Genomic DNA, 115,343 nt, shown 5'->3' on the forward strand with positions numbered 1-115,343 from the left:
AGGGCTTATCCTAAGATAAAACGCAAATGAGTTTCGGATCCAGTTTTCAGGGTGTAACCTTGATATAAATGTTTAATATTCCCTGATAGCTCAGTTGGTAGAGCACTCGACTGTTAATCGAGTTGTCACAGGTTCGAGTCCTGTTCGGGGAGCCATATGGAGAGGTGTCCGAGTTGGCCGAAGGAGCACGATTGGAAATCGTGTAGGCGCCAAAAGCGTCTCGAGGGTTCGAATCCCTCTCTCTCCGCCATAATTCATTTGTAGCATGGCCCGTTGGTCAAGGGGTTAAGACACCTCCCTTTCACGGAGGTAACAGGGGTTCGAATCCCCTACGGGTCATAAAAATATCATAAAAGAACTTGCAATAAAAAGTTCATTATGGTATAATATGAGAAGTGCTTAATTGTGGAGGCTTAGCTCAGCTGGGAGAGCATCTGCCTTACAAGCAGAGGGTCGGGGGTTCGAGCCCCTCAGCCTCCACCATTTGAAAAATAAATATTTATTACTGTCGCGGGGTGGAGCAGTTCGGTAGCTCGTCGGGCTCATAACCCGAAGGTCGCAGGTTCAAATCCTGCCCCCGCAACCAATTTAAAATTTATTATGGAACTGTGGTGTAGAGGCCTAACATGCCTGCCTGTCACGCAGGAGATCGCGGGTTCGAATCCCGTCAGTTCCGCCATTAGTAATACAACGTTTAATGATGAACCTTAGAATAAGGCTCGGTAGCTCAGTCGGTAGAGCAGAGGACTGAAAATCCTCGTGTCGGCGGTTCGATTCCGTCCCGAGCCACTTTTAATTGAATATTTTATGTGCCGGTGTAGCTCAACTGGTAGAGCAACTGACTTGTAATCAGTAGGTTGGGGGTTCAAGTCCTCTCGCCGGCACCATTTTTGGAGGATTAGCGAAGTGGCCAAACGCATCAGACTGTAAATCTGCTCCCTTACGGGTTCGGTGGTTCGAATCCATCATCCTCCACCAGTTTTATAGGGGCATAGTTTAAAGGTAGAACAACGGTCTCCAAAACCGTTGGTGTGGGTTCAATTCCTGCTGCCCCTGCCAATCAATCATTCATTACTTGCGGCGGTCGTGGCGAAGTGGTTAACGCACCGGACTGTGACTCCGGCATTCGTGGGTTCAAGCCCCATCGGCCGCCCTTTACTTATTGGGGATTAGCCAAGCGGTAAGGCAACGGACTTTGACTCCGTCATGCATAGGTTCAAATCCTATATCCCCAGCCATCTTTATGCGGACGTGGCTCAGCGGTAGAGCATCGCCTTGCCAAGGCGAGGGTCGCGGGTTCGATTCCCGTCGTCCGCTTTGTTACACTCTGGCGCCATAGCCAAGTGGTAAGGCAAAGCTCTGCAAAAGCTTTATTCCCCAGTTCAAATCTGGGTGGCGCCTCCATAATTGAATACGCCGGCGTGGCGGAATGGCAGACGCGCTCGACTCAAAATCGAGTGGGAAACCGTGGAGGTTCGAGTCCTCTCGCCGGTATTAACTAAAAGAGTTCATTAGAGATAATCTCTAGTGGGCTTTTTTTATTTGAGCTTTAGTACCCCACTCATTGCTTGAGCTGAAGACACCTTTGAGTTGTATTCCAAATGCGAATAAATATTTGCCGTTGTTGCATAATCGCTGTGGCCTAACCATTCCTGAACTTCTTTCATGCTTACCCCTAATACATCTACATAAATATACTCCAGGTATTCAAGACAATAAGAATTGTCAGAAGATAAGCGATAGGATTCCTGTTATTCCTTCATACGGATCAGAAGCTCATAGAACGTGTCCACCAGTGGCAGTATACGGCGACTGGCTTTATTCTTGGTTCGGTCCTTTTCAATTTCAATATATCTACCATTCAAATTGCCCGATGTGGCGGTATGTTTAATATTAATAGTCCAATTCAATAAATCAATAGCCGACCATTTTAATCCTACGACCTCGCTTCGGCTTAGCCCATAAAAGGCAGCCAGGATAACGGAAAGCTCAATTCTTTCGCCTCGGATTACTGCGAGGAGTTGATTCAGTTCCTCGGCATTGTAGAAGCTCACGACGTAATTGTTCTTTTTTGGGCTTTCAACTAAGTCAGGGAGATTCGCCACAATCGGCTTTATTTTCACGGCATACTGAAGGGCTCTGCAAATGTTCGCGTGGTAATGAATAACGGTATTGGCGCTGACACCTTGCACATTCATTTCATGGGTATACAAGGTCTGAAAATCCTCTGTAGTTAAATCATCAAGCAATACATCCCTTTCTCTCGGAAAAAGGATCTACGCGGCCTTTTACAGTGTCGGAATAGGAGATATAGGAGATAAGCCCGATACTGTTTTTCATCATCTCTAGCCATTGAAGCATAAAGTCTGCGAACAGCCTTTTGCTATTACCGGATGGAGTAGCCGCTTTTACTCTTACAGCATATCTTCGTTTTCAACCGCGAGTGCTTGTCCTTCCATATGATAATTCTTCCTGGCTTCCTGAAGCAAGATTTCGGCTCTTTTCTTGGTTCCTTTTATCTTAAGCCCGTAGGGATCCATTTTGGTTATCGTTTACCATTCTCATCTTTACAGTTAGGCGGATGTCCCGTTGCGCTTTCTCCTCTTCCAATAACTCCAGAGGGTGAACCCGATCCTTTTTCAAATACCGGTTGAGCTTCGGAATAGATTTGCTACAAAAGTGGTAGCTGAATCCGCCGATGGATTGCTTTAGCGCCCAGAAGGTGCATTTGATTTTGAACCGGGCGGTATAAAGTTCGATGATCTAGGTCGCCTCCAGTGTCAGATCGGTGCTGGCTAGAATGGAGCATTGCCTGTTCGGATTCACCAGCAAAAACCACAGTTTTCGGTATACTCTTTGGCCCCATAACATATCCAGACACAGGTAACTGACGGATTATTCTTTGCCATACATGCTCACGATAGCGTACTCAAACGCGGCGATACGGCTTTAAAACAGCTCGGCCAAGCACCACCTTTGTCCTCTTTTTACGGTAGCGGCCCCGGTCTGTGGCAGGTGTACCATGACGTTCATAGGCAACGGTATTGGATTTGGCTTCGGTTACCAGATCCATCCGGGTGCTGCCGAATTGGTTCCATTGTTCAACCCCCGCAAAGCAGGATTGATCAGAGGTAGGCAAAACCATTTCCGGGACGTGCCCTAGTCAAAACACAGCATGAGGCCGATGACAATGACAACAAACCCATGAAAAGCGCCTCCAAAATTGCGTCACATTTAACACAATTGATATTGATTATCAATATCAATTGTGTTAATATAATTTTGTTCACTGGTGAACAAAAAACAATCTAATGGTGACACTGAACTTGGTCTGCAACTACTACAAGAGAGGGGAGATTGGGAAATTGGAGTTTCAAAATCATTTTAAAGGTCATCTTTACGAGCAATATATTAAAATGCTACATCTGAATGAGCTGTATACTGAACAAGAATTTAACTCGTTTCGGCAACAGGCCAGAAAGTACCAGATTGACATGCTCTCCAACAATATTACTAGTGTACACGTTATTGATTGCATTGGTGATTATGAACCGATAAATCATACCGGGATTGTGGAGAAGATGGGGTTGTCCAAAGCTAGCATTACTAAAATTAGTGCAAAGCTGCTGGAAATGGGTTTCATTATGAGAAGTCAACTGAACAGCAATCGTAAGGAGATTTACTTTAGTTTAACGGATAAGGGAAGACACGTTTATCATTTGCATAAAGAACTGCACAAAGAAAAAGAAGAAAGGTTTTACCAATTCATTGAATCCTATTCAGAGGTTGAGCTGCAGACTATTGGAAAATTTATGAGTGATTTGGTGGCGCGTGCCGAAGAATACTCCGAAGGGAAGTTTACGATAAATGACGACATTAAAGATTGAGGAATTAAGATCCAAGATTGAAGGGAAAGAAATTTTAAAAGGGCTCACACTGGAGATTCATGGCGGAGAGATTCATGCGATTATGGGGCCTAATGGGACGGGAAAAAGTACATTGGCTTCAGCTTTAATGGGCCATCCCAAATATGAGGTTACTGGCGGTAAGGTGACATTGGACAATGAAGACCTTCTGGAGATGGAGGTGGATGAGCGTGCCCAGGCAGGCTTGTTCCTCGCTATGCAATACCCAAGTGAAATTGCTGGCGTGACCAACTCGGACTTTCTCAGAAGTGCCATCAATGCACGGCGTGAAGAAGGCGATGAGATATCCTTAATCCGTTTTATCCGTGAAATGGAGAGCAAAATGAAGGGGCTGGAGATGAACCCGGAATTTGTGCATCGTTATTTGAATGAGGGATTCTCTGGCGGTGAAAAAAAGCGGAATGAGATTTTGCAAATGATGCTACTTGAACCCAAGTTTGTGATCCTGGATGAAGTGGACTCAGGGCTTGATATTGATGCACTGCGTATTGTGGCCAATGGCGTAAATGAGATGCGCAGCCCGGATAGAGGCTTTTTAATCATCACCCATTATCAACGACTGTTGAATTATATTACCCCGGATTTTGTGCATGTCATGATGCAAGGCCGGATAGTTAAATCTGGCGGTCCGGAGCTTGCCCACCGTTTGGAGGCTGAAGGATACGATTGGGTGAAGGAGGAACTTGGGATTACGGATGAGACGGTAAGGGAAGCTTAAAAGCCGGAGAGGAGGAACAGCACGTGGATAAACAAGCTAGAGTTTCAATGAATGTGGACGATTTACGCGCATGGTCAAGCGCTAAGGATGAACCTCGTTGGCTGATTGAACGCCGCGTTCACGCACTCGAACTGGCAGGGACGCTGGAGTTGCCTAAAGTGGAGAAAATCAATCTTGAAAAATGGGATATCTACGAAAGTGGAGATTACAAAGCTGAGAATGCGTGGTCTAGTTTGGAGGAAGTGCCGGAGGTTGTTCGAGGTTTGGTTGCTTCTCCGGTGAAAGGCGGACTAATCGTTCAGTTCAACTCGGATGTAGTGTATACGAAATTGTCCGAGAGCTTAGCCGCCCAGGGAGTCATTTTAACGGATCTGCATACTGCGGCAAAAGAGCATGAGGAGCTGGTTCAACGTTATCTCTTTCAGGCAGTAAAGCCAGAAGAACATCGTTTATCTGCTGCACACAGTGCCTTATGGAGTGGTGGCGTTTTTCTATATGTCCCAGACGGTGTAGAGGTTGAAGCACCTATTCAAGCGATCTTTCTTAACGATACAAGCGGTGTGTGTTTTGCTCCTCACGTCTTAATTGTGGCAGGGAGCAACAGCAAGATCACTTATGTGGATAATTGTGTATCGAGTGGTGATGATGTCAAGGTATTGCATAACGGTGTGACGGAGGTCTTCGCGGGGGCGGGCTCAAAGGTGCAAGTAGCTTCGGTTCATCAGCTTGCTGCAACTACAACAGATTTCACCCAGCGACGGGCGGTCGTTCTTGCTGATGGGGGTGTGGAATGGATTATCGGTGAGATGAACAATGGTTATACCGCCAGCGATACCAAGACTTTGCTACAAGGCAACGGGGCGGTCTCCGACAATAAGGTGATTGCTATTGGCACGGGCAATCAAAAATCGAGCTATACAACTCAAGCTCAGCATTTTGGCAGAAGCTCGGTAAGCCAGATGATTACGCGTGCAGTCATGCTTGAAGAAGCTACGGCCATTATCAACGGCATTACAAAGATTGAAAAAGGTGCAACCCATTGTGATGGTCAGCAAACAGAACGCGTGCTTATGCTAAGTCCTAAAGCTCGCGGCGATGCCAATCCGATCCTGCTGATAGATGAGGATGATGTAACCGCGGGTCATGCTGCATCCGTGGGGCAAGTAAATGCAGAGCAAATCTATTATCTGATGTCGCGCGGGATACCACGGAGTGAAGCCGAACATCTTGTTATTTTCGGATTTCTCGCTCCTGTCATTTCGGAGATCCCACTGGAAGGTGTTCGCAGTCGCCTAAAAGATTTAGTGGAAAGCAAGCTCGGCAGATCATAGCAAATCAAAATGAATCTTGAAAGGTTAAAAAGGAGTGATACTAATGGCTAAAAAAGCACCAGATATGGGCGAATATAAATATGGGTTTCGCGACAAGCACCAGTCTATTTTTCAATCTGGAAAAGGTCTGACGGAAGAGATTGTCCGGGAAATTTCCCGAATCAAGGAAGAGCCGGAGTGGATGCTCAATTTTCGGTTGAAAGCTTTGAATCAATTCTACAAAATGCCGATACCTGAATGGGGAGCGGATTTGACCGGGCTAAATCTTGATGACATCCAGTATTACGTTCGCCCTTCTGAAAAACAGGGAAAGACCTGGGAGGAGGTTCCTTCCGAGATCAAAGCAACCTTTGACAAGCTGGGAATCCCTGAAGCGGAGCAAAAATTCCTGGCGGGCGTATCCGCTCAATATGAGTCGGAAGTAGTTTATCACAGCATGCGGAAAGACCTGGAGGATCAGGGCGTTATTTTCCTTGATACGGATAGTGCATTAAAGCAATACCCCGAAGTGTTTAAGCAACATTTTGGGACGATCATCCCTCCCGCCGACAATAAATTTGCGGCGCTTAATAGTGCGGTTTGGTCAGGCGGTAGCTTTGTATACATTCCGAAGGGTGTTCAGTGCGAGGTTCCTATACAAGGTTATTTCCGTATTAATTCTGAAAATATGGGTCAATTCGAGCGGACATTAATTATTGCCGAAGAGGGCAGCTTTGTCCATTATGTTGAAGGATGTACAGCACCTATTTATAGTACCAGTTCTCTGCATAGTGGAGTTATTGAAATTATTTGCCGGAAAGATTCCCGTGTCCGTTACACGACCATTCAGAATTGGGCTCCTAATATCTACAACTTGGTAACCCAAAGGGCTGTGGCAGAAGAAAATGCCACAATGGAATGGGTGGACGGCAACATCGGCTCCAAGGTAACAATGAAGTATCCGGCAGTATTATTGAAAGGACGGGGAGCCAAGGGGTCCATCCTGTCTATTGCCGTAGCCGGTAAAGATCAGCATCAAGATGCTGGCGCGAAGGTAATCCACCTTGCTCCCGAGACAACATCTACGATTATATCCAAATCCATCAGCAAGCAGGGCGGAAAAGTAAACTACCGAGGGTTGTCCAGCTTCAGCCGCGATTCCGCAGGGTCCAAGTCCAATATTAAGTGCGATACGTTGATATTGGACAACATGTCAACATCAGATACGATTCCGTACAATGAAATTAAAAACGATCAGATTACTTTGGAGCACGAGGCAACAGTATCCAAAGTGTCCGAGGAACAATTGTTTTACTTAATGAGCCGCGGGCTTACAGAACAAGATGCTACACAAATGATTGTAATGGGCTTTATTGAACCGTTTACCAAAGAATTGCCAATGGAATATGCCGTTGAAATGAATCGGTTGATTCAATTTGAGATGGAAGGAAGCATCGGTTGATTCATTAATTTAATAGATCAAACCTTTATCATTCTTTAAAGAAGTGCGAGGTGCTAGTAATGAAGAAAAATAATTCGGACGATTCAGAACTAGCTCAAATTACCCGAGAGATACGAAAACTTCAGTTCTGCTTCAATATGCTGTCAGGATTGAGCGCAAGTTGTGGTGTGATGATACCTTTAGACTCTATTCATACGCTTATAAGGGAACTTTCGGATCAAGAGGTCACTCTTAGGCAAAAAGCAAAGGATCACTCAGACGATCTAGGGTGAAAAAAGGTCTAAATTGACGGTTGGTAAAACAATGGGAGGAGTTGACATAATGGATGAAAATGGAGTTTTATTCGATGAAGTATCGGAAGTTCTTCTCAAACTACGTCCTTTCTTACTGCGTGACGGTGGAGATGCTGAACTGGTCGAGGTTGAGAACGGTATAGCAAAACTAAGATTTTTGGGAGCTTGCAATGGTTGCCCAAGTGCTACGATTACGTTAAAGGTTGCTATTGAGCGCGCAATTCTTGAGGAAATTGATGATATTAAAGAAGTTGTACAAGTATTCTAAATTCCTTGATACTGAGCAACTGAGTTAGTCCTGTCGCAGACCATAGCTATGGAAGTTGATCCCGCTGCTCAATACCAAAGTACATCGACAGATTACCTTGCGGGTCGAAATCGACGAGCAACACTTTTTTTACTTCATCAAACAAAGTATTATCAAGATTGTATTCGGTATCGAGTGGGAAACCGTGGAGGTTCGAGTCCTCTCGCCGGTATACACAAAAGGATGATAAAATGCTTAAAGGCATTTTATCATCCTTTTTATTATATATTCATGATTTTGGCAACAAGGTTAACATGGATTTGACCAGCGCTTTGATCTTATCGTAAGATGATGGTACTGAAAAAACTTTTCTAGTTTACTGAGCGCGAAAGAAATGAGGACGAATATGCAGGAAAGAATTTTGGAGGCTTTTGTAGAGGAAGTTCATGAAAATGGATTGAAATTTACGATGGATGATCTTGCGAAAAGACTCGCTATTAGTAAGCGTACATTGTATGAAAATTTTTCGTCTAAGACGCTTATTTTAGAAACACTTATTGAGCGTACAAATGATGATATGATTCGAAAAACTGAGCAAATTATCGAAAATAATGAGTTATCTTTGTTAGACAAGATTAAGCAGTCGATTAGGGTCATGCCTCTGTATTATAAGTTTTACGATTTAAGAATATTGGACCAGATGAAAAAGTATTATCCTGAGCAATGGAAAAGGGTACATGCCGATTTAAATGACTGGTCTCCGATTAGAACATTAATTCAGGAAGGCATCCGAGAAGGAATTATTGTGAACAAAAATGAGGCTCTGATCATGAAGCTTATTATTGAATCTGTAAATTTAACGCTTGATCAGCGTTTCTTTCTGGATAACAGTGTGACGGTAGAGGAAGCAACTTATTCTATTGTAGATATTTTGTTGTTCGGATTGGTCGAAAAATAAAAAAATAGCCTCAACAATATGCTGCATATTTGAAGAGGCCATTTTTTTATATGAAAACTAAGAAAACAATTTTAGTTTCAATTGTTTTTGAAAAAGAATAATGAAGTTTACCTGATGTTGATAAAGAGATACGGAAAAGGAAGGGTGGAAATATGTCTATACTCACAAGAAATCGAGGAGCAATGCTGTTATTGATGCTTAACATTTTTTTGGCATTCATGGGGATTGGCTTAGTTGTTCCTGTGTTACCTAAGTTTATAAGTGAGCTAGGGATGAATGGTTCCTCGATGGGACTGATGGTTGCAGCTTTTGCGTTGACACAGCTTTTGTTATCACCATTGTCAGGAAAGTTGTCTGATCGTTATGGACGTAAAAAGTTGATTGTTTCCGGGATGTTCATCTTCATGTTATCAGAGCTTGTTTTTGGACTGGCGAATTCCATTCCTACCCTGTTCATAGCACGAATCATGGGTGGAGCAGGGGCAGCGTTGCTTACTCCTTCTATTATGGCCTATGTCGCTGACGTGACCTCGTTTGAGGAAAGAGGCAAGGGAATGGGTATGATCAACGCAGCGATCAACACTGGCTTCATAATCGGGCCAGGGATTGGCGGATTGCTTGCCACATATGGAATACGCATTCCCTTTTTTGCGGCAGCAGGAGCTGCGGGAATAGCAGCTATCTTGTCTCTGTTAGTACTGCCTGAGTCTTTAAGCAAGGAAAAGCAACAATATAATAGAGAGCTTCCACGTCAAAAAGAAAATCTTTTGCAGCAATTTGCCAAGTCATATCAATCTCCATATTTCATGGGTTTACTCATTGTATTTGTCGTTGCTTTTGGGTTAGCGAACTTTGAAACAGTATTTGGACTGTTTGTTGACCATAAATATGGTTTTACACCGATGGATATTGCCATCATCATAACGACAGGCTCCATTTTGGGAGCAGTTGTCCAAGCGACTATATTTGGATGGATCATTAATCGTTTTGGAGAGAAAAAAGTAATTCACCTCTGTTTGGCTATTGGGGGCCTGTTCATTTTTCTAACCCTATTTGCTGAACAGTACGTGATGATTATGCTGACGACCTTCATCATTTTTCTGGCTATGGATATCCTTCGTCCGGCAGTAAGCACTTCTCTATCGCGGCAGGCTGGAGATGAGCAAGGCTTTGTGGCAGGCATGAACTCGTCCTATACCAGCTTGGGTAATGTGATTGGACCGCTTGTTGCGGGATTGCTGTTCGATGTTCATATTAATCTGCCTTATATGGTTGCAGCTATAGCGTTACTGGCTTGTCTCGTCCTTTCACTACGTTCCAAGCAAGCGGGTGAGCAACACTCGATAGCCCGTACAGCAGAACAGCGTAGATGAGGATAGCCGCAGGTCTATACTCATCCCCGACTTAGGTCTAGGTTCAAAAACCGTCTGGGGTCCGTTTTGTCAAACGCTTGTTCAGCGTACAATAAGAACATAAGCAAGACACAGTGAAAGGCGGTGAGAGATGATGAGAGTTAACAAAGGGAATGGGTTAGCCATTGTACTGATCGTGTTGGGTTCGATTATGCTGCTCGGTAAGTTTACTCCGTTTTTCGGTCACTTTTTAGGACATCTGATTGGTTACTTAATTCCGATAGCTATGGTGATGCTAGGCTACTACGGTGTGAAAAAAGGAAATGCGCTCTTCGGCTGGATCGTACTCGTACTTGGGGTACTGATTTTGCTTGGCAAACTGTCCTGGCTTCTGGGACCGCTACTGGCAATCGGGTTAATCATATTTGGTGTTTCCCTGCTGAGTGACCGCAGAAGACGTTACTGATTTTAGCAGTTTAGCAAGAATTAAGAAAGATTGCAGTAACGAAGTATTGAATTATGGGATACGAATTGTGAAAGGAGCAGACGCAAATGAGTGTTTTTCGAAGAATGCGCGATATCACGGTAGCGACCTTCAATGAGCATTTGGAACAAAGCCAAGACCCAGTGCAACTGATTGACCAGTTCTTGTATAATACCCGCCAGGAAATTGCCGAAGCGGAAAAACTCCATCAACAGTATGCGATGCATACAAGACAGATGAAGCAGCAGTTGGATCATGCATTGTCCATGCAGACCAAACGGGAGGAACAGGCGCTACTGGCTTTGAAGGCTGATGAAGAACATATCGCGAAGCTGGCCCTTCAGGAGAAAATGCTATATGCAGAAAAAGAAGAGCAGTATAGAGAACTGTGGGAGCAGAGCCGTGAATCACTACGTGAGCTGGAACAACAGCTAGATACATTAAAGACAGAATATCAAACGGTACACAGCAAGCGTCAGTATTATGCGGCACGTGTACAAACGTTGAGACTCCAGCAGCAAATGAACGAACGGGCTGGTACATACGGTGGACGGAATGTTCCCCGAATGTTCAACCGCTTGGAAGACCGGGTAGCCGATATGGAAGCAGAAACGATGAGTCTGCGTGATTTACGTCGGGGTGAGGGCGACCATACACAGGATGCCCAAGGCGGTGGATCGCTGCTCGAACAAGAGTGGGCGAGACTGAAAAGCAAGCTGAACAACAGCGGGAAGGAGTAATTTGATAATGACCCGAATTTACAGATCAAGCCGGGATAGAGTAATAACAGGTGTATGTGGCGGTCTTTCTGACGCAACAGGAATGGACTCAACATGGATTCGTATTCTGGTTGTGATCAGTTTCTTTATTACAGCAGGAACCACATTTATGATTTATGTGATTGCGGCACTGGTTATCTCCAAGGAGCCGAGATCACCTTTCGATGGAGGATTTGGCCCTGACAGCGGACCCTACAATCAACAGGATCCGCGCTATTATGGCAGTAACAATACAAGATCGCAGTATGGGCAGGGAACTGGTTACAATCAGGGCGGTGCATACGGCAATTCGAACCCGTTTTTTGGTCAAGATGCCCGCAACTCATCCAAATTTAACACAGATCAGAACAGTGACCTGGATTCCATGATGGAAGATATCGAGAAAAAGGCAATGAAAAAAGAATTGGCAGAGTTACGCAAAAAAGTAGAGCAATTTGAGAAGGGAGAACGTAAATAATGGGGATCTTTAAAAGAATGAAGGATATGACAAGAGCATCGGTGAATGAAGTGTTGGATAAAGTGGAAGATCCGATTATTATGTTGAATCAATATCTGCGCGATATGGAGGCGGAAATTCACGAGGCTGAGGTAACGGTTGCCAAGCAAATGGCGAATGAACGACGTATGAAACAGCGTTTGGAGGAAGCGGTACGTGTATCCAATGAGCGTGAGAAGCAAGCTGAATCCGCATTACGAAATGGTCAGGAAGAAGTAGCGCGCAAGCTGTTGGGAGAGAAGATTTATTTTGTGCAAAAGCAGGACGAATACCGCGACTTGCATACACAAGCTGAGCTTCAAGCAAAAGAATTGGTACAGCAGCTTCACGACATGAAAGATGAATTCTATAAAATGCGCAACAAGCGCAATGAGTTGGTATCCCGTGCTCAAATGGCGAAAGCCAAAAAGCAAATGTCTCAAATCAATAGTTTGCACACGATTGAAAGTGGGTCTGCTTCATTGGGCTTCCACCGTATGGAAGAAAAAATCATGCAAATGGAAGCTGAAGCTGACGTACTGCGTGCTCCTTACCGTCAAGCTCCAGGAGAAGCATATGTTAATCCGGCTGAGGCTGAAAAACAGTTTAAAGTGGATGAGCAGCTTCAACAGCTTAAGTCCAAAATTCAGACAGGTGCTAAACCAGTCGATATGAAGAAGGACTGACTACTCGGAAACAAGACATTATGATATGCTGTATGGAATGGACATTGGTCGATGATCGTGCCTAATCTGTATGGTTCAGGAAAGCCATATGGCGGAATGTTGCGCCACTATGGCTTTTCCGTCCTGTATAAACAAAAAGGGGGTGCAGCATGGAGAGAAGAAAATCAGCCTTGGCACTGGCAGGGATTGGCATCGGGATTATCATTTTATTCGGTCAGTGGATTGGGTTCCTCTCCGTGGTTGCACTGATCCTAATGTTGGCCGGAATATATAAGATCCGCAATTCCAAAATCAAAAAGGGCTACACGATGCTCGCGATTGGTGCTGGATTGTTAGTACTGGATCATTTGTTCCTGTTTGTGGTAGTTACACTAGCATCATTAGCTGTATTCTATTCACGTTCAAGGAAGCTGCATAAAGGTCAAAGCTCCATATTCAAGCACAATTTTATATCCAATCATAAATGGGATGAAGTGCCTTGGAGCTTGCGCAGCACAAGCATATGGCATGTGGTTGGGGACGTGGATGCCGACCTGACGTTGGCTCTCCCAGAGGAACGTGAGCCCGTTATATTTTTACAGGGGATCTTCGGTGACATTGACATCACCCTACCGGATAATTACGGTGTAGAGGTGGAGATGTTCATATTGTTCGGACAGATTCAGTTTGACCGGGATCATGAGGCGGGGATGCTCAATCGACTGGTTTGGAAGTCCCCCCATTTTGAGCAGAGTGAGTATAAAGTGAAGTTTGTCGTTTCGTACTTGGCGGGCGATGTCCGCGTCCGATTTTATTGAATCAGGAGGAGCCGGGATGAATCATAAAAAAACGTCCAACATGGTAACCCGCAGTATGGGTGAAGGTATCCTCCTGTGTGTTGTTGTGGGCGTAGTTGTCTTTTATATGCTGTATACATATGGATATGTGAAGTCGTTCCCAACCTGGGGAATGATATTGAAAGTTGCAGGAGCCGTTATACTGGTGTTGATTGGTACAGGGGCAATGTACGGATTTTATGAAAGCTACCGCTTTAAAAGCAGACTGGAAATGTTGAGAGAGACGTTGCTGATGTGGGAAAAGGGAACGCCTGCACGTGAGTTGCCGCCCCTAGGGCATGATGAGCTTGGCAGGTTGGGAGAGCAGCTGGAACGGATTGGGCGTAAATGGCAGGAACAAGTTACGTCTTTACAACGCTTATCCACGGATAATGCTCAGCTTGCAGAACAAGCACGGATGACTGCGATTGTGGAGGAGCGACAGCGGCTGGCCAGAGAGTTGCATGACGCCGTATCACAGCAATTATTTGCTATTTCAATGACGGCGACGGCTGTGGGGAGGACGCTGGATAAGGATTTTGATAAAGCGCAGCGTCAAGTTGCGCTAATTGAAGAAATGTCTTCCGTGGCACAATCCGAAATGCGGGCGTTACTACTTCATCTACGGCCTGTCTATCTGGAAGGGAAACGGCTTGAGCAGGGTTTGCGTGATTTGGTACAAGAGTTGCAGGCAAAGGTACCGATGGAGATTGATTTTGAGATTGAAAGCGGAGTACAGTTGGTTAAAGGCATTGAGAACCACTTGTTTCGCATTGTTCAGGAAGCGATGTCTAATACATTGCGCCATGCCAAAGCAACCCGCATGGAAATTCGTATCGTGCAACGCCCGGATTCCATCAGGCTGACGATTCGGGATAACGGTATTGGTTTTGAACTGGATGAGAAAAAGCAGACTTCATATGGATTATCCACAATGCAGGAGCGGGTCAGTGAAATTGGGGGAGCTATTCAGTATATAACGGCTCCAGGAAAAGGAACACGGATTGAGGTGTCCGTGCCAGTTATTAATGATGAAAGCGGAAGGAACGATGATCATGGAGACGGAATTACCGATTAGCGTACTGCTGGTAGACGACCATGAAATGGTACGGATTGGTCTTGCGGCGGTGCTGGGGACGGAAGAAGGTATTGAAGTGGTCGGCGAGGCCGGAAGCGGAGAAGAAGGCATACGGTTGGCTTCTGAATACAAGCCAAATGTGATTTTGATGGATCTGGTCATGGATGGCATGGATGGCATCGAAACGACACGCCAAGTAACTCGCCTGCTTCCAGAGACAAAGGTGATTGTGCTGACGAGTTATTTGGACGATGAGAAAATGTATCCTGTCATTGAGGCAGGGGCATTCAGCTATTTGCTCAAAACGTCTCGTGCTTCCGAGATAGCGGATGCGATCCGTGCAGCTGCACGCGGACAGTCCGTACTAGAGTCACAGGTTGCCTCCAAGATGATGAATCGATTCCGCCAGCCACAGGCTGAGGCACCCGCGCATACGGAGCTGACTGATCGTGAGATGGAGGTGCTTCGCCTGTTGGCACAAGGGAAGTCTAACCAGGATATCGCAGATGAGCTGATTATCGGGATTAAGACGGTAAAATTCCATGTCACGAACCTTCTCGCTAAATTAGGAGTAGAAGACCGTACACAGGCGGCGATCTATGCCTATAAGAACGGATTAGCAGAGTAGAATATAGAATGAACGGATACAAAGAACCGGAGACGACAATAGTCCTCCGGTTTTTTTGTGTTCCATAACAAGGTGTTTAGATCAGGAGGAATAAAAAGGCGATTAAAGCCAGATCTAGTGCAAGCCCTGCCCCGTATCCATATCCGCCGTACCCGCCGCGATAGCCTGATCTGCCATTTCCATAACTACTATAGCCATTTCCAGCAAATCCGCCTGCGTCATAAGGAAAGGATGGACTCAGAGGTGCGTTGGGCGGCTTAATTAAGGCATTTAGTTTGGCAGAGGTACGAGCTTTGTTTTTAGGATTCCTTTTTTTCTTTTTAGAGGAATTCTTTTTTGGGGATTGTTTTCCTTTTTTACTGTAGCTCCCGGCGTAGAGACTGCCAGGAAAGGAGGGTGGATATCCGTTCAACATCAGCTTGCCTTTGCTACACCCACTTAAGATGCCGATGTGTCGTGTACCATCACGCATAACGGCACAGACCAGACGTCCACCATGAGGTGCCACATTGGCTTCATTTACAGGATAAATCGGAAACATGATTTCACCTCTTTTGGTGTAAGATGCATTGTGATCATAGTCTATTCTTACGGTGCCTACGGTGTATGGTCGAACACCCAGTAGGCAGATGAATATTTTAGAAGGGCTTTGCCGTAGTGCTGTATGTATAAAACCTCTGGCAACGGGAATGCTATTGATAGATTCATAGATTTCAATCCAGCCGAAAAAGAAAGTATCCAGAACGTAGGGTGGGTATCGGATGGTTGTGGAGCGGGGGGAACGATAATGATAAAAGCAGAGCTGATTAAAAAGGGGATTATTGCAATTTTGGTATTAGGAACGGTGCTGGTACTGGCTGGCTGGCGTTACGGAACCCTTCAGACAAACCGATATGATTCCCGCGAGGCAGAAATGGCTTTACGCTCATTGTTAACCATCTCGGACGAGACCCCGGGTACGCTGGATAAGCTGGTTGTGAAGTGGCAAGGCGATTGGATTTCTAACCATGAAGAGCCGGCAGATATGGCGGCACAGATAGCTGATCAGCTGAATATCCCCACAGTAAACAAACTTGTAGAAAATGGACACACGGTTTATCGGTCTGTTCGTGATAGTGAGGATCTAAGAATCCGCTTAAATGTGATGGAACGTCAAACTGGACAATGGTATGTAGTTGTTCAACTAGAGAGCAATGATGCAGGACGTGAGCGGTTGATTCAGCTTCATAAGCTTTGTGCTGAGCAATTAAAATCTATGGAGATTCAAGCGCAGTGGAACACAGCCCTTCAGCGTTCGCTGCATACAAAGGAATCCAAAGATCAACTGTTGAAACTGACAGAGGCGAGCTTAGCAGGGAACATCTCCATGCAGGCCAAAGAAAGATATACGGATGTGACTACTGTGGCTATATCCTATGAAGCTCCAGAGCTGCCGTTAATGATTCAAAGCGGTGAGCATCAGGTCCAGATGCAGATGGCTGTACATGAAGATAAGGAGCAGCAGGATACACGTATAACGCTCGGTTTTCCGCTCATCACGATTGAATACTGACTTATAAGGTAAATTTATGATTCATCGGATAGCTTATCCATGTAGGATATGATAAAATATCATCAAATCTTTAGAACCATGTTTTTCGAAAATCAAGTATGATCTTGTATAAATATACACAATACTACATGCGGATTTCGGGGATTGTGGATTGCGGAATCTTGACATGGGAAGAATGAGGTACTTCATGGCTGACATACCTGCTAAAGAATCTGTTGTGACGCAAGGCGCAGTTCTGTTTATTTTTGGCGCTACGGGCGATTTGGCTCGTCGCAAGCTTTTTCCTGCTATTTACAGCTTGTACCGCGAAGGCAAGCTTGCTGAAGATTTTGCTGTTATTGGTGTAGCAAGGCGTCCTCGCACAGAGGAAGAATTCCGTAATGACCTGTACGCTTCCATACAGGAGTTTAGTCGCTACAAAGCAGAAAATGATCAAGAATGGCAGGCATTTGCCGAGCATTTTGAATATAAATCGCTGGATATCAACAATGTCGAAGGGTTCCATGAGCTGAGACAGCAGACGGAGTCTATAGAAAGCAAGTTTAACATACCGGGAAATCGGTTGTTTTATTTGGCCTTGGCTCCTGAATTATTCGGAAGCGTGTCGAAGAGCTTGAAAGATGGCGGTATGATGGATGGCAAGGGGTGGAATCGCCTAGTAATTGAGAAGCCATTCGGTTATAACCTCGAATCTGCACAAGAATTGAACGTTGAAATACGAGAAGTATTTGCCGAAGAAGAAATTTATCGGATTGATCACTATCTTGGCAAGGAAATGGTACAAAATATTGAGGTGATTCGCTTCGCGAATGCCTTCTTTGAACCACTGTGGAATAATAAGCATATTGCCAATGTGCAAATTACGCTTAGTGAAACGGTAGGGGTGGAGGAACGCGGAGGTTACTACGATCATTCCGGCGCCTTGCGGGATATGGGACAGAACCATATGCTGCAAATGCTAACGATGATTGCGATGGAGCCACCTAGTCGTTTGTTGCCTGAGGATATCCGTGATGAAAAGGTAAAAGTGCTGCGTTCGCTGCGCCCTTTTGAAACGTCTGACGATGTGAAAACCAATGTGGTGCGTGGTCAATACACCGAAGGCAGTTATCGCGGTCAGCAGTTGCCGGGGTATCGCCAAGAAGACAAGGTTGATCCACAATCGAACACAGAGACTTATTTTGCTTCACGCGTGTTTGTTGATAATTTCCGTTGGGCTGGCGTACCGTTCTATATTCGTACGGGCAAACGTCTCCCTGTAAAAACAACGGAGATTGTTGTGGAATTTAAGAGCATGCCAACGAACGTGTACCTCGGTCAAAAGCATAAGCTGGAACCGAACTTGCTCGTGATTCGGGTCAATCCAATGGAGGGCATTTACATTAAAATCAATGCCAAGAAACCTGGTTCGGAATCAGATATTGAGCCACTGGCTATGGATTTTTGCCAAAGCTGTATGGTGGGTATCAACTCACCGGAGGCTTATGAACGGCTGCTGATGGATGCAATTGAGGGTGATTCGACGTACTTCACGCGTTGGGATGAGGTTGCCACAGCATGGGGATTCGTCGATCGAATCGCCAAAGCATGGCAGCAGGCCCCCGATACGCTGGAAACCTATGCTGCAGGCTCATGGGGACCGGAAGGTGCCCACAAGCTATTGGAGCAGGATGGCTTCAAGTGGTGGCCGGTTAGTGGTCAGGATGAAGATAATGTCATCTGGCGAGTAGGCGGCGTTCAGTAATCCCGATTTGCCCTGCATCCCCCTATGTCCTGTTCAGGACGTAAGGGGATGCTTTGCGTTCGGAGTGTGCTATAATAGCTTAGTCTCAGGTTTTCAGTTTGCAACTGATTATAAGTTAAAGGCAGGCTAAAACATGTAAATAGATCGTATTTATAATGAATATGGTAACGGAGTACGCCGAATACTGGAGCTAACGGCAATGTAGCCGATAGAGCCGATGAACTTATGAAAACAGGCGTGCATCATGGCCTTTTTATGAATAGCTTGAGCAGTAATGCAATGGATTTGATCATGAAGGGATATGTGAAATGAGTAAAACAACAGATATACTTCAACAGGAAGTCGACAAACGGCGTACGTTTGCGATTATTTCTCACCCGGATGCGGGTAAAACGACACTGACGGAAAAGCTGCTGCTGTTCGGGGGCGCGATTCGTCTTGCTGGTTCAGTTAAAGCACGTAAAGCAAGCAAACACGCCACGAGTGACTGGATGGAGATTGAAAAACAGCGGGGGATCTCTGTAACATCCTCAGTAATGCAATTTGATTATAATGGGCATCGTATTAACATTCTGGACACCCCAGGTCACCAGGATTTCAGTGAAGACACGTATCGTACATTAACAGCAGCAGATAGTGCAGTCATGCTGATTGACGTAGCGAAAGGTGTGGAAGCGCAAACGATTAAGCTGTTTCAAGTTTGTGCGAAGCGTGGAATTCCGATTTTCACCTTCATTAACAAACTGGATCGTGAGGGACGCAGTCCTTTTGATTTGATGGAAGAGCTGGAGCAGGTGCTTGGCATCCGTTCGGTGCCTATGAATTGGCCGATTGGTACAGGACGCGAGCTGTGCGGTGTCTATGACCGTGTCAAAAATCAGGTCGAGCTGTTTCAGGGAGATGACCATTCCACGATCAAAGTACAGAAAGTGGAAGATTACAATGATCCGATCATTCGTGAGATGGCGGGCGAATATTTGCATGACCAATTATGCCAAGACTTGGAGTTGCTTGACGTCGCGGGTGACCCTTTTGACATGGAGAAAGTACAGCGCGGAGAATTAACACCTGTATTCTTCGGCAGTGCGATTAATAATTTTGGTGTACAAACATTTTTGGAAAACTTCCTTCAGCTTGCTCCTAAACCGGAGCCGCGCCGTAGTACAGCTGGGGAAATTGAGCCAACAAACGAAAAGTTTACCGGCTATGTATTTAAAATCCAAGCGAACATGAACCCGGCTCACCGTGACCGTATTGCATTTTTGCGTATTGTCTCCGGTAAGTTTCAACGCGGGATGAGTGTTAAGCATGTACGGATGGGTAAGGAGATTAAGCTGTCTCAGCCGCAGCAGTTCCTGGCACAGGACCGTGATATTGTCGAGGAGGCTTTTCCTGGCGATATTATAGGATTATTTGACCCGGGTATCTTCCGTATTGGTGATTCACTCAGCCAAGGTAGCGAGGTTGTGTTTGATGAATTGCCGACCTTCTCGCCAGAGATTTTTGCCAAGGTAACGGTGAAAAATGCCCTGAAGCACAAACAGTATCTGAAGGGTATTGATCAGTTGACCGAGGAAGGTATGATTCAGGTGTTCCGTACGGTAAGCTTTGACGATACGCTATTGGGTGTTGTCGGCCAACTGCAATTTGAAGTATTTGAGTACCGCATGAAGGGTGAATATGGCGTTGATGTACAGCTTCAGCGTATGCCATTCCAATTTGCACGTTGGATTGTGGATGATCAGATTGATCCGAGCAAGTTCCGTATTAACTCTACGCTGGTAAAGGATAAGAAGGGCAATTATGTTGCCTTGTTCGAAAACGAGTATGCCATGCGTACGGCTATGGAGAAAAACCCGACAGCTAAGTTTTTGGAAATGGCTCCATAAGATTGAGTATGCAGAACCGTTTGATCTCAGTCATTTAGTGTATACAACGAATAGTCCACTCGATGTTAATGCGAGTGGACTATTCTCATTTTCGAATACGGGGAAAATAATGAGCACAATTAAATCGGAACAAAAAGTTAAATAGCTAGAGCTAGGTTAAGGGTACGGGTTTGATTTTATCGATTTGTTCATGTGCCAAATGGACGAAATCGTGCTGCTGGTTTGGACTCATATGCTTCCAAGCAATTTCAAGAATGACACCCAATCCAGGCAAAGCGGCCTCCGGTCCGTCCACTGACCCAATAATCATGTCCGTAAGATCAGCTTCTGATTTGCCGTGTACTTTGTGAACAATTGCTTGTCGTAAATCCATTGTAATGGGCATGTGTACCTCCCGTATTTTGTAGTAGTGGTCGAATGTATTATGGCTTGGGCTGTTGTCCAGTATACATGGAGAAGCATTTGGCATAATTATGTCAAAATTTATGTTTGTAGCATGATATGCTATACTATGACGGACAGTATGGTGATCGGGAGGTAAAGAAGGAATGGCAAAAAAACAGTATGCGGTCATTGGCATGGGCCGTTTTGGTTCCAGTGTTGCCAGTGCGCTGAGTGAGATGGGTTTTGATGTACTGGCTATTGACTCGGACGAGCAGCGTACACAGGAAATGTCGAATATTGTGACGCATGCGGTATCTGCCGACTCGACGGATGAGGAAGCGCTGCGAGCGCTAGGTATCCGTAATTTTGACGTAATCGTAGTTGCGATTGGTGAAGATATACAGGCCAGTATTCTGACGACATTGATTCTCAAGGACATGGGCGTACCAGCCCTTGTGGTCAAGGCACAAAATGAATTGCACGGGAAAGTGCTGCAAAAAATAGGTGCGGATAAAGTCGTTTATCCTGAACGGGATATGGGGTTACGGGTGGCCCATCATTTGACATCTCCCAACATTTTGGATTATATCGAGCTGTCTAAGGACTACAGTATTTTGGAGATGAGAGCCGCCGATTCCATGATTGGCAAAAACCTGAAGGAGCTAGACATACGTGCACGCTTCGGCTGCAATGTGATGGCAATTCGCAGAAATCAGGAAATGAACATTTCACCTTATGCCGAAGATCGTCTGGAGCCGGGTGATGTACTGGTCATTGTGGGCCACAAGGATGATCTGACCAAGCTGGAGCTGGCATTTGCAGCCTAATGAAGGCTTGATGCTCAAGTACAAGTGATGCATCATTTATTTTTAAGAAACGGACAAAGAAACGGAAGGTTAAACGAATGGAAATCATTTCACCGAATAATGCGCGTGTAAAAGAGTGGGCGCAACTGCTGGAGAAAAAGCATCGCACACGGCAGCATAAATATATTGTCGAGGGTATTCATCTGGTGCAGGAAGCGCTGCGTTCGGACGCGGCTGTCGAAACCGTCGCCTATGATTTGGACAAGGGCATTCCCGCTGAGCTGAATGGCCTGGATCCAGCCGACCAGCCGGTGGAATGGGTTCCCGTGTCAGCGGCGGTCATTGCGAAATGCACCGATACGAAGACGCCGCAGTCGGTCTTTGCCATCGTGCGTAAGGAGGAGCGCAGCGCATTCTCGGCATTGCTGGAGCAGCCGGATGCACTGGTGATGGTACTGGACGGGGTGCAGGACCCCGGCAATGTAGGCACCATCATCCGCAGCGCGGACGCTGCTGGAGCCGCAGGCGTAATATTAGGTCATGGTTGCGCCGACCTGTACAATCCCAAAACGATCCGCTCCACGATGGGATCGTTGTTTCACCTGCCGGTGATTGAAGGCAGTCTGGAGGAGCTTTTACCGCAGGCCAAAAGTAAAGGTGCTCGCTTGCTCAGCACCTCGCTGGATGCGAGCTTGTCATGCTATACCATAGATTTGCGTGCTTCCACTTGGCTTGTGATCGGAAACGAAGGCCAAGGTATTTCTGCTGCTACCGCGCGCATGGTGGATGAGTCGGTATTCATTCCGATGCAGGGGCAAGCGGAATCACTGAACGCAGCTATGGCTTCTACGGTGCTATTATTTGAGACGATGAGACAACGAAACTTTTAAACTAAAATAATTCCTGTCTATGTGGTTTATAAAATCAAATGAGACTACTTATAACATCTAAATGAGACAAACTATCTACCAGTAAACCCAGTAAGAACAGGGATACATTGATGGAGGTTTCTTGTTTTATAGTAAAAAAGGGCAGGATATTTTCTATATGATGTTGTAAGATAAACACTCTCCTGAGGACAACTTAATAACTATATGCCACTGGGTTACAACTCCTCCTGAAGGAACATCTACGCCTGCACCGGGTCTTTCTTCCGCCCTATAGTCCCAATCTGAATCCAGTCGAGGGGCTATGGCTGTGGCTTAAATCCAATGTGGCGAATAACGTGTTTTTTTAGGTTTTATAAGATTAAGCTTCATGTCGGCCAGTTTATGAAACGAATCAATAAACAACCAATGGAAACAATTAGAATTTTAAATATTTTGAAAGATATTCTTTAAAAAACTATTTTATTTGAACATCCAAATAGAAAGGTTTTTGGTTATGATATTCATTAACAAAAAAACTATTAATAAGCTAACTGAATCGCATAGAGAACCTAACATGCTTATCTGCTATTCAACTCCTCAAAGCCTTTCGGCTTGGACAAGTCGGGCTATATTACTCCTAAATAATGATAAAATTATTATCCTTTTCCTCAATCTATTTTCCACTAAAGTAGTACAAAAAGTTGAATTTGAAGTAGCTGATTTACAAGAACAAAAATATCATTCCATATATCTCTCTTCTGCAATATGGTCATTTAACAGTAAAGGACAGCATTGGAGGTTCAAGATAATCAAAAAAATTATTCCTCTTGGCTCTATGCAAAGGGATTTTCTAAATTTCTTGCAACAAAATATTTTAAATTAGCAAACTGAGTAGATCACCGATTTCTTCGTTCTTCATGTCTATCGCCACCTTGGGTTGGGTCTTTCTATTGATTACCCAATAGATTGAAGTAATGTTGTTGGTTTGTTAATTGCGTGTTATTATATCAAATGAATTTGACAGGTTCCCAAATCTTTGTTAGAGTTTCAATCAAATACGTATAACCTTTTCATGGGATGTTACCGATAGGGCATAACCTGAATTGGCTTGTTTACACTGTAAGTGTATACAGGCTGGTTTGGGTTTTTTTATTATCTATCACCCTTCGGAACCCCTTTTATCACACATTTGGAAGGAGAATGTTTATGTCCAGTTATATTTTTCCTAAAGACTTTCTATGGGGCGGTGCTCTTGCTGCCAATCAGGCCGAGGGTGCTTATTTGGAAGACGGTAAAGGATTGAGTCTGGTAGATTTGCTGCCTACCGGAGAGAAGAGAAGAAACATAATGAAAGGGAATGTTCCTTCGCTGACTCCACTTGAAAGCGAATTCTATCCTTCCCACGAAGCCATTGATTTCTATCATCACTATCGCGAGGATATTGCGCTATTTGCAGAAATGGGCTTCAAGGCGCTGCGTGTTTCCATTGCCTGGGCTCGTATTTTTCCAACGGGAGAAGACGCTACTCCCAATGAAGCAGGTTTGCAATTCTACGATGATTTGTTCGACGAGTTGCATAAACATGGCATTCAGCCAGTCGTTACCCTCGCTCATTTTGACGTGCCGGTGGATCTGGTCGAGAAATATGGAAGCTGGCGGAGCCGGAAGCTGGTAGGCCTGTTTGAAACCTATGCTAAAACAGTATTTACCCGCTACAAGGATAAAGTGAAATACTGGATGACATTCAACGAGATTAACATGCTTCTCCATTTGCCGTTTCTCGGCGCCGGTCTTGTTTTTCAAGAAGGTGAAAACGTTAAACAGATTCAGTATCAGGCTGCACATCATCAGCTTGTGGCAAGCGCGTTGGCTGTAAAAGCGTGTCACGAGATTATCCCGGATGCCAAGATTGGCTGTATGCTTGCTGCCGGCAGCTTCTACCCGTATACATGTAATCCCGAAGATGTGTATCAGGGCATGGAAAAAGACCGCGAGTCCTACTTCTTCATTGATGTACAGTCACGCGGCGAATATCCTGGTTATGCGAAGCGCTTCTTCAAGGATCATGGATTAAACATTGAGATGGAATCAGGCGACGCAGCCATTCTGAAAGATCATACCGTTGACTATATCGGATTCAGCTATTATTCGAGCCGGACGACCAGCACAGACCCGGAAATCGTCAAGAACATGACCAGTGGTAATGTGTTTGGCTCTGTGGCCAATCCATATCTGGACAAGTCCGAATGGGGCTGGACGATCGATCCAAAAGGATTCCGCATCACAGCCAACCAATTGCATGACCGTTACCAAAAGCCTCTGTTCGTAGTGGAAAACGGTTTTGGTGCCAATGATGTGGTTTCGCCTGAAGGAGAAGTTAACGACGATTACCGGATCGACTATCTCAAGCGGCATATTGCCGAAATGGGTGAGGCTCTTCAAGACGGAGTCGAAATTATCGGTTACACAAGTTGGGGACCTATTGACATTGTCAGCGCTTCCTCAGGAGAGATGAAAAAACGCTACGGTTATATTTATGTGGACCGCGATAACGAAGGCAACGGTTCGTTGAAACGTATTAAAAAGAAAAGCTTCCACTGGTACAAAAATGTAATTCATTCCGACGGCGAAAATCTGGGCGAATAATCGTACCATAAGAAAATAGGATCGGACGTCCCGGGCCCACGGGGATTTCCGTTCTTCGTTTCTTTATTGAAAGCGTTGACAATCGTTCCTCTTCGGGCTATACTTGACGCAATTCCATCATTTTTAGGATTGTTACTGCGTAGCAGGCAAAACCTAAGCCACAAATAAGAAGATGTTACAGTCTTGTTTATTTGGCGTGCTTCGGTTTTTTTCTGTTTACAATAAAGAGGATGGAGCAAGTGTGGCTCTTGCTGGCATATGGAACGGGGGATCGAGATGAACATAGCAAAGGTCATTAACAACAATGTAATCAGCGTCTACCAGACGGACGGTACCGAACTCGTGGTGATGGGTCGGGGGATTGCTTTTAAGAAAAAGCCTGGAGACAAAGTAGACGAAACCAGAATTCAGAAGGTGTTTGCTCTGAAAAACAAGCAGACATCCGATAATTTCAAAATGCTGCTGCGTGAGGTACCACTTGATTTGATCGTAATTGTGGAGGAAGTCATTAATGACGCCAAGCATAATCTGAACAGAAAGCTGAACGAAAATATTTATGTTTCACTGACCGATCATATCAATTTCGCTGTTGAAAGATACCGGGAAGGATTGGAAATCAAAAACGCGTTATTGTGGGAAGTCAAGCAGCTGTATAAAGAAGAATTCGCGATGGGTCTGAAAACGCTGGAGCAAATCAAACAAAGGCTCGGTATTGAACTGCCTGTGGACGAAGCAGCTTATATTGCGATTCACATCGTGAATGCTGAAATGAACGAGGAAGTCATTACGACCATGAGTATCACGAAGTTTATCCAGCAAATTATCAATATCGCAAAATATCATTTTAAGGTGGAGTTCGACGAGGACTCTCTGAGCTATTTCCGTTTTATTACGCATCTGAAATTTTTCGCCCAGCGTGTATTTAAGGGAAATCACTACGAAAATAACTATGATCATTTATATGACATGATTAAGGAAAAGCACAAGGAAGCAGCTGCTTGCACAGAGAAAATCGGTGCTTTTGTGCAAAAAGAATACAACCACGAATTGACGAACGAAGAAAAGCTATATCTGACCGTGCATATTGAACGGGTGGTGAATAGATAAGTCGAATGTTTTCGACGAAAAAAGACCAAGTATATATGATTAAAAGTTTTTGTTGACAAATATGGTATATTAATTATATTATGATATTAACAGGAATTTAATAAGTTTTAACTGGGATTGTTACTGGTTATGCAGGCAAAACCTAAGTCATGAAAAATTGCGGGAATAAAGTGCCCACCATTTTTCAAGGCTTAGGTTTTTTGTGTGCCTAAATATGTAAAAAGCCCCTTAGAACATGGAGGTGTCTATCATGAGTTATGAAAAACTGGCCAAAGAAATTGTACACCTGGTAGGTGGCGAAAAAAATGTAGTATCGCTCGTTCACTGCGCCACACGCCTGCGTTTTGTACTAAAAGATGAGGCAAAAGCAGACAAGGGAAAGTTGGAAAAAACCGACGGAATTATCACTGTGAAGCAGAGCGGTGGTCAGTTCCAGGTTGTAGTCGGCAACAAAGTACCAGAGGTATATAATGCAATCGGCAATGTATCCAATATCTTGAATGAAACTGGAAAAGAAGATCATTCAGCTAAAGGAAACAAAGGATTTGGTGCCGTAATCGACGTAATTTCCAGCATTTTTGCACCTTTGCTCGGAGTTATGGCGGGGTCCGGTATTTTGAAAGGTCTGCTGCTGATTGCGAGTAACCTTGGCTGGTTGCTACCGAAAGACACTACCTATATGATTTTGTATGCTGCGGCCGACAGCTTGTTTTATTTCCTCCCTCTCTTGTTAGCGGTTACAACGGCACGGAAATTCGGAGGTAATATCTTCGTTGCCCTGACCATTGCCGGAGGGTTGCTTTACCCGACCATTGTTACGCTAAAAACGGAAGGTACACCTACGGACTTTTTCGGTATTCCTATTGTTATGATGAGTTATTCATCTACCGTTATTCCGATCATTTTAGCCGTCATCGTCATGAGTAAGCTGGAAAAATGGTGCAATCGAGTGATCCATGAGAGCGTCAAAAACTTTATTACACCTTTGATTCTACTTGTAATTATGCTTCCTCTAACCCTGATCGTGTTTGGTCCAGTCGGGGTGTATGTGGGCAACGCGATCGCTACTGCACTCGTTGCTGCATTTAGCTTTAGTCCATTGCTAGCTGGGGCAATCCTCGGTGCTTGCTGGCAGCTGCTCGTTATCTTCGGTGTCCATTGGGGCCTCGTACCTGTATTCATTAATAATATTGCTGTTAATGGCAGAGACGGAATCAAGCCTTCCGCTGCGGCTTCTATCTTTGCTCAAACCGGCGCTGCGTTCGGTGTTATGCTGAAAACCAAAAATAAGAAGCTGAAAACGCTGGCGGGTTCCGCTACACTTACCGCTTTATTCGGCATCACGGAGCCAGCAGTTTATGGGGTTACGCTGCCGCTGAAACGTCCGTTTATTGCAGGTATTATCGGCGGCGCCGTTGGTGGTGCCATTATCGGTCAAGCGGGAACGCAAGCATTTGCCTCCGGCGCACCTGGATTACTGACCTTGCCAATCTTTTACGGCCCTGGTGGACAAGGATTCCCGGGATTGATTTTAGGGATTACCGTTTCATTCCTGGTGTCGGCCATCTTGACTTATATTTTAGGTTTTGAAGATCCAGTTGAAGAAGAGGAAACTACTAACAATTCGGCTAAAGAATCAACCTCTACAGTTGTTGTTTCTAATGAAGAGGTACTCAGCCCAATTGAAGGAACTGTGGTCGCTTTGTCGGAGGTTCCCGATCCTGCATTTGCTTCGGAAGCTATGGGCAAAGGGATCGCCATCCAACCGACAACGGGCAGAGTCGTGGCCCCGTTCGATGGAACCATCACCGTGGCGTTCAAGAAAAAACATGCGCTTGCAGTTGTTTCGCATCATGGCGCAGAAGTTCTGATTCACGTCGGAGTAGATACGGTCAAGCTGGATGGTAAACATTTTACGTCCCATATCAAAGAAGGCGATCAGGTGAAAGCTGGGGACCTACTGCTTGAGTTTGATGTTGAGCAAATTAGGGCAGAGGGTTATCCTACGATTACGCCAGTTATTATTACGAATTCTTCCGAATATACTGAAGTCCTTCCAATCGCTCAAGGAGAGGTAACGGAGCAGGCCCCGCTGTTGAAACTGTCTAGCGCTCTGAATGAGAAAGAAAGCATTGCCTAAATGTCTTAAGGACAAGGCTCTGATGATCCATATTCCCGGATCATCAGAGCTTTTTTTGTCGTTATTTTATGTAGCCGGTAAGCTCGCTTGTAATTGACAATATGTCAATTAAATTAACTTGTATGGGGGTAAAAACTAATCTATAATTTTTTGTAATTATGCAAATTTTCTGAAAACATAGACTAGAAAATCAATTGATTGATCAGGGGGAAATACAAGGAATGTTAGAGCAGTGGGCAGAGGCAGTAAACGGCGTCATTTGGAGCAATCCTGTGGTATATGTCTGTTTGGGCGTGGGGCTATTATTTTCGATCATGACTCGATTCCTACAAATCAGGCATTTCAAAGAGATGATCCGTCTAGTATTTAAAGGGAAAAGTTCCGAGGCAGGTGTATCCTCCTTTCAGGCCTTTACGATGGCACTATCGGGGCGTGTAGGGACGGGGAATATTGCTGGGATTGCTTTGGCGGTTGGTATGGGTGGACCTGGGGCGATATTTTGGATGTGGGTCATGGCCTTTATCGGATCGGCTACAGCTTTTGTAGAATCCACACTGGCTCAGGTGTATAAGGTAAAGCGAGATGGTCAGTACCGGGGCGGTCCAGCCTTTTATATTGAAAAAGGGACAGGCTTAAAATGGTTTGCCGTCATTTTTGCGGTTGCTGCGTTGGTCGCGATGTGTTTACTGATGCCGGGAACTCAATCGAACTCCATTGCTGTAGCTTTTCACAGTTCGTTTGGCATGGATATGAAGGTTTCAGGGATTCTAGTAGTCGTGTTGCTGGCGCTTATCATTTTTGGTGGTGTAAAAAGGATTGCCAATGTGGCTCAGGTTGTCATTCCGTTTATGGCACTCGGTTACATCCTCGTCTCTTTCTACATTATGATGACGAACATTACTGCACTTCCCGATGTATTTTCGCTAATCTTTCGTAGTGCCTTTGGCGTGGATTCTGTGTTCGGCGGTATGGCAGGGACGGCGATTGCTTGGGGTGTAAAGCGGGGGATTTATTCCAACGAAGCCGGACAAGGCTCTGGTGCGCATCCGGCAGCCGCTGCGGAAGTATCTCATCCGGCGAAGCAGGGGCTGGTCCAGGCATTTTCTGTGTACGTAGATACCTTTTTGGTCTGTACGTCTACGGCTTTTATGGTTCTGTTCACAGGTATGTATAACGTGAAGGGACCCGGTGGCGATTTTATTGTGCACAATCTTCCCGGTGTTGAAGAGGGGACCCAGTATACACAGGCTGCTATTGAGTCGGTATTTCCGGGCTTCGGCTCCAGTCTGCTGGCAATTACATTGTTCTTTTTCGCATTTACAACCATTATCTCTTATTATTACATTGCAGAAACAAATATGGCCTATTTGGTTGCAGATTATAAAGCAAAATGGCCCATGTTCGTCCTAAAGCTGGTTATTCTGGGTTCGACGTTCTACGGAACGGCGGTCAAGGAATCGGCTCTGGCGTGGACACTGGGGGATATGGGCGTCGGTATTATGCTCTGGGTGAATCTAATCGCCATGATTCTGCTGGCCAAACCTGCTTTCCGCGTGCTTAAGGATTACGAACGGCAGCGAAAGCAAGGGCTAGATCCGGTGTTCGACCCGGAGAAAGCAGGTATTTCAAATGCGGAGTATTGGTCAAAGGAATATCAGCCTCCTGCAGATGAGTTGACGATCACCGCCAAACCGAGCAAGCTTCAAGCCTAAATAATAAGATAGATAAGTAAGATCAAAGGTGGCTCCGCGGGGAGTCATCTTTTTTTCGTTATCTTGCCTTTACATCCCAAGAAGGGTACATATGTTCACTATTTAGTCTATAATTTAGACAGAAGGATTTTGAATAATTCTGCCATGGATATGTGGGGAGGCCACATTTGCATCAGAGAGGTGATTTGAATGAGAACATGCGATTTATCCATAACTGACGATAAGTGGAGAGCTATTGTAGAAAACGACAAGTCTTATGATGGGGTATTTTTGTACGCTGTGAAGACAACGGGAATATTTTGTCGCCCCTCCTGCAAATCCCGTCCTCCCAAAAGAGAAAACATCCGTATATTTAAAACAGCAGAGCAGGCATTGGTCGAGCATTTCCGTCCATGCAAAAGATGTAAACCGACAGGACAACGATTGCCTGATCATGAATGGATCGCACTGGTTACAGAATACGTGAATTCTAACTATATGAAGGGCTTAACATTGCACATCTTGGCTGAAATAAGCCATGGAAGTCCGTATCATTTACATCGTACCTTCAAACGGATCATGCATATAACTCCAATGGAATATATACAGCAGACCAGGTTGGAACAAGCGAAGAAGCTGCTCATTTGCTCAGATATATCTGTTGCGGAAGTGGGAGAGAACGTAGGTCTGTGCAATGCACCTTACTTTATTACGTTATTTAAAAAGAATACAGGCTACACCCCATTGCAATATCGCCAACTCAAATTGAAAGCAACACAAAATGGAGGTACACAGCATGGCACAGCAAATGAATAAAACGATCTATTGGTCATTGTTGACACATGAGAATTGGAATTTATATATTGCAGCTACATTGGAAGGATTATGTTACGTAGGTTCGCCCAATCAACCTGTAGAGGAATTGTTTTCATGGGCGGGAAGACGATTTCCCGGCAGTCCTTTAGTTGAAGAGGATGCTGCTTTACAGCCCTATGCCAAGGAGTTGATTGAATATCTCCAAGGGAAGCGCGCCCAATTTACATTGCCCTTTGATTTTCATGGGACTGCGTTCCAGATGGCGGTTTGGAATGCGTTGTGTGATATTCCGTATGGGGAAACACTATCCTATTCAGACATTGCCAACGCTATTCAAAAGCCAGCCTCTGTTCGTGCGGTGGGGGCTGCCATCGGTGCTAATCCGATTTTGGTCACAGTCCCTTGTCATCGGGTCATCGGTAAAAATGGAGCTATGACCGGATATCGTGGTGGTTTGGACATGAAGGTGAAGCTTTTGCAGCTCGAAAAGGAAAGTGTGGCATCGATTCAGTATGAAAAATGAGTATTACAAATCCCCCAAGACTCTTTTGAATAAAGGGACCGGCTTCTTGTCAGGGTATACACATTCGTTGAACCCGTATACAGGTTGTACCTTTGGTTGTTCGTATTGCTATGTACGCCAATTGCCAGTCTCCACATTTCGGAAGGAAGCGTGGGGGACATGGGTTGATATTAAAAATCAGGCTGCAGATATTCTTCGCAAGGAGCTTCGTAGAGCCAAATCCAAAGGTAAAGTCACGATTTTCATGTCGTCAAGCACAGATCCTTATCAGCCCGCCGAGTACAAGGAAGAGGTGACCCGGTCTCTGCTGGAGGTGATGGTGGAGGATCCCCCGGACTTTCTCTTTTTACAGACGCGCAGTCCACTGGTACGGCGGGATACTGATTTACTGCTCCGATTGGGGGATCGTGTACGTGTGAGTATGACTATAGAAACAGATCGTGAAGATATACGCAAACATTTTACCCCGGAAGCTCCTCCCATCCAGGCTCGTCTCCAAACGCTGCATCTTTTAAAGGAGGCAGGCGTACCGACGCAAGCTACGATTGCTCCGATGCTTCCAAGCAGTGAACATTTCGCAGACAAGCTTTTGCCTCTGGTCAACCGTGTCTGTATTGATGATTATTTTATGGGGGATGGCAGTGGGGGGAGGCGAACGCGTAGCTTGAAAATTGGTGTGCTGTACGAGTCATTGGGGCTGGAAGAATGGTATCATCCTGCTGCCTATAAGGCGGTTTATGAGCGTTTTCTTCATGTTTTTCCGAAGGAACAGCTCTACGTGAGCAAAGAAGGTTTCGAACCTTGATGTAAAAGCAGTCCATGCCATTGAATCATGAGTGAACCCTATAAGGGGGCAGCGGGAGAACGAATGCAAACCGTAATGACCAAAAACTTTGATTATGGGGAAAAGGAAATCAATTATCTAAAAAACGTAGACACCGTACTTGGTGCAGCGATGACGCAAATGGGCAAGGTAGAACGTGTGATCATTCCCGACCTGTTTGCGGCGCTCGTTCATGCGATTGTGGGACAGCTTATATCGGCCAAGGCGGTTCAGACCATATGGACAAGGATGCAGGAGCAGTTAGGCGTGATCACTCCACAAAATATAGCCGTTCAGACGGCTTTAGATATTCAAAGCTGTGGCATCACCATGAAAAAGGCCACATGTATCCTTAGTATAGCCCAAACGATCGAGCAGGGCCTGTTGGATTTACAGGAATTATATGAGCTTTCCGATGCACAGGTGATCCAGAAATTGTCCTCGCTGCAAGGGATAGGACCTTGGACGGCTGAAATGATGCTGATTAATTGTATGGAGCGTCCAGATGTCGTCAGTTGGGGCGATATGGCTATTCGACGGGGAATGATGAAGCTGTACCACCTAGATACATTGACCAAGCAGCAATTTGAGGAGTACCGCCGAGTCTATTCGCCTTATGGTTCGGTGGCCTCCATTTATTTGTGGAGTATTTCATTTCGTTAAGAATCAGGGAGTGGAAACGATGGAGAAAACAATTAGAGAACAGATACTGTCATACGTGGATGCGGATTTTCAGAAATTCACAGCTGCATTGCTTCCGACGATTAATAATGTGCTGGGTGTACGTCTACCAGTGCTGCGTAAGCTAGCTCAAGATATTGCCAAAGGGGATTGGCGCCTCTACCTGGAGACCGCTGAAAGTGAACACTTCGAAGAAGTAATGCTGCAAGGTATGGTGATTGGTTCTGTAAAAACAGATATAGAGGAAGTTTTGAGCTATACCGCCAAGTTTGTTCCTAAAATTGATAATTGGTCCGTATGTGACAGTTTCTGTGCCGGATTGAAAATCACGAAACATCATAAAGAACGAGTATGGGAGTTTATTCAGCCCTATCTATTCTCCAAGAAAGAATATGAAATTCGGTTTGGTGTGGTTATGCTTCTTAATTTTTATATTGAGGAACAGTATATGAAGCGGGTGTTTACTTTACTGGATCAGACCCATCGCGAGGATTATTATGTACAAATGGCGGTAGCATGGGCGGTATCGATCTGTTATATCAAGCTACCTGAGGTAACCATGGCGTATTTAAGTCATAATACATTGGATGACTTTACCTTCAACAAAGCACTGCAAAAAATAACGGAATCATATCGGGTGGATCAGGCAACGAAAACGACCATTCGCAGTATGAAGCGAAAAAGAAAATAGGATCGGCTCCCACCTGTAAGTGTTATACTGAAAAAAATGCGTATATGAAAACGACAGGAGGGGAGTCAGTGAATTCGATCTCGCTGGGAGTACTTGTTGTGGATGATGAAACTAGACAGCGTCGAGGCCTGGCTGCCATGGTCAGGGATCTACGTCCCGAATACGAGGTATGGGAAGCCAAGAACGGGAAAGATGCTCTGACCATTTCGTTATCCAAACCGATCCAAATCGTTTTTACAGATATTCAAATGCCGATCATGAATGGACTTGAATATCTTCAACAATTGAGGACATTCGGTCAGCATGAGACTAAAGTTATTTTAGTGACAGTCTACCAGGAATTTAGCTATGCACAGCAGGCGGTGAGGTACGGGGCGAATGATTATTTGGTGAAACCGGTGCAATCGCAGCAACTCATTGAAGTGATTCAACATATGGAGAAGATCATTGTAGAGGAACAGGAAGCACTGAGTGGGAATCAAACAGCGTTGAATCAGATCGAGCAGAGTATGCCTGCGTTTGTGGAGCATTTGTTTAGCAGATGTGTGACAGACAAATTACAGCCTAACGAGAAAAGCCTATTAAAGAGTCACTTTGGATGGCAGGGGGTAGGAGAAGTTCTCGCGTTGGGAGCATCCATAGCCCACCCGGAGGATATATATATGTGGGATTCTCAGCTCCGTAATACGGTTGTTGAAATATTGCGGCCTTGGGCGTCTTCTGTCGTGTTTCCACTCGAATCCCGTGAAGACCATGTGGTTGCAGTGGTAAATTGGAAGGATAGGGCTGAAGGCAAGGAGGCCAAAAGTGCACTTCAAGCTGGGCTGAAAAAGTTGGAGCAACAGCAAGCGATTTCAATCTGGTTTGCTTGGGGTCAGCCTTTTAATTTTAATGAAATGCAAATAAGCCAATCTCACGAAAAGGCCGTCGATCTGATCTCCATGCGTTTTTATACACCTCACATCAGATGTTTGAACCTTGTCGTTTCAGATGATGAGCAGCCAGTACAAGAAATGAGCGCACACGAACAAATGGCCTTTTTTAAATTTATTGAAAGCGCTATCTCTAGTGGAGAGCCCGATCAGCTATTGGATCGGGTGCAGAATTTCATTGGACCAATGACGCAAGGGTATCCTGCACCTGAAGCGCTTAAAGCAAAATTGGTACACCTTCTGTTGGTTAGTTTACAACGGTTAAATATAGGGTGGAGTGAGGAAGTCTACTCACGTTTCTCGGAACGTTTGAACAAAGCTGTCGAAGAGGCCACCTGTCTTCGGAATCTTGAGGATGGTGTTGCAACATGGTTAAAAGAGCTGATTCTTGAGCTTCATAGCGGCTCCAAAGGCGATCCCATTATGAAAAAGTGCAAGGAATTTCTAGATGCACATCTACATGAAGACCTTAGTCTGGAGATCGTGGCCCGGCGCTTCCACTATAATGCGTCCTATTTTAGCATTCTGTTCAAAAATTATTTTGGGCTCTCGTTCACGGAATATATGGTGAAGCTCAGAATGCAAAAGGCTCAGCACTTACTGCTGCATACAGACGCCAAGGTCGCAGAAATTAGCAGACAGGTTGGTTATAAAGATATCAAATACTTTTTTAAAGTGTTCAAAAAAAACGTAATGCACACACCGGAAGAATTTCGTAGGAAATTCAACTGATTGTTAGGTGAAAGGAAGATACGATGCGCCAAGTTAAATATATGTATCAAAAATTTTTGGACAGTAGCTTTCGTACGAAATTGATGCTGTCCTATTTTTTGTTGTCTGGTTTTATCGTTTTGATCCTAGGTTTCGTTTACTTTGAAACGAGCGCACGGAATATTACTACAAATGTAACAGATAGCGTTACAAGCGTTCTGCGTAGTAATAACCAGCTGCTGGATAACAAGCTGACAGCTATTCAAAAAACGGTAGATATGATTCCAATCGATCATGACCTTCTTCAAACTATTACGAACGTGGATACTACGGATTCTTCATCGCTGTTACGAGCTGATCGCAGCATTACAAAAATTTTGTACAGATACTTTGGCAATATGGAGGAAGTATACGCTTCCCAAATTATGACGCAAAATTATGCATATGGAAGCACTGATCGGATGTATATTCCTGTTCAGCCGTTCTATTCTTCTCCGTTGGCAACAACGGCGGTGGAAGCAGAGGGGGCTACCCAATGGATCCCCGCTTATTCGTATGCCGATACATTCCATCAGCAGGATTTAAAACGAGGCTCTTATGAGTTTAGTTCTTTATTTGCTGTAGTAAAGCAGCTCCATTTGACTGCATTAGATGATGCAGGAACCTTCCATACGCTTCCGGAGGGAAAGGAAAAACCTATACTTATATTGAATTTTCGTCCTGACTTGTTAAAAGGGGGGTTTGAAGATTACGCAACCCGCAGCGGATTTGCACATCTATCCTATGGCATGATTCATGATAAAAACGGGATGGTCATGAGTTCGGATAGACAGCAACAAGTGGGGGAGGCCGTGGCGGATTGGCTTAAGGATGCCATTACTTCGGAACAAGGGATGAAAATGGTAAACGTTAAAGGTCAAAGTATATTACTGGTTTACGAAGCCATGAAGACGACGGGCTGGGTATCTTATATAGCCATTCCTATGGAAGATGTATTGGGGCATCTGTCAACGATTCGCACCTACACGGTGTTTTTTTTAGGCTTTATGATGCTCGTTGCTGTTATTCTTGCTTATTTATTGTCTGTTTATATCAGTAAGCCCATCACGGATATGAAACAGGCGATGAAAGTAATGGAGAAGGGACATTTTGATATTCGAATTCCTGTACGTGGCTATGATGAATTGGGAGATCTGGTGATTCGATTTAATCAAATGAATGAAAAAATTAAAGATTTAATCGAGGAAAATTACAAGTCACGTCTACGAGCCAAAGAGTCGGAGTTAATGGCACTTAATTTACAGCTGAATCCCCATTTTTTGTATAACACCTTAACGACCATGTATTGGATTGCGTTAGAACATCAACAGCAGGAGCTGGGCCAATTGATCATTAGTCTGGCGGAAATGCTGCAAATTACTACTCGAAACAAAAACGATACATGGAGCTTGGAAACCGATCTGAATTGGCTGGAAAAATACATTTATATTATGCAGAATCGCTTTGAGGACAAGTTCACGGTGGAATATGATATTGATCCCATTTTGCTTCAGATGGAAGTTCCCAAACTTTTCTTGCAGCCTTTTGTGGAGAATTCAATTATTCACGGCTTCGCGGAAATGGAATCAGGAGGTCTGATTAGGATCACAGCCTGGATTGAGAAGCAATTGGTGTGTTTTAAAGTGGAGGATAACGGATTAGGAATTCAAGAAGATCATATACGCCGAATTCAAGCTGGAGAAATCAGATCAACGGGCATTAAAAATGTAGACAGAAGAGTACGGCTATTATATGGAATGGAATATGGTGTTACGCTCCACTCGCCAGCAGGTAAAGGGACATTCGTCCTGATTCGCATCAGGGAAATTCATAGATCTAATCAAATGACACCAATCCAATGAGAGTACGACTTTTAAAAATGTAAGCGTTTGCTAAAATGAATTTAGTGATGAAGCAACAAACGAAAAGATAAAAAAATAACCGGTTTGGGGGCGTTACTCATGTTAAAACGAAAATTATGGATCGTCTGCATGTGCTTGATCGTTGGGCTTATGTCAGCCTGTAGTTCAAATGAGAGCAGCAGCAAACCAGTTGATTTGCAGGGTCACGAGCAAGTGACACTGACCTATGCCAGTTGGGGTAGCACCAATGAAAAGAAGGTTCAGCAGGAAATCGCTAAAAAATTTACAGAGAAATATCCGTGGATCAAAATCAATTATATGCATATCCCCGGAGACTACGTAACCAAATTAACGACGATGTTTGCTGCCAATCAGGCACCTGATGTATTTCCCATTTATAAAGCACAGGCTCTGCAATGGGCTGAACAAGGCAAACTATATAATTTAAATGAATTTTTGAAGGAGGATAAGGAGCTAACGAAGGAAAGTCTCATTCCTAATTCAGTCATCTATTGGGATAAGGACAAAGTGGCAGGGGTCAAGGTAACTGAGGAAGCTTTCGCCCTCTATTACAATAAAGATTTGTTTGATGAGGCTGGTGTTGCTTTGCCACCAGTAAAGGCTGAGGAGGCTTGGACATGGGAGCAGTTTTTAGAGACAGCACAAAAGCTCACCATTGATAAAGCGGGAAATAATGCGCTCAGTCCCAATTTCGATGCAAGTAACATTAAACAGTATGGAGTTCGGTTTGATACATGGATGTGGCATTTGCTTGTGCCTTCCAATAACGCAAGTGTCATTTCAGACAAAGGGGACTCGCTTAATCTTGAGAGCCCTGATGTGATTGAGGCTGTTCAGAAAATGGCTGATCTGATCAACGTTTATCATGTGGCACCGTCGCCGACTCAGTCCAAAAATATACCTTCCCCGGCCGTAGCACTGCAAAGTAAGCGTGTAGCGATGGATCTGGATGGACAGTGGGTTCAATTGGATCTTGGAGAATCGAAAGTGAATTTTGGTGTAGGCGTGTTACCTAAACTGAAGAGCAGCAAAACGATCCTGTTTGGCGAACCGGAAGTGATTTCTGCCAAAACCAAACATCCTAAAGAAGCATGGATGTTTTATAAATTCTTGCTGGATGCTGAAAGCGGACTTGACATGCATTCCAGCGGATTGTGGATGCCTGTCATGAAAAAGTGGTACACCGAACCAGACTTGATTAGCAAATGGGCCGATGTCAAACCAGGTCATGCCGATGGTTACCGTGATGCTGTCATGAACCAAACGCTGCATAACGGTGTTAATTCTTACGACTATTATCTGAAAAACTCGGAAAAAATCAATGCCATCATTAACCCGGCGCTGGATCAGGTATGGCTGGGCAAGAAAACGGTGGAGCAAGCATTCAAGGAGGTTTCCGCAAAGGCCAACGCGGAATTTAAGGGGACGTATCCAAAAGAATAGGGTGAGTGTTTTGACAGAAAGAGAGGGATAGAATGCAATCATTATCTTCTATTCGTAAGAAGGAAAATTGGTTGGGGTGGCTTTTTGCCGCCCCTGCTATTCTCGGCTTTGTCATTTTTGTTCTGGGACCGATGATCGCTAGTCTCTGGTTCAGTCTTACCGATTACAAGGTTGCTTCACAGGCCCATTTTATCGGTCTGGATAATTACGTCCACTTATTTGACGGTACGGATCAATTTTTTTATAAATCACTCGGGGTTACGTTTTATTATGTGTTTCTGAGTGTGCCCCTGCAAATTATTGTAGCTTTCTTTTTAGCGATATTACTTAATCAAAAGGTAAAAGGTTTGGCTTTTTTCAGGACTGTTTTCTATCTCCCTACCATTGTGCCACTCATAGCATCATCTATGATCTGGATGTGGCTGTTTGATCCGGATCTTGGCTTGCTAAATGTGGTGCTGCGTGCGCTGCATTTGCCCGAAAGTCAGTGGATCTATAGCGAAGGGTCGGTAGTTCCTACTCTGGTTTTAATGAGTTTGTGGACCGTTGGAGGAACCATGATTATTTTTCTGGCAGGCCTGCAAGATATACCTAGACATTATTATGAAGCCATTGAAATTGACGGTGGAAATGCTCTTCATAAGCTTATGTATATTACAATTCCATTGACATCGCCCACTATTTTTTTTAATACGATTATGGGCTTTATCGGTGGGTTTCAAGTGTTTGTTCAGCCTTACGTCATGACTCAGGGCGGACCCAATAACTCCAGCTTGTTTTATACCTTTTATTTGTTCCGCGAGGCATTTACCTTTTCGAATATGGGTTATGCCTGTGCTATTGCTTGGGTGCTCTTTATTGTCGTTTTGGTATTCACTGCCTTTCTGTTCAAGACAGCCCGAAAATGGGTGTATTACGAAGGCGGGGGGGCATGAAGATGAAAAAAAGCGGTTGGAGTGGGAGCAGGGTGTTACTCTACACAGTTCTCATAGTGGGCTCCCTGTTTTGTATGTTTCCTTTTTACTGGCTAGTGCGAAGCTCTATGATGGATTTAAGTCAGATTTTTTTGATCCCGCCAAAATGGATTCCAGAGCCTTTTGTATTCGAGAATTTTTTACAGCCGTTTCAAGAGTTATCGTTTGGACGCTATTTTGTGAATACATTTATCGTCGTTGCGGGTACTTTGGCGGGTGTACTTCTGTCGAGTACCATTTCTGCCTATAGCTTTGCGCGAATGAGATGGAAGGGAAGAGATAAGGTATTTGCTCTATTATTAAGCAGCATGATGCTTCCGTTTGCAGTCACACTGATTCCGTCATTTATTGGTTGGCAGGCATTAGGCATGGTTAATTCGTACGTTCCATTGGTATTACCTTCGTTTTTTGGTGGAGGCGTTTTTAATATTTTTTTGCTAAGACAATTTTACATGACTCTACCGCGAGAACTGGATGAAGCTGTATTTGTGGATGGAGGCAATCATTTTACGATTTTTACCCGTATTATTTTGCCTTTGTCGAGGTCGGCGATTTTGGTCATTGGATTGTTTACGTTTTTGAATACATGGAATGATTTTATGGGGCCGCTGGTTTACCTTAATGATGAGAGCAAATTTACGTTGGCGATTGGGCTGCAGCAATTTCAGGGAATATATTCGGCTCAATGGGGCGTTTTGATGGCCGCATCTTTAATTGTAGTCTTGCCTGCTATTATTCTTTTTGCCATAGGACAGAAGTATTTTATGGAAGGGATTGCCTTGACGGGGATTAAAGGATGAGGACAACTGCCAGGTACACACTTTGCTTTTTTTGGAATCTAATAATAAAATGGAAGTAACTTTCGAAAAGGAGATGACGTGAATTGGCAGAGCAAGTGCGTCTTGGTAAAACAGATTTATATGTAAAACCAATCGGTTTGGGTGCAAATAAGGTGGGAGGACATAATCTCTTTTCCGATTTGAATAATGAAACGGGCAAAGAAGTCGTTCGCACAGCTTTGGACAACGGCATCAATTTTCTGGATACGGCTTTTATTTATGGACCTGAGCACTCAGAGCGGTTGATCGGTGAGGTACTGAAGGAGCGGGGTAAACGTGAGGAAGCGGTCATTGCGACCAAGGGGGCACATAAATTTGTGAATGGAGAGGTTGTTTTTGACAACTCGCCTGCTTTTTTGCGTGAATCCGTCGAATCCAGTCTGAAAAGATTGCAGACCGATTATATCGATCTGTTTTATATCCATTTCCCGGACGAAGCTACACCGAAGGCAGAAGCAGTCGGAGAACTGAAGAAGCTCAAGGACGAAGGCAAAATCAAGGCCATTGGTGTATCTAACTTTTCCGTTGAACAACTTAAGGATGCGAATAGTGACGGTTATGTAGATGTGCTCCAATCCCAATATAATTTGTTTCAACGGGAAGCTGAGAAGGATCTGCTGCCTTATACCAAGGAAAATGGCATTTCGTTTGTGCCTTATTTCCCGCTAGCTTCAGGACTGCTGGGTGGTAAGTATACGAAAGATATGACCTTCACGGACAGCAGAGCGAAAAATCCATTGTTTAAGGGAGATGCATTTGCTCGTAATTTGGACAAAGTGGAGCAGGTACGGGAGATTGCCAATGCGTTGAATGCAGAGGTTGCTCATGTTGTGCTCGCATGGTATTTGACCCGTGATTCGATTGATGCCCTCATTCCAGGGGCGAAGGGACCGGAGCAGGTTTTGGCGAATCTGAAAACATTGAATGTCCAACTAAGTCAGGCCGATATCGAAAAGATTGACCATATTTTCAAATAATGAGTGCACCTTATATTTGCAATTATATATTTGTTCCATCTAGAGGAGCTGCCGGACGGGCGGCTTCTTTTTCGTGTACAACTCGCATATCCTTGTAGGGTAAGTTCAACGCTGCGGGGGGATCGGATAATGAGAAGACCGCAATGGCACAGCGCACCCAACAGAAGGCGACGCGGCAGACGTAGGTTTTTTTTTATTGTGGCACTGGCGCTGTTGGTAGGAATCATACAGGTGGCTGCTTATGTGGAGCAGCATTTGAAGCCGCCCATGATGCACCTGGCAAAAGTGCGAGTCAAACAAATGGCGACGGAGGCTATTAATTCAGCAATTACAGCACAGGTAGAGCAGGGGAAGACAGCTGATAATTTGATCGAATGGAGAACGGATGCACAAGGGAGAACCTCCGGTTTTGTTCTGAATTATGCGGAACATATGAGAATTACGTCAGACACGCTCAAAGCAGTCAAGGCAACGATGGACAGCATGAGCCATTTTGATGAGAGCGTTCCGATTGGTCAGGCATTGGGCAGTCCGTTGTTGGCAGCTTATGGACCCAAGGTTCCTTTAAAGGTGGAGCCGCATGGAGCGATCAAGGTGGATTTAAATACCCGTCAACAGGATGCGGGCATAAACATGATCTTGGTTGAAGTGTATATTCGGATTACGACGGAAGTGTCTGTGGTTATACCGTTTGAGATGCAACCTCAGATTGTGGAGACGGAAATCCCAGTTTCTTATTTGCTGGTGGTGGGCAACGTTCCGATGTACTACTATGACAATCAGGGGAAACCAGTGGGTAAAAATGGTGCAGCCGCTCCGCAGTTGGCGTTGCCTCCCCATTCCATAGAGAGTAGCGGCGCTATAGATCCCACCATAGAAAGTGTTCCAGAGGCACAGGAAAACCAAAACACCTCTAGCCAGTCCCCAACGCGATAGAGTGGAGGGGACTGACGTGAGCTGCCTAGGAAAAACAAAAGGGCCCCTATGAGGAGGTCCCTTTTGTTTTTCCTGTTTTGAGCGCTTTGCGTTCGGACTGCTCCCACTGTCTTAATAACGGATACGGGTCAAAGGACCAATCTGCCCAACCATTGTCCCGATATATACCATAGTGCAGATGCGGTGGAAACTTGCCTTGGGTACCGGGTTTTCCATAGCCCGAGCTTCCGACCCAGCCAACCGTCTGACCGGGTGTAACGATGTCTCCGTTGTGGACGGTTTTGTCAAAGCCGGAAAGATGCGCATAGTAGTGATAGCGGTTGTTGAGATCTCGGATTCCGATTCGCCATCCGCCGAAGGGATTCCAGCCCTTCATTTCAACTACACCGTAGCAGGTACTGCGAACTGGAACTCCATAGCCAGCAAACAGATCAGTTCCTTCATGTATACGGTAGCCGCCCCAACTGCGACGGCTTCCCCATGTGCTGCGGTAGCTATAAATGCTGCCTAAAGGAAGGGGGAAAGCTTGACTGCCCAGATCCAGCTTGCCATACGTCCGATACAGCTTAGCAAACTGCTGAACTCTTTGAACTGCGCGGCTGTTATGGTAATATTCCCAAACGGCAATACCAAATTCATCCTCGTTGTTTCCATACTTTCCGAGATAAGATGCGATGCTGAACAGCAGATCCTTGTCATTATTACGGTCAGCGATTCCATCACCCGAACCGTCTTGTCCCAGCCCGGAAAATAGTTCAATGGAACGCGGATTTTGATCCTCCGAATCAGGGTTCATCAGGCCGGACCAGACTGGTCCCGTGATGAAAATACCTATGATTCGTTCCGCATGCTTCCGATCCTTGGGATGGGCCACCGTAAGTGTGCGTTCATACTGGTCGATGGCGGCCAGTCTGTACCAAGGAACTCCGGTCAGGGCTTCGATGGAATGATATAAAGCCAGCCTGGACGTATACGACGAAGACTGAGCATGTGAAGCATCTACATTTGCGGTCAGGCTGCTTTCGGCGGACGAGGACTGTAAGTGATTGGCAAAGGCATGGGCAGGAAGCGGACAGGCCGCTGTCAGTGTAGTAGCACATAACAGCAGCGATAACAGACGAACAGCTCGGGCTGTCCGCGTAGGGTAAGGCACGTGAACCGACCTCCTATAGAAGGGCTTGATCGCCCGATAAATTCTAGGCCCGTATACAATAGCGTGAATAGGGCGCTTTTGTTTAGATTGAGCCATATCCGCCGCTTTTATCCATGTAAAGAGTTTACTTTTTCCGGCATCAATGTCATATCAAAAAGGGAACAATGAATGGAGGTTTTTCCATGGCTTTCATGTTATAATGTATGGCAATGACAGCTTAAGCTTATCAGAAAGAAGGTCTATGCCATTGTCTAGAAAAGTAAAGGAAGCTAAGCCCGACTGGATTCGTATTAAACTTACGACAGGCGATAACTATCAGGAAATCAAGAGCATGATGCGTTCCAAGACATTACATACCGTATGTGAGGAGGCACGATGCCCTAATATATATGAATGCTGGGCCAATAGGACAGCTACATTTATGATTTTGGGTGATACTTGTACGCGTGCGTGTCGTTTTTGCGCAGTAAATACGGGAATGCCTACGGAACTGGACTTGCAGGAGCCTGATCGCGTCGCGGAAGCGGCAGGGAACATGAATTTGAAGCACTGTGTCGTAACCAGTGTGGCTCGCGACGATTTAAAAGATGGGGGCGCTACTATATTTGCAGAAACGGTTCGTGCGATTCGCGGCCGATTACCTTTTTGCAGTGTAGAAGTATTGATTCCCGATTTTATGGGCGATATTGAATCGCTGCGAATCGTCATGAATGCCAAACCAGATATTCTGAATCATAATATTGAAACGGTGGAGCGCATGTCCGACAAGGTTCGGGCTAAAGCGAAATACCGTCGCTCTCTGGAGCTGCTTCAACGTGCGAAGCAATTAAATCCGGCTATTCCAACGAAATCAAGCATCATGCTAGGTGTAGGGGAAGAGTGGGACGAGATCTTACAAGCCATGGATGATCTGCGTAAAGTCGATTGTGACATTCTGACAATTGGTCAATATTTGCAGCCGTCCGAGAAACATTTATATGTGCAAAAATATTATCCACCGGAAGATTTTGCGAAGTTAAAGGAAGAGGGATTACAGCGGGGATTCAGTCACGTCGAATCTGGACCGTTGGTCCGCAGCTCCTACCAAGCGCATGAGCAGGTGAAGTCAGCCGCTCAGCATAAGGAAGAAAGCGCCCTTTCGCAGGCTTGATCCGGGAAAGGCGGTCAGAATAGCTTGTTTCAAATCGGTGGTAAAAACTATGAATTGTTGCAGGATCACAAGAACGGATGGAATCCCGAAGCGTTTCGTGATCGGTATAGTGAAGTGCTGGATCGCTATGACTACATTATTGGTGATTGGGGTTACAATCAGCTACGTCTGAAGGGCTTTTATCGAGACGGCCATCCCAAAGCAAATAAGGATACATCTATAGTGGTACTGGACGATTACATTAATGAATACTGCAATTTTGGCTGCGCCTATTTTGTGTTGCAAAAAAGCCGTGAATTGGTTAATAAAAACGGCGTCAATGATGAAATCATTGCTCCAGATATTCAGCAGTTGGTAGATGCTCAAAGGGAACAAGCGGGAACGTTAGAACCCGAAGAGGAGCAAGAAGTATTGCAACATACAGCTGGAGAACAGGAGTGGCCGCAACCACAGCAGGATTCCACAGCTACGGAGGCATTGCGAGTGGAGCAGCCTCGAGAATCCCGAGAACCACGTGAGATGCAACGTCGGGAACCGAAGGATGCCCAGGAAGTACGTGAACGACAGCCGCGTGAAGCTCGGGAAAGTCGTCCATCCAGAGAAAGACGTGAAGCAAAGGATGGACGGAATCCGGGTGAAGGGCAGCAAACCCGTGAACCACGTAGACAGCGCAATCAGCAGGGAAGTTTCGATAAAAAGGAATCGCGTGGACCACGCTATGAGCGTCAGTCAAAGGAAAATCGGGAGGGACGGCAAGTTCGTGTCTCTCGTGAACCTGAGGGCCAGCGTCAGACCCAGCCAGCTGCTAAAGCCGAAAGAGCTGAGGGTAGTAAAAAGAATAAAACATTTACAGCTCCACAACAAAACGGTTCCTGAATTTTCAGGAACCGTTTTGTTTGTAAAAAAAGAGCCAGATTCGGCTCTTTTATAGGTTCTAATTAAGAAAAGCGTTGCGTACTCGATCCCAAAATGGGAAAGGACGGTAACGAGCGAAGCTGATCTTCTGACTTGCGACCTGACATCGAACAGAGATTAAGTCATCGACAGGAAAGTTCAGGTGATCTACTGTCAATAAAAGACGCTGATCTTTCCGTGAAAAAATATCACAATGATGGTGTTTGGGCAGTAGCAATGGCGATCCCAGTGTCCGATACACGCGGTTATTAATGGAAGCGATCTCAGTCAATTGCAATGCTTCAATGGTGGGGTGAACCATTGCTCCGCCAAGTGCTTTATTATAGGCGGTCGTTCCTGAAGGGGTAGAAACACATATACCGTCACCGCGAAACATTTCAAAGGTGATATCGTTAATATCCACTTGGGCAACGACAGTGCCATCCACCCCTTTTAACGTAAACTCATTCAAGGCAATAAAAGAAGCATTTCCTGACTTCTTGTGAATTTCCAACTCAATCAGTGGATACTTAACGATTCTCGGGTTAAGCGGTCCCTCAGATCCGCTTTGGCTCATCAGGTGGATTAGCTCCTCCAGCTCGTCCGCACGCCAATCAGCATAAAAGCCCAGATGACCGGTATGTACACCAACAAAGGCAATATCCGGAATGCGGTCAATGAAGGTATGAAACGCATGAAGCATCGTACCATCGCCTCCAATAGACACGACGATTTCCGGCGATTCGGCATCCAGCTTGAAATTCTTTTCTTGGGCAAGACGGTGAAATTGCTGACTCAAGTCCATGGAGTGCTGATCCCCGCGATCCAGAACATAATATCTCAAGATGAAAAGCTCCTTTGTCATGGGTATATATCGATCATAATCAATTATGAGCAAGAACACAATCGTTCATTGCCTGTGTGTTCTTCTCAAACGTACGTATAAGCGACTTGTACCCACACTCAACCATGAGAGACTAAGCATTCCAGCCAGTATAAAGGCAAGAAACAGCAGACTTTGCAACAGCATGGCGGACGAGAAGCCAGGAGACCACGCGATGTCGTATATTGGAGAAAAGACTGGAGAGCTTCCCTGCCCCATCAGAGGCCGCCATAACACGAGAGCTAGCAGTGCTGAGATGATGCCGTGCGCAGCCCGGGCCAACAAAAATGGCATATAGCGGAGATTTGTCATATTTAAAATACTTGCAACCTGCGCATGAACCGACAGCCCGCCCCAGGAGAGAACAAAAGCGGCTGCGGCTACCTTGAATGGTAACGCTGCTGCCGTGGCTTCACCTGCGGCTTGCGCTCCTAAAGTGACTTCGAAAATACCACCCACGATGGACTCCGTTAACGTAGGAGGAAGACCACATGCAGTCAATAGGCTTGCCGTAAGCAGATGAAGCCCGCTCATTAAACCGGAGTTCGTCAAAGCTTGTAAAATGACGCAGAAGAATACAACTAGCCCTCCTACGACAATAATAAGGCGTAGGGAGGAAGTAATCGCCTGACGAAGTAACTCACCCAATGGGCGACCATCTTCCAAACGAGCTGTATGCATGGCATATAATGCTTGGCGTAGGGGTCCAGGCTGCCTATTGCGACCTGCTGCTTTTGTATTCGTGGACTTCGACCAGGCTTTTTGAGTAGGTTGAGGGCGGTCGCTGCGAGTATCTGTTTCCCCTGAACGGGAACCGTGGAAGCGCATAAGCAGCCCGATGATGAGCACGCCACCATAATGGGCCGCGCCCAGTACGAGTGCAATTTCTGGTTGATGGAAGAAGCCAACGGAAACCGCACCGATCAAAAATATCGGATCAGAGGAAGTGGTAAACGCGACCAAACGCTCTCCTTCAATGCGTGTGATCCATTTTTGCTCCCACAGCTTGGCTGTTAGTTTAGCTCCAATCGGGTAACCGGATGCGCAGCTGACCGCAGCGACAAAACCCCCACAGCCAGGTACACGAAATAGAGGCTGCATCAGCGGATCCAACAGCGCGCCTATGAAATGAACAATTCCGAAACCGAGGAGAAGCTCGGAAATAACGAAAAACGGGAATAAAGACGGAAACAGCACGTCCCACCAGATGGCAAGCCCCCGAAGCCCGGCATTCAGAGAAGATTGCGGGTATACAGCCATAAGCATAAATAAGAATAGCAGTGTAAGGATGAGCAGAGGAAGTGAGTAACGACGGTATAGCGACATAGAGGCCCCTCCTTTGGAGTTGTACTAATATACCTATGTCGGGGATGGACAAAGAGTACAAAAAAACAAAGAAAACGGTTACATTTATTGCTGTATTTTTGTAAATAGTATGTTAAAATAGGAAAACAACGATCCATAACCTTAAGGATGGAGTGATCAGGATGAGTATCGTTGCCGGTCTGTTCGTATGTGCTTTTGTGTATGTTATTCGTGCCTCTCTCGTCCATCCCGGTGAAGAGGATTGGCGGAGTTATTAGTTGAGTTTATAGAATGACGAAGCTGTGTGCAACGAAGCACACCCTCTTCATATGTTGAATTGATAAAATGACGCTTATTTTTAGCGTCATTTTTTGTTTTTTGTTATAATACGGGTGTATATTTATTACCATAGCACAGAAAGTTGGAGGAAAAGTGAATCCTAGCCTGAGCATTTATGACAACCTTGGGGGTGCGGAAGGTGTTCGTTCTATTATTGAGGCCTTCTACCCGAGAGTTTATAAAGATCCGTTGTTAAGTCCCCTGTTTCCTAAAGACATGGAACCGGTTAAGGAAAAGCAGTTTATGTTCCTGAGCCAGTTTTTTGGAGGACCGTCTCTTTTTTCTGATGCATATGGTCATCCGATGTTACGTGCCAGACATATGAAGTTTCCCGTAACGGAGGAGCGAGCAGAGGCATGGTTGTCTTGTATGGCAGGTGCGTTAACGGATACGGGCATTGAGGAGCCGCTTCGTTCAATCATACTTAACCGTTTGTCTGGTCCTGCGCATCATTTTGTAAATACCCCGTAAGCTTTCGGGGATTGCTGAATTTTGGAGAGGGTTGTAAAAACATTGGAACTTGAACCGTTATATCAGATCAAAATCGCTTGCCCACATTGCGAAGAAGAATTTCAGACATCCCGTGTCAGACCAAGCCTAAAGAAGGCCATTCGTACAGATTCAGATTTTTGTGCTTATTATAAGAATGAAAATCCGGATTTTTATGTCGTAAGGGTCTGTCCTCATTGTGGATTTACCTCGACAGAGCACTCTACCGTTCAGTTAAGCGATCAGCAAACCAAGATATTTAAGGATAAAATCGGTAATCGCTGGCAGTCTCGCGAATATGGCGGGCATCGTAGCTGGGAAGAGGCATTAGAAACGTATAAACTGGGTTTACTCTGTGCCCAGGTCATCGGAGAAAAAGAACGCGTAGTAGCCAGTCTATTACAGCATATCGCATGGATGTACAGATACCAGGGAAATGAGGAGCAGGAGCTTCGCTTTCTCAAATTTAGTCTGGATTCGTATGTTCGGGTCTATGAGCTGGAGGGTGTCGGGGCGAATAATGCCAAACTGCTTTATCTGATTGGTGAACTGCATCGACGTACAGGCAACTTTAACGAAGCGGTACGCTGGTTTTCGCGTGTCATTAATGACAAAAAGATTATGGATGCAGCCATGATCCGGGCTTCCCGTGAACAGTGGTCTGTACTGCGAGAACAAATGCTGGCTAAAAATTTCCAACTGCCGGAGGAAATGCAAGACGCAAGCTCCTCTTGAAAAAATAAAGGTGTGCACTATGGCCGATTTAGGCTCATGGTTCACACCTTGTTTGTAAAACGGGTTATCTTATCTTACAACTGCTTCATGAATTAATGATGACGCAATGTGGTATCTGACAGCAAATAATCGTCATCACAATCCACCAAAGTAACCTTGTTATGGCAGCATGGAAACACAAGCAGCTTTTTCATACCTTCGTGTATGAGCTTAAGTTCTTTTGGCTTCAGGGGCAGCAAAACATTATCATGGTCGCAAAACGGACAAGACTGTACATAAACGTCTCCCATGACGATGTCATAAGGCCAGGTTTTGTGAAAAGGGATCATGATTTGTTCGATTCTCCGCCGTTCGGGTCAGCGGTTTCTTCTTTAGCCAGTTCGGCCAGCTTTTGCATCAAAATGTGCTGGGGTGTATGCATAAGGTGTTCCAGCGGAATGCCGAGCTTTTCGGATAATTTCACAGCCGTTTCCGGCGAAATTTGTAAGGGTCTCATCCTGTTTTCCTCCCAATTGTAGTGATTTACTATCACGATGTAGCTTTATTGTATATGAAACCACATGAATTCGCCAAAAAAGAAAGGTGGAACTATTATGAAAACACCGTTAAAGCAAACATGGGATCTGGAATCTATTTTTAGCGGAGGATCTTCCTCTGCCTCATTCCATGCATTTTTGGAAGAAATGGAGAGCAAGGTTCAACAGCTGCAATCCCAGCTTAAAGCAGCCAAAGTACCACAAACGGTATTGGATACCGAGCGTCTCGATAGTGTACTGAATAGCATACAGGAGCTGTTTAATGGCGCGTCGCAGGCGGGCTCCTTTGTCTCTTGTCTAACTGCTCAAAACCAGCACGACAAGCTGGCTGTTCAACTGGGGGCGCGTGTCAACACGCTGTATGCCCAAGGGAAAAGTGCTTTAGTATCTTTCCAGAACTTGCTGGCACAAACCAGTGAAGACATTTGGCAGAAGTGGATGGAGCGCGAAGCTATCAAGCCGATTTCTTTTGTCCTGACCGAATATCGGAACGAAGCACGTGAAAAAATGGCTCCTGAGCTGGAAAGCCTTGCATTGGATCTGGCAGTGGATGGCTATCATGGCTGGGGTGATTTTTATGATACCATTGTCAAAAATATGACGATTCCTGTGCCAGAAAATGGCGAGATCGTAAACCTGTCTGTAGGTCAGGCAGCTAATAAGCTGGATGAAGCAGATCGCAGCGTACGTAAAGACGTGTTTGCACGTTGGGAAGAGGCATGGACTCAGGTAGAGGACTATTGTGCCGATACATTGAATCATTTGGCAGGCTTCCGTCTGAAGCTATATGAAAAACGAGGCTGGACAGATGTGCTTAAGGAACCGCTGGAAATCAGCCGTATGTCTGCACAAACGCTAGATACGATGTGGCAGGTTATTAATGAAACCAAGCCTATTGTAGTCAAATACTTGGAGCGGAAAGCAAAACTGCTGGGCTTAGAGAAGCTGTCCTGGCATGACGTTGAAGCTCCGCTGGGGACGTCAACCACTAAAATCCCTTACGACGATGCTGCTGTAACGATTGTTGAGCAATTTGGTAAATTTAGCTCAAGAATGGCTGACTTTGCCCAAATGGCTTTTGAGAAAAGCTGGATCGAAGCAGAGGATCGTCCAGGCAAACGTCCGGGTGGTTTCTGTACATCTCTGCGTCTGAGCAAAGAGACCCGTATTTTTATGACCTATGCTGGATCACCATCCAATGTTTCGACACTGGCCCATGAGCTCGGACACGGTTATCACCAGCATGTGATGAATGAATTGCATCCATTGAATCAGAATTATGCCATGAACGTAGCTGAGACAGCCTCGACACTGGCAGAACTTATTGTGTCGGATGCTTTGCTGGAAGCTGCCGAGGGTCAGGAGAAGGTCGCTTTGCTGGAGGATAAAATTCAGCGTGGTGTAGCCTTCTTTATGAACATTCATGCTCGTTTCCTGTTTGAAACCCGTTTTTACGAGCTGCGGAAAAAAGGGGTCGTAGGAGCACAACAATTAAGCGAGTTGATGGAACAAGCGCAGCGTGAAGCGTTTAGTGGTGTTCTGGATGAGGCTCATCCTCATTTTTGGGCATCCAAGCTGCATTTCTATATTACGAACACTCCTTTCTACAACTTTCCGTACACATTCGGGTATATGTTCAGTGCAGGAATTTACGCTTTTGCGAAGGAAAATCCTGACGGCTTCGCCGACCAATATGATGCCTTACTGCGTGATACGGGTCGCATGACAGTCGAAGAATTGGCTTCCAAGCACTTAGGTACCGATTTAACACAGGCTGACTTCTGGCGTAATGCTGCGCAAGTTACTGTTCAGGATATTGAGCAATTTTTACAAATGACAAAATAACGGATTTACATTTTTGAAAGGTCTCCCATTAGGGAGGCCTTTTTTGTAATTTTTGCAGAAGATGATGAACAAAGTCGCAAAATGTCGAAGTGTAATTAATATTACCTGTTGGCGAAATTTAAAATGATGGATATACTTAGAAAATAGTTATAAATACCCAATTATGTTGGTTTTGATTGTAAGGTTAAAAATCTTCGCATATAATTGAGCCGTAAGACCTATTAATTATTTATTGATAAGGTATATAGGAGGGTTTTTTGTAATGGATGAAGTAGGTCAATTGTCGTTAGCAAGGCAGATGGATATCGTTTTAAAAGAACTGGATAATGAACTGGCGGGTTTGTCGTCAGGTATCGTATTTGTACAAATACGTAACAATGTGGTTGGGAAATTTGGGATTCGTCATAATCCGCTTGCAGGTAAAGGTGGCACATTTGCAGCAGTAGAACCGGGGTTATCAGCAAAGCATCGGGAGGATTTTCGGCGTATGGCTCTAGAAACGCTAAATCATAAGCGTAGCTGGACTCATGGTGAGATTGCTTTCGATTTTGCCATTAGACAAGGAACGATTTTGGTAGATGCAACACTGGAGTCCAACTACAACATGGCGAATCTCATGATCCGCTACAACAAGCCTACATACCGAGCGGCTAATTCGGAATAATCATTTATAAAAAAGAGTAAAGAAAAGGCGGCCTTCCTAGGGAAGACCGCCTTTGTTATATGCCCGTTATAACGCATTTTGGCAAATTACGATGAACGGAATGCTCATGTGGAATAATGACGCTTATTGACCTGAACGACCTGATAATTGCTGTTCGGCCAGCTGTACCAAGCGTTTAGTGATATAGCCTCCCAGAGAACCAGCTTCACGGGATGGCATGTCACCGTAGTAACCATCTGCCGGAATGGTGATGCCCAGCTCTTGTGCAGCTTCATATTTCAATTGTTGCAATGCATTGTTGGCTTGAGGAACAACTAGGTTGTTACTGCGACGGCTTCTGCCTTGATTAGCTTCATTCATGTGTAGTCACCTCCTTCGGCTGTGATGAGGTTAGTATGCGACAGAGTTATGAAAATATGCGCCGAAGGAAGAAAAGTGACTAGAGGAAAATTACGGATATATGATATGAATCTGAGTTTTGAGATCGATGGATTGCTGAGGCTCCAGACGGATCAGCCCGGCTTCTCCGACAGGATCAGGTGAATTGGGCGCATCAGGCAGACATGTATAAGGCTCAATGCAAAGATAATGGTCGCATTCACCTTTGGTATATAAAACCCAATACTTATAGTATTGCTCATCTGCTGTGTAGCGGATTTGATAACCGTCGTCACGAGTCAAAAGAGCTTCAGCAGGGCCTTCTGTTGCCCGCAGCAGCGTATCTAGATTTGTTCCTTTCAGAGAAAGACCCGAAGAGAGCTGTTCCAAGTCATTCAACGAAGTAATGATACCTGTAGGTAGCTGTTCAGCATCCTGCTCATATATGCCATTCACAGGTAGCTTTAGGCGCCAACGCTCAGGTTCTCCGTCCACCATAAACCAAGTGTGATATCCCAAGCCAAATGGGGCTGCTTTTTCACCCAAATTCGTTACGCGCAGTGTTTGACTTAATACAGCACCCTGTAAGCGATACGTCATCTCCAAACGTAAAGGAATGGGGAATTGTTCCATCCAGTGCGGATCACTTTCTGTCAAAAGCTCGGTAGTCACACTGCAACCTTCTTCATCCTCTTCAATATCACTGCAGCGCCAGGATTGATTACGATGCAGACCGTGTATATGATTGTCATTGGCTGTATTTCGGTCGAACTGATAAGGAACACCGTCAAACTCAAATTGTCCCTTGCGAATTCGGCCTGGAGGAATCAAAATGGGTAAGCCAAAATGATAAGGCTTTTGTAAATAGAAAGCCAACTCTTCCTCACCGGGCCGACGTACGATATCCCGGTCGAGCTTCAGATCACGCACTGAGATAATATTATTCCCGAGGCGAGGGATCATCGTAACTTCCAGTTCACCACTATGTAAAACATACGTGTCGTAACCGTTCCAGTGTTCTTTGGTCACTTGTTTCATATCCATGCTCCTTTGTCCACTATAATCGGTTGAAGCTTCGTGTCATTATGATAACAGATTTTTGGTTGTAGGGCACAATCGTCATTTGACAATAACATTATGCGGAATTATCATTAATGTAGTTTAGAAAGTAATGACATGGATAACGCGATGATGAGGACAAGTAAGCTTTCGCATAAGCTCTTCAGAAAGCCGGTGGTGGATGGGAACCGGTGAGCCTGCACTGCTGAATGGACCTTGGAGTGCCGCACAGAACAGGATATTACTGTCCTCAGTATGACGGCCGATTGCTCCCCGTTAACGGAGCTTTAAGATTGCAATCAGTCATGGGGCATAGCTCTGACAAGCAAAAGGCTGACGGCAATGAATAAGGGTGGTACCACGGTCTCGCGTCCCTTGAGGATGCGGGGCCTTTTTGCGTTCTAATTTTGAGTCAACGGAGGAGGAAGAATATGAAAACTGTACTTTCAGGTATTCAGCCTAGCGGACAACTTACTTTGGGCAATTACATTGGTGCAATGAAAAACTTTGTCAAATTACAAGAGGATCATCAATGTTACTTTATGGTCGTAGACCTTCATGCAATTACCGTACCGCAGGAACCGACCCAATTACGTGAGCAGTCGGAGGCGGTAGCGGCATTATTTATCGCAGCAGGTATTAACCCGGAGAAATCCAATGTCTTTTTACAATCCCATGTTCCTCAGCACGCTGAGTTGGGATGGTTGATGACAACACTGACGAATATGGGCGAGTTGGAACGTATGACTCAGTTTAAGGACAAAGCGGCAGGCAAGGATTCTGTAGGAGCAGGGCTGTTCGTATATCCATCGTTGATGGCAGCTGACATTTTGCTCTACAACGCGGATCTCGTCCCAGTAGGCGACGATCAGAAACAGCATCTGGAGCTGACACGCGATTTGGCGGGTCGCTTTAATCACCGTTATGGAGATTATTTTACTGTTCCTGAACCGTATATCCCTGAAGTAGGGGCGAGAATTATGTCCCTGGATGATGTATCCAAAAAAATGAGTAAGAGCAATCCGAATGCAGGCAGCTTTATTGCGTTACTAGACGAACCGAAAGTCATACGCAAGAAAATCAGCCGCGCTACGACCGATTCCGGCAGTGAGGTTAGATATGATCCGGCCAATAAACCGGAAATTAGTAATCTGATGGGCATCTACAGCCAGTGTTCCGGTTTGTCACTCCAAGAAGTGCAGGATCGCTATGAAGGTCAAATGTACGGAACATTTAAAAAAGAACTGGCAGAGACCGTTGTAGCTATGCTTGAACCGATTCAGCAACGCTATCACGACATCCGGGAATCCGGTGAGATTGGACGTATTTTAGCCCAATCCGCAGAGCGTGCACAAGAAGCGGCTGAAGTCACGCTGTCTGCGGTCAAAGAGCGCATGGGCTTTCTGCCACGTGTACGCTAAAGCATATTCAGACGAAACGGATTAGCCTTTTATAGGATTGGATTAGGAGCGGCGTTGTCGGGCTTTGACCACGAAACCCCAGCCGATATTGCCAACAGATAAGAGTCCTAGTAAAATGGCAAGCCATGCGGAATAACTGATGGATATTGCGGCCGCGGTCAGCAGGACAATGGATGAAACGGCGAACCATAGGGATAGACCTTTGCTCATTGGTAAAAACCTCCAGCGTTCGAATGTTGAATTTCAGGAATAAGTAGGTGTAAGCGAGCCATAATAATCTTGCAAGCTTGCAATGAACCTCACTCACAAAGAACTGAAAGGAGATTCAAATATGAGCAGACGTCGTTCAAACAACCTGCAAGTACCGCAGGCCAACGCCGCTTTACAACAATTAAAATATGAGGCAGCTCAAGAACTTGGCATCACCATCCCTCAGGACGGTTACTTCGGTAATGTTGTTTCCCGCGAAACAGGTTCTCTTGGGGGATATATCACGAAAAAGCTGGTCCAACAAGCAGAACAATCCTTGTCGGGCAGCAGCCGTTTGCAGTAATACACATAAACACTCCATCTTGGAAGCTGTATTATGAGCAACTGTGATGAAGAAAATCCGGAGCGATCATGCTCCGGATTTTTTTGCGCATGGCTTATCACCATTGTGAATCACGCAAGTCCGCTTCGTCAAGAGGGCGCTTTCATGAGAAGTGATTTTTTACGCGAGTGGCCAAAAAAAACAGCAAGCTCCCAGATTAAGGGGAACTTGCTGTTTGTTGTTCATACGGCTTGTTGTTAGCTTGGAAGCAGGTTTTTAATTCGTATGCAGGGAAAGGCGTTTTTGCATCTTTTCGTCACTGAGCCATCCAATATAGCTGTTGATCAGCCCGAACTGCTTATCCATCGCTACCACAGCCACGAATGGATATTGTCTCCGGTGTCGATACCTGACGTCTCCCCATCGCACAATGTAGCCCCATTCCAGTTCTTCCACCTCGGCAACGGCAAAGGAGGAAAAATAGCGAAATGCCTGCACATCGCGATAGGATTTGGATGCTTCTACGGCAGGATGTGTGGATGGAATTGCATGTTTCGTCCAAAATAAGTGGTTGCCATTTAATCCGCCAATGTCATAACTTCCATTCTGATGAGCTTTTACCACATGCCACCGGTTCCATGATACGGTGGGAATGATATAATAGATGTCGCCCTTCTGACGCTCATTGTCCATATCACGTACCGCTTTTCTGGTTATAAAATGACTCCAGGTTCGCCAAATGTAATATAGGCCAATAATAACGTACAGCGTAATAAACAAGGGAGCGGGTGGAATCAATCCGGTGACCCACAGCATAATCGCAGCAACATGGGTGCCAAAAATAAAGGGATCGAAAATATGGATGATATTCCAAGATATCCACTTGTTTGTAAACGGCCGGAATGCCTGTGTTCCGTACGTATTAAATAAATCTGTGAATACATGCAGGCAGACAGCAATCGTTACCCATAATGCTACATGACCTGGGGGCACATCTCTGAAGATCAGGCAAATCAGTCCTGTTATGGACAAAATCCATATCAACCAGAAGGGAATTGAATGCGACAGTCCACGGTGATTGCGAATGTAGGCTGCATTATTTTTCAACCGAAGCAAAGTGTCAAAATCCGGAGCTTGTGACCCTACGACTGTAGCGAGCAGTACGACTGCGGCCAACTTTGGATCTCCGGCGACGACAGGATCAGTGTAGGCCAGCCCGGCCAATCCGATTCCCATGACAAAGTGTGTGGCTGTATCCATATCTGTCGCTCCTTTTGTATTGTTTCCTGTACTTATTACTACCCAAATTTACTGTAAACGATCAGCAGGGACGATTTGCCATCGGAATTGTGAAAGTTTTGTGCGTTTTCTGTCAAACTTTTTGGGGTGGGTATATGATAAAATTTATATCGGAGTTCAACTTACTCCCGAATTCATACATCTCTAAGGGGGAGTTACTCACAATGGATAATATAAGTTATAAGACTTCTTCGGATGCGGCTACCTATTCTGTAAAATCTAAACCACCCGGTAAAGCGGGCACTTGGAAAGATTTTATTACAGTTACCAAGCCAGGCATCCTTCGTACCAATCTGGTTGCAGCCTTTGGTGGTTTTTGGTTAGCATCGCAATGGGACGTTGACTATATAAAGCTAATTCTTACACTTTTAGGTACAATGCTGGTTATGGCGTCTTCTTGTGTTTTTAACAACTATTTTGACCGTGAGCTGGATTTGAAAATGGAACGTACACGTAATCGCTCACTGCCAACAGGGCGTCTGACCCCTACAACGGTGTTGTCATACGCTATTATTTTGGGTGTTGTCGGGTTAGCTGTTCTATTCTTTTTCTCTGGTGTAAAGGCAGGATTACTGGGATTACTTGGTATGTTCGTCTACGTCGGTATTTATACACTTTGGTTAAAACGTTCGTCTACATGGAGCACATCCATCGGCGGTATTTCTGGTGCAATGCCTCCTGTGATTGGTTATGTGGCCGCTTCGGGTCGTATTGATATGGGCGCTTGGCTCTTATTCGCTCTCCTGTTCTTATGGCAGCCGCCTCACTTTTGGGCACTTGCTATTCGCAGAGTTGAGGAATATCGCGCAGCAGGATTTCCGTTGTTGCCAGTCGTAAAAGGTATCCATCGGACCAAGATTCAGATGATTCCTTATATTGTATTGCTGATTCCGGTACCCATCCTTATGTATGCTTATGGATATGCCGGTATGATTTTTATGATCGTGTCCGTGTTACTGTCCGTGCTGTGGGCATTCTATGCCTTTAAAGGTTTTACGATTAAGGAAGAAGAAACGGATTCCTGGGCAAAAAAAGTATTTTTCTTTTCCATTAACCATCTGACACTCAGCTTCTTGCTGATGATTGTCGATACGGTTCATAAGTTCTAATATTATTTTAGAGGCTTTTTATAGTGACCATATAGCTGTCCAGCAGGCAAGCAGCCTGAGGACAGCTTTTTTTGTTATTTTCAAGACTAAAGAACAGGTGGCGGGTATATAATGTATTCTTCCAACCCTGCTTTTTCCAATTGAGCGATCACATATTCGTCTGGAGTGCCTTCTACGCCAGCGTAGCCTTTGCGGGTATACATATGGTAGGCATCCGGAAAAGAGTCTGCAAGCACACCCCTTATTTTTTTCCCTGAGCTGTCATTGTCCATAAATAAATATATTTCGTCGTGCTTGGCTCGCTTGTTGAGGGATTCCAGTTTTATAGAGTTTAGTGTGCCGAAGGTGCATAAAATGTGGACCTCTGGGTCAAGTAATCGGCGAAGTTTGCTGCGATCATTTTTCCCTTCAACAATCACGGTTATCGCCATTTAAGCTCACCCCTTGTCTGATACATATGCTCGAAATTCCCCGGGAAATGAAGAATATGTGTATAGTGTAGCTCCAAATAGGGTTCTCATGCAAAAAATAACAAAACAGCCTGCCAGAAGTGGCAGGCATGGGTACAAGGGGCAACATGTTAGGGCAATTCAGACATTAAAACCAGCAAGTACGGAGAATGATGACGAGCAGAATATAAAGAACAAGAATGGTGCCAGTTGAAGTTCCGAAAACAGGGCAAGGGTTTACAGGATGACAGTGGCTCACAGGCTGCACCTCCCTTTGTTAGTGAATGTTCAGTCAAAATAGTCTATGTGGATAGGGGGATAGTGTACTGTGCATTTGCCCTCTGAAACGACATTTTGGGCTTTAAAGGTAGCATATTAGCATACCACTGCCCTCAGACTAGCTAGGAATGATAAGGTCCTGAGGCAGACAGTGGCGGCGTCGGAGATAATCGCTTAATAGGAACGAATAGCAGGCCAGCCATCAGAATCAGAAATGCGATAAAAAAAGGAGAAATGTGATCGGGTAGCTGACCTGCTAGTACAGGTCCGGCAAAGGAGCCGATAGATGTTGCAATAGACTGTAGTGCAAAGGTTTTGCCCAGTCGCGCACCTCCAATTCGTATGAAAAGGGAGGCCAGCGCTGGGAAAATGATGCCTTTGGCAGTTCCCAAAATAAAAAGTATGATGCCAATGGCCGCCTCGGGCGTAGTGGCGAGTGCGTAAAAACTTAGAGACATCAAAATAATGCCACAAAGTAGTCGCACCATTGGTGAATATTTGTTCAGAAACAGCAAGCTGAGCGTACAAAGTGCTCCCAAACTGATGATGGAAAAGAGCAATCCGGTGGACATCATGGACACAGAACCGTTATTCCGTAATGGAATTTCGTAAAATAAAATGCCTTGTGCACACGCCAAAACAAAAGGCAGGAGCAGGTAACGCCAATTGAATGGTAAGCGCGTCTTCTGTGCCCCGGATAGCGGAGCAGGTGTCGCATGACCATCAGATAATTGGGCCTGTGGAGCGGGTGCTGTTTTGGGCAAGGTGAAATAAGCCATAAGCCCCGTGACTACGAGAATGATGCCAAGGGAACTAAACGTCTCACTAAAGCCGAAACTGGCTACGATAAAAGCGCCAGCGGCTGGAGACAGGACAGAGGCCAACGTATGAACGACACCATGTCCCGACATATATTTGCCCTGCGTAACTGGATGATCGGATAGCTGTGCCAACATGGCTAGACAGGCCGGAGATAAAAAGGCCAACACAAAACCGCTAATCGCCCGAAGAAAAAGTAATTCCCACGGTGTGTGGATGTACGATTGAATGATAAGGATGATGCCTGCGGCTGTTAGGCTAAACATAATATATCGGCGGCTGCCGTGTTTGTCGACCTTGGGACCGGCCATCAAATTACCAGGCAGGTGAGTTAGAGAGTAAATCCCCATCATCCAGCCAATAAAAGTAGGTGCTGCACCCAGGGAGATAGCGAATGGTGTCAAAATAGGATATTGTGCATGCAGATCGAAAAAAGCAATGAATAAAAAGAGATACAGCCAGAGGGCTGTTTTCATGGGATGACCCCCTTCCCTAATGTAAACTTTCATGTTGCACCACGTATTGGCCCTTCCTAAGTTGTACGCTGGAGTGGACGAACATAGACCACTTTGTATGGACAAAAATTGAATAACAAGGTATGTAAAAGAGCTAAGCTGACAGGGCATCACGTAATCATGTATAATTACAGAGACAATTTTGTGATTTGAATGATGTAGTTGAAAACGGGAGTGTAGCGAAATGGATAAGGGCATCTGGACAGAGTTTTTGGAACATAATTGGCAGATCGTTCAGGATAACTGGCTGTATATATTAATTGGGCTTGTCCTACTGTTAGTCATATTGAAGATTGTAAGAACTCTCGTAAAATGGCTGATTGTCATTGTCGTAATTGCAGGCTTGCTTATCTACAGTGGCATTTCCTTTGAACAGGTCGGCAAGGTCGTTACTCAGGCAAAGGATGATGCGATTAACAAGGTTCAGAGCGAGGCTTTGAACATGATGATCAAGGAGGGACGGGATGCCAAATACACATCCAACGCGGATGGTACGTTTTCGGTAACCAGCTCCAACCTGGAAGTGAAAGGTCCATTTGATGGTGACAAGGTCAAGGTATGGTTTCAGGGGATGTCGCTGGGCGAGTGGAGTATGGGCGATACCGTCAAGAAATATATCGAAAGTGCGAAAGGCTCGGCTGTAACACAGTCGCCACAGTCGCCGTAGAGACAGGAGGAACACAATGAAACCATCCTGGCTGGAGCCTATTCTTCATTGGAATGGCGTGACGGTGTTTTTGATTGTCATTGTACTGCTGTCGTTGATTCAGGGCTGGAGACGAGGAGCTTCCAGATCTGTAGGGGCGCTGTTCAGTCTCATTGTGGATGGCATACTGACTGTGGCGGGTATTTTGTGCTCGCTCGGGTTAGCCATGTGGCTTTCACCGAAAGTACAACAATGGCTGGCGGCTTACATGGAACATTTGCCTCAGCGAGAACTAAGCGGGATTGAACAATTTTATTATACGTTGGTGGCGGGGTTAGAAGGTTTTCCGCTGCTGCGGTTCGCCGTATTGTTCATGCTCAGTTATGCTATCGCCCAATTTGTACTACGTGCAATTTATGTGTTGATGGTAGGGGGCAAGTCAGATTCTTCTTTCCATGAGCATGAAAAAAAATCAGGATTTTTCAGCAGGCTGGCAGGGGCTGGAATAGGTACTCTTATTGGTGGAGCACGCGCTATCATGGTTATAGCCCTGCTATTCATCGGCGTAAGTCTGTATCCAGACAGCGGGTTTAGCAGCTACGTCCAAGCTTCACCGATTTATAAGCAAGGAGCGCAATCGGTCATTGAGCCGTTATCCGGTACACTGATTAAGGATAAATTGCCCGTATTTACGCAGGCCGTTACCAAGGAATTAAATGGTATCCTGCAGCGGAAATACGAAATGATTGACCGGGAAATTCCGAACGATATCGGTCAGGCTGCGGCCAAGATTACACAGGGGATGAGCGGTGATGAGCAAAAAGCCAGAGCGTTGTATGAATGGGTAGGTACCCGTATTAGCTATGATTTCAGTAAGGTAGAAGCCTATGAGCAACGTGGTGACTGGCATGAACAGACCCCTAGAGATACGTTTGATACACGTAAAGGAGTCTGCATTGATTATGCCCGCCTGTATGCGATGATGGCTCGGTCGCAGGGACTACAGGTCAAGGTGGTGACAGGGCTTGGTTATAACGGACAGGGAGGATACGGTTCCCATGCATGGAATGAAGTGTATTTGAGCGCGCAGGATCAGTGGGTACCGTTAGACCCGACCTGGGCGCAAAGTGGGGACTGGTTTAATCCGCCTGGTTTTGCCCAAACACATATCAAGGATAAAGTGATTTAATAAGGAGTGGAAAAGGGCACATGAGAAAGATAGACAACGAGCAGGGAAAAGACAATGAGACGTCTGATCGAAAAAGATTCAGCTTTCGGATCAATCTGTTCTTTTTCAGCTCGTTCATTATATTTACGGTCATTATTGTAAGACTGGCGATACTTCAATTTGTAGATGGACCTCAGCTTAAGCAGCAGGAGGCCAGTAATGTTACCAAAAATGTACCACTTACGCCGATTCGCGGAACGATTTATGATTCCACCGGGCAGAATAGACTGGCGTATTCTACACCTGTACAATCGCTGTATATCACACTCTCCAAGAACTATAGTGACAGTATGGAAAAGTTACGTAATCCTGATAAAAAGCTGTTGCCTGAGCTGGAAAATATGACGCAAAAGCTGGCAAATCGGTTTGCTCAATATGGTAATAAAGATGAGCCGAAAATGACGGCAGAACAAATTATGGACGCTATGGACCGGAACTATCAGCGATTTAGCGGTTTTACGCCGCGTCTGATTAAAACCAATCTTAATAAAGATGAAGTCGCCTATTTTATGCAGCATAAGAGTGAGTTTCCGGGCGTAGATGTTGTAGAGGAAACGGTACGCCATTACGATCCAGATACGGTAGCTGTTCAAACGGTTGGCTACATTAAAAGCTATAAAAGTGCGCGTGAAACGTTGGATAAATATAGAAATATTCAAAAATCTATGTCAGCTGAAAATGATCCGGGTCTCATCTATATGGATAACGAATCGGTTGGCTTTGATGGACTGGAATTCCAATATCAGGAACAGTTACGAGGGAAAAATGGCTATAAAACGGTTCCCATTGATCCGCGCAATATGCCGGAAGGTGTAGATTCTGTTACTCCTCCGCAAAAAGGGAATAATATTTATTCTACGATTAACAAAGAAATTCAGGTGAAGACTGAAAATGCCATTATGGATCAATTGAGATGGCTCCATTCACATGCTGTATCTGGCAAGACTCATCCTTATGCCAAAACAGGCTTCGCTGTGGCTATGGAAGTGGACACAGGAAATGTGGTAGCGATGGCTAGCATGCCGGATTATGATGCGAATTACTGGCAAACGGGTACGATTTCAAAAGACAAATATGAAGAAATAAAACATGTGTATCAAAACGCCACAATTAAGAATGTTGGCTCTGGCCAATCTGGACAGCACCCTGATTCTACTGTACTTCTCGGATCAACTATTAAACCGCTGTCCGTTCTTATTGGATTGGAAGAAGGACTGTTTACAACAAATACGTACTATCAAGATACAGGAGCGGCTTATTTCGGACGTAACAACTCCTCACGGGTGCGCAACTCATCTGGTCATGTGTACGGTTCAATGGACCCGGCAACCGCTATTCGCCATTCCTCCAATGCCTTTATGGTCGATATGGTTGGCAAACGCTTATATAACAAATACATCAACAATGCCGCAGAAGACCAGGGCGTTAACGTATGGGATCGTTATATGAAGGAGTTTGGATTAGGTGTTTCTACTGGAGTAGACTTGCCCGGTGAGTTCCGGGGTTGGCGGGAGTACACGAGTAAATCAGAGTCAGCACTTTCTAAATTGGCATATGCATCCTTTGGTCAACAAGGTAAATATACACCTATGCAACTTGCCCAGTACACAACAATGATCGCTACCAAGGGTAAACGTATGGAGCCGCATTTGGTCAGTCAAATTAAAGATACCAACGGCAATGTAGTTCAAACTTTTAAGCCGAAGGTACTGAATGAAGTGAAATTTCCGGATGCTTATTGGAATGAAGTTATACGCGGGATGTCAACAGATGTCAGCGCATTTAAAGGTTTCCCTTATGACTTTGCTCGTAAAACGGGGACATCACAGCAGAGTGTAGGCAGAGAACTAAAGGATAACGGGGTATTTATTGCCTTTGCCCCACGCCAGAATCCCAAGCTGGCCGTAGCCGTTGTTATTCCTGAAGGGGGCTTCGGGGCTTGGAGTGCTGGACCTGTGGCACGTAAAATCTTTGATGCCTACGACGAAGTTTATGGATTGGACGGGGTGCCTAAGAAAAAGGATGCTACAACGACCGATCCTAACGCAATCAAACAGCCATAATCATTTTATACGATATCATTTCATGAAAGCTTCTCTTAGCCTTTGGGCTGCGGGAAGCTTTTTATGCTTTTTCTACGTTTTCTTACAAAATTGTCATCTTGGAATTCATCGTTTATTGCTTTGGATATGGTAGGATCAGGAATGTGAAACCCTAACTTGGAAGGAGTAATGACCAGCTAATATGGACAGAGGAAGTTTGGATAAAAAGTTTTCATTTAAAAAGAAAAATGTTGAAGAGAATGAAGAGTCACGAAAAAAACGGACGGTTTTACGAACCAACCTACTGTTTTTTAGTGCTTTTGTGCTGTTTGCCCTGATCATTACCAAACTAGCTGTATTGCAGTTTGTACAATCGGAGGAGCTGAAGGGCCAGCAGCAATCCGTAAATACGAAAAATGTCCCGTTAGCCCCGAGTCGCGGCACGATTTATGACTCTACAGGTACGGTTAAGCTGGCATATTCGACTTCAGTACAGTCCTTGTATGTAACTTTATCTAAGGATTATAGCAAGCGTACAGAGAAAGATCGCAAGCCGGGGGAAAAGTTGCTCCCTGAGCTCAATGCTTTTGCTGCCAAGCTTGCTGCCAAATTAAACGAACTGGGTCGTACCGAAGGAGAGCAGCTTAATGCAGAGGAAATAAAAAAGAGACTGGACCCGGACTATAATCAATATAGGGGATTTACCCCGCGATTGGTCAAATCCGACCTGAGTCGGGAGGAAATCGCTTATTTTCTGGAGCATCGGACAGAGTTCCCTGGTGTAGAGATTGTAGAAGAAAGTGTACGCCATTATGACCCGGATCGGGTGGCGGTACAAACGATTGGATATATGTACAAGTTCAAAGGAGCTCGAACGAACCGACCCAAATATAAAGAGCTCTATAAAGCTAATTCGGAGGTTCTAAGACCGGCACAGGTGTATTCGGAAAATGAAACGGTCGGATATGATGGCTTGGAGCTTCAGTACCAGGATGAGCTGAGAGGAAAAAACGGATATAAAACGGTAGAGGTCAATCCGCGCAGCATGCCGGAGGGCATTGAATCCATTACTCCTCCTGAAAAAGGACATCATTTATATTCCACCATCAACAAGGAAATTCAGCAGAAAACCGAACAGGCCATTATGGATCAGCTTCGCTGGCTTCATACTCATGCAGTATCGGGGAAGCTTCATCAAGACGCTACCACTGGCTTTGCTGTAGCGATGGAGGTAGAGACCGGAAATATCGTGGCAATGGCCAGTATGCCGGATTATGACTCTAATGTATGGAAAAGTGGAAGTACCTCGCCTTCGGTATATGACGAAATTCAGCATAAAATGGGAAATGGAACAATTAAATCCGTGCCTAGCGGAAAAGCGGGTCCACATCCAGAATCCTCGGTGCTTTTGGGTTCAACCATTAAACCGCTAACCGTGCTGATCGGGTTGAAGGAAAACCTGTTTTCTCCCGGACAAACTTATCTGGATACGGGAAGTGCGTACTACGGCAAAAATCGCTCCAGCCGGGTTGGGAATTCTAGCGGACATGTGTATGGTTCTTTGACACCTAGCAGGGCAATTGAGGTCTCGTCGAATACGTTTATGGTGGATATGATCGGCAAGCCGCTGTATGGCAAATACGGAAGTAATGCAGGGGTGCATCAGGGAATTGACGTATGGGACAAGTATATGAAGGAATTTGGATTAGGCGTACCGACAGAAGTAGATCTGCCGGGCGAGTGGGCAGGCAGACTTGAGTATACGAGCAAGCATGAAAGTGCGCTGACACGATTGGTGCAGGCATCCTTTGGTCAGCAGGGAAAATATACAGCGATGCAGTTAGCCCAGTATACAACTGTGCTGGCAACAAAGGGCAAGCGTATGCAGCCTCATTTGGTCAGCAAAATTGTAGATGATCAGGGGAATCTCGTACGTGAGTTTAAGCCGCAGGTGCTGAATGAGGTCGCCTTTTCAGATACGTACTGGAATACAGTGATTCGGGGTATGGCTACGGATGTTAAAGCCTTTAACGGATTTCCTTATGATTATGCCCGCAAAACGGGGACTTCTCAGCAGGTGGTAGGACGTACGGTTAAAGATAACGGGGTGTTCATCGCTTTTGCTCCGCGTCAAAATCCGAAGCTGGCGGTAGCGGTCATCATTCCTGAAGGGGGCTTTGGTGCGACGAGCGCGGGACCGGTTGCGCGTAAAATATTTGATGCATATGACGAAGTTTACGGGCTAGATGGTACTCCTAAAAAGCCTCTAGCAGCAAAGTGAGGACTTGAATACTTTTGTGGGCTTCTCTTTTTCATGGTAAAATGTCGTTGGACATAAGGGACATACAGGAGGAAGAGAGACTATGGGAGAAAACCAATATAAATACAAACTGCTTGCGCTCGACATGGACGGAACTTTACTGAATGATAATCATGAAATTTCCTTGGAAACGATTAACTGGATTAACAAGGCGATTCAGGAAGGGATTCATGTATGCTTGTCCACCGGACGTGCAGCCATGCATGCTCTGCCCTACGGTCAGCAACTCGGCCTGGAGACGCCAATGGTAACCGTAAACGGCAGTGAGGTGTGGAAATCACCCCACGAGTTGTGGCGCCGTTATTTACTTGATAAGGAGCTCGTTCGTAAGATGCACCAGATTGCCGTAGAAACAGGCTCTTGGTTCTGGGCGTACTCAACGGAGGAATTATATAACAGAGATCGTTGGCCGGATACATTGGACACACAGGAATGGCTCAAATTCGGTTATAATACGGAAAATGACGAAATTCGGCACCAAATTTTGCTTAAGCTTCAGGACATGGGTGGACTTGAAATTTCCAATTCTTCGATGACAAATTTGGAAATTAACCCGGCTGGTATATCCAAAGCCAGTGGAATCGCTGAAGTGTGCGATCTGCTTGGCATTACTCTGGAGCAGGTGGTTGCCGTTGGCGACAGTCTGAATGATCTGGCTGTGATTCAAGCGGTTGGACTGGGCGTAGCCATGGGGAATGCTCAGGATATGGTAAAAGAAGCCGCTGATGTGGTCGTAGCTTCGAACAATGACGACGGCATTGTAGAAGTGATCCGTGATTATGTGCTTGTGTAATACAACGAATGAAGCAGCAAGCAGGATGAATGAACGAGAAGGAGGAGACCCATGGACGTTGTAGGCTGGATTGTTGTCATTGTGCTGTTCATTGTCGGCATGGCCGGGGCGGTATATCCCGTATTGCCGGGGGCGCTCGCCATTTATTTTGCATTTTTTGTATACGGCTGGTTTTTCTCGTTTGCTCCATACAATGCATTGTTTTGGATTATACAAACATTAATCGTTGTTGCCCTTTTTGTTGCAGATTATGCTGTGAATGCCTGGGGAGTCAAGCGATTTGGCGGCTCGCGTCTGTCGGCGATCCTCAGCACTGTCGGGATTATTATTGGTCCCTTCGTTATTCCGGCATTTGGTCTGATTTTGGGACCATTTATCGGCGCTGTGCTGGGTGAGCTAATTGGCAAAGCCCCGCTGGACCGAGCTATTAAAGTGGGCTTTGGCTCTGTATTAGGTCTTTTTACCAGCACCGTGATGAAAGTGATTTTGCAGCTTGCCATGATTATTGTTTTCTTGATTTGGGTGTTATGACCCGAGATTCGTTTTCGTTTATTATGATTTGCAGAGACAGAATCGACATGCGGCTCCGCACCGGTGATGGCTCAGGCCATGACTGTTTGTGCGGGGCTTTTGCATGCGTGTGAACAGCAAGAAAGAAGGGAACGCATTTTGTCCAATAAAGAAACATTCCTTAAAGGTACGCTTATTTTAGCCGCTGCCGCCTTGGTGGCCAGAGTGCTTGGTCTGGTTCAGCGTGTTCCATTGGAGCATCTACTCGGTTCCGTCGGGAACGCCTCGTTTACCATTGCGAACAACGCTTATTTGATGCTGCTCACAGTGGCTACGGCCGGCATTCCAAGCACGTTGAGCAAAATGGTTTCAGAACGTTATGCGCTGGATCGGCCTTCGGAAGCGCGACGTGTGTATCGAGCGGCTTTGATATTCGCGGCCGCGGCAGGCATTATCATTACAGCGCTACTGTATTTTGGAGCGCCTTATTTTGCCGAGCATGTAGCAGGGGTTCCGCAATCCGCTTTGGCCATTCAGGCTTTGGCACCAGCATTACTGCTGTTCCCTGCCATTGCCATGATGCGTGGATACTTCCAAGGGCGCGGTAATATGACCGCAGGCGGTATTTCACAAATTGTGGAGCAGGTTGCACGGGTAGCGACTGCTATTGTACTCGCTTTTATTATTTTGAAGCTGGGTTATGGAGATCGCGAGGTTGCGGCCGGGGCCTCCTTTGGAGGTGTCATGGGAAGTCTTGGCGCTCTAGCGGTCATGTTGTACTACACGGTGAAATTGCGTCGCCAGGATCGCCAGGATCGTCAAGATCAATTCCAAGAGGAAAGCTCCGCGCTACCGATGATGCGCATTTACAAAGATATTTTCAAGCTTTCCATTCCCATTGTATTGTCGTCTCTGACGGTTCCGGCGGTCAACTTTATTGATACGTCGATTGTGGTGAGACTGCTATCTGGTCAAGTGGGATTGGATCAGGCGACTACTCAGTTGGGTTATCTAGGCTCTCGGGCACAGAGTGTGGCGGGAATTCCGCCGATTTTGGCCATTGCGCTCAGCCAATCGCTCATTCCGATCATTTCAGCGGCATTTGCTCGTAAGGATGAGCAGCATTTACAAAATCAGATGACGCTGGCCTTGCGTATCTCTATTTTGACTGGAATGCCGATTGTGCTGGCTTTATGTGTAACCGCCTATTCTATTAATGGTTTACTGTTTAGCTCGCTTGGAGGCAGTGGTATCATCGCTGTTCTGACACTCGGAACGATATTCCAGATTACGATGATGACTTCTAATTCGATATTGATCGGTATGGGCAAGCCACGTATTTCAATGGTTAATGTCATGGTCGGTATCGTCGTCAAGTTTGCAGCGAGCTGGCTGCTGGCTGGTTGGCTTGGGATTTACGGGATCATTGCCGCAACCGGATTATGTTTCCTCGTGATCACGTTACTGAATTTACGTGTGCTTAAAGGGATCGTCTCCTTTTCGATCATGGGCCGTCGCTGGGCAGGGTTCTTAACCGCAGTCGTCGTCTCGGGAGCTATCGGATACGGTGTAAATGAAGCCTGTATTCTGCTGGTGCATCTGATGCCTGCGCGTGTGGCCTTCTTGATTGCGTGCTGCATTGCAGGGGCAGCTGTACTGGTATGCTACTTGCTGTTGCTGGTTGTACTGCGCGTATTGCGCAGGGACGAGCTGGGCAACTACCCACGTATGTTGCAAAAGGTACTGCGTCCGTTAATGCGCCTACAGCGTGAATCCACAAGACAACAAGGATAAAGAGTCCTCCAGTCTATCAGTGGAAAGGTTGCAAGCTGTTATGGGCAACGTGGGCCATTGCTGTTTTTTGGATGCCGTGGCGATGCTCATGGCGCATGGCAAATAACAGCGGTCGCCTTGGTTCGCTGAGATGTCCAAGTGTGGAGCCGTCCTGAAACCAGTCATACCGGGGGATTGGATCATAAGCTGTATCGGACCAGACGGCGTTCAGCTCCGGGCTGTACAGACGTTGTCCTGGCGGTAGCCATTCATGTGCTAAAAGCGTTGCACTTTCATCTGGAGAGTGCAGCGCTTTTTGTTCATTCGGGGTGAACAATCCGGGCCAATAGTCGCTGCGTGAACCCGTATGCGGCACACTGTTAGCGAATGCTGATACCTGGTCCAGCACCTGCTGATGGCCGAAGAGCATAGCATAGAGACTTTTGCCAAAGCCGATCCGCTCGTCTAAATGGCCGAAACGCTCCATCACTAGTCCAGCAAGTCCACCGTTCAGCCCAAGTGGAAATATAACCTGATTAAGCTGGAGCCAGTCATGCAAATAAAAGCCCGGCTTGTGTGTCACAAATTTTTGAAAATACGGATCTTTTACCACACGTCCTTCAATATAGTTTTGTTCATTAATGATGAGCGCCACAGTCAACAGAGAGCTATCCCGCCAAGCCCAAAAACGTTCCCAAAAGGGCTTCATGAATGGCGAAACGTGAAAATAAGGCAACAAATGAAAGCAACTCCGACCCAAATGACGGCTGTGCATGTAAAGTTGCAACTGCGGATAAGCGTCTTGAAAAATAAGGGCGTTACAGCGCTCCAGTAGCCGATACAGCCATTCCTTTTCCTGTTCGCCGAACAGGTTGCCAATCAGTCCCCCTTTCAGATCGGTCATATTATAGCCGCCATTACGAGAAACCAGGTGGGCCAGTAATGCCCAGTGTAACTCCGGGTAGCCACGATAGCATTCAAGGTAAGCGGCAGTGCGGGTGACGTTGCTGCGATTCTCCTGTGCTGTATCGTTCTTGATCCGCTCCAGCAGCTCACAGTCTGTTTCGCATAAGGGCATATTGAGAGAAGAGGGACGCGTAGCGGGTCCGTTCACCAGCATTAACGCTTCAGCTTCATTCATAGCGGCCTGTGCTGTATGATAATCCCACGCTAGTTCACGCAAGGGGTAGCGTAATTTGCGGGATTCAGTCCAAGCCGCCCGTTTGCCCTCCCAAGCTTCCTCTGCAACACGGGGAACGGAACCCAGTAACTTTAGCCCTCCTTGAAGCTGTCGAGATGCTGTATGGAGCCATTCGGTAAGAGACATGACTAAATAACCTCCTTTCCAATTGCAAGCATTCCCCGTATCCTGCCAAGTATGTTGGGTATGCTGTTAGGATGTCGTCGCTTATGTGGATTCTTAAGTATATCTTTAGTATGCCTCAATGAGAGGGCTTCCAATCGGCATGTGAGCAGAATGGGGGAGTGTGCAAAAGCTTCACTTGGCGTTACAATAGAAAGTGCAATCTCTTTAGCATAAAAGAATTTAAGGAGGAATCATCCATGCAAAAAATCGTCTCTCATGAAGACTTTAATAAGGCAATATCTACTCCCGGCGTAACGGTGGCTGTATTTAAGGCGGACTGGTGTGGGGATTGTCATTTCATTGATCCGTTCATGCCTGATGTGGAACAACAATATGCAGATAAGCTTACATTAATTGAGATTGATGTAGAACAGGCCGAAAGCGTCAGTCAAGAGCAGAATGTATTGGGGATTCCTAGCTTTATCGCTTACAGTGAAGGGAGAGAACTGGTACGTCTGGTGAACAGACTGCGCAAATCCCGCGAGGAGATTGAGCAATTTTTGGATCGGGCTGTTGAAGTCCATGCGAGCTTGGCAAAATAATGAATGCTGTGCATGCATGAAGGTTGCAAAGTGAATTTTAAACATCAAGACATTCAGAAAGCCGCTTCCTTCTAAGGGGGCGGCTTTCTCACGGACACGTTCACATTTTGTCAACAAAGCTCGTATGTCAAGGAACGATATATCAGTTATAATTACTTTAAGTGATCATTTCACAACATATAAAGTGAATAAATATTATATTTGGAAGGATACGGGTGAATTTGAATAACAAAATTAGAATATTAAAATGGCTGGCACTCGTAACATGTATTGTCATGTTTTTGGCTACCTTCGGTGGAGGTGTCGTGACGCGGACGGATTCGGGTCTCGGCTGTGGCCGGGAATTCCCGCTGTGCAATGGTAAGCTGGTTCCGGCACATACGATCGCATCCCTTATTGAGTTCTCTCATCGCTCCGTCAGTGCCATGGCCGGGATTCTTTCTATCGCCTCATTTGTTGGCTTTTTGCTGTTTATGAAGCATCGGAAGGATTTGCAGCTATTCTCGCTGCTCACGCTCATGTTTGTCATCATACAAGGTGCAATGGGGGCGCTGGCTGTCGTCTTCTCCCAATCGGCTGCAGTCATGGGACTGCATTTTGGCTTTGCTCTTATCGCCTTTGCCAGTGCGACTATGATGACGCTGGGGGCCTGGCAGGAGCATGCAGATTCACGCCACACCCCGCGTCTGATTCCTGGGCCTGTCAGTCGGGGCTTTCGTAACTTTATATGGTTATCGACGATCTATACCTATATTGCTGTCTATTCAGGGGCGTTGCTTAGTCACTCGGTCATCCAGAAGGTTGTAAATATTGGGGGCTTCATATCTCCACTGCTGCTTCATCAGATTTCAGCTGGTCTGCTGTTCGTCATTATCTTGGCTGTGGGTCACTACTCATACCGTTATCACCCGAATCACCGGGATATCCGTATATTGGGTGTCGTATCGGTCTTGTTAATCTTGCTTCAAGTGGTGATTGGAATTATCTTGTTGTACGTCAACAAACCTGAAATCTACATGTTTATCGTGCTGGGACATATGCTGGTGATTGCATCGTTGTTCTCGATTTTGGCTTATCTGAGCTACCGTGTATGGCAATTGTCACCGGACCGCAAGTTTGTTTCGACCCAAGCACAACGTACCTAAGCATCTCATAGATCATAGTGAAACGGATTTTTGCCCAAGAGGCGTTTAAACACGTATAATAGCATATAAGAAACAAACCAGGCCCACGAGTTTCTCGAGGGCTTGATTTGCTTAGGAGGAATCGTCCAGTTGATCTACCAGAATTTGCGCCAATTTATTGAAGCGCTGCGTAAAGAAAATCATCTTAAAATTATAGAGGCACCTGTCGATCCTTACTTGGAGCTGGCTGAGATTCATCGAAGAGTCATTGAGGAAGAAGGGCCGGCACTTCTGTTCACGAATGTAAAAGGAACCCCGTTTCCTGTAGCCAGTAATCTGTTTGGCACGAATCGCCGTGTGGACATGGCTTTTGGCCCGCGACCAGAGCAGCTGATGGACGCGATTGTCGGAGCCACCAAAACATTGTTTCCACCTACACCCAAAGCATTGTGGAATGAACGTGGCCTGATTAAGGACATGCTAAAAGTAGGGCTAAAAACAGTATCTCATAGCGAGGCCCCGGTATTGGGAGTTCGCCGTACAGAGGCTCCGCTGGCACCACTGCCTAAAGTGACCAGTTGGCATGAAGATGGAGGGCCGTTTATTACGCTTCCACTCGTGTATACCGAGAAGCCAGGTCAGCCCAAGGATCATAATCTGGGGATGTACCGCATTCAGATTTATGATGATCAGACGACGGGCATTCACTGGCAAATTCATAAAGGCGGCGGTTTCCATTATCATGAAGCGGAGCTGCGTAATGAGCCATTGCCTACGACGATTATCATTGGTGGCCCGCCTGCCCTGATTGCGTCTGCCATTGCTCCAGCACCGGAAAACTTGCCTGAGCTGTTGCTGGCTTCGCTTATTATGGGAGGCAAGCTGCCCATGACAGAAGACCCGCTTGGGGGTCACCGGATTCCAGCGGAAGCAGAATTTGCAATCAGCGGTTATGTGCCGCCTCATGAACGCCGTCCGGAAGGCCCGTTTGGCGATCATTTTGGATATTATTCATTACAGCATGATTTCCCTGTATTTCATGTCAAACATATGCATCACCGCAAGGATGCCATTTATCCGGCAACCATTGTAGGAAAGCCTCGGCAAGAAGACTACTATCTCGGTGAGTTTTTGCAACGTCTGCTGTCGCCTGCTTATCCGCTTGTGATGCCTTCCGTCAAGTCCCTGTGGGCGTATGCGGAAACGGGCGTACATGCGCTGGCAGCGGCAGTCGTACGTGAAAGCTACTCCCGTGAAGCGCTTGTATCCGGTTTTACTATTTTGGGTCAAGGTCAATTATCGTTGACCAAGTTCCTGATGCTGACGGATCGAGTCATTGATTTATCGGACTTTAACCTGCTGCTTGAAACCATTCTGGAGCGATTTAATCCAGCAAGGGATTTATTTATTTTCAATCACACGTCACACGATACACTCGATTACACAGGCCGCAAGCTGAATCATGGTAGTAAGGCGATTCTGATGGGGATAGGTGAGCCTGTACGTGAATTGCCTCGTGCTTATGAGGGAGGCGATCTGCCGGGAATTCGTGAAATTAAGCCCTATTGCGGAGGTTGCCTCGTCGTATCGGGTGCGTCCTTTGAGCAGGAGCCTGAGCTGGCGGCACGTGTTTTGGAGCGATTAGCTGCAGGTGAGCAAGAGTGGCCGCTCGTCTTCATTGTGGACGATGCCAAAGAAGTTGTTCGCTCTCAAGCCTCGTTCCTGTGGACGGTATTCACACGCTTTAACCCGGCTACGGATATGTACGCGGACAGCGAAGTGCGTTTGCATCATCTGAACTATAAGCTGCCAATTGTAGTGGATGCGCGTATGAAGCCAGGCTATCCGGATGAGGTATTACCGCGTGAGGATATTGTTAAGCTTGTAGATCAACGATGGACGAGTTATTTCGCTTGACGCCCTAATTAAACCTACAGCCGGATTTTACATTTATAGGAGGCGTTAGCATGATACGCAAGCTACTGGGTGAGCCGCCACGTGTAAACAAGGGCATCCTGTTAGATGCCATGAATAGCATGTCAGATATGTTGAACCTGCTGGAGCGGCAAATTCAGGCTGGTGGAGATCCGACCCACGATTTTCGGAAGGCGGATATTTTGACACGTGGTCTAATGTCATCTCTAGATGAACTGGAGCAGAGCCATCATGCTGCCGCCTTTTTCCGTATGAAAGTGAAAGCCGGATATGCTGAAGATATGAGCGAGGATGAAAAATCCGACTATGCATTGTATGTTTTCTTTTATAAAGATGGTTTTGTGAGGGTATTTTCCATTTTAGATAAGCTGGGCAACTGGCTAAATGATGTTTGTGATTTAAAAACAGGGCAGTATAAGGCGCATTATTCGTATTTTACCGTGTTGCGGCAGCTCAAGTATCTCAAAATGCATCCTGTATTGACCGATAATTTAATTGATATCAAGGACACATACAATGATGCCATCAATCGGCTGCGTAAGCGGCGTAATACGGAGGTACACTATATGAATACGGAAATGCAGGATGATCTCTGGCAACGACACCGAGCTTTGTACGGAAAAATCCAACTGGAGGACCTCGATCACCATTTGGAAGATTTGCAGCAGGGCTTGGAAATGGTGTGTCGTTCGCTGTCAAACGCCTTTACTTATACTGCGAAACAATGGAAGAACCGGGCAGTACGTCCAAAAATATGATAGAAAATATCCTTTGACAAAGCTATGTAAACTATCTATACTGAAACCTAGTTTCAGAAAAATGCTTGAATTATGTTTTTTTATATAAACTTAACGGACAGCTAAAGCTGGAGTTTAACATATTTTTCTTATCCAGAGAGGTGGAGGGACTGGCCCGATGAAGCCCGGCAACCCGTTCTTTCCCGGTGTAATACACTGGGAGGGAACATGATGGTGCTAATTCCTACAAAACCGCTAGAGTTATAGCGATTTTGGCAGATGAGAAAAGGTTCGCAAGGTGGGGCCCTTTTCATTCTGTGAAAGGGGCTCTTTTTTGTATAAATAAATAGCGATTTTATACAATCCTAGAGATGACAACTGGTTAAAAGGGTAAGGAAGAAGTGAAGGAGGTCGCAGCACGTTGATAGAGCTTAAGCAGTTAACCAAGCATTATGGCAAAGGCAACCGACGCGTTAATGCGCTGTCTGGGTTGAATCTTTCTATAAAGCGTGGAGAAATATTCGGAGTGATTGGTCACTCCGGGGCGGGGAAAAGTACGTTGATCCGCTGTATTAATTTATTGGAACGCCCTACTTCAGGTGAAGTATGGGTAGACGGGGTAAACCTCACCACTGTGAGTCAATCCCAATTACAAATGCAGCGCCGAAAAATCGGAATGATTTTTCAGCATTTTAATTTGTTGTCCTCGGCGACGGTGTATGACAATATTGCATTTCCATTGCGGCTGGTAAACACGCCCAAGCAGAAGCTGGACAAGAAGGTTCGTGAACTGCTGGAATTGGTGGGTCTTGAAGAACACAGTGGAAAATATCCGTCACAGCTCTCAGGTGGACAGAAGCAACGGGTAGGAATTGCACGGGCGCTGGCTAGTGATCCTCATGTATTGCTATGTGACGAAGCGACTTCAGCGCTTGATCCGCAGACGACGGGGTCTATCCTGAAATTGCTGTTGGATATTAATCAGCGCTTTAATTTAACCATCGTGCTGATTACACATGAAATGCATGTCATTCAAAGCATTTGTGATCGAGTTGGTGTCATTCATCAGGGCGACATCGTGGAGCAAGGCCCAGTGGCGGAAGTATTTTTGAAGCCACAGCACCAGGTAACCAAGGACTTTATCCAACGGGAGTCAGAACATCCCGAGGAGTTGCAAGCAGCGATTGCGGCAGCAGGTGGCGGCGAGTCGGCGCAGGTAGTACGTATCTCCTTCTTGGGCAGTAAAACATATGATGCGATTCTGTCGCGTACGGCTCGAAGCACTGGTGTTGATTTTGCGATCTTGCAGGGAACCATATCTACGATTAAAAATGTACCATATGGACAGCTGATCGTTCGTTTTGAAGGAAACCATGAAGATATAGAGCATACGCTGCGCGAAGTGTCTGGGCAAGGACTTGATGTGGAGGTGATCGGACAATGAGCGAACTTGATTTTTCACAAGTGAGTTGGGAAGAGCTAGGGAATTCTACGCTGGAAACCCTTCAGATGCTCGGGGCATCCGCATTGTTCACCCTCATTATTGGTTTGCCGCTCGGCATATTATTGTTTCTGGCGAGCCGCTCCTCGTTAACTCTGATGAAGGTGATATACATTGTATTATCATTCATCGTTAACATTTTACGTTCCGTACCATTTATCATTTTGATCGTTGCACTTATTCCTTTTACACGATCGCTGGTAGGTACCTCGACCGGGGTGCTGGGAACCATCCCACCATTGGTTATCGGGGCTGCCCCATTCTTCGCACGTCTTGTCGAAACGTCTCTGCGTGAAGTGGACAAGGGCGTCATTGAAGCCGCACAAGCGATGGGTGCCTCGACAGGACAAATTATCCGGCGTGTGCTGTTACGTGAGGCACTTCCGGGTCTGCTCGCCGCATTAACCATTACCGTCGTTACACTCGTATCCTACACGGCAATGTCCGGGATGATCGGGGGCGGTGGACTAGGTACACTGGCTATCAACTACGGCTATTATCGTTATGAAACGGCTGTAATGATCGTTGCGGTCGTGCTGATGGTCGTATTGGTACAATTGCTGCAAATGGCGGGAGATCGCCTCGTGCGGCATTATACTCGAAAATAGGGAAAACATATAGATATCCTTATTGATCAGGACGTCTGCTCCTGAATATTACAAATTATTGGAGGGGTAATAACATGAAGAAATGGGTATTGGCTGTATTAAGCTTGACATTAATTGCGGTGCTGGCTGCTTGCGGTACAAAGAGCACAACATCGGATACAAACAATGCGAACGAAAATACAGGCGGATCACCACGTGAAGTGGAGCTGAAAGTTGGAGCTTCTCCTGTGCCACATGCGGAAATTTTGGAAGCAATCAAGCCTCAGTTGGAAAAAGAAGGGGTTCGCCTACAAGTCGTTCAGTTTAACGACTATGTACAACCGAACGTTCAATTATTTGACAAGCAGCTGGATGCTAACTTCTATCAACATGTACCTTACTTGGATGTGATGAACAAAGAGCGCAAAATGGATTTGGTTTCTGTGGGCGCGGTTCACCTGGAGCCTTTCGGCATCTACTCCCAAAAATATAAAAAGCTTGATGAACTCCCAGATGGCGCAACTGTAGCCATTCCGAACGATGCGACAAACGGAGGCCGTGCTTTGCTGTTGTTGGAGAAACAAGGTCTGATCAAGCTGAAAGACGCAAGCAACATTGAAGCTACCGTAAAAGATATTACTGAAAATAAGAAAAACCTGAAATTCAAGGAGCTGGAAGCGGCTATGCTGCCACGTCAGTTGCCTGAAGTGGATATTGCGTTGATCAACACGAACTACGCTTTGGAAGCGAAGCTGAACCCTACGAAGGATGCACTGGCACTGGAAGACAAGGATTCTCCATATGCTAACATTCTGGTAGCACGTCCTGATAATAAAGATTCCGAAGCGATTCAGAAGTTGCTTAAAGCTTTGCAATCTCCAGAAACTAAAAAATTCATCGAAGATAAATACCAAGGCGCGATTATCCCGGCATTTTAAGCAGGGATGAGAACGTATTGCACGCACCCCCCAGATTCTCTTGAACAAGAGGACTGGGGGTTTCTTTTTGAATGGAGTTGTAGGGGAAGCTTAAATATTTTATACTTGGGGGTGACCGATCTCTGTGAACAGGAGGAAAATTGTTGAGAGATAAAGTCGCATTCATAACGGGCAGTGCCAAAGGTTTAGGTAAAACGACCGCTCTGCGTCTGGCGGATGAAGGCTGTAATATTGCGCTGAATTATGTGCATAGCCAAGCAGAAGCTGAAGCGCTTAAGCGGGTGATTGAGTCTAAGGGAGTACGCTGCTTGTCTTTACAAGGGGATATTTCTGTTCAGGAAGATATTACGAGGCTGATTGGTGAAGTACAGGATCGGCTAGGCGGAGTCGATATTATGGTGAACAATGCCGGACCGTTCATCCGGGAACGCCGTCTGTTTGCGGATTACAGTGTGGCTGAGATTCATGCCATGATACAAGGGAATCTGGTCGGTACCATGTTGCTGGATCATTTGGTATTGCCTCACATGCGTAGCCAGCAATGGGGACGTATTATTCATTTTGGCTTTGGTCATGCTGGAGAAGCGAGGGCTTGGCCGCATCGCGCCGTCTACGCAGCCGCCAAGGTGGGGCTGGTGTCTTTTACGAAGTCATTGGCTGTGGAGGAAGCTCCTTATGGCATTACGGTCAATATGATCTGTCCAGGGGATATTCGAGGAGCAAATAAGGAAATGTCAATCGCCGATGTCATCGGCATGCAGGATAAAGAGACACCGCGTGGACGTCCGGGGAGCGGAGAGGACATTGCGCGAGTGATCGCCTATTTGTGTGAGGAGCATTCGGATTTTATAACAGGTAATATTATGGATGTATCGGGAGGATTGGACCCCATTCGGCCAACCATATAAGCTTGAGTGATCCCTCAGACGCTGTAACACAAAAAAGAGTCTTGAGCTTCGTTACCGAAGTCAAGACTCTCATGATCATTATGCATCAAGCATTAGAATACTTGTACCACTTCTTGGACGCCGTCGACTTCTTCGAGAAGAGCACGTTCAATCCCTGCTTTCAGCGTGATTGTGGAACTTGGGCAACTGCCGCAAGCGCCTACCAGCTTCAGCTTAACGATGCCGTCTTCAACGTCAACCAGCTCAACGTCGCCACCATCGCGTTGCAGGAACGGACGGAGCTTATCCAGTACATCAGCTACTTCATCATACATTTGAACGCTTTGTGTTTCGCTCATTAGAATTCAACTCCTTTCCTATACCTTTATTATTATATTACAAAGCGGGCCAAATTAAAATGCCCGTCATCCAAAGCAGGTGAAAAAATGTTAAGACCTATTATTGAGTTTTGCACCAGTAATATGCATTGGGGTACCGATGAGATCATGTCCAAGCTGGAACAGAATCCAGATTATGATGTGATTGAATACGGCTGCCTAAGCAATTGCGGTCAGTGCAACGCCGAACCCTATGCGATGGTCAACGGCGAGATTGTATCCGCAGATTCAGCAGAGCTTCTGTACGAAGTGATTATGAACAAAATTAAGGAAGCTGAAGCATGGGATAACCTAGATTTGGATTGAAAGGCTCTGTTAGACAGCTCCTTTTTGTAGAGAATATACATGATGCAAACACTCAAGAAACAAAGAAGACCTGCTCTGAGAGCGGGTCTTCTTTGTTTGTTTAGCATACGTTTATCCAAAATGGCGTTTGGACTTCCAGAGCACACCGCTTTTAAGCAGGCGTGGTACTCGTCCGCGCAATGAGGTACTGCCCATAAAGCCATAGCCGAACCCGGCCTTCTTGCCAAGTGCGCCTAATGTACCGCGCAGCTTTAAAGGATGCGGGTGAGGCGTTTGGCCCTTCCACAGGTCGCGTACAATGTGTGCGATTTGCTCCCCTTGCACTTCTGCCGCTTGAGCGCTTGGAGAGTAGGGAAGGCTCGCACAGTCTCCGACCACATACACCTCAGGATGGTCCGGTATTTGATAATATTCGTTGAGCACGATGCGGCCCTGAGGGTCTTTAGGGACGGCTAAATCCTGCACAATTTTTACTGGCTGAATCCCCGCTGTCCATACCACTGCATCCGTTACAATTTGCTCGTCACGGTTATAAATAGCCCCCGGCTCAATACGGGAAACCGCAACATGGTTCAGGGCATTAACCTGATGCTCCTTGAACCAAGCATGTACATAGGCAGACAAACGTTGCGGGAATGCCGACAGCACCCGCTCGCCCCGATCCATAATGGTAATATTCAAATCCGTACGGCTTTCACGTAACTCCGCAGCAATCTCAACACCGCTAAGACCGCCGCCTACAATATGGACATGTCCATATGGCTTGATTTCGTTCAAGCGCAGATAGGTTTGGCGGGTATGGTTAAACGACTGGATCGTACAGCTGTGTTCTTCAGCCCCTGGTGTATTGTGAAAGCGGTCGGTACAACCCAAAGCAATGACAAGTTGGTCATAGGGCAAGGGCTCACCTTCTTGAAAATGGACCATTTTATTCTCCAGATCCATCGAGGTGACCTCTCCATATTTGCGAATAAGACGTTGTTCATCTGGAAAATGCACCCGCAAATCAAAATCAGATACCGTACCTGCCGCGAGGGCATAGTATTCTGTTTTTAACCCCTGAAAGGGCATTCGATCCACTAAAATAACTTGAACATCGTCGGGAATGTGTTTATCCAGCAATTCTTTGGCAATGGTAAGGCCGCCATAGCCTCCCCCCAGAATAACGAAATTTTTCATCAAAATCCGCCTTCCTTTCGCTACCGTGTCCCCGGCAAATGGTCTGGTGTCTCGTTGATCTAACACAAGTTTTTGTTGTTATAAAACCCGAGAATCGGGCCTGCCTTTGGCAGGCAGACCAGCGTATTCCGGGGCAGCATGATGCTGCATGGTGTGAGTAATGGGGATGAAATGCTCGCGGGAAATCTGAATTCGATATTACATTTATTCGAAAACTTCGATTTCGTTATAGAAGGTGTCCCGTTCTACAGGTATGCGTCCGGCACCTTTGACCAGCCAGATCAGCTCTTTACGGGTCAATCCGGCAGGGGTTAATGCACCTGCGGCATGGCTGATCTGCTCGCGTACAATCGTGCCATGAACGTCTGATGCGCCAAAGGTGAGAGCGACCTGCGTCAATTGTGGACCAATATTAATGAAGTAAGCTTTGACATGGTCGATATTGTCCAGCATCAGGCGGCTGATCGCAATGGTTTTGAGATCCTCGTAAGCGGAGTTACGGCGCATGATGTTGGCGTTTTTGCTTTTCGGCTGCATGGACAGTGGAATAAATACCATAAATCCGTTCGTTTCGTCCTGCAATTCACGAATTTGCAGCATATGTTCAATACGATCCTGATACGATTCGACCGAACCGTACAGCATGGTCGTATGAGTTTTCATGCCGAGATTGTGGGCCGTGCGATGTACTTCGAGATAGCGGTCCACGTTGGCTTTCGTAACACGCATCTTCTTCCGATATTCGTCGGACAAGATTTCTGCGCCACCACCGGTCAGGGATTGAAGTCCAGCCTTTTGCAGCTCCTGAAGCACTTCTTTAATACTCAAGCCGCTTATGCGTGTGAAAAAGTCAATTTCCGCTGCTGTGTAAGCTTTCAGTGTAACGTGGGGATATTTTTCATTCAGAGCCTTCAATGAGTCTACATAGTATTGGAAAGGCACATGATTATTATGACCACCGACGATATGGAATTCTCTTACTCCCGGATGGATGTGTTGCTCTACATAATCAATCATTTCCTGCCCGGACAACGTATAAGAGCCGTCCTCCCCCTGATCCTTGCGGAAATTGCAGAACGCGCAGCGCGCTTCGCATACATTGGTGAAGTACAGGCTCATGTTTTCGATAAAATAAACCTTTTTTCCGTTCTTGCGTAAATTAGCTTCGTTAGCTAACTGACCCAGTGTGAGGATATCGTCAGTTTCATACAAATATATACCGTCTTCAAGGTTTAAACGAATACCGTTCTGTACCTTTTCTACAATTTCCGCCATTCTGCGGTCTGTAAAAGGTGTAACTAATGTGGACATGCCTATTCCTCCTTCAAGTTGCTCTGTGCGAGGCTGTCCGCCAAATCAGCGGCACAAGCGCTAAGGGCGCACAGGATGTCCCGTTCCGTCGGTAAGAATCCGGCAGCGCGGATATACGATATGTGAAAAATATTACAATGCCAGGCTACAATGATGAATATCTCAAAATATCGCCTTTGAAATGACAAATTTCCGACAGTTTCTTTTACACACTCTTCACCTATTATAAACCTCACACCACTGGTGTTCAATACAAACGAATAGAAAAACAGGTCTTTAAGCCTGTAAGGGAAGGACATTCCATGACTTGAGCACCTGCAAATAGTGGAGTATACTGAAGGGGAACATGAAGTAAAAGAGGAGGATGGAGCTATGATTAACATCACCGATTCCGCTGCTGAGCGTTTGAAAGATATGCTGGAGCAGCAGGAAACGCCGAATATGTTTTTACGTCTGGGTGTTACACCGGGCGGTTGCACCGGATTTTCGTATGCAATGGGCTTTGACGACAACGAGACGGATCAGGATATATATATGAACGTACAGGATATGAAGATTGTAGTAGAAAAGGAAAGCATCCGCTACCTGGACGGTCTGGAAATCGACTTTGAAGAGTCTGGAATGTCAGGCGGCTTCACGATTCATAACCCGAATGCCGTAGCTACATGCGGCTGTGGTTCAAGCTTCCGTACGGCTACGGATGCCGGGAAACCGAACGAAGAGCCTTGTTAATTAAGGTTTTTCGAGTAGTGGTCTGAATTATAGAAGCCTAAATGTCAGGATGGTTCCCTAAAACATGTGTTTAGGTTGCGGATAACGGCCTTTGTAACGGGATTTTACTCGTTGCGGAGGTCGTTTTTGTGTTGTTTCTTCTGTCTAATATCATCATTTGCTTTTGAAATGCCGATATAACATGGAGTTTGGAGAATTATTTCTACATAAATTTTACCTAAAGGAAGTGGAAAGAGATGTTAAAAAAGAAATGGCTTATCACCCCGTTGGTTGCGGTGGTACTGTTTTTCAGTCAATCCGCATTCGCGGCAAATACGTTTCCTGATGTGGACGGGACAAAATATGAATGGGCTGCCGAATCCATTCGTTCGATGGTCGACAAAGGCGTTGTCAAGGGCTATGCGGATGGGACCTTCAAGCCAAGCAAAACCATAACGAAAGCGGAATTTGTAAATATGTTTCACAAGCTTTTTCCAGAGATCAATCATTCGTCTGGAAAAGCTTCAGAATTTGTTGATGCGCGTAAGCACTGGGCGAATAAAGATTTTGCAGCATTATTCAATGGGGATTATGTTTGGGGCTTCACTGAAAGAGTAGGAGGCAAATATCCAAACTATCAATTCTATATCAATCCCGACAAACCGCTGACCCGCTGGGATGTTATGATGATTGCTTCCGTTCGGACGGATTATACGAATCAGACTCTTCATCCTGAGATCAAGGAAGTAATCTCTGCAGCTGCGCAGTATAAGGATATAAAAATTCGTCAGGCGAATTACAATGACAATTACTCGTTCAGCTATCCAGTAATATACATCGACACGACTCAAGAGGAGCCCTTTTATGAAGATTCCCAAACTCAAAAGGCAGAAGCATTCTACACCCTGACTAATATGGGCGTCCTTACCGCCAATGATGGATACCTTCACCCCAAAGCGCTAGTCACACGGGCTGAAGCGGTTACCATTTTACAGCGTTTGTACGAAGCCACAAAGCAATCGAAGTGATGATCAGACGAAAGCAAGAAAAGATCCAACTATAAATGAAGGCCTCTATAGCGGTATAGTCGCGTACTATATTGCTAAGGAGGCCTTTTTGAATGTGTTTAATGATCATTATCACTACGTGTGGATTGGACAAATTTACTCAGGGCATTAAAAAAGGCAAATACAACTGTAAAAAGTAAGAGTGCTACGGGTTTAATTTCAATCTCAGAAAAAACACTATATAGAACTAAACATGCAAAAAAGAGTACTGAGGTATTTATGTTTTGTTTTGTGTACATCGATTTTATAAAGTGCATTGTATCACTCTCCATTTTATTATAAGTGATTACTCTGGCATGACTTATAAAGCAATGGAGCAACTAATCAAAAGATCGAATATATAAATGGAACTTAAAAGTTACTTTAGTGCCACTCCGCAGACGGATGGTGCTTCCCATCGCCCCCGCCCCCGGATTTCTTGAATAAAGATTGTGTTAGGGTAGAAATCCGGGGACAAAAGCGACCGCTTCGCTTGTACAGCACCATTCCGTCTTCTCCGTTTTTCATGTACATTTCTTACTATATAGCAAAAAATTGAACTAATTGATCGGTTCCTTATGCAGCGGGTAGATAACAATAGGAAAATATAGTTAATAAAAAAGGAAGAGCGCTATCCTCTTCAAAAAGGCTAGCGCTCTTTTTCTGTATCTAATGGTTGCTCCTCTATAAACTCTACAACCTCTTCAATTCTACAGTCTAATTCCTCACAAATGCGTGCAATGACACTCATAGCTACAAATTCCCCATTAGACATTTTCGCCAAAGTGGATGGTGATATTCCTAATTGAGTGCGAAGGTAAGTTCGTGTTTTATCTCGTTTAATTAGAGTGATTTCCATTGGTTTATAACTTGGTTTCAATCCCATGAGTAATCCCCCTCAACTTATTATATGTACTTAAATCTTAGAGAAGTCAAACCTAAATTACAATAATGCGTACATTTTATTCGATAAGTGTTGAAAATGTACATGTGAAAGTGTATTATATGTATAAGAAGTCGTACATTAAATACATATATACATAATTTTTGTTCTTTATTTGACAAAAAAATTAATCAATCCAGAAGGAGAGAAATTATTTATGAGCGAATCTGTTGAATTGAAAAGAGTTGCCATGGTATATGGACCTGATGATAATCCTCATATGTATGAGATATTTGAGGGAGTTCTGTATGATCGTAGCTATTTCTTTTATCTTGAACATGGGATACTGTGTCTGCGACATGTACGAAAGGTAGATCAACCGGATCATCCACATCTTTATGTGGATGGGGAAAGTGGGGGCCTCCAACTAGCGAACAATGTACAGCGTGAGATTATGGAAGTCGTTACAGAAATGATCGAGCGTTTGCGTAGTAAGGATGGATTGGCATTTTTACTGGATGAACTGCTATGGCTACAAGGTCGAAGTCATATTGAGCTTAACCTCGTGAAAAATAAAGGATGATATATTTCTGTTGAAAACCAACAGCCTGTAACTACATTATGCTTCTATTGAGAAGGAATCTGTTAATATGGTTGCTGTGTTCAGTGAAGCTCTTTATCAATCATTTCATTTTTCCATCAACATGATTTGTAACCTTCCCCCACGGAGTTGGCACTTAAGAATAAGAACACGAAAGAAAAGAGGCTAGGAACGTATGAGGGAGTGGGTTGAAAAGGCGCGGCTAGGGGATGCGGAAGCGTTCGGACAGCTGATGCTGCATTTTCGCGGGATGGCCTATGCGGTGTCCTATGACATGCTGAAGGATGTTCATCTTGCGGAAGATGCCGTGCAGGATGCGTTCATAGAGGCTTATCAGAATCTGGAGAAGCTACAGAACCCGTCCGCTTTTCCAGGCTGGTTCAAGACCATTGTCGTAAGACAGTGCCAGCGGATGCTGCGGCGCAAGCATCATTCGATGCTTCCTCTGGATGAGGCTGTGCAGGTTTCCGGAGGAGTACCGGGTGTAGCAGAAATTGCGGAGCGTAGGGAGGAGAGCCAAGTTCTGCAACAATCGGTGAAGGCACTGTCTGCCAAGCTGCGCGTGCCTCTGCGATTGTTTTATTTTTACGGCTACTCTCTTCAGGAAATTTCTGATTATCTGGGCACTCCGGTCCCGACGCTTAAGAAGCGGCTGCACGATGCCCGCCGAAAGTTGAAAGGTACACTCCCGGTAGCCGACCTCGTTTCCGTGTTCAATCATTTGTATGAAGGAGGGCAAAACATGCTACATATTGTTAACGGTGATGTTGTAGGTGACATGTTGAAGCAGGGTGTTGTACAAGGTGACGTGCTTGTATGGAGAGAGGTATATCCGGCAGGACCGATATTTACAAATCCAGCGGGGGCTGAAGAACGGGTACTGCGGGCCCGGGTCCTGGAGGAAACGATGGGTATTCCGGCCAGCGAATATATTACGGGGTGTGAGGAACAAGAGCAGAAACTTCGTGAGTTTATTAAGTATGATGAAGTCGTGTTGTGGTTTGAGCATGACCTGTTTGATCAGAGCATGCTCGCCTATCTGCTCCACTGGTTCAAGAGACAGAAACTGGGCCGCACGAAGCTGAGCCTGCTCTGTATTGGGGAGTTTCCGGGAATCGAACGGTTTCATGGTCTGGGACAGCTCACTCCGGCACAGCTTCAGACATTATCCGGGACCTGGCGAACTATTGAACGGAAAGAAATGGAGCTCGGAAGCGAGCTTTGGCAGGCGTACGCTTCTCCTGATCCTACTCAAATGGCTAATCTGCTGGAAGACAAGAAGGCAGAATTGGCAGCATCCGGCTTGCCATTTGCCTATGAAGCTTTCACAGCGCATCTCAAGCGGTTGCCCTCGGAGTGGAATGGTCTTGGCATTGTGGAACAGACCACGCTTCAGGCCGTTCATAATGGAGTGAATACGCCATTGGAATTGTTTCGTCAGGTAACTGACGTCCTGCATGTGCTCGGCATGGGTGATCTCGAATACTGGAAATTTATTCGTGCTTTGGCGCAAGGCGAACATCCTTTGCTGATCATTGACGGGGATGAGGCCGGCTTGGATTTCAGACAAATTCCGGATTTTCTGAACCGAAAGGTAATTCTGACAGAGTTGGGTAATGAGGTACTGAATGGATCAGTGGACCGCATTGCAGTTCAAGCGATCGACGAGTGGTTTGGGGGGCTACATCTCCATGGACATGAGGTTTCTTGGCGATGGGATGATTTGGCTGGTGGATTGGTCCGACATTGAAGAAAGTATAGAAGCAGATTGTTTAAAGTGCGAAAGAGTTTTCCGTTTATGGAAAACTCCTTTTTATTTTTTAAGTACACCATATTAAGACAAGAAAAGTATTTAGGAAACATTATACACCTGCCAAAATCTCGTTACCGATGCTTCTACTGCTTCACATCTGTAAATAACTCCTGCGCAGTACGCACAAATAACTGTACAGCAAGTGAAGCATTGTGCAGGGACGGTACAGCTATACCGATTTGGCGTGTGATCAGAGGTGAAGTCTCCTTGACGGTCAGATCATGGGGGAACGTGGACAAGGCGAGTGAAGAGACAATGCCCATACCCAGTCCTTGTCGAACCATGCTGACCAAGGTGCTGACATTATGAGTAATGAATTGTGCCTGCAACTGACTTTGCTCGCGTTCAAAACCTTCCATAATGGCGACCTCATGTCCACCTTTACAAAAGATCATATCCTGCTGATTCAAGTCTCGAATGGCGATTTTATTGTGCGATTGCAAAGGGTGACCGTCTGGCAGGAGAATAACCATGTCATCCTGACATAAAGGGATGACATCTACCTGAGGGTCTGGCAACAGGATGATACCCGCCTCGATTTCTCTGGTATGCACCCACTCCTTGACTTCATTCGTGGAGCCTTCATGTAGATCGAAAACAAGGTTCGGATAATGCTGACGAATATGATGAATAATCGGGGGCAGAAAATAGGCTGAGGCAGAAGGAAAGGCCCCGATCGTGATCGTGCCAACGTCTAGACCTTTTTCAGCAGCCACCTGCTGCTGTACCTTTTCCATGCTTTGCAGCATCATGCGGAATTGCAGCAGTACCTTGTGCCCGATATCGGTCAGCAGCACTCCTTTTTTTCGGTCGCGCAGCAATAGCTGAACATCCAGCTCGTTTTCGATGCTTGCGATGGCATGGCTGACCGCGGGCTGCGTCATATGCAGCTCATGGGCAGTTTGGGTGAAGTTTAGCGTTTCAGCTACACGAACGAAGATCATAATTTGAGTAATGGTCATAAGTGAAAAGTTATCTCCCTCATTGAAAACATTCATTTTATTTATTAGTGACCACAGTATACGCTAGTAAAGCAAAACTTTGCAAACGGCTATTCATATTTTAGTCGTAAGCAATGAACGATGAAAATCTAAGGGAGAGAAGACATCTATGAAAAAATTAACACCTAAAGCCACGCTGTGGCTTGTCTTGATATTAGTAATGGTATGGGGGATCAACTGGCCGTTGACCAAGCTGGCTTTGCCAGATACGCCGCCGATATTTTTTTCAGGAATCCGCACCCTGCTGGGTGGTGTGATTCTACTGTTGTTCGCTATGCGTCGCCGGGAAACCTTGCGCCTTAGACAGAATGGGTGGACTTATCTTGTGCTGGCCATATTTAATATTGCAGGCTACTATGGCTTGCAGACGGTAGGGCTGCGTTATTTGCCTGCTGGGTTATTTTCCACTTTAGTATTCCTTCAGCCTATCCTGTTGGGATTATTCTCCTGGATGTGGTTGGGGGAGCGCATGTTTCCCCTGAAGGTCATTGGACTGGTACTGGGTTTTGGCGGGGTGATCGTGATTAGCTCTGGTGGAATGGCAGGGCATTTATCGGTACTGGGCATTGCGTTGGGGCTAGCTTCAGGACTGTGCTGGGCGCTCGGAACGATTTATATGAAGAAAAAAAGCCAGCAGTTGGATTCCATTTGGGCGGTGACGATGCAGCTCATTTTTGGGGGGATCATACTCAATGGGATTGGATTTACGACCGAGAAATGGAGCGATATTCACTGGACGACCTCTTTTATCGCGATTTTATTGTTTATTTCGATATTTGTAATTGCAATGGGCTGGATGATTTATTTTAAACTGATCGACAACGGAGATGCAGGAACCGTCGGCTCATATACATTTATGATTCCGGTGCTGTCCACGGTCTTTAGTATGGTAATGCTCAATGAATCACTTACTTTGACGTTTGTTGTGGGGCTGGTGCTGATTGCAGGCAGTGTGTATCTGGTAAATATTAAAGAAAGAATAGAGTTATCCACCAAGGATCAGAACGGTGATACATTTGAGGATTAACGGGGGTGATGGATCAAGAAGAACTTCAATATCTTCTTTCATGCACGCATATTGGTAGTACCAATATAGCGTGCTTTTTTTGACTATGATTTTCAAAGAACTCATATGCTACGCTATCCAAGATCATCGAAAAAATTTAAATTTATTGTAGAGGTTTGTCGTGCTAAAATTAGCTAACAAGATGGTTGTTTAAAAACATTAGACTAACAAAATCAAGTTAAATGTTTTTGTTTTTTTCTATTTTTCGTCCTTATGTAAAAAAATCAATGAATATAATTTTTTCAGAGCAAAAAAAGAGGTAATAGAAGAACCTTGGTATTCAATATAACTAATTTGTTATGTTTATATGGTGTTTGTTTTTTTAATAATTATTGTATTTTACATATTTTTGTTATGCTAACAATTGACATTTCGTATAATGCAAACTAGAATGAGTAAGAATTCATTTCCCAATCACATAATCAGTTTGGAATAATTGAAAGCGTTTACCTGATATTAGGATAGAGCTTTTTTTGGTTCTTTTTTCTTTTCCGAATTATGGTCGGAAGGAGAGATCATAGTACGTGCCTAAGGGAGGGAAATTTGAATATATAAGCTAAGGAAGAGGTGTATGTTGAGATGCAGTTAAATAGAAATGTTGGAAACTTCGAGCAAACAGTGAATTGTAACGCTGGTTACCTGGAGGTTACAAAATGAAGAAGTTATTGTCGTGTTTGATCTCGTTGAGTATGCTTGTTTATGTATTGCCGACCATGATTGTAAGCGCTAACAATGGTGGAGTTACTAATCTAACGCTTGATCCAACACCGTCTGCCCAATCGAATATGATTTCAGATGCTGTTTACAAAATTACGGCACAGCATAGCGGAAAAAACTTGGAAGTTGAAGGGGGATCCAAGGATGACGGAGCGAATGTTCAACAATGGACCGATAACGGAAAGGAGCAACAGAAGTGGAGAGTGGTCGACGTTGGTGATGGATATTATAAGCTGATCTCGCAATCTAGTGGTAAAGCATTAGATGTAGCCGGTGGTAATACCCATGACGGAGCGAACGTTCAACAATGGACCGACAACGGGAACGCTCAGCAGAAGTGGAAAATCATTGACGCTGGTGGTGGATATTATAAGCTGATCTCGCAATCTAGTGGTAAAGCATTGGATGTTGTCGGTGGTTATACCCATGACGGTGCAAACGTTCAACAATGGGCCGACAACGGTAGCGCTCAGCAAAGGTGGAGATTCACGCAGATTGATACGACAGCAGATACGACACCCCCAACCGCCCCAACAAACCTCCAAAGCTCATCCAAGACGAGCACATCTGTCACTCTTACATGGACGACCTCAATAGACAATGTAGGTGTAACTGGCTACGTTATTTATAACGGAACAGATCTGGTAGGCACGAGCACCACAACAAGTTATACAGTGACGGGTCTCACTGCGAACACATCCTACAACTTCACTGTAAAAGCGAAAGATGCAGCAGGCAATATTTCGGAACCGAGTAATGTCTTAAAAGTAACAACAAGTTCCGACTCCTCTCAAAATACAGGATTTTATGTTAAAGGTACGACGCTTTATGATGGCAACGGAAGTCCCTTTGTCATGAGAGGAATTAATCACGCTTACACTTGGTACAAAGGTCAAGAGTCGGTTGCGATACCTGCAATTGCCAAAACAGGAGCAAACACGATTAGAATCGTGCTGTCTGACGGTCAGCAATGGACGAAAGATGATCTGTCAGCGTTGCAAAACCTGATCACTTTATCAGAACAAAACAAATTGGTTGTTATCCTTGAAGTACACGATGGTACGGGAAGTGATAATGCTGCTGTATTGAATAAAATCGCAGATTACTGGATTGAAATGAAGAGCGCACTGATTGGAAAAGAAAATACAGTCATTCTCAACATCGCGAATGAATGGTTTGGTACTTGGGATGGAAACGGCTGGGCACAGGGGTATAAATCAGTTATTCCAAAGCTGAGAAATGCTGGCATCAAAAATACTATTATGGTTGACGCCGCTGGGTGGGGTCAATATCCGAAGTCGATTTTTGACTACGGAACGCAAGTGTTTGATGCCGATCCGCTTAAAAATACGATGTTCTCCATTCATATGTACGAATACGCTGGAGGAAATGCCGAAACAGTAAAAAGCAATATTGACAATGTATTAAACAAAAATCTAGCTCTCATCATTGGAGAATTCGGAATCAAGCATACAAATGGTGATGTTGACGAGGCCACCATTATGAGTTACGCCCAACAAAAAGGTGTAGGTTATCTCGGATGGTCTTGGAAAGGGAATGGATCGGGTCTAGAATATTTGGATATGTCAAACGACTGGGGAGGATCGAGTTATACTGAACAAGGACGTGCCATTATTGAAGGTCCGAATGGCATCAGAGCAACATCCAAGTTAAGCACGGTGTATAGCAACGGTAAACAGTAAAAAAGATTCATATTGTTTTAGCAACGGCCTTTTCTCGAAATTCTAATGGAGAAGGTCGTTTAGTTTGTCTGGAATGGCTGATGAAGCAAAAGCCTGTACAAATACATAGGAGCAAGGATTAGGATAAATATACTAGAATATCAAAGGAGGTCATAGTAAAATATGACTATAAGTCTGTTGAGTTAGTGGAAATGACGGTTCAAAATTATCCGCTTGGTAAGCGGGAAGGTGGCACTTTCAAACTCACCGGTCAGCAATAGGAGGAACCTATGAAGGATTTTGACGTAACCAAAGCCAAGTATGATCCAAAACAGGAAGAACAGGTGAAAAAGGGATTTTTCAACAAGGTGAAGTCCACGGCTGGAAAAGTTCCCTTTGTGAAGGATGCGGTGGCTATGTACTATTGTGCGATAGATCCTGAAACGCCTCTGTATGCCAAAGGGGTAGCATTCGGAGCCTTGGCGTATTTTATTTCTCCATTAGATGCTATATCAGATGTTATTCCGATGTTGGGTTTTACAGATGATGCGGGGGTTGTGCTAGCAGCCTTAAAAGTGTTGGACATGCATATCAAGCCTGTCCATCGGGAGAAGGCGAGCGAATTTTTGTCTTAAGGAATGCAAGTGGAGCGGGGGAGCTAAGGAATGGACAGATATACACCTACAGCGAGGGAACGCTGGCAGATGAAACAGAGTGAGCCACAGCCGCAGGGCTGGGTGCTCGCTCTATTTGGCTGGATTTTTGCAGGTTTGGGGTTCGTATTTAGTTTTTTTGTCTTTGGAGGATTGTTGGGTGTCTTAGGTTTGGTTTTCGGAATTTTAACGAAACGAATGGAGCAAAGAAACACGCAGGGTATCTTCATTATCGTAATCAGCTCCGTAGCTATTGGTATTGGACTATTGATTTTTATGATTTTTTTTGCGCAAGGTTTTGTAGAAGGTCTGAGAGAAGGGTATAATGAGCATTATTAGGTCAGGGAGGTAACAGCATTGAGCGTCATTATTTCACAGCAGATCTCGGCAACGGGCGTGAAGGAATATACGAAGGTGATGAAAACATTTGATTCCCAGCTTACACCTTTGGTTGGACAGAAAATCAGGGATACGGCATTTGGCGATATGCAATATTACGATGTCGAGGACGTATTTATTGATCTAGCGGAGAATGAGTATTGGGCAATTCTACCTGCCGTTTTGCTGCATTCTGATGATATTGAGGATATACGAGACGCTGTGCGTGAGTATCGTTCACACGGTTGGGAATGTACGAAACCTCTGTAAATGCATACCACTTAGGCATCTATACGGAAACGTCTTTCTTTTGCGAGATAGGCGTTTTTTTGTGTATTTGTGTATAAACTATTTCTAATGATTGGCATGAAAAGAAAGAATTTATGCTGAAAATGCGCAAATTGTATCATTTTTTATCATAAAACGACAAGTTGGGAAATGAAAACGGCCTTAATGTGTTATACTTAGTATATCAAAGGACAAGAGTCTAAAACGACCGGTAAGGCCCTTTCTTTGAAGAGCCTCTGAAAGGTTCAACGTTTATCCAAAATAAATGGTCAAAAGGAAAAGGGGAAATGCTAACGTGAGAGTGAATTTGAAATTTACCAACAAAGGGCAAGTTGCAGTTGAGAAGTTCAACAATGAGGAGCTTATCGAAATCTTTACCCGCTACATTAAAACGTTAAGCAAGAAGTATGATATCTCGGTTACCGTACCGGAGGATCTGAATGAGCAGATCTTGGCAGAGGGCACCGTAAAGGTCGTGTTGGATAAGATTAATTGTGACATGGACGCTTTTTTCAAGGAGCTGAGCCGGGATATCAAGGTACCACTGGTCAAAAGATTGGGTACCAAATTGGATAACGTATTTAAGACCGAGGTTGTGGAGCAGGAACAGAACTAAGAATAAGGATCAAGCGAGTCCGAATGTGGATTCGCCATATGAAATGATAAAACCTCCCGAATGGGGCGCATGGCTAGGCATGTGCTCGTTCGGGAGGTTTTATATGTTTAAACTACTCTATTCAGCAGGAAAACATGCATGGCATGTCTGTTCCTTTTAACGTGTTGTTGTGGAAGTAGGGCGCAGTTGGGCTAAATCAAACGAAGGTACCAGCCCTTCCTGCGCTGCGCGACCGAGCAAAGCTTCGATGGCGGCATATCCGCTGTCGCCCAGATTGGCGGTAAAATCGTTAACGTACAGGTCGATGTGCGATTGGGCGACATCGGGTGAAAGCTCCTGCGCATGAGACAATACATATTCACGCGAAGCTTCGGGATGCTTCCAAGCGTATTCGACAGAGGCGCGTATCCAGTTTGTGATCGCATCCAGATCCAGTGTACGGCGGGCAATAATGGCTCCGAGCGGGATCGGCAACCCTGTATCTTCTTCCCACCAGTTCCCCAGATCGACTTGCTTACTAAGTCCGTAGGACGGATACGTGAACCGTGCTTCATGAATAACCAGTCCGGCATCCATCTGCCCGTCACGGACAGCAGGCATGATTTGGTCGAACGGCATCACGACGATCTCGCCGACACCCCCAGGCACATGCTTGGCTGCCCACAGGCGGAACAGCAGATAGGCGGTGGAACGTTCACTTGGAACGGCTACACGCTTGCCAGACAGGGCTTCCGGGCCTTCGATCGTGGAACCTTCCCTGGTCAGCACGAGCGGGCCACAACCCCGGCCCAGTGCGCCCCCACAAGGCAACAGGGCATATTCATCTAGCACCCAAGGGAGTGCAGCATACGAAATTTTCATGATATCGAGCCCGTCTGGTGTGATCGCCAGATTGTTGGTGATGTCGATATCGGCAAATGTAATGTCCAGCGCGGGTGCGCCCGGAATCAATCCATGCGCCAGGGCATGGAAGACAAAAGTGTCGTTGGGACAAGGTGAAAAAGCAATTTGCATCTATATAACCTCCGTTAATGTAGAAAATGCGGCTTCCAACGCTTGCAAAGCCTCTTTGATTCGCCAGGCTGCACGGTCACGCGGACCGACAGCATTGGAAATCGTACGGATTTCCATCATCGGCAGTTCCAGCCTGTTAGCCGCCACGGCTACGCCGTAACCCTCCATCGCTTCGGCAGCAGCTCCGGGAACGCGCTTGGCCAGCCGTTCCGCTGTTGCCGCCGTGCCGGTGGCCGTGGAGACGGTCAGGATCGGCCCCGCGACAGCCGTCTGTCCAGCGGCACGCAACGCCTGAACGAATCGCTGCACGTTGGCAACGTTCACGGCAATTCGGCTTGAGCCGAAACCCAGCTCGTCCACGCTGCTGAAGCCCTCTGCCGTCTCGGCCCCTAGGTCGGCGGCAATGATCGCGTCAGCAACAACGACGCTCTCTAGTGCAGCGGCCTCCACGAAGCCGCCACCAATTCCGGCGCTGATGACCAGACGATAGTCACCAGCCGTTGCCAGTGCTAGCGCGGTTGAAGCCGCTGCGGACGGAGCGCCCACGCCAGCCAGCTCGACCACAAAACGGGTGTCGCCTTTCAGGCCCCGCAGTACAGCTTCCCGTTCGCCTTCAACCGCGGTCATAACCAGGATGCGCCCATCTGATGTTGTATGCTCCATCGGTTGATTCCCCTTTAAATTTAGGTAATATGCTCCCTTATCATACTGCTTTTCGAAACGATGTTCAAAAAAAGTCAACAAAAAAAGCGCTCTGAGGCGCTTTTTGGAAAAACTGCAAGATTCAGCAGATATGAAAATCAGTATTTGTAATATAAAACAATTCTAATCTGGAAGAACAGCGCAGGCATAGCATATAATAATTATATCGGCTGATCCTTCGTGATTAACTGAAACATGGTGATATTGCGGTCATAATGGCTTGGGGTTCCATCTTGATTGCGCACCCGAATCATCTCGCTACTGAATAACTCGATATATCCACAGCCGATCTCACAGTATACACCTGTAGGGTCCTCTTGCCAGACCGAAACGAGGTGTTGAGACAGCGCCGCGGTGAAAAATTCGATGTTTTTTTGCAGTACGCGTGGCGTTTTCTTGGGTTCCATAACGTAAATCCTCCCTATATCATGCCATTTGAAAATCAGCAATTGAACGTGGCTTCTAAGTGGTTACTACACATCATAATGAACATAAACAACTGAAAAAGGAACGGTTCGTCAATCTACTCTATGAAACAGACGTAAACACTGTACCGCTTAATGCTATTTTTGTAAAGCATCCGAATGACCTTTTCAAGCATCCAGTTTGTGTTTACACACATTTTACATTGCGTTTACACTTCTGTGATGCTAGCGCGTTTCATCTAATAGTACAATAAAGGGTAACTATACTGCATGAATTGATGGAGGCCATATGTTGATAGAGAGTCAGAATAAGGATAAAGCCGGGTCAGAACGTTACTTTAACCGAGATTTAAGCTGGATTGAATTTAATCGCCGTGTGCTTCAGGAAGCTCAGGATGTAGATACACCGTTGCTGGAGAGAGCCAAATTTTTGGCGATTGTATCTAGCAATTTGGATGAGTTTATGGCTGTTCGTGTTGCAGAGACGCGCGAGAAGATCAAGGCGGGTTTTATGCAAAAGGATTTTACGGGATATACCCCCTCCGGTTTGTACAAACGCCTGATCAAGCGTACCGTCTCGATGGTATCGGAACAATACCGGACCTATCGTGATATTTCTCGCCTCTTGACGAAAAAAGGCCTTTTACTGCTCGAATATGAAGACTTAAATACGACACAGCGCAAGTCGCTGGATGCATATTTTCATGAAATTATATTTCCGGTACTCACGCCGATGGCGGTCGATCAGAGCCGTCCTTTTCCACTCGTTCACAATAAATACGTATATTTAGCGGTCGTCTTGAGACGTCCCGGGGATACGGAGGAGGATAAACCACTTTTCGCCATTGTGCAGGTGCCTTCGAATATTCCACGTGTTGTTACGGTACCTTTGCGGTCGAACAGCAAGAAGAAATCATTTATTTTAATTGAGGAACTAATCAAGCATCATATTCAAACGCTGTTCACCGGATATGTTCCGGAGGCGGTTCATGCCTTTCGTGTTACGCGTAACTCCGATTTGTCCATTAATGAAGAAGAAATCGAAGATTTGCTCGAAGAGATTGAAAAAGAGCTGCGTCGAAGACGACGGGGGGCGCCGGTAAGACTGGAAGTAGAAAAAGGGATTCATCCCTATGCCCTGATGGAGCTTCAACGCGAATTCAAGCTGTTCGATCATGTGTTTGAGATGGACGGGCCGTTGGATCTGACATTTTTGTCGTCATTTGCCGATCATTTGGAGGGGTATTCGCATTTGAAATTTCCGGCAATCAAACCACTATATCCGGAAGAACTTCCCCCACAAGAGGATATTTTCAATGTACTTCGTAAGCGGGACGTGCTCGTGTACCATCCATATGAATCATTCGATGCGGTAACTGATTTTATCATTGAGGCATCAGAGGACCCGGATGTGATGGCAATCAAAATGACTCTGTACCGTGTCAACGGGGAATCGAAGCTGATTCCGGCATTGGCACGTGCGGCCGAATCGGGCAAGCAGGTAACGGTGGTGGTGGAGCTGAAAGCCCGTTTTGATGAGGAACGTAATATTGCCTGGGCGCGTACACTTGAAAAAGCAGGCTGCCATGTAGTGTATGGGTTGGTTGGCTTGAAGACGCACGCCAAAATCATTCTTGTCATACGTCATGAGCGCAACGCACTCAAACGATATGTGCATGTAGGTACAGGCAATTATAATGAAAGCACGGCGCGCGTGTATACGGATATCGGATTGTTTACGTCGGATCCGGTACTTGGCGAGGATGCCTCCGAACTGTTTAATGAAATCACGGGATTCTCCGCGCTCAAGACTTTGCAAGCTTTTACGGTGGCTCCAACGGGAATGAAGAACAAGCTATTTGAACTCATCCGTAGGGAAGCTGAGCAAGCATTGGCAGGTAAGCCTGCCCGGATTATTGCCAAGATCAACTCCTTATCCAATCAAGAGATGATCGATGAACTATATGCGGCTTCCCAGGCAGGTGTGAAGATTGATCTTATCATTAGAGGGGTTTGTTGTTTGCGTCCCGGTGTGGAAGGATTCAGCGAGAACATACGTGTCATCAGTATTGTAGACCGCTTCCTGGAGCATTCCAGATTGTTTTATTTTGAAAATGGAGGCAAGTCCGAGTTATTTCTGTCCAGTGCAGATTGGATGACGCGCAATTTGACCCGCCGAATTGAACTGATGTGCCCGATTTATGATGACGGGATCAAAGAAATGCTGGCAGATATTCTGCATTTATCGTTAAGGGATAATGTGAAGGCGCGCCAGCTTTTGCCTAACGGCAGCTATCAATTTGTGTCCAGAAACGACAAAGAGGCTCCCATCAGGAGCCAATCTGAAGCGATGAAGGTTAGAAATTGGAAGAAGGTAGAATGGACCACGACAATGTAAGGTTCCATGCCTTTTGGAAATCTTTAGCAACTGCTTCTAGCTCCCGTTGTTCTAATATGGGTTCACTCTTGCTTTCCAGACGAAGATGCAGTGCGTCATCCCCTGTAGTGGGATTGATGCTGGTAATCATTCCGGACTCACTCCGATCCATGCCAATTGCGAGTTGGAGCAGCGAGCCGAGCCGATGTACACGTTCCTCGTCGGAAGGCTCCAAAATATCCGCATGTGTGCGTAGCAAACGGGGGGTCCGGTTCTTGGGATGGTAATCCGCGATCAACGCGGCTAGCACCGTTTCCCTATGGGATAGACCGCCAATGCCTGCATGTAAAATCCAGAACACGGAATTCTGGCGGAAATGATAATAATTCAAGGCAGCCCCCGTTTTGTAAAGAGTTGCTGCGGTCAGTAACAAGCGTTTGTCCATAGCAGCTGAGGCTCCGCTAGCTAATGTGTCATAGAGCCGGACGGCGTACTCGTTAACCCGCTTGACATGCGCTTCGCTAACCGGGACAGCAAACGAAAGGATATTGCGAATGGATGTGATAAGCGGATTAGCTACCACGGGCTGTTCAGCATTGACCAGCTCATGAAATAGGCCGTCTCGCAGACCCGCTCCACTGACCAAATACGCGGAACCTTGAGCAGCTTCAAATATCGTTTTCAATATAATAAGACCCGGTACAATGATGTCGGCTCTGTCCTTGGACAGGCCGGCTGTTTTTTTGCGTTTTTCATAGGGAAGATGGGGCAGACTGCCATAGAAGTAATCGACATCTTCTGTCGTCATTTCGTAATGGTGCGTCACAGGAAGTGAGTAATCCTGCCGCTTCTGATTAATTTTAGCCAAAGTACGCAGGGTCCCGCCCAGCCCGATAAATGGCAGACCCGGATTGGAGAAGATCCAATCATGATTTTGCAGTGAAGAACGGACAAAGCTCTCCATTTCCTCAATCTGCTGAGGAGACCATTCGCCATTCTTGACCTCACGTCCAAAGCGCCAATTCATATTAACGGCGCCAAAGGGAAATGACACCGTATGCAGTCGCTTTCGATCGCGGAACAGCGTAATTTCGGTACTGCCACCCCCGATGTCAATAATGATTCCGTCACTTACATTCATAGTGTTCACTACGCCCAGAAAACCGGCATAGCCTTCTTGCTCTCCGCTCAGTATTTCCAGTGTTAAATTTGTCTCCTCCGCAATCCATTGGACGATTTCGTCCGAATTCGTGGCATTGCGGATAGCTGCTGTTGCTGCTGCACGCATACGGACAACCCCGTGCATATGGCATACCGCCATAAATTGGCGCAGCAATGGAGCGATGCTTCGGATCGCCTCCCGTTCCATACGGCCGTTGGCCCCAACCTTTTCGCTCAGTCGGGCAGCTTCTTTGCATTCCTGTACAATTCGATAGGCTCCTGTCTCTGTCATTTCATAGATCACCAGACGTATGGAGTTTGAGCCAATGTCCATGATGCCAATTTTGCTATTCATGAGTTGACCTCCTTGTTGAAAAAACGATTTGCCGGTAATTTCCGCTGCTCCGTGCAAATGGTAGTAGATTATTGTCATTGTACCAGTGATGTTCGGTGCATGCCACCGTTCGCCATGATCTTGTCGAAATAGGCACATGCCGTGGACAATCATCCAAGAATAGAACATTCCTGTTGAGTATGTATAAGTATACCTGACGGCGAAAGGAGAGGGTTAGATGAGACAACTTGCAAGCAAATGGCTAAAGACGAAGGCGCTGCTCCACCATCCACATACCGCCGTTTATATACCGGAAACCTGTCTATATAGTGAAGATCAATTGCGCATGATGCTGCGGCGGCATGCTTTTGTATTTATAAAACCTGTGAAAGGAGGCGGAGGAATCGGAGTCATGCGTGTGGCAAAGGAGCGTAGGGGATACACTTGTACGCGTATGGAGCACACGCACCGGTTCAGTCATTTTAGAGCGCTTGTAATCGGAATCAATACGCTCCGAATCCAACGTCCATATCTCATTCAACAAGGCATCCAACTGGCAAGTATTCAAGGTAGACCCGTCGACTATCGAGTCAAAGTTGTGAAGGAAGGGCAGAGATGGGATTTTCGTGCGGTGGTTGCGCGTCATGCTCGGCCTGGGCTGGTCATTACGAATCTGTGCAAAGGGGGAACTTTGCTGAAGGGAACAGAGGCGCTTCGGATGATATATCCCCGACGGCTTGCTGCTCAGAAGCGGCGAGAGATCATTGAACTTACACAGCGCTGTATTCCGATACTGGAAAGAAGATTTCCCGGGATCGGACAACTGGGATTTGATTACGGACTAGATCAGAATGGACGGGTATGGATTTTAGAGGTTAACACAAGGCCTCAATAAATTTCTGTTTTCTTTAAAAAATTTCCAGTTTAATCTATTAACAAGACGCTAAATATAATATATTTGTATAAACAATAAAAATATTTTTTTTGTGTTCGAGCGTCAAAATTCTGTGTATAAATATTGTCCACATTATCCCCTGTCACATATATGGGTTAACGACACTTACCAACAATTTATACACAGGATTTCCACAATTGACTGTGGATAACAGAACGCTTGTTCCGTTTTTGGTATTTTGATAGAATAGATTTTGAAATAAAAGGAAAGGTTGTGTCGAGGATGGCTATGCTGACGGATGAAATGCTTTTGGATTCCTATCAGATGGCAATCGAGCTTAAACTTGAATGTGACTTCATTGCACTGTTGCTGGCTGAGATTCACAAAAGAAATCTAGAGATGAATACAGCCGTAGTCCTTCATTAGACCGGACAAGCTCTCGTACTGCGACTGTAAAGTCATTCAGGGTTCGAATGACTTTACAGACAATCACTGCAACGAATAGGCACACCGTAAAAAAGGGTATTTCACTCCAAACATTCAAATTTGGAGTAAAATACCCTTTTTTGTCATAGTCTAAACTAGACTACAATTTCATGTTACTGCTGTGGCCGGGAGACAACTTGGCATCTGGATCTACATAGACCTTGGCGTTGTTGACTGCCGTAGGAGCTTCACCAAAGCCGACCGCAATCAGCTTGAGCTTGCCTGGATAGGTCGTAATGTCCCCTGCGGCGAAAATGCCGGGAATATTTGTTTCCTGGCGAGAGTCGACCACGATAGAGTTACTTTCGATTTCAATTCCCCATTCAGCAATCGGGCCAAGCGTGGATACAAATCCAAAGTTAACGATCACATCGTCCACTTCGATTTCCTGTGTTTCTTTGGTTTTTACATGAGCAAGAGTGACTTTTGTAATCGTGTCATCTCCATGCAATTCTGTAATTTCCGTTGGTGTAATAACGTTTACTTTGGAAGCGAGGAGGTTTTCGACACTGTGTTCATGCGCACGGAATTTGTCACGGCGGTGAATCAATGTAACCTGTTCTGCAATCGGTTCTAGCATAAGTGCCCAGTCTACAGCAGAGTCACCACCACCACTGATTAGCACTTTTCGGCCTGCAAATTTGCTCAGGTCGCTGACAAAGTAATGCAGGTTCGTTTTTTCAAAACGTTCGGCACCTGGAAGCTCCAGTCTGCGCGGCTCGAAAGCACCAACACCAGCGGTAATAATAACCGCTTTACCATGATACTCGCCACCTTTGTCTGTTTTTACGATGAAGTGGCGTTCTTCCTTTTTCTCTAACGATACGACTTTCTCTTCTAGCTGCACCACTGGATTAAAGTGGTTCATTTGTTGAACCAAATTGTTAACCAGTTCTTGTGCAGTCACTTTAGGAAAGCCAGCAACGTCATAAATATATTTTTCAGGATAAAGGGCTGCAAGCTGGCCGCCCAGTTGGGGCATACTTTCAATTAAGGTGACGGATGCCTGACGCATTCCTCCGTAAAAAGCGGCGAAAATACCGGCTGGACCGCCTCCGATAATAATCAGATCGCGGATCTCCGCACCTGTGGATTGAGCTGTCACTCTAAAAACACCTCCGAAAGGGATAGTATGGGATTTGTAGATATTGAATCAGCCGCATAGAGGTTCAGATAGCCGCCGAACGCATGATTCACTGTTTATCATTATAAACTGCTAGGTTCCGCTTGCAAAGTTAAAGCGATTAATATTTGATGAAGACTTTTCTGTGAGTATAAATTAACCATTTTGAGAGAACAGCTTTGAATAATTAATGATTATGTATATCGGAAGGGGTAGAAGCATGAGCAGTATTCCCAAAATTGTCATTGTGGGCGCCGGATATGGCGGTATATTGACGGCTCAGCAATTGCAAAAGGAGCTCAAGCACAATGAGGCGGATGTCACGCTGATCAATCGTCATGATTACCACTATATTACGACACATCTTCATATGCCTGCGGCAGGTACGGATACGATTGAGCATTCAAGGATTCCGATTGCCCAGCTAATCGATGAGTTCAAGGTGGATTTAGTCAAAGGAACGGTTAAGGAAATCATACCAAAGGAGAAAAAAATCGTGCTGGAGGATGGCTCGCTGTCCTACGATTATTTGGTCATCGGGCTAGGCGGGGAGCCCGAAACATTCGGTATTCCGGGGATGGATAAGTTCGCGCTGACGATTCGCAGTATTAACTCGGTTCGGCTGATTCGTGAGCATATTGAATACCAACTGGCCCTGTATAAAAATGACGGTAAGCCAGGTCGCCTCAATTTCGTCGTAGGAGGCGCTGGTTTTAGCGGGATTGAGTTTGTAGCGGAGTTGGCGGATCGTTTGCCACAGCTCGCTAGAGCGTATGACATCGATTTTAACCGGATTCAAATCATTAACGTCGAGGCAGCTCCTACGGCACTTCCAGGGTTCGATCCTGAACTGGTGGAGTATGCGATGGATGTCCTTAAGCGTAAAGGGGTCACTTTCCGCATTGGAATTCCGATTAAGGAATGCTTGCAAGATGGCGTACTCGTTGGTGAGGGTGAGAAAATCGAAGCCTGCACGGTGGTCTGGACGGGAGGGATTCGTGGGAACGGATTAATTGAGAAAGCCGGATTCGAAGTGATGCGCGGAAGGGTGAAAATCGATGATTTTCTGCGTGCACCGGGCCACGATGATATTTTTATTATCGGGGACAGCTCCCTGATGTTTAATCCTGAAGGACGCCCTTATCCACCGACTGCCCAAATTGCGATGCAGCAAGGGGTCCTTTGTGCCAAAAATCTGGCCGCTACTCTTCGCAAAAAGGAGCTGCACAAGTTCGTATTTTCCAACAAAGGGACGGTTGCTTCTCTTGGAAAAGGCGAAGCCGTTGCCGTGGTGGGCAAACGCAAAATAAAAGGTTGGGTGGCCGCACAATTGAAAAAAATTGTGGATCTCCGCTATCTGTTCATCATTGGCGGAATTCCACTGGTACTGAAAAAGGGACGGTTTTTCTAGCCTCAGAAGAGTAGCTAGTATGCAAAAAAAAAACGATGCGAGCAGAAAAAGGTTTCCAAGACTCTTATACAGGAGCTTGGAGGCCTTTTTTCCATTGTTCTTGTTTTCTATTATAGTTTTAGGTCTTATAAAAAAAGGATTCCGTCGTCCCGAAAGTGGGAGTTCACGAAATCCTCGGTTTTATTCAGTAAAGAGTTGATGTCTGCGTCTTACAGCTTCAACATGTCTTCAAATGTCTCTTCATTCAACACGCTGCCGACATAAAAGGAGCCGAATTCACCGTAACGGGCACTGACTTCATCAAAACGCATTTCGTAGATTAGCTTCTTGAACTGAAGTGCGTCATCGGAGAACAGTGTTACGCCCCATTCCCAATCGTCAAAGCCGACGGAACCGGAAATGATTTGCTTTACTTTGCCAGCATAGCTGCGTCCAATTAAACCGTGGCTGCGCATCAAGGTGCGACGCTCGTCCATCGAAAGCATGTACCAGTTATCGTCCAGGTCACGTTTTTTGTTCATTGGATAGAAGCAAATATAACGGGCCTTGTTTAATACGGGCTTCAAGCGTGCGACAATTTGTGGATTTTGCATGGGATCTTCATCATTGCTCAAATAATTACTTAGTTCCACCACACTCACATAAGAATAGGTTTTGGTTGTATATTTGGCGAAGGTTGTTTTGTTAAAGTCATTTTCCAGTTTATTGAGGTCTTCCAGCGTTTCGCGTAGGTGCATCATGACAAAATCAGCCTTTTGTCCGACTACAGTATAGACAGCTGAGCTGCCCAGACCCGCTTCCTCGGTAACGTTCCATTCCTTCATAAACTCTTGAAGCTCGTCCAGTGCTCCGGCGCGCTCTTCATCGTCTGCGGTCTTCCATGCTGTCCAGTTGATGGACCGGAAATCGTGAAGCGCATACCAGCCTTCCAGTGTGGAGGCTACTTCGTTGGGTGTTGCTGGGGTTTGTTGTGGTTGATGTTGACTCACGATCTACACTCCTTTACGATCTGTAAATGATAATCGGCTTAGCCGAAATATGTGTACTTCTTTATTTCATTCGTGTATCCAATACGTGATGCTTAACCATTATATTGTAGCTCAAAGTAAAGCTTTTCACCAATGAAAGAAGTGTGAAGAATTTTATTTTTACCATGATGCAGGTCACAAAATCATAAAATAGTTAGTATTCTCGAAAAAAGTAGAACTCAGACGAATACGGCTGCCAAAAAGGAGAACAATTGCCCTTATTTTGTTGGTCCCACGAGAAGGCAAGTATGATAGAATAGAAAAACATCTTGGAGACCGTTATGTCAGGAAAGGAAGAATGTTGGAATGCGGATGAAAAACCTGCTGCACTATACTGAGAACCACCGCTATTGCGTTTATCGGGAATTTGGCTTGAGCGCACTGGATGAATTGATGCTGGGAAGCGTCTATCAGCCGATGGTAGGCGCATTTGCGGTCAGTCTGTATCGACTGTTGTTCCAGCATGTGCCAGTTGGACAAATCGGTTATTCGCCGTTGGAACAGCAGCGTCGCCTTTTTCTGACACTGGGACTGGAGCCGAGTGAGAAGGGGCGCAAGTATTTGATTGAACAGACCTCCAAGCTGGAGGCCGTCGGTCTGTTACAGACGTCCAGGCTGTATGCACCCGAAACGGACGACTATATGTATGAATATGAGATGCAGCCGCCGCTCGCACCTGCTGAATTTTTTAGAACACAGCATCTCACCCTTTTGTTGAGAGACAAAATCGGTAAGTTTGCAGTGCTCTCTCTGAGAGAATCGTTGTGGAGCAGGGAATCTAGCGAATGGTCGCAATCTTCCTATAATAAAGAGAATATTTCGATTCCTTTCTACGAGTTATTTGAATTGAATACCCATGTTATAGATTATGAACTGGAACAGGCGCTGTCCGAGGTGTCCACTAGCCGTCAGACTGGACCACTAGCGTCAGAATCGGAGGAAGCATTGAATTATGCAGATATTATTCTCCGTTTTCCGCGTGAATCTGCCAATCGCAAGCATGTGGAGCGTCTCCGGTTTGAACACGAGCAGTTAGGCATGGTCAATTACGTTGTTCGCAAATTTGACCTTTCTGTACAGGATATTAGTCGCTTGCTGGATGAGGATGGTATTTTTACCGAAGCAGGCGATTTGTTGCTTGACGAGCTCCAGCTTCGGGCTAGTCAGCACTCCAGACAGGATCGGAAGCGTCAGGAGGAACAGCAGGTACAGGCCGCCAAAGTGGTCGCCTTGCGTCAGAGGGAAACTTCCGCATCTGAAGAGCCGCCTGCAGAACAGGCTGTGGAAATGGAATTTTATGTGGAGGTTCCACCACAATTCACAGCCAAGTGTGACATTCACCAATATAATATGATGTTGCGCAACGAGCCTTATCGTCGTTTGCTACAAACCTTTTTCCCCGGCACGGTTCCCGGTAACCTGCTGGATATATTCGAGAAGATTGATATCAGCTATAAGCTGCCCGGTGAAGTCATCAATGTACTGATCCATTATTTGATGTCACTGCTCGTATCTGGGAGCGATCAGCGGATTAACCGCAACTTTGTCGAGGCCGTTGCGTCCAACATGCTGCTTAAGCAGGTAAACACTTACGAAAAAGCCGTTCAATATATAAGGGATCAAGCCAAGGTAAAAGGAAAACAGTCCTCTGCTTCTCCTTCCGGCGGCCGATCCCGCGCATATGCCAAAAATAACGGGCCAGCCAAGCCATCCATTCCAATTGTTCAGGATCACCCTTCCGAGGAGTCTGTATCTGAGGAAGAATTGGATGAACTGCTGCGTCTGGCCGAACGAATGCAATCCGGTAAACAGAAAAAGGTGTAGGTGTCCATAGCTCTGCACATTTTAGAAAGGAGGAGCGTTCTTGGAATCACTGGGCGATTTGCTACAGCAGATGCAGAACCCTTCGTTACGCCAGCGCACTCGCAATGTAGCCGATCAAGTTCTAAATGATCCGCTCGTGCAGGAGTTTTGTGCTGCGCATCCTGATGTGGACGAAACACAATTGCGACTCAACATGAGCATGCTCTTTCAGTATGCCCGGGATCGTCGAAATTGCGACAATTGTCCGGGGCTGGAACGGTGTCCTAACGATTTTCAGGGACACTTTTGCAAGCTGGGCGTGGAATATCCGAATGGAGCAGCCGAAATCGTGGACATTCGGACCCCATGTGCGAAGTTGGTTGCTTCCCAACATGAACAACGGGTGCGTCAGCGAATTAAAAGCTTTTATGTGGATGAACGCGCACTTCTGGAGGGATATAACGCCCTTGAAATTGCGCGCAAAGATTCACAACGTATGCCTGCCGTCACACAGCTATTCCGTTACATTGAAGAAACGAAAAGTCAGGGTCTATCCAAAAAAGGACTGTATCTGGAAGGTACATTTGGTACGGGTAAAACTTTTTTAATGGGATATCTATTACACGAGTTGGCCCTATCGGGTCTGAACGGTGTGATCGTGTATATGCCTGATTTTGTGGAGGACTTAAAGTCCATGATTCAGGATGGGCAGAAGCTGAAGGAAACGACCGAAATGCTCAAAAATTGTGATCTGCTCGTATTTGACGATATTGGTGCCGAAAATTTGAGCCCGTGGGTACGGGACCACGTGATGGGCTCCATACTGAATTACCGAATGAATCGCAAACCTACCTTTTATACTTCCAATTACTCGTTGCAAGGGCTTGAGAAGCATCTTAGCTTTACGAGCAAGGACGGAGAGGAAATGTACAAAGGACAACGCTTGATGGACCGGATTCGTCCTTTTGTAGATGTCATTACCGTAAAGGGAAAAAATCAGCGGGGGTAAGCGTTTTTCCGTCTGCTATTTTGATATCTTACAATTAAAAGACTATTGTGATATAATTAAAAGGTGTCGAAACAGACATTACAGGTTATAATAATCTTGACTTTTCTATAAAGGAGGAACATACAATGGCAATTGTTAACGTGTCCGATCAATCCTTCAACGCAGAAGTCGAAGGCACAGGAACCGTTTTGGTTGATTTTTGGGCGCCATGGTGCGGTCCTTGCAAAATGATCGCTCCTATTCTGGAGGATCTGTCCACAGAAGTTGGCGACAGCGTCAAAATCGCGAAGGTGAACGTGGATGAAAATCCAGAGTCTGCTTCCCGTTTCGGCGTGATGAGTATTCCTACCCTGATCGTTTTCAAAGACGGACAGCCTGTTGATAAAGTGGTAGGTCTGAACTCCAAAGAAGCGCTGAAAAGCATGCTTACTAAACACCAATAATCATCGCATGTGACCCATGCTCCCGCGGGGGCTTGGTGGAGCGGCCATGAAAGGTCAATGCCTCCGGTTGTAAATACCGGGGGCGTTTTTGTGTATTATTTCCATATATTATAAGTAGTTAGTTGAGTAGTCATTAAGAATGGAAGGAGGAACCGGGCGAATGAAACCTTATGCGGAGGACTTGCAAAATCAGGAGAAGGCGCTGGAGAACATACGGCACAAATTAGCGTTACTGCCGGATGCATCAGGCTGTTACCTGATGAAGAATAGCGAAGGCACCATTATTTATGTCGGCAAGGCCAAAGTGTTGAAAAACCGGGTCCGTTCCTATTTTACAGGTAGCCATAACGGCAAGACGCAGCGACTGGTTTCCGATATCCGTGATTTTGAATATATCGTTACAGGCAGTAATATGGAGGCGCTCATTTTGGAGTGCAACCTTATTAAAAAGTACCAGCCGCGTTATAACGTGCTATTGAAGGATGATAAAACCTTTCCGTATTTGAAAATTACGAACGAGGCACACCCCAAGCTGGAGGTGACCCGTCGCGTTCTGAAAGATAAAGCAAAATATTTTGGACCGTACCCCAATTCCTACGCGGCACATCAGACGAAGAAGCTGCTGGATCGTATGTATCCGTTACGCAAGTGTGGTGTGATGCCCAAGGAAGTGTGTCTGTATTATCACATGCATCAATGTTTGGGGCCTTGTGTGAAAGAGGTCGAGAAGGAAACGTATGACCAGATTGGTCAGGAGATTGGGTCCTTTTTAAGCGGGGGACATGAGGAAATTAAAAAGGATCTTCAGCGTAAAATGCAGGAGGCCGCAGAGGAATTGTACTTTGAGCGGGCCAAGGAGCTGCGAGATCAGATTATCAGCATCGACGCGATGATGGAAAAGCAGAAAATCACCACATCGGATGCGAAGGATCGAGATGTATTCGGTTTTTCAGTAGATAAGGGCTGGATGTGTGTACAGATCCTATATGTCCGCAAAGGTAAAATGATCGAGCGTCATATGTCGACTTTCCCTTTCTACGGTGAGGCTTACAGTGATTTTATGTCCTATGTGACGCAATATTATAGTGACAACCCGGCAGTGCCACAGGAAATATTGCTGCCGGATTCTCCTAAGCTGATGCAGGCAGAACAGGTCAATGTCGATCAACCGGTTGCGGCAGAAACTGCACTCCACAGTGCAGCTACAGCCGATGCTACCGGAGAGACAGATGAGAAAGCGATACAAACGGAGACAGAGCATTCTGCTGACTCATTGCTGGTGGCTGAAGAACGAGCAGCTTATGCAGTAGCAACGAATCAAGGTCAAGTTGGTGACCAAGATGCAGAGATAATGGAAACAGAAACCCAACTATCCGGTGGACTGGAGGACCCGAGTACGGCGGCTCTCGCTCTGGCTGAATGGTTGGATGTAAAGGTACTTGTACCGCAGCGTGGACTGAAAAAGCAAATGACAGGCATGGCGACGGAAAATGCACGTGTTGCTTTGGATGAGAAGTTTAAGCTGATCGAGCGGGATGAGGAACGGACATCCAAAGCTGCAAGCAATCTCGGACGTGCCATTGGGCTGGATAGCTTGCACCGGGTGGAGGCGTTTGATAACTCCAACATCCAGGGTTCCGATCCAGTCTCAGCCATGATCGTGTTTATTGATGGCAAGCCTGCCAAGAAGGAGTATCGAAAATATAAGATCCGTTCTGTGCAGGGACCCGATGATTATGAAACGATGCGTGAGGTTATCCGACGTAGATATGAACGTGTGCTTAAGGAAAATTTGGAACGTCCTGACTTGATCGTTGTCGATGGTGGACGTGGACAAATTAAGGCGGCGACCGATGTATTGCAAAATGAGCTGGGTTTGTTCATTCCTGTGTGTGGTCTGGTGAAGGATGCCAAACATAGAACTTCCCAACTATTAGTGGGAGAGTCCTCTGAGGCCGTGACACTTGCACGCAATAGCGAAGAATTTTATCTGCTGCAACGGATTCAGGACGAGGTTCACCGTTTTGCCATTACGTTCCACCGCGAGCAACGCGGCAAATCTATGGTAACTTCCCGGCTGGATTCTATTCCAGGCATCGGCGAGAAACGGCGTAAGTTACTGCTTAAGCATTTTGGATCGCTCAAAAAAATAAGAGAGGCCAGTGTCGAAGACTTCCGGCCTCTCTCTATTGGGGATAAGCTTGCGCGTCAGATTATAGCTGCCCTTCGGGAGGAGGAGTCGTAGAATACGGCTCCTCTTTTTTAATAGGTTCAAACATAATTCGATTTGGTTTTTTAGGACTAAACCAATAAATGATGTAACCCACAATGGCTGGAAGTAAGATCCAGAATAGACCAGCGCTCACATTCACAGTGTCTCCCAGACTCATCACACTAAGTCCCATTAGAATGCTGTCAAAAATAACGTGGCTGAACATGGCGGCAATAAAGCCGTAACGCAGGAACACAAAACTGAACAGCAAACCAAGAAAAGTCAGCTCAATAGGTCTGGAAATCACTGGATATATCGGATAAAGCGTATGTCCCAGTGCCCAAATCAGCGTGGTGATCAGACACGCAACAAAAGTATTTTTCACTATTTTTTTGACCATCGGAATACCAAACAGACGGTAGACAGTCTCTTCTCCAATACCTGCCATCCAGGCCATAATCGGCAGTAGCCATGGATAAGCCATGTTGTAAGGGGATTGCGTGGCATCTGTTGTGGAGAATGTATTAAATGTGCGCTCCAGTATAAAGAATAAGATGGATTGTACCCCGAGTAAAATAAAGGCCCACAAGTAGCCAACATACATACTGCGAAGCACATACAGCCCGTAGCCCGGCTCTTTCGCACGTGGCCATGCATTCAGACCAACCTGACGCATAAGCCCGTCACCGCCGACCAAGGAGAAGTAGAGCGCTACAGCCATGAAGAAGGTAACACCAATCTGGAAAATCATAAGAAATATAAGCATGCCCTTACCGCCTGCTTCTGCTTGCAATAAAGGCAGCATGTTCATGGTTCCAGCTATACTAGCAATAAAGTATATAACGGACAGAACAATGCCACGAACAAATGAAGTATGTCGTCGGGTGAGTGACGCATACACAATGGCAAGTACACCCAGCACAAAGCTAAATAGGGCATAACCCGCATAGGTCATCCAATTCGCCCAAAATGTTTGCTTTTCGATATAATCGGTATAGGACGACGGGGCCGAAAAGTTTTGAGTAAAGGAGCGAACATCACCGTCTTCAAAAGTAAAAGCCAGTGTAAGTACCGAGGCGCCGATTTTTTTATCGTCTACGGTATACTTTAATCCGCCTTCTTTTTCAGTGGTCGCGAGCTTCAAATCCGACGGCTTAAAGCCAAAGCGCTTGACCCATACTGCGGCCGCCTGCTCCTTGGCTTCGAGCGTCATGCCGTCCTCAGCCACACGTACAAGCCTGTTACGTGCTTGTTCATCCGTAGAAATATCAGCCTGTGTGTAATTGGTACTGGAGGTGATCCGTTTAAAGCTAACGACCTTCCCAGTGGATAAATCCACATGAATTTGTAGTTTGCTTTTCGCTGAGGATTCAGGCAGATCAACCCGAAAGGTTTCGTAAGGGTAACTTTTTTTCCATGTACGGTCGTACTGTTGAAGCAGTTTTTCTCTAGATAAATAACCGTACAAATCTGTTTCGGCCTGATAGGTCACGACAGGCTCCTCTGGCTGTGGTTCAGTATAGCCCAGCTCGGAGCGGGCGAAGTCCAATGCGTGTATGACCGCTTCTTGTTTGCTGATGACCTTTGCGTTCATTACTGATTCTGGACTCGGATTGCTAAGCGAGGGAATAAGCAATTGAAAGATAAAAAAGCAAATCAGGCCAATCCCGCCCAGCAAGCCTAATTTTTTGAAGTTGGCCGTGAGCACGACCGGTTTCCCGATAGGATTCATGAGTTTCCTCCTTAATCTGTAAATAAGAACATCCATTAAAGATATCATACTGCACAGGTTCCCGCCAACAGACCAACGATATTCATGAAAATAGAGTGAAAGCACTTTAAAGTTCCAATAAAATAAGATAAGCTGCGATTAAACGATGCCCATTCGCAAAATAAAGCCAATTTCACGTTTTTTCGGCGAAATCGGTTTTGTGATCTGGATATAGAAGGATTATAATCTTGAGCAATGCCTATGAAATACATAGGTAACGATATACAGTTGAGCCGAATTTCTATGGGAAAACGGGGGAACCATGTTACTGGGGTGAATTTTACAACCGATCCTGCTGGATCGGAAGTGTAAATAGGGCATACTGTGCTGCCCGAATCCGTCAGCTAACCTCGTAGGCTATGAGCAGGAACCAAGTCAGGCACTCGGTTTTCCGGTGTCTTTTTTGTGTGTATAAAAGTGTTTGGATTGATTAGACCGCTGCGGGTGCAGATTATTCTTCCGATTGCTGTTATCCCCGGATTTTTTAATTGTATACCCCCTTTAATGGTTAAAATCCGGAGATAAAGGCAAACGCTTCGCTTCTTCAGAACAATTCTGCCCCCTTCGCTACTGCCCGCCAATAGCACAGGGGGCCGAGTAGTGCTTGACATGCATTCTTCCTGTATTCAGGGAATGCTAATTATAGTTACTTAAGGTTTGGAAAAATCAAAAAATTCAGGGGCAACGACGATCGGAAGATCAAATGGAACGCGTAGCGAGCTTATACCGTATTAAATCACTGATTTATAGTTTTAAGGATTAGGAGAGAAGTGATGAATAGATGAATCCCAATGCAAGCTGGCTTCGGCTTTCTCCACCGCAGATATTCGTTGCGGGCTTTGCCATTATCATTCTAATAGGTAGTTTATTGTTAATGCTGCCGATCTCTAATACAACAGGAAAACCACTTGCGTTTATAGACGCTTTGTTTACTGCCGCCTCTGCGACCTGTGTAACTGGGCTTGTCGTAAAGGACACCGGCCTCTTTTTTACCACTTTTGGTCAAGTTGTCATCGTTGCGCTGATCCAGATCGGCGGTCTTGGCTTTATGACCATGGCTACCTTGATTGCACTGGTGTTCAAGCGTCGGATTTCCTTGCGGGAGCGTCTCATTTTGCAGGAAGCGATGAATCAGACTTCTGTAGAGGGAATTGTCGGGTTAATCCGTAAGGTATTACTGTACTCACTGGTTATTGAAGGCGTATGCGCTACGATATTCTCGGTTCGCTGGTCCTTTGATATGCCCGTAGGCAGGGCGATATATTTTGGAATCTGGCATGCCATCTCCATGTTTAACAATGCTGGTTTTGATTTATTCGGTGAATTTCGCAGCTTGACAGGTTATGTATATGATCCGATTGTTAATTTTACAGCTATGTTCCTGATTATTTCTGGCGGCATTGGTTTTGTAGTGATGTCAGACCTGGCAGAATATCGCAAGCGCAAGAGACTGTCCTTGCATACCAAGGTGGTACTCAGCATGACGGGCGCTATGATTGTAGTCGGCACGCTCGTGATTTTTGTATTTGAGTTTACGAATCCAAAGACTCTGGGCTCGCTTGATTGGGGTGGTAAGCTACTGGGATCTTTATTCCAGTCCGTTACTCCCCGTACCGCAGGTGCCAATACGCTGGACATCGCAGGCTTGCGGCAGGCTACGCAGTTTTTTATCATCATACTTATGTTTATCGGGGCTTCTCCTGGCTCCACTGGAGGCGGGATTAAGACCACAACATTCGCCCTGCTCATTGGAGCGGTGATTTCGATGCTGCGGGGGCGGGAAGATATTGTACTGTTCAAGTACCGACTTGCGCAGGGACGAATTTACAAGGCTTTGACCATTACACTGCTGGGGTTGCTGTTCGTGATCGGGGTGACGATGATTTTGTCGGCAACTGAAGATCATCATTTTCTGATGATCTTGTTTGAGACGGTGTCTGCGTTTGGTACAGTGGGGCTGTCGATGGGGCTTACACCTGATTTGACAGTTATAGGCAAGCTGGTGATTACCCTGACGATGTTTGCAGGTAGACTGGGGCCACTCACGCTAGCTTATGCACTGGGGCCGAAAAAGGGTAAAGAATTATATCGTCATCCGGAAGGCAAAATGATTATAGGATGAATCATTTCATGATATGTAGTATACATTTCGTTGGTTTAATCATTTATGAAATTGATTCAGATAAGGAGTTTTCGAGTAGATATGAAAACGCAGCAGTTTGTAGTTATTGGCTTGGGGCGGTTTGGCTCAAGCCTGGCTTTGCAATTGGTGGATATGGGGTGCGAGGTGCTAGGCATTGACCGGAATGAGGATGTTGTGGACAGTATGAGTGAGATTTTGACACATACTGTCGTGGCGGACGCTACCGATGAAGACTCGTTGCGATCACTGGGCATCCGTAATTTCGATTGTGGCATTGTTGCTATTGGTGATGACATTCAGGTAAGCATCCTCACCGCCATTTTGCTGAAGGAGCTGGGTGTGAAAAAAGTTGTTGCCAAAGCCATATCTGTGCTGCACGGGCGTGCGTTAGAAAAGCTCGGTGTGGACCGGATTATTTATCCAGAACGGGATATGGGTATCCGGGTGGCTCACCAGCTAGTCACGCCTAATTTGCTCGATTATTTGGAGTTGTCTAAGGAATACAGTATTGTGGAACTCAATGTACCTGCATGTCTGAATGGCAAAACGCTAGCAGAACTAAATGCCCGTACCCGCTTTGGTTGTAGCGTCGTGGCGCTTCATACGGCGAACGGTATCCTGATCGCACCGACGGCTATGGATCGGCTAAAAGCAGACGATATTATGGTCATCATCGGCTCGAATGACAATATCGGTCGCTTTGAGGATGAGGTTGTTAATGTTAATGAAGAGGATTAAACCCTCTACACCATACGGTAGCCTGCAAACGACGCACGTGTCTCGCTAATCCAGCGTCGTGCTGTCGGACTGAGATCGGTTGTCTCTGAGTAAATGAGGGAGGTCGTTCGGCGTGTCTCCTTCAAATCGGGCAAGTATAATGCAGTGAGTCCATTATCCCGTAATAGTTCGCTGCGCAAATAGGATTTGGGTAGCAAGGCAGAAGCCTTACAGGTTGGAAGCAGGCGTACAATTGCCTCAAAGGAGTCGATTTCCATGCGGATATCCGGCATGATGCCGCTGCGCTGGAACAAGTCATCCGTCAGACTGCGGTACCAGGTTCCTTTGGAGAAAATAATCATCGGCAATCCTTGCAGATCTTTCATCGAGGCCGTTCCTGTCTTGACGGTTAATTCATGTCCAATGGGAACAACGAGCTCCAAATGATCATCAAATAGCGGAATGCAACGCAGTCCGGCTTCATGAATGGCAGACCCGACAATACCGGCGTCTGCTTTTTTGTCACGTACAAAGGCGACGATTTCATGGGT

110 protein-coding genes, 15 tRNA genes, 2 pseudogenes and 2 riboswitches (1 of these 129 running past the window's edge) are annotated in these 115,343 nt (G+C 45.7%); of the genes and pseudogenes, 96 read left to right on the plus strand and 31 right to left on the minus strand.

The genetic code is table 11. The annotated features are described in order from the left end of the window. Positions 1 to 79: 79 nt before the first annotated feature. The 15 genes from C1T21_RS23255 (at position 80) to C1T21_RS23325 (ending at position 1,494) form a co-directional block, all read left to right on the plus strand. Positions 80 to 155 (plus strand) — tRNA-Asn (locus C1T21_RS23255). A gap of 3 nt (positions 156 to 158) precedes the next feature. Further along, a tRNA-Ser gene (locus C1T21_RS23260) sits at positions 159 to 250 on the plus strand. 17 nt (positions 251 to 267) lie between these two features. Beyond that, positions 268 to 339, plus strand: a tRNA-Glu gene (locus C1T21_RS23265). A gap of 68 nt (positions 340 to 407) precedes the next feature. After that, positions 408 to 483, plus strand: a tRNA-Val gene (locus C1T21_RS23270). A 26-nt stretch (positions 484 to 509) separates the two neighbouring features. Continuing rightward, a tRNA-Met gene (locus C1T21_RS23275) sits at positions 510 to 586 on the plus strand. A gap of 16 nt (positions 587 to 602) precedes the next feature. Continuing rightward, positions 603 to 679: transfer RNA gene (locus C1T21_RS23280), tRNA-Asp, on the plus strand. 37 nt (positions 680 to 716) lie between these two features. Next, positions 717 to 789, plus strand: a tRNA-Phe gene (locus C1T21_RS23285). Positions 790 to 811: 22 nt separating this feature from the next. Beyond that, positions 812 to 887: transfer RNA gene (locus C1T21_RS23290), tRNA-Thr, on the plus strand. Positions 888 to 892: 5 nt separating this feature from the next. Beyond that, positions 893 to 978: transfer RNA gene (locus tag C1T21_RS23295), tRNA-Tyr, on the plus strand. A gap of 7 nt (positions 979 to 985) precedes the next feature. Beyond that, positions 986 to 1,059, plus strand: a tRNA-Trp gene (locus C1T21_RS23300). Positions 1,060 to 1,080: 21 nt separating this feature from the next. Then, positions 1,081 to 1,153, plus strand: a tRNA-His gene (locus C1T21_RS23305). Between the two features lie 10 nt (positions 1,154 to 1,163). Further along, positions 1,164 to 1,238 (plus strand) — tRNA-Gln (locus tag C1T21_RS23310). Between the two features lie 7 nt (positions 1,239 to 1,245). Then, a tRNA-Gly gene (locus C1T21_RS23315) sits at positions 1,246 to 1,317 on the plus strand. Between the two features lie 12 nt (positions 1,318 to 1,329). Further along, positions 1,330 to 1,404, plus strand: a tRNA-Cys gene (locus C1T21_RS23320). Between the two features lie 11 nt (positions 1,405 to 1,415). Further along, positions 1,416 to 1,494: transfer RNA gene (locus C1T21_RS23325), tRNA-Leu, on the plus strand. A 44-nt stretch (positions 1,495 to 1,538) separates the two neighbouring features. Here C1T21_RS23325 and C1T21_RS28195 read toward each other — a convergent pair. From C1T21_RS28195 to C1T21_RS23335, 3 genes are all read right to left on the minus strand, one after another. Next, entirely contained in the window at positions 1,539 to 1,667 is a 129-nt protein-coding gene (locus C1T21_RS28195; protein WP_258012605.1) for a hypothetical protein, read from the minus strand. Positions 1,668 to 1,751: 84 nt separating this feature from the next. Beyond that, complete coding sequence (locus C1T21_RS28200; protein WP_223821952.1) at positions 1,752 to 2,249, minus strand: tyrosine-type recombinase/integrase; 498 nt, start codon at positions 2,247 to 2,249, stop codon at positions 1,752 to 1,754. A 680-nt stretch (positions 2,250 to 2,929) separates the two neighbouring features. Beyond that, a complete protein-coding gene (locus C1T21_RS23335) occupies positions 2,930 to 3,145 on the minus strand; it encodes a hypothetical protein (protein WP_025718898.1) in 216 nt (71 codons plus the stop codon). A gap of 220 nt (positions 3,146 to 3,365) precedes the next feature. Here C1T21_RS23335 and C1T21_RS23340 point away from each other — a divergent pair, with 220 nt between their 5' ends. The 14 genes from C1T21_RS23340 to C1T21_RS23415 all read left to right on the plus strand — a co-directional run bounded on the left by C1T21_RS23340 (position 3,366) and on the right by C1T21_RS23415 (position 15,211). Next, complete coding sequence (locus C1T21_RS23340; protein WP_023990248.1) at positions 3,366 to 3,887, plus strand: MarR family transcriptional regulator; 522 nt, start codon at positions 3,366 to 3,368, stop codon at positions 3,885 to 3,887. Next, positions 3,868 to 4,644: a Fe-S cluster assembly ATPase SufC gene (gene sufC, locus C1T21_RS23345; protein ID WP_023990247.1), complete on the plus strand. Its 777-nt coding sequence runs from the start codon at positions 3,868 to 3,870 to the stop codon at positions 4,642 to 4,644. Before C1T21_RS23340 ends, sufC begins: the two co-directional genes overlap by 20 nt. Positions 4,645 to 4,667: 23 nt before the next feature. Further along, positions 4,668 to 5,975, plus strand: a complete 1,308-nt coding sequence (gene sufD / locus C1T21_RS23350; RefSeq protein ID WP_374703734.1) for a Fe-S cluster assembly protein SufD — start codon at positions 4,668 to 4,670, stop codon at positions 5,973 to 5,975. Positions 5,976 to 6,018: 43 nt separating this feature from the next. Next, a complete protein-coding gene (gene sufB, locus C1T21_RS23355; protein ID WP_103049946.1) occupies positions 6,019 to 7,416 on the plus strand; it encodes a Fe-S cluster assembly protein SufB in 1,398 nt (465 codons plus the stop codon). A gap of 321 nt (positions 7,417 to 7,737) precedes the next feature. Then, positions 7,738 to 7,977, plus strand: a complete 240-nt coding sequence (locus C1T21_RS23365; protein ID WP_013373004.1) for a NifU family protein — start codon at positions 7,738 to 7,740, stop codon at positions 7,975 to 7,977. 385 nt (positions 7,978 to 8,362) lie between these two features. Continuing rightward, a complete protein-coding gene (locus tag C1T21_RS23375) occupies positions 8,363 to 8,914 on the plus strand; it encodes a TetR/AcrR family transcriptional regulator (protein WP_013311900.1) in 552 nt (183 codons plus the stop codon). Between the two features lie 152 nt (positions 8,915 to 9,066). Then, a complete protein-coding gene (locus C1T21_RS23380; protein WP_103049947.1) occupies positions 9,067 to 10,287 on the plus strand; it encodes an MFS transporter in 1,221 nt (406 codons plus the stop codon). 133 nt (positions 10,288 to 10,420) lie between these two features. Further along, positions 10,421 to 10,732, plus strand: a complete 312-nt coding sequence (locus tag C1T21_RS23385; protein WP_013311898.1) for a LiaF transmembrane domain-containing protein — start codon at positions 10,421 to 10,423, stop codon at positions 10,730 to 10,732. 86 nt (positions 10,733 to 10,818) lie between these two features. Beyond that, a complete protein-coding gene (locus C1T21_RS23390; protein WP_103049948.1) occupies positions 10,819 to 11,490 on the plus strand; it encodes a PspA/IM30 family protein in 672 nt (223 codons plus the stop codon). 7 nt (positions 11,491 to 11,497) lie between these two features. Next, entirely contained in the window at positions 11,498 to 11,986 is a 489-nt protein-coding gene (locus C1T21_RS23395) for a PspC domain-containing protein (protein WP_103049949.1), read from the plus strand. After that, on the plus strand, positions 11,986 to 12,690 hold the full coding sequence (locus tag C1T21_RS23400) for a PspA/IM30 family protein (protein WP_061829898.1): 705 nt from the start codon (positions 11,986 to 11,988) through the stop codon (positions 12,688 to 12,690). The genes C1T21_RS23395 and C1T21_RS23400 overlap by 1 nt, the downstream gene beginning before the upstream one ends. 149 nt (positions 12,691 to 12,839) lie before the next feature. Beyond that, positions 12,840 to 13,487 (plus strand): cell wall-active antibiotics response protein LiaF, encoded by a 648-nt coding sequence (gene liaF / locus C1T21_RS23405; protein ID WP_061829897.1) that lies wholly within the window; start codon positions 12,840 to 12,842, stop codon positions 13,485 to 13,487. A gap of 16 nt (positions 13,488 to 13,503) precedes the next feature. Continuing rightward, positions 13,504 to 14,583, plus strand: a complete 1,080-nt coding sequence (locus C1T21_RS23410) for a sensor histidine kinase (protein ID WP_103049950.1) — start codon at positions 13,504 to 13,506, stop codon at positions 14,581 to 14,583. Further along, positions 14,561 to 15,211 (plus strand): response regulator, encoded by a 651-nt coding sequence (locus C1T21_RS23415; RefSeq protein ID WP_013372995.1) that lies wholly within the window; start codon positions 14,561 to 14,563, stop codon positions 15,209 to 15,211. The genes C1T21_RS23410 and C1T21_RS23415 overlap by 23 nt, the downstream gene beginning before the upstream one ends. A 76-nt stretch (positions 15,212 to 15,287) precedes the next feature. Here the strand turns inward: C1T21_RS23415 and C1T21_RS23420 are convergent, their stop codons facing one another. Continuing rightward, positions 15,288 to 15,752 carry a hypothetical protein gene (locus C1T21_RS23420; RefSeq protein ID WP_103049951.1) on the minus strand — a complete coding sequence of 155 codons (465 nt, stop codon included), beginning with the start codon at positions 15,750 to 15,752 and terminating at the stop codon, positions 15,288 to 15,290. 246 nt (positions 15,753 to 15,998) lie between these two features. On the opposite strand from C1T21_RS23420, the gene C1T21_RS23425 reads away from it, so the two are divergent. From C1T21_RS23425 to C1T21_RS23435, 3 genes are all read left to right on the plus strand, one after another. After that, positions 15,999 to 16,763 (plus strand): YwmB family TATA-box binding protein, encoded by a 765-nt coding sequence (locus tag C1T21_RS23425; RefSeq protein WP_103050177.1) that lies wholly within the window; start codon positions 15,999 to 16,001, stop codon positions 16,761 to 16,763. Between the two features lie 187 nt (positions 16,764 to 16,950). After that, positions 16,951 to 18,507 (plus strand): glucose-6-phosphate dehydrogenase, encoded by a 1,557-nt coding sequence (gene zwf / locus C1T21_RS23430; protein ID WP_103049952.1) that lies wholly within the window; start codon positions 16,951 to 16,953, stop codon positions 18,505 to 18,507. Positions 18,508 to 18,815: 308 nt separating this feature from the next. Next, the gene (locus C1T21_RS23435) at positions 18,816 to 20,396 is read left to right on the plus strand and encodes a peptide chain release factor 3 (RefSeq protein ID WP_013311888.1); all 1,581 of its coding nucleotides are present in this window, start codon (positions 18,816 to 18,818) and stop codon (positions 20,394 to 20,396) included. Between the two features lie 151 nt (positions 20,397 to 20,547). Here C1T21_RS23435 and C1T21_RS23440 read toward each other — a convergent pair whose 3' ends face one another. Further along, complete coding sequence (locus C1T21_RS23440; RefSeq protein ID WP_016819939.1) at positions 20,548 to 20,781, minus strand: small acid-soluble spore protein SspI; 234 nt, start codon at positions 20,779 to 20,781, stop codon at positions 20,548 to 20,550. A gap of 160 nt (positions 20,782 to 20,941) precedes the next feature. On the opposite strand from C1T21_RS23440, the pseudogene C1T21_RS23445 reads away from it, so the two are divergent. From C1T21_RS23445 to yunB, 19 genes and pseudogenes are all read left to right on the plus strand, one after another. Next, positions 20,942 to 21,607: pseudogene (locus C1T21_RS23445) on the plus strand (potassium channel family protein); the annotation flags it as partial. 77 nt (positions 21,608 to 21,684) lie between these two features. Further along, a complete protein-coding gene (locus tag C1T21_RS23450; RefSeq protein WP_103049953.1) occupies positions 21,685 to 22,476 on the plus strand; it encodes a TrmH family RNA methyltransferase in 792 nt (263 codons plus the stop codon). Between the two features lie 227 nt (positions 22,477 to 22,703). After that, positions 22,704 to 22,823 (plus strand): transposase, encoded by a 120-nt coding sequence (locus tag C1T21_RS23455; protein ID WP_103050178.1) that lies wholly within the window; start codon positions 22,704 to 22,706, stop codon positions 22,821 to 22,823. Positions 22,824 to 23,661: 838 nt separating this feature from the next. Then, positions 23,662 to 25,101, plus strand: a complete 1,440-nt coding sequence (locus tag C1T21_RS23465; protein WP_025723627.1) for a 6-phospho-beta-glucosidase — start codon at positions 23,662 to 23,664, stop codon at positions 25,099 to 25,101. A 276-nt stretch (positions 25,102 to 25,377) separates the two neighbouring features. After that, the gene (licT, locus tag C1T21_RS23470) at positions 25,378 to 26,208 is read left to right on the plus strand and encodes a BglG family transcription antiterminator LicT (protein WP_061829908.1); all 831 of its coding nucleotides are present in this window, start codon (positions 25,378 to 25,380) and stop codon (positions 26,206 to 26,208) included. A gap of 250 nt (positions 26,209 to 26,458) precedes the next feature. After that, positions 26,459 to 28,348, plus strand: a complete 1,890-nt coding sequence (locus tag C1T21_RS23475) for a beta-glucoside-specific PTS transporter subunit IIABC (RefSeq protein WP_061829881.1) — start codon at positions 26,459 to 26,461, stop codon at positions 28,346 to 28,348. A 221-nt stretch (positions 28,349 to 28,569) separates the two neighbouring features. Then, positions 28,570 to 30,060 carry an alanine/glycine:cation symporter family protein gene (locus C1T21_RS23480; protein WP_103049954.1) on the plus strand — a complete coding sequence of 497 codons (1,491 nt, stop codon included), beginning with the start codon at positions 28,570 to 28,572 and terminating at the stop codon, positions 30,058 to 30,060. A gap of 189 nt (positions 30,061 to 30,249) precedes the next feature. After that, on the plus strand, positions 30,250 to 30,855 hold the full coding sequence (locus tag C1T21_RS23485) for a bifunctional transcriptional activator/DNA repair enzyme AdaA (RefSeq protein ID WP_103049955.1): 606 nt from the start codon (positions 30,250 to 30,252) through the stop codon (positions 30,853 to 30,855). Beyond that, positions 30,836 to 31,378 carry a methylated-DNA--[protein]-cysteine S-methyltransferase gene (locus C1T21_RS23490; RefSeq protein ID WP_103049956.1) on the plus strand — a complete coding sequence of 181 codons (543 nt, stop codon included), beginning with the start codon at positions 30,836 to 30,838 and terminating at the stop codon, positions 31,376 to 31,378. The genes C1T21_RS23485 and C1T21_RS23490 overlap by 20 nt, the downstream gene beginning before the upstream one ends. Continuing rightward, entirely contained in the window at positions 31,368 to 32,183 is an 816-nt protein-coding gene (locus C1T21_RS23495; RefSeq protein ID WP_069290354.1) for an SPL family radical SAM protein, read from the plus strand. Before C1T21_RS23490 ends, C1T21_RS23495 begins: the two co-directional genes overlap by 11 nt. Before the next feature lie 63 nt (positions 32,184 to 32,246). Beyond that, positions 32,247 to 32,864, plus strand: coding sequence for a DNA-3-methyladenine glycosylase family protein (locus C1T21_RS23500; protein WP_103049957.1), 618 nt, complete (start codon positions 32,247 to 32,249; stop codon positions 32,862 to 32,864). Between the two features lie 19 nt (positions 32,865 to 32,883). Further along, positions 32,884 to 33,573 carry a DNA alkylation repair protein gene (locus tag C1T21_RS23505; protein ID WP_103049958.1) on the plus strand — a complete coding sequence of 230 codons (690 nt, stop codon included), beginning with the start codon at positions 32,884 to 32,886 and terminating at the stop codon, positions 33,571 to 33,573. Between the two features lie 68 nt (positions 33,574 to 33,641). Next, positions 33,642 to 35,237: a response regulator transcription factor gene (locus C1T21_RS23510; protein ID WP_103049959.1), complete on the plus strand. Its 1,596-nt coding sequence runs from the start codon at positions 33,642 to 33,644 to the stop codon at positions 35,235 to 35,237. A gap of 23 nt (positions 35,238 to 35,260) precedes the next feature. Next, positions 35,261 to 37,117 carry a histidine kinase gene (locus C1T21_RS23515; RefSeq protein ID WP_103049960.1) on the plus strand — a complete coding sequence of 619 codons (1,857 nt, stop codon included), beginning with the start codon at positions 35,261 to 35,263 and terminating at the stop codon, positions 37,115 to 37,117. Between the two features lie 99 nt (positions 37,118 to 37,216). Further along, positions 37,217 to 38,581, plus strand: a complete 1,365-nt coding sequence (locus tag C1T21_RS23520; protein ID WP_103049961.1) for an ABC transporter substrate-binding protein — start codon at positions 37,217 to 37,219, stop codon at positions 38,579 to 38,581. Between the two features lie 32 nt (positions 38,582 to 38,613). Continuing rightward, the gene (locus C1T21_RS23525) at positions 38,614 to 39,516 is read left to right on the plus strand and encodes a carbohydrate ABC transporter permease (protein ID WP_023990216.1); all 903 of its coding nucleotides are present in this window, start codon (positions 38,614 to 38,616) and stop codon (positions 39,514 to 39,516) included. 2 nt (positions 39,517 to 39,518) lie between these two features. After that, positions 39,519 to 40,355, plus strand: coding sequence for a carbohydrate ABC transporter permease (locus C1T21_RS23530; protein WP_103049962.1), 837 nt, complete (start codon positions 39,519 to 39,521; stop codon positions 40,353 to 40,355). 83 nt (positions 40,356 to 40,438) lie between these two features. Beyond that, the gene (locus C1T21_RS23535) at positions 40,439 to 41,371 is read left to right on the plus strand and encodes an aldo/keto reductase (RefSeq protein WP_103049963.1); all 933 of its coding nucleotides are present in this window, start codon (positions 40,439 to 40,441) and stop codon (positions 41,369 to 41,371) included. A gap of 129 nt (positions 41,372 to 41,500) precedes the next feature. Further along, positions 41,501 to 42,307, plus strand: coding sequence for a sporulation protein YunB (gene yunB / locus C1T21_RS23540; protein ID WP_180984646.1), 807 nt, complete (start codon positions 41,501 to 41,503; stop codon positions 42,305 to 42,307). Between the two features lie 46 nt (positions 42,308 to 42,353). On the opposite strand, the gene C1T21_RS23545 is transcribed toward yunB, so the two are convergent. Next, positions 42,354 to 43,460 (minus strand): M23 family metallopeptidase, encoded by a 1,107-nt coding sequence (locus C1T21_RS23545; protein ID WP_103049964.1) that lies wholly within the window; start codon positions 43,458 to 43,460, stop codon positions 42,354 to 42,356. Between the two features lie 247 nt (positions 43,461 to 43,707). Here C1T21_RS23545 and lipA point away from each other — a divergent pair, with 247 nt between their 5' ends. Further along, complete coding sequence (lipA, locus tag C1T21_RS23550; protein WP_103049965.1) at positions 43,708 to 44,610, plus strand: lipoyl synthase; 903 nt, start codon at positions 43,708 to 43,710, stop codon at positions 44,608 to 44,610. Positions 44,611 to 44,634: 24 nt separating this feature from the next. Continuing rightward, a complete protein-coding gene (locus C1T21_RS23555) occupies positions 44,635 to 45,486 on the plus strand; it encodes a YutD family protein (protein ID WP_103049966.1) in 852 nt (283 codons plus the stop codon). Positions 45,487 to 45,544: 58 nt separating this feature from the next. Here the strand turns inward: C1T21_RS23555 and C1T21_RS23560 are convergent, their stop codons facing one another. After that, positions 45,545 to 46,348, minus strand: a complete 804-nt coding sequence (locus C1T21_RS23560) for an NAD kinase (RefSeq protein ID WP_013372943.1) — start codon at positions 46,346 to 46,348, stop codon at positions 45,545 to 45,547. A gap of 66 nt (positions 46,349 to 46,414) precedes the next feature. Then, the gene (gene ylbJ, locus C1T21_RS23565) at positions 46,415 to 47,713 is read right to left on the minus strand and encodes a sporulation integral membrane protein YlbJ (RefSeq protein ID WP_103049967.1); all 1,299 of its coding nucleotides are present in this window, start codon (positions 47,711 to 47,713) and stop codon (positions 46,415 to 46,417) included. 411 nt (positions 47,714 to 48,124) lie between these two features. On the opposite strand from ylbJ, the gene C1T21_RS23570 reads away from it, so the two are divergent. Both C1T21_RS23570 and C1T21_RS23575 read left to right on the plus strand, forming a co-directional pair. Continuing rightward, a complete protein-coding gene (locus tag C1T21_RS23570; protein WP_103049968.1) occupies positions 48,125 to 48,502 on the plus strand; it encodes a globin domain-containing protein in 378 nt (125 codons plus the stop codon). A gap of 21 nt (positions 48,503 to 48,523) precedes the next feature. Beyond that, entirely contained in the window at positions 48,524 to 49,255 is a 732-nt protein-coding gene (locus C1T21_RS23575; RefSeq protein ID WP_103049969.1) for a DUF2225 domain-containing protein, read from the plus strand. A 92-nt stretch (positions 49,256 to 49,347) separates the two neighbouring features. Here C1T21_RS23575 and C1T21_RS28205 read toward each other — a convergent pair whose 3' ends face one another. Then, the gene (locus C1T21_RS28205) at positions 49,348 to 49,584 is read right to left on the minus strand and encodes a hypothetical protein (RefSeq protein ID WP_023990206.1); all 237 of its coding nucleotides are present in this window, start codon (positions 49,582 to 49,584) and stop codon (positions 49,348 to 49,350) included. Continuing rightward, a complete protein-coding gene (locus tag C1T21_RS23585) occupies positions 49,581 to 49,751 on the minus strand; it encodes a YycC family protein (RefSeq protein WP_013311864.1) in 171 nt (56 codons plus the stop codon). Before C1T21_RS23585 ends, C1T21_RS28205 begins: the two co-directional genes overlap by 4 nt. Positions 49,752 to 49,848: 97 nt before the next feature. Between C1T21_RS23585 and C1T21_RS23590 the strand changes: the two genes are divergently transcribed. Beyond that, positions 49,849 to 51,636: a M3 family oligoendopeptidase gene (locus C1T21_RS23590; RefSeq protein ID WP_103049970.1), complete on the plus strand. Its 1,788-nt coding sequence runs from the start codon at positions 49,849 to 49,851 to the stop codon at positions 51,634 to 51,636. Positions 51,637 to 51,898: 262 nt separating this feature from the next. Beyond that, a complete protein-coding gene (locus C1T21_RS23595; RefSeq protein WP_013311862.1) occupies positions 51,899 to 52,300 on the plus strand; it encodes a hypothetical protein in 402 nt (133 codons plus the stop codon). A 123-nt stretch (positions 52,301 to 52,423) separates the two neighbouring features. On the opposite strand, the gene C1T21_RS23600 is transcribed toward C1T21_RS23595, so the two are convergent. Both C1T21_RS23600 and C1T21_RS23605 read right to left on the minus strand, forming a co-directional pair. Beyond that, positions 52,424 to 52,660, minus strand: a complete 237-nt coding sequence (locus C1T21_RS23600; protein WP_013311861.1) for an alpha/beta-type small acid-soluble spore protein — start codon at positions 52,658 to 52,660, stop codon at positions 52,424 to 52,426. A 90-nt stretch (positions 52,661 to 52,750) separates the two neighbouring features. Continuing rightward, entirely contained in the window at positions 52,751 to 53,716 is a 966-nt protein-coding gene (locus C1T21_RS23605; RefSeq protein ID WP_103049971.1) for an aldose 1-epimerase, read from the minus strand. A 452-nt stretch (positions 53,717 to 54,168) separates the two neighbouring features. Here C1T21_RS23605 and trpS point away from each other — a divergent pair, with 452 nt between their 5' ends. Then, a complete protein-coding gene (trpS, locus tag C1T21_RS23610) occupies positions 54,169 to 55,158 on the plus strand; it encodes a tryptophan--tRNA ligase (RefSeq protein ID WP_103049972.1) in 990 nt (329 codons plus the stop codon). Positions 55,159 to 55,200: 42 nt separating this feature from the next. Here the strand turns inward: trpS and C1T21_RS27495 are convergent, their stop codons facing one another. Continuing rightward, positions 55,201 to 55,368, minus strand: a complete 168-nt coding sequence (locus tag C1T21_RS27495; protein WP_007431986.1) for a hypothetical protein — start codon at positions 55,366 to 55,368, stop codon at positions 55,201 to 55,203. 121 nt (positions 55,369 to 55,489) lie between these two features. Between C1T21_RS27495 and C1T21_RS23615 the strand changes: the two genes are divergently transcribed. After that, positions 55,490 to 55,711: an alpha/beta-type small acid-soluble spore protein gene (locus C1T21_RS23615; RefSeq protein ID WP_013311857.1), complete on the plus strand. Its 222-nt coding sequence runs from the start codon at positions 55,490 to 55,492 to the stop codon at positions 55,709 to 55,711. 255 nt (positions 55,712 to 55,966) lie between these two features. Here the strand turns inward: C1T21_RS23615 and C1T21_RS23625 are convergent, their stop codons facing one another. Next, positions 55,967 to 56,950, minus strand: coding sequence for a metal-dependent hydrolase (locus C1T21_RS23625; protein ID WP_103049974.1), 984 nt, complete (start codon positions 56,948 to 56,950; stop codon positions 55,967 to 55,969). Positions 56,951 to 57,153: 203 nt separating this feature from the next. On the opposite strand from C1T21_RS23625, the gene cyoE reads away from it, so the two are divergent. After that, positions 57,154 to 58,098 carry a heme o synthase gene (gene cyoE, locus C1T21_RS23630; protein WP_013311855.1) on the plus strand — a complete coding sequence of 315 codons (945 nt, stop codon included), beginning with the start codon at positions 57,154 to 57,156 and terminating at the stop codon, positions 58,096 to 58,098. Positions 58,099 to 58,184: 86 nt separating this feature from the next. Here cyoE and C1T21_RS23635 read toward each other — a convergent pair whose 3' ends face one another. From C1T21_RS23635 to C1T21_RS23640, 3 genes and pseudogenes are all read right to left on the minus strand, one after another. Beyond that, on the minus strand, positions 58,185 to 58,529 hold the full coding sequence (locus C1T21_RS23635) for a toprim domain-containing protein (RefSeq protein ID WP_103049975.1): 345 nt from the start codon (positions 58,527 to 58,529) through the stop codon (positions 58,185 to 58,187). A 166-nt stretch (positions 58,530 to 58,695) separates the two neighbouring features. After that, positions 58,696 to 58,764 (minus strand): annotated as a pseudogene (locus tag C1T21_RS28210) (YjcZ family sporulation protein); the annotation flags it as partial. A gap of 184 nt (positions 58,765 to 58,948) precedes the next feature. Continuing rightward, positions 58,949 to 60,121, minus strand: coding sequence for an MFS transporter (locus tag C1T21_RS23640; RefSeq protein ID WP_103049976.1), 1,173 nt, complete (start codon positions 60,119 to 60,121; stop codon positions 58,949 to 58,951). 223 nt (positions 60,122 to 60,344) lie between these two features. On the opposite strand from C1T21_RS23640, the gene C1T21_RS23645 reads away from it, so the two are divergent. The 7 genes from C1T21_RS23645 to C1T21_RS23675 all read left to right on the plus strand — a co-directional run bounded on the left by C1T21_RS23645 (position 60,345) and on the right by C1T21_RS23675 (position 69,493). Continuing rightward, positions 60,345 to 60,827 carry a hypothetical protein gene (locus C1T21_RS23645; protein ID WP_103049977.1) on the plus strand — a complete coding sequence of 161 codons (483 nt, stop codon included), beginning with the start codon at positions 60,345 to 60,347 and terminating at the stop codon, positions 60,825 to 60,827. Between the two features lie 16 nt (positions 60,828 to 60,843). Continuing rightward, positions 60,844 to 61,995, plus strand: coding sequence for a transglutaminase domain-containing protein (locus C1T21_RS23650; RefSeq protein WP_103049978.1), 1,152 nt, complete (start codon positions 60,844 to 60,846; stop codon positions 61,993 to 61,995). Positions 61,996 to 62,015: 20 nt separating this feature from the next. Further along, on the plus strand, positions 62,016 to 64,097 hold the full coding sequence (locus C1T21_RS23655; RefSeq protein WP_103049979.1) for a peptidoglycan D,D-transpeptidase FtsI family protein: 2,082 nt from the start codon (positions 62,016 to 62,018) through the stop codon (positions 64,095 to 64,097). Between the two features lie 181 nt (positions 64,098 to 64,278). Further along, positions 64,279 to 66,357: a peptidoglycan D,D-transpeptidase FtsI family protein gene (locus C1T21_RS23660; protein ID WP_103049980.1), complete on the plus strand. Its 2,079-nt coding sequence runs from the start codon at positions 64,279 to 64,281 to the stop codon at positions 66,355 to 66,357. An 82-nt stretch (positions 66,358 to 66,439) separates the two neighbouring features. After that, the gene (locus C1T21_RS23665; protein ID WP_103049981.1) at positions 66,440 to 67,189 is read left to right on the plus strand and encodes a Cof-type HAD-IIB family hydrolase; all 750 of its coding nucleotides are present in this window, start codon (positions 66,440 to 66,442) and stop codon (positions 67,187 to 67,189) included. Between the two features lie 51 nt (positions 67,190 to 67,240). Then, positions 67,241 to 67,720 carry a DUF456 domain-containing protein gene (locus tag C1T21_RS23670; RefSeq protein ID WP_061829850.1) on the plus strand — a complete coding sequence of 160 codons (480 nt, stop codon included), beginning with the start codon at positions 67,241 to 67,243 and terminating at the stop codon, positions 67,718 to 67,720. 138 nt (positions 67,721 to 67,858) lie between these two features. After that, entirely contained in the window at positions 67,859 to 69,493 is a 1,635-nt protein-coding gene (locus C1T21_RS23675; protein ID WP_103049982.1) for a putative polysaccharide biosynthesis protein, read from the plus strand. 16 nt (positions 69,494 to 69,509) lie between these two features. On the opposite strand, the gene C1T21_RS23680 is transcribed toward C1T21_RS23675, so the two are convergent. Next, entirely contained in the window at positions 69,510 to 70,799 is a 1,290-nt protein-coding gene (locus tag C1T21_RS23680; RefSeq protein WP_013311845.1) for a DUF2515 family protein, read from the minus strand. Positions 70,800 to 71,035: 236 nt separating this feature from the next. Between C1T21_RS23680 and C1T21_RS23685 the strand changes: the two genes are divergently transcribed. The 8 genes from C1T21_RS23685 to C1T21_RS23720 all read left to right on the plus strand — a co-directional run bounded on the left by C1T21_RS23685 (position 71,036) and on the right by C1T21_RS23720 (position 79,110). After that, the gene (locus C1T21_RS23685; protein WP_025723593.1) at positions 71,036 to 71,380 is read left to right on the plus strand and encodes a thioredoxin family protein; all 345 of its coding nucleotides are present in this window, start codon (positions 71,036 to 71,038) and stop codon (positions 71,378 to 71,380) included. Between the two features lie 215 nt (positions 71,381 to 71,595). Beyond that, positions 71,596 to 72,525, plus strand: a complete 930-nt coding sequence (locus tag C1T21_RS23690; protein ID WP_025723592.1) for a COX15/CtaA family protein — start codon at positions 71,596 to 71,598, stop codon at positions 72,523 to 72,525. 129 nt (positions 72,526 to 72,654) lie between these two features. Further along, positions 72,655 to 74,421, plus strand: a complete 1,767-nt coding sequence (locus C1T21_RS23695) for a UbiD family decarboxylase (RefSeq protein ID WP_103049983.1) — start codon at positions 72,655 to 72,657, stop codon at positions 74,419 to 74,421. A 50-nt stretch (positions 74,422 to 74,471) separates the two neighbouring features. Further along, positions 74,472 to 75,197 carry a Cthe_2314 family HEPN domain-containing protein gene (locus C1T21_RS23700; RefSeq protein WP_103049984.1) on the plus strand — a complete coding sequence of 242 codons (726 nt, stop codon included), beginning with the start codon at positions 74,472 to 74,474 and terminating at the stop codon, positions 75,195 to 75,197. A gap of 125 nt (positions 75,198 to 75,322) precedes the next feature. After that, a riboswitch (SAM riboswitch) is annotated at positions 75,323 to 75,462 on the plus strand. A gap of 135 nt (positions 75,463 to 75,597) precedes the next feature. Further along, complete coding sequence (locus tag C1T21_RS23705; protein ID WP_013311840.1) at positions 75,598 to 76,620, plus strand: methionine ABC transporter ATP-binding protein; 1,023 nt, start codon at positions 75,598 to 75,600, stop codon at positions 76,618 to 76,620. Further along, positions 76,617 to 77,285 carry a methionine ABC transporter permease gene (locus C1T21_RS23710; RefSeq protein ID WP_025723588.1) on the plus strand — a complete coding sequence of 223 codons (669 nt, stop codon included), beginning with the start codon at positions 76,617 to 76,619 and terminating at the stop codon, positions 77,283 to 77,285. The genes C1T21_RS23705 and C1T21_RS23710 overlap by 4 nt, the downstream gene beginning before the upstream one ends. Before the next feature lie 74 nt (positions 77,286 to 77,359). Then, complete coding sequence (locus C1T21_RS23715; protein WP_103049985.1) at positions 77,360 to 78,202, plus strand: MetQ/NlpA family ABC transporter substrate-binding protein; 843 nt, start codon at positions 77,360 to 77,362, stop codon at positions 78,200 to 78,202. 143 nt (positions 78,203 to 78,345) lie between these two features. Beyond that, positions 78,346 to 79,110: an SDR family oxidoreductase gene (locus tag C1T21_RS23720; protein WP_025723586.1), complete on the plus strand. Its 765-nt coding sequence runs from the start codon at positions 78,346 to 78,348 to the stop codon at positions 79,108 to 79,110. Positions 79,111 to 79,202: 92 nt separating this feature from the next. Here the strand turns inward: C1T21_RS23720 and C1T21_RS23725 are convergent, their stop codons facing one another. After that, positions 79,203 to 79,448, minus strand: a complete 246-nt coding sequence (locus C1T21_RS23725; RefSeq protein ID WP_013311836.1) for a NifU family protein — start codon at positions 79,446 to 79,448, stop codon at positions 79,203 to 79,205. A gap of 87 nt (positions 79,449 to 79,535) precedes the next feature. Between C1T21_RS23725 and C1T21_RS23730 the strand changes: the two genes are divergently transcribed. Next, a complete protein-coding gene (locus C1T21_RS23730; RefSeq protein WP_023990179.1) occupies positions 79,536 to 79,793 on the plus strand; it encodes a YuzB family protein in 258 nt (85 codons plus the stop codon). 111 nt (positions 79,794 to 79,904) lie between these two features. On the opposite strand, the gene C1T21_RS23735 is transcribed toward C1T21_RS23730, so the two are convergent. Further along, entirely contained in the window at positions 79,905 to 80,972 is a 1,068-nt protein-coding gene (locus tag C1T21_RS23735; RefSeq protein ID WP_103049986.1) for an NAD(P)/FAD-dependent oxidoreductase, read from the minus strand. A 204-nt stretch (positions 80,973 to 81,176) separates the two neighbouring features. After that, the gene (mqnE, locus tag C1T21_RS23740; protein WP_023990177.1) at positions 81,177 to 82,283 is read right to left on the minus strand and encodes an aminofutalosine synthase MqnE; all 1,107 of its coding nucleotides are present in this window, start codon (positions 82,281 to 82,283) and stop codon (positions 81,177 to 81,179) included. A 372-nt stretch (positions 82,284 to 82,655) separates the two neighbouring features. Between mqnE and C1T21_RS23750 the strand changes: the two genes are divergently transcribed. Both C1T21_RS23750 and C1T21_RS23755 read left to right on the plus strand, forming a co-directional pair. Continuing rightward, positions 82,656 to 83,015 (plus strand): HesB/IscA family protein, encoded by a 360-nt coding sequence (locus C1T21_RS23750; RefSeq protein ID WP_013311832.1) that lies wholly within the window; start codon positions 82,656 to 82,658, stop codon positions 83,013 to 83,015. 236 nt (positions 83,016 to 83,251) lie between these two features. Then, positions 83,252 to 84,022 carry an S-layer homology domain-containing protein gene (locus C1T21_RS23755; RefSeq protein WP_103049987.1) on the plus strand — a complete coding sequence of 257 codons (771 nt, stop codon included), beginning with the start codon at positions 83,252 to 83,254 and terminating at the stop codon, positions 84,020 to 84,022. 667 nt (positions 84,023 to 84,689) lie between these two features. Here the strand turns inward: C1T21_RS23755 and C1T21_RS23760 are convergent. Beyond that, the gene (locus C1T21_RS23760) at positions 84,690 to 84,926 is read right to left on the minus strand and encodes a helix-turn-helix domain-containing protein (protein WP_103049988.1); all 237 of its coding nucleotides are present in this window, start codon (positions 84,924 to 84,926) and stop codon (positions 84,690 to 84,692) included. Positions 84,927 to 85,140: 214 nt separating this feature from the next. On the opposite strand from C1T21_RS23760, the gene C1T21_RS23765 reads away from it, so the two are divergent. Both C1T21_RS23765 and C1T21_RS23770 read left to right on the plus strand, forming a co-directional pair. Continuing rightward, positions 85,141 to 85,506, plus strand: a complete 366-nt coding sequence (locus tag C1T21_RS23765) for a hypothetical protein (protein WP_103049989.1) — start codon at positions 85,141 to 85,143, stop codon at positions 85,504 to 85,506. Between the two features lie 193 nt (positions 85,507 to 85,699). Beyond that, the gene (locus C1T21_RS23770) at positions 85,700 to 87,274 is read left to right on the plus strand and encodes a sigma-70 family RNA polymerase sigma factor (protein ID WP_103049990.1); all 1,575 of its coding nucleotides are present in this window, start codon (positions 85,700 to 85,702) and stop codon (positions 87,272 to 87,274) included. A 146-nt stretch (positions 87,275 to 87,420) separates the two neighbouring features. Here the strand turns inward: C1T21_RS23770 and C1T21_RS23775 are convergent, their stop codons facing one another. Continuing rightward, on the minus strand, positions 87,421 to 88,299 hold the full coding sequence (locus C1T21_RS23775) for a LysR family transcriptional regulator (RefSeq protein ID WP_103049991.1): 879 nt from the start codon (positions 88,297 to 88,299) through the stop codon (positions 87,421 to 87,423). Positions 88,300 to 88,447: 148 nt separating this feature from the next. Here C1T21_RS23775 and C1T21_RS23780 point away from each other — a divergent pair, with 148 nt between their 5' ends. From C1T21_RS23780 to C1T21_RS23805, 6 genes are all read left to right on the plus strand, one after another. Next, a complete protein-coding gene (locus C1T21_RS23780; protein WP_103049992.1) occupies positions 88,448 to 89,365 on the plus strand; it encodes a DMT family transporter in 918 nt (305 codons plus the stop codon). 692 nt (positions 89,366 to 90,057) lie between these two features. Then, on the plus strand, positions 90,058 to 91,824 hold the full coding sequence (locus C1T21_RS23785; RefSeq protein ID WP_103049993.1) for a cellulase family glycosylhydrolase: 1,767 nt from the start codon (positions 90,058 to 90,060) through the stop codon (positions 91,822 to 91,824). A 269-nt stretch (positions 91,825 to 92,093) separates the two neighbouring features. Next, positions 92,094 to 92,438, plus strand: coding sequence for a YkvA family protein (locus C1T21_RS23790; RefSeq protein WP_013311822.1), 345 nt, complete (start codon positions 92,094 to 92,096; stop codon positions 92,436 to 92,438). 30 nt (positions 92,439 to 92,468) lie between these two features. Further along, positions 92,469 to 92,795 (plus strand): hypothetical protein, encoded by a 327-nt coding sequence (locus tag C1T21_RS23795; RefSeq protein WP_025723578.1) that lies wholly within the window; start codon positions 92,469 to 92,471, stop codon positions 92,793 to 92,795. An 18-nt stretch (positions 92,796 to 92,813) separates the two neighbouring features. Next, positions 92,814 to 93,104, plus strand: coding sequence for a hypothetical protein (locus C1T21_RS23800; protein ID WP_103049994.1), 291 nt, complete (start codon positions 92,814 to 92,816; stop codon positions 93,102 to 93,104). Positions 93,105 to 93,417: 313 nt separating this feature from the next. After that, on the plus strand, positions 93,418 to 93,738 hold the full coding sequence (locus C1T21_RS23805; RefSeq protein WP_014277849.1) for a hypothetical protein: 321 nt from the start codon (positions 93,418 to 93,420) through the stop codon (positions 93,736 to 93,738). 156 nt (positions 93,739 to 93,894) lie between these two features. Here the strand turns inward: C1T21_RS23805 and C1T21_RS23810 are convergent, their stop codons facing one another. The 3 genes from C1T21_RS23810 to C1T21_RS23820 form a co-directional block, all read right to left on the minus strand. Next, positions 93,895 to 94,752 carry a 1,4-dihydroxy-6-naphtoate synthase gene (locus tag C1T21_RS23810; protein WP_103049995.1) on the minus strand — a complete coding sequence of 286 codons (858 nt, stop codon included), beginning with the start codon at positions 94,750 to 94,752 and terminating at the stop codon, positions 93,895 to 93,897. Next, on the minus strand, positions 94,753 to 95,415 hold the full coding sequence (locus C1T21_RS23815; protein WP_103049996.1) for a futalosine hydrolase: 663 nt from the start codon (positions 95,413 to 95,415) through the stop codon (positions 94,753 to 94,755). A 200-nt stretch (positions 95,416 to 95,615) separates the two neighbouring features. Further along, on the minus strand, positions 95,616 to 95,861 hold the full coding sequence (locus C1T21_RS23820) for a hypothetical protein (RefSeq protein ID WP_007431922.1): 246 nt from the start codon (positions 95,859 to 95,861) through the stop codon (positions 95,616 to 95,618). A 307-nt stretch (positions 95,862 to 96,168) separates the two neighbouring features. On the opposite strand from C1T21_RS23820, the gene ppk1 reads away from it, so the two are divergent. Then, positions 96,169 to 98,277 carry a polyphosphate kinase 1 gene (ppk1, locus tag C1T21_RS23825; RefSeq protein ID WP_103049997.1) on the plus strand — a complete coding sequence of 703 codons (2,109 nt, stop codon included), beginning with the start codon at positions 96,169 to 96,171 and terminating at the stop codon, positions 98,275 to 98,277. On the opposite strand, the gene C1T21_RS23830 is transcribed toward ppk1, so the two are convergent. Continuing rightward, positions 98,237 to 99,772, minus strand: a complete 1,536-nt coding sequence (locus C1T21_RS23830; RefSeq protein ID WP_103049998.1) for a Ppx/GppA phosphatase family protein — start codon at positions 99,770 to 99,772, stop codon at positions 98,237 to 98,239. The two genes, ppk1 and C1T21_RS23830, sit on opposite strands and share 41 nt — an antisense overlap. A gap of 217 nt (positions 99,773 to 99,989) precedes the next feature. Here C1T21_RS23830 and C1T21_RS23835 point away from each other — a divergent pair, with 217 nt between their 5' ends. Together C1T21_RS23835 and sda are read left to right on the plus strand one after the other, a co-directional pair. Next, positions 99,990 to 100,646 (plus strand): YheC/YheD family protein, encoded by a 657-nt coding sequence (locus C1T21_RS23835; RefSeq protein ID WP_103049999.1) that lies wholly within the window; start codon positions 99,990 to 99,992, stop codon positions 100,644 to 100,646. A gap of 282 nt (positions 100,647 to 100,928) precedes the next feature. Beyond that, entirely contained in the window at positions 100,929 to 101,072 is a 144-nt protein-coding gene (gene sda, locus C1T21_RS23840; protein ID WP_007431918.1) for a sporulation histidine kinase inhibitor Sda, read from the plus strand. 160 nt (positions 101,073 to 101,232) lie between these two features. Here the strand turns inward: sda and C1T21_RS23845 are convergent, their stop codons facing one another. Further along, positions 101,233 to 102,237, minus strand: a complete 1,005-nt coding sequence (locus C1T21_RS23845; protein WP_103050000.1) for an NAD(P)/FAD-dependent oxidoreductase — start codon at positions 102,235 to 102,237, stop codon at positions 101,233 to 101,235. 238 nt (positions 102,238 to 102,475) lie between these two features. On the opposite strand from C1T21_RS23845, the gene C1T21_RS23850 reads away from it, so the two are divergent. Further along, positions 102,476 to 103,666 (plus strand): NAD(P)/FAD-dependent oxidoreductase, encoded by a 1,191-nt coding sequence (locus C1T21_RS23850; protein ID WP_103050001.1) that lies wholly within the window; start codon positions 102,476 to 102,478, stop codon positions 103,664 to 103,666. A gap of 209 nt (positions 103,667 to 103,875) precedes the next feature. Here C1T21_RS23850 and hemQ read toward each other — a convergent pair whose 3' ends face one another. Next, positions 103,876 to 104,655: a hydrogen peroxide-dependent heme synthase gene (hemQ, locus tag C1T21_RS23855; RefSeq protein ID WP_103050002.1), complete on the minus strand. Its 780-nt coding sequence runs from the start codon at positions 104,653 to 104,655 to the stop codon at positions 103,876 to 103,878. A gap of 345 nt (positions 104,656 to 105,000) precedes the next feature. Between hemQ and C1T21_RS23860 the strand changes: the two genes are divergently transcribed. The 4 genes from C1T21_RS23860 (at position 105,001) to uvrC (ending at position 110,194) form a co-directional block, all read left to right on the plus strand. Further along, positions 105,001 to 106,518 (plus strand): replication initiation and membrane attachment family protein, encoded by a 1,518-nt coding sequence (locus C1T21_RS23860; RefSeq protein ID WP_103050003.1) that lies wholly within the window; start codon positions 105,001 to 105,003, stop codon positions 106,516 to 106,518. A gap of 40 nt (positions 106,519 to 106,558) precedes the next feature. After that, positions 106,559 to 107,506, plus strand: a complete 948-nt coding sequence (gene dnaI / locus C1T21_RS23865; RefSeq protein ID WP_103050004.1) for a primosomal protein DnaI — start codon at positions 106,559 to 106,561, stop codon at positions 107,504 to 107,506. Between the two features lie 125 nt (positions 107,507 to 107,631). Further along, on the plus strand, positions 107,632 to 107,949 hold the full coding sequence (gene trxA / locus C1T21_RS23870; RefSeq protein ID WP_010347861.1) for a thioredoxin: 318 nt from the start codon (positions 107,632 to 107,634) through the stop codon (positions 107,947 to 107,949). Positions 107,950 to 108,109: 160 nt separating this feature from the next. After that, positions 108,110 to 110,194: an excinuclease ABC subunit UvrC gene (gene uvrC / locus C1T21_RS23875; protein WP_103050005.1), complete on the plus strand. Its 2,085-nt coding sequence runs from the start codon at positions 108,110 to 108,112 to the stop codon at positions 110,192 to 110,194. Here the strand turns inward: uvrC and C1T21_RS23880 are convergent. Then, complete coding sequence (locus C1T21_RS23880) at positions 110,163 to 111,893, minus strand: CPBP family intramembrane glutamic endopeptidase (RefSeq protein ID WP_103050006.1); 1,731 nt, start codon at positions 111,891 to 111,893, stop codon at positions 110,163 to 110,165. The two genes, uvrC and C1T21_RS23880, sit on opposite strands and share 32 nt — an antisense overlap. Positions 111,894 to 112,153: 260 nt before the next feature. Next, positions 112,154 to 112,306: riboswitch (cyclic di-AMP (ydaO/yuaA leader) on the plus strand. 407 nt (positions 112,307 to 112,713) lie between these two features. Here C1T21_RS23880 and C1T21_RS23890 point away from each other — a divergent pair. Together C1T21_RS23890 and C1T21_RS23895 are read left to right on the plus strand one after the other, a co-directional pair. Further along, on the plus strand, positions 112,714 to 114,054 hold the full coding sequence (locus C1T21_RS23890; protein ID WP_103050007.1) for a TrkH family potassium uptake protein: 1,341 nt from the start codon (positions 112,714 to 112,716) through the stop codon (positions 114,052 to 114,054). A gap of 81 nt (positions 114,055 to 114,135) precedes the next feature. Further along, positions 114,136 to 114,813: a potassium channel family protein gene (locus C1T21_RS23895; protein WP_103050008.1), complete on the plus strand. Its 678-nt coding sequence runs from the start codon at positions 114,136 to 114,138 to the stop codon at positions 114,811 to 114,813. A gap of 5 nt (positions 114,814 to 114,818) precedes the next feature. Here the strand turns inward: C1T21_RS23895 and C1T21_RS23900 are convergent, their stop codons facing one another. Then, positions 114,819 to 115,343: the 3' portion of a LysR family transcriptional regulator gene (locus tag C1T21_RS23900; RefSeq protein ID WP_103050009.1), read on the minus strand. Its footprint extends 381 nt past the window's final position; the window shows 525 of its 906 coding nt (coding positions 382-906); its start codon lies beyond the right edge, outside the window; it ends in the stop codon at positions 114,819 to 114,821.

This window comes from Paenibacillus sp. F4 (genome assembly GCF_002894905.1).
Lineage (GTDB): Bacteria > Bacillota > Bacilli > Paenibacillales > Paenibacillaceae > Paenibacillus > Paenibacillus polymyxa_B.

Excerpts from the sequence above, each read along its gene's own strand:
- C1T21_RS28195 (WP_258012605.1), bottom strand. The coding sequence starts at position 1,667 with ATGAAAGAAGTTCAGGAATGGTTAGGCCACAGCGATTATGCAACAACG.
- C1T21_RS23335 (WP_025718898.1), bottom strand. The coding sequence starts at position 3,145 with ATGGTTTTGCCTACCTCTGATCAATCCTGCTTTGCGGGGGTTGAACAA.
- sufC (WP_023990247.1), top strand. The coding sequence starts at position 3,868 with ATGACGACATTAAAGATTGAGGAATTAAGATCCAAGATTGAAGGGAAA.
- sufB (WP_103049946.1), top strand. The coding sequence starts at position 6,019 with ATGGCTAAAAAAGCACCAGATATGGGCGAATATAAATATGGGTTTCGC.
- C1T21_RS23365 (WP_013373004.1), top strand. The coding sequence starts at position 7,738 with ATGGATGAAAATGGAGTTTTATTCGATGAAGTATCGGAAGTTCTTCTC.
- C1T21_RS23375 (WP_013311900.1), top strand. The coding sequence starts at position 8,363 with ATGCAGGAAAGAATTTTGGAGGCTTTTGTAGAGGAAGTTCATGAAAAT.
- C1T21_RS23380 (WP_103049947.1), top strand. The coding sequence starts at position 9,067 with ATGTCTATACTCACAAGAAATCGAGGAGCAATGCTGTTATTGATGCTT.
- C1T21_RS23385 (WP_013311898.1), top strand. The coding sequence starts at position 10,421 with ATGAGAGTTAACAAAGGGAATGGGTTAGCCATTGTACTGATCGTGTTG.
- C1T21_RS23390 (WP_103049948.1), top strand. The coding sequence starts at position 10,819 with ATGAGTGTTTTTCGAAGAATGCGCGATATCACGGTAGCGACCTTCAAT.
- C1T21_RS23395 (WP_103049949.1), top strand. The coding sequence starts at position 11,498 with ATGACCCGAATTTACAGATCAAGCCGGGATAGAGTAATAACAGGTGTA.
- C1T21_RS23400 (WP_061829898.1), top strand. The coding sequence starts at position 11,986 with ATGGGGATCTTTAAAAGAATGAAGGATATGACAAGAGCATCGGTGAAT.
- liaF (WP_061829897.1), top strand. The coding sequence starts at position 12,840 with ATGGAGAGAAGAAAATCAGCCTTGGCACTGGCAGGGATTGGCATCGGG.
- C1T21_RS23410 (WP_103049950.1), top strand. The coding sequence starts at position 13,504 with ATGAATCATAAAAAAACGTCCAACATGGTAACCCGCAGTATGGGTGAA.
- C1T21_RS23415 (WP_013372995.1), top strand. The coding sequence starts at position 14,561 with ATGGAGACGGAATTACCGATTAGCGTACTGCTGGTAGACGACCATGAA.
- C1T21_RS23420 (WP_103049951.1), bottom strand. The coding sequence starts at position 15,752 with ATGTTTCCGATTTATCCTGTAAATGAAGCCAATGTGGCACCTCATGGT.
- C1T21_RS23425 (WP_103050177.1), top strand. The coding sequence starts at position 15,999 with ATGATAAAAGCAGAGCTGATTAAAAAGGGGATTATTGCAATTTTGGTA.
- zwf (WP_103049952.1), top strand. The coding sequence starts at position 16,951 with ATGGCTGACATACCTGCTAAAGAATCTGTTGTGACGCAAGGCGCAGTT.
- C1T21_RS23435 (WP_013311888.1), top strand. The coding sequence starts at position 18,816 with ATGAGTAAAACAACAGATATACTTCAACAGGAAGTCGACAAACGGCGT.
- C1T21_RS23440 (WP_016819939.1), bottom strand. The coding sequence starts at position 20,781 with ATGCCCATTACAATGGATTTACGACAAGCAATTGTTCACAAAGTACAC.
- C1T21_RS23450 (WP_103049953.1), top strand. The coding sequence starts at position 21,685 with ATGGAAATCATTTCACCGAATAATGCGCGTGTAAAAGAGTGGGCGCAA.
- C1T21_RS23465 (WP_025723627.1), top strand. The coding sequence starts at position 23,662 with ATGTCCAGTTATATTTTTCCTAAAGACTTTCTATGGGGCGGTGCTCTT.
- licT (WP_061829908.1), top strand. The coding sequence starts at position 25,378 with ATGAACATAGCAAAGGTCATTAACAACAATGTAATCAGCGTCTACCAG.
- C1T21_RS23475 (WP_061829881.1), top strand. The coding sequence starts at position 26,459 with ATGAGTTATGAAAAACTGGCCAAAGAAATTGTACACCTGGTAGGTGGC.
- C1T21_RS23480 (WP_103049954.1), top strand. The coding sequence starts at position 28,570 with ATGTTAGAGCAGTGGGCAGAGGCAGTAAACGGCGTCATTTGGAGCAAT.
- C1T21_RS23485 (WP_103049955.1), top strand. The coding sequence starts at position 30,250 with ATGAGAACATGCGATTTATCCATAACTGACGATAAGTGGAGAGCTATT.
- C1T21_RS23490 (WP_103049956.1), top strand. The coding sequence starts at position 30,836 with ATGGCACAGCAAATGAATAAAACGATCTATTGGTCATTGTTGACACAT.
- C1T21_RS23495 (WP_069290354.1), top strand. The coding sequence starts at position 31,368 with ATGAAAAATGAGTATTACAAATCCCCCAAGACTCTTTTGAATAAAGGG.
- C1T21_RS23500 (WP_103049957.1), top strand. The coding sequence starts at position 32,247 with ATGCAAACCGTAATGACCAAAAACTTTGATTATGGGGAAAAGGAAATC.
- C1T21_RS23505 (WP_103049958.1), top strand. The coding sequence starts at position 32,884 with ATGGAGAAAACAATTAGAGAACAGATACTGTCATACGTGGATGCGGAT.
- C1T21_RS23515 (WP_103049960.1), top strand. The coding sequence starts at position 35,261 with ATGCGCCAAGTTAAATATATGTATCAAAAATTTTTGGACAGTAGCTTT.
- C1T21_RS23520 (WP_103049961.1), top strand. The coding sequence starts at position 37,217 with ATGTTAAAACGAAAATTATGGATCGTCTGCATGTGCTTGATCGTTGGG.
- C1T21_RS23525 (WP_023990216.1), top strand. The coding sequence starts at position 38,614 with ATGCAATCATTATCTTCTATTCGTAAGAAGGAAAATTGGTTGGGGTGG.
- C1T21_RS23530 (WP_103049962.1), top strand. The coding sequence starts at position 39,519 with ATGAAAAAAAGCGGTTGGAGTGGGAGCAGGGTGTTACTCTACACAGTT.
- yunB (WP_180984646.1), top strand. The coding sequence starts at position 41,501 with ATGAGAAGACCGCAATGGCACAGCGCACCCAACAGAAGGCGACGCGGC.
- ylbJ (WP_103049967.1), bottom strand. The coding sequence starts at position 47,713 with ATGTCGCTATACCGTCGTTACTCACTTCCTCTGCTCATCCTTACACTG.
- C1T21_RS28205 (WP_023990206.1), bottom strand. The coding sequence starts at position 49,584 with ATGATCCCTTTTCACAAAACCTGGCCTTATGACATCGTCATGGGAGAC.
- C1T21_RS23585 (WP_013311864.1), bottom strand. The coding sequence starts at position 49,751 with ATGAGACCCTTACAAATTTCGCCGGAAACGGCTGTGAAATTATCCGAA.
- C1T21_RS23590 (WP_103049970.1), top strand. The coding sequence starts at position 49,849 with ATGAAAACACCGTTAAAGCAAACATGGGATCTGGAATCTATTTTTAGC.
- C1T21_RS23595 (WP_013311862.1), top strand. The coding sequence starts at position 51,899 with ATGGATGAAGTAGGTCAATTGTCGTTAGCAAGGCAGATGGATATCGTT.
- C1T21_RS23600 (WP_013311861.1), bottom strand. The coding sequence starts at position 52,660 with ATGAATGAAGCTAATCAAGGCAGAAGCCGTCGCAGTAACAACCTAGTT.
- C1T21_RS23605 (WP_103049971.1), bottom strand. The coding sequence starts at position 53,716 with ATGAAACAAGTGACCAAAGAACACTGGAACGGTTACGACACGTATGTT.
- trpS (WP_103049972.1), top strand. The coding sequence starts at position 54,169 with ATGAAAACTGTACTTTCAGGTATTCAGCCTAGCGGACAACTTACTTTG.
- C1T21_RS27495 (WP_007431986.1), bottom strand. The coding sequence starts at position 55,368 with ATGAGCAAAGGTCTATCCCTATGGTTCGCCGTTTCATCCATTGTCCTG.
- C1T21_RS23615 (WP_013311857.1), top strand. The coding sequence starts at position 55,490 with ATGAGCAGACGTCGTTCAAACAACCTGCAAGTACCGCAGGCCAACGCC.
- C1T21_RS23625 (WP_103049974.1), bottom strand. The coding sequence starts at position 56,950 with ATGGATACAGCCACACACTTTGTCATGGGAATCGGATTGGCCGGGCTG.
- cyoE (WP_013311855.1), top strand. The coding sequence starts at position 57,154 with ATGGATAATATAAGTTATAAGACTTCTTCGGATGCGGCTACCTATTCT.
- C1T21_RS23635 (WP_103049975.1), bottom strand. The coding sequence starts at position 58,529 with ATGGCGATAACCGTGATTGTTGAAGGGAAAAATGATCGCAGCAAACTT.
- C1T21_RS23640 (WP_103049976.1), bottom strand. The coding sequence starts at position 60,121 with ATGAAAACAGCCCTCTGGCTGTATCTCTTTTTATTCATTGCTTTTTTC.
- C1T21_RS23645 (WP_103049977.1), top strand. The coding sequence starts at position 60,345 with ATGGATAAGGGCATCTGGACAGAGTTTTTGGAACATAATTGGCAGATC.
- C1T21_RS23650 (WP_103049978.1), top strand. The coding sequence starts at position 60,844 with ATGAAACCATCCTGGCTGGAGCCTATTCTTCATTGGAATGGCGTGACG.
- C1T21_RS23655 (WP_103049979.1), top strand. The coding sequence starts at position 62,016 with ATGAGAAAGATAGACAACGAGCAGGGAAAAGACAATGAGACGTCTGAT.
- C1T21_RS23660 (WP_103049980.1), top strand. The coding sequence starts at position 64,279 with ATGGACAGAGGAAGTTTGGATAAAAAGTTTTCATTTAAAAAGAAAAAT.
- C1T21_RS23665 (WP_103049981.1), top strand. The coding sequence starts at position 66,440 with ATGGGAGAAAACCAATATAAATACAAACTGCTTGCGCTCGACATGGAC.
- C1T21_RS23670 (WP_061829850.1), top strand. The coding sequence starts at position 67,241 with ATGGACGTTGTAGGCTGGATTGTTGTCATTGTGCTGTTCATTGTCGGC.
- C1T21_RS23680 (WP_013311845.1), bottom strand. The coding sequence starts at position 70,799 with ATGTCTCTTACCGAATGGCTCCATACAGCATCTCGACAGCTTCAAGGA.
- C1T21_RS23685 (WP_025723593.1), top strand. The coding sequence starts at position 71,036 with ATGCAAAAAATCGTCTCTCATGAAGACTTTAATAAGGCAATATCTACT.
- C1T21_RS23700 (WP_103049984.1), top strand. The coding sequence starts at position 74,472 with ATGATACGCAAGCTACTGGGTGAGCCGCCACGTGTAAACAAGGGCATC.
- C1T21_RS23710 (WP_025723588.1), top strand. The coding sequence starts at position 76,617 with ATGAGCGAACTTGATTTTTCACAAGTGAGTTGGGAAGAGCTAGGGAAT.
- C1T21_RS23715 (WP_103049985.1), top strand. The coding sequence starts at position 77,360 with ATGAAGAAATGGGTATTGGCTGTATTAAGCTTGACATTAATTGCGGTG.
- C1T21_RS23725 (WP_013311836.1), bottom strand. The coding sequence starts at position 79,448 with ATGAGCGAAACACAAAGCGTTCAAATGTATGATGAAGTAGCTGATGTA.
- C1T21_RS23730 (WP_023990179.1), top strand. The coding sequence starts at position 79,536 with ATGTTAAGACCTATTATTGAGTTTTGCACCAGTAATATGCATTGGGGT.
- C1T21_RS23735 (WP_103049986.1), bottom strand. The coding sequence starts at position 80,972 with ATGAAAAATTTCGTTATTCTGGGGGGAGGCTATGGCGGCCTTACCATT.
- mqnE (WP_023990177.1), bottom strand. The coding sequence starts at position 82,283 with ATGTCCACATTAGTTACACCTTTTACAGACCGCAGAATGGCGGAAATT.
- C1T21_RS23750 (WP_013311832.1), top strand. The coding sequence starts at position 82,656 with ATGATTAACATCACCGATTCCGCTGCTGAGCGTTTGAAAGATATGCTG.
- C1T21_RS23755 (WP_103049987.1), top strand. The coding sequence starts at position 83,252 with ATGTTAAAAAAGAAATGGCTTATCACCCCGTTGGTTGCGGTGGTACTG.
- C1T21_RS23760 (WP_103049988.1), bottom strand. The coding sequence starts at position 84,926 with ATGGGATTGAAACCAAGTTATAAACCAATGGAAATCACTCTAATTAAA.
- C1T21_RS23765 (WP_103049989.1), top strand. The coding sequence starts at position 85,141 with ATGAGCGAATCTGTTGAATTGAAAAGAGTTGCCATGGTATATGGACCT.
- C1T21_RS23770 (WP_103049990.1), top strand. The coding sequence starts at position 85,700 with ATGAGGGAGTGGGTTGAAAAGGCGCGGCTAGGGGATGCGGAAGCGTTC.
- C1T21_RS23775 (WP_103049991.1), bottom strand. The coding sequence starts at position 88,299 with ATGACCATTACTCAAATTATGATCTTCGTTCGTGTAGCTGAAACGCTA.
- C1T21_RS23780 (WP_103049992.1), top strand. The coding sequence starts at position 88,448 with ATGAAAAAATTAACACCTAAAGCCACGCTGTGGCTTGTCTTGATATTA.
- C1T21_RS23785 (WP_103049993.1), top strand. The coding sequence starts at position 90,058 with ATGAAGAAGTTATTGTCGTGTTTGATCTCGTTGAGTATGCTTGTTTAT.
- C1T21_RS23790 (WP_013311822.1), top strand. The coding sequence starts at position 92,094 with ATGAAGGATTTTGACGTAACCAAAGCCAAGTATGATCCAAAACAGGAA.
- C1T21_RS23795 (WP_025723578.1), top strand. The coding sequence starts at position 92,469 with ATGGACAGATATACACCTACAGCGAGGGAACGCTGGCAGATGAAACAG.
- C1T21_RS23810 (WP_103049995.1), bottom strand. The coding sequence starts at position 94,752 with ATGCAAATTGCTTTTTCACCTTGTCCCAACGACACTTTTGTCTTCCAT.
- C1T21_RS23815 (WP_103049996.1), bottom strand. The coding sequence starts at position 95,415 with ATGGAGCATACAACATCAGATGGGCGCATCCTGGTTATGACCGCGGTT.
- C1T21_RS23820 (WP_007431922.1), bottom strand. The coding sequence starts at position 95,861 with ATGGAACCCAAGAAAACGCCACGCGTACTGCAAAAAAACATCGAATTT.
- ppk1 (WP_103049997.1), top strand. The coding sequence starts at position 96,169 with ATGTTGATAGAGAGTCAGAATAAGGATAAAGCCGGGTCAGAACGTTAC.
- C1T21_RS23830 (WP_103049998.1), bottom strand. The coding sequence starts at position 99,772 with ATGAATAGCAAAATTGGCATCATGGACATTGGCTCAAACTCCATACGT.
- C1T21_RS23835 (WP_103049999.1), top strand. The coding sequence starts at position 99,990 with ATGAGACAACTTGCAAGCAAATGGCTAAAGACGAAGGCGCTGCTCCAC.
- sda (WP_007431918.1), top strand. The coding sequence starts at position 100,929 with ATGGCTATGCTGACGGATGAAATGCTTTTGGATTCCTATCAGATGGCA.
- C1T21_RS23850 (WP_103050001.1), top strand. The coding sequence starts at position 102,476 with ATGAGCAGTATTCCCAAAATTGTCATTGTGGGCGCCGGATATGGCGGT.
- C1T21_RS23860 (WP_103050003.1), top strand. The coding sequence starts at position 105,001 with ATGCGGATGAAAAACCTGCTGCACTATACTGAGAACCACCGCTATTGC.
- trxA (WP_010347861.1), top strand. The coding sequence starts at position 107,632 with ATGGCAATTGTTAACGTGTCCGATCAATCCTTCAACGCAGAAGTCGAA.
- uvrC (WP_103050005.1), top strand. The coding sequence starts at position 108,110 with ATGAAACCTTATGCGGAGGACTTGCAAAATCAGGAGAAGGCGCTGGAG.
- C1T21_RS23880 (WP_103050006.1), bottom strand. The coding sequence starts at position 111,893 with ATGAATCCTATCGGGAAACCGGTCGTGCTCACGGCCAACTTCAAAAAA.
- C1T21_RS23890 (WP_103050007.1), top strand. The coding sequence starts at position 112,714 with ATGAATCCCAATGCAAGCTGGCTTCGGCTTTCTCCACCGCAGATATTC.
- C1T21_RS23895 (WP_103050008.1), top strand. The coding sequence starts at position 114,136 with ATGAAAACGCAGCAGTTTGTAGTTATTGGCTTGGGGCGGTTTGGCTCA.